The sequence below is a fragment of the Streptomyces sp. R11 genome (assembly GCF_041051905.1).
Lineage (GTDB): Bacteria > Actinomycetota > Actinomycetes > Streptomycetales > Streptomycetaceae > Streptomyces.
In genome coordinates, this window is the sequence record NZ_CP163432.1 from 8,468,022 (window position 1) to 8,582,754 (window position 114,733).

General features: G+C 71.4%; 95 protein-coding genes and 4 pseudogenes (2 of these 99 only partly in view). 46 read left to right on the forward strand and 53 right to left on the reverse strand.

Annotated elements, in window-relative coordinates; all coding sequences use genetic code 11:
- The 5 genes from AB5J55_RS39190 to AB5J55_RS39210 all read right to left on the reverse strand — a co-directional run.
- Nucleotides 1–61, reverse strand: the beginning of a protein-coding gene (locus tag AB5J55_RS39190) for an STAS domain-containing protein (protein WP_369275191.1). The gene continues 389 nt to the left of window position 1, outside the view; only the first 61 of its 450 coding nucleotides appear in the window; its start codon is at nt 59–61; its stop codon lies beyond the left edge, outside the window.
- 144 nt (nt 62–205) lie between these two features.
- Complete coding sequence (locus tag AB5J55_RS39195; RefSeq protein WP_369275192.1) at nt 206–412, reverse strand: CDGSH iron-sulfur domain-containing protein; 207 nt, start codon at nt 410–412, stop codon at nt 206–208.
- On the reverse strand, nt 393–1,067 hold the full coding sequence (locus AB5J55_RS39200; protein ID WP_369275193.1) for a HemK2/MTQ2 family protein methyltransferase: 675 nt from the start codon (nt 1,065–1,067) through the stop codon (nt 393–395). Before AB5J55_RS39200 ends, AB5J55_RS39195 begins: the two co-directional genes overlap by 20 nt.
- Nucleotides 1,068–2,102: an iron-containing redox enzyme family protein gene (locus AB5J55_RS39205; RefSeq protein ID WP_369275194.1), complete on the reverse strand. Its 1,035-nt coding sequence runs from the start codon at nt 2,100–2,102 to the stop codon at nt 1,068–1,070.
- A gap of 307 nt (nt 2,103–2,409) precedes the next feature.
- Entirely contained in the window at nt 2,410–3,417 is a 1,008-nt protein-coding gene (locus AB5J55_RS39210) for a Ppx/GppA family phosphatase (protein ID WP_369275195.1), read from the reverse strand.
- A 154-nt stretch (nt 3,418–3,571) separates the two neighbouring features.
- Here AB5J55_RS39210 and AB5J55_RS39215 point away from each other — a divergent pair, with 154 nt between their 5' ends.
- Both AB5J55_RS39215 and AB5J55_RS39220 read left to right on the forward strand, forming a co-directional pair.
- Nucleotides 3,572–3,913: an ArsR/SmtB family transcription factor gene (locus AB5J55_RS39215; protein ID WP_369275196.1), complete on the forward strand. Its 342-nt coding sequence runs from the start codon at nt 3,572–3,574 to the stop codon at nt 3,911–3,913.
- 6 nt (nt 3,914–3,919) lie between these two features.
- Nucleotides 3,920–4,450: an SRPBCC family protein gene (locus AB5J55_RS39220; protein WP_369275197.1), complete on the forward strand. Its 531-nt coding sequence runs from the start codon at nt 3,920–3,922 to the stop codon at nt 4,448–4,450.
- Between the two features lie 6 nt (nt 4,451–4,456).
- Here the strand turns inward: AB5J55_RS39220 and AB5J55_RS39225 are convergent, their stop codons facing one another.
- The 6 genes from AB5J55_RS39225 to AB5J55_RS39250 form a co-directional block, all read right to left on the reverse strand.
- Entirely contained in the window at nt 4,457–5,989 is a 1,533-nt protein-coding gene (locus AB5J55_RS39225) for an alpha/beta fold hydrolase (RefSeq protein ID WP_369275198.1), read from the reverse strand.
- A 213-nt stretch (nt 5,990–6,202) separates the two neighbouring features.
- Nucleotides 6,203–9,019 carry an NHLP bacteriocin export ABC transporter permease/ATPase subunit gene (locus AB5J55_RS39230; protein ID WP_369275199.1) on the reverse strand — a complete coding sequence of 939 codons (2,817 nt, stop codon included), beginning with the start codon at nt 9,017–9,019 and terminating at the stop codon, nt 6,203–6,205.
- A gap of 1 nt (nt 9,020) precedes the next feature.
- Entirely contained in the window at nt 9,021–11,243 is a 2,223-nt protein-coding gene (locus tag AB5J55_RS39235; RefSeq protein WP_369275200.1) for an NHLP family bacteriocin export ABC transporter peptidase/permease/ATPase subunit, read from the reverse strand.
- Nucleotides 11,240–12,046, reverse strand: a complete 807-nt coding sequence (locus AB5J55_RS39240) for an HlyD family efflux transporter periplasmic adaptor subunit (RefSeq protein WP_369275201.1) — start codon at nt 12,044–12,046, stop codon at nt 11,240–11,242. The genes AB5J55_RS39235 and AB5J55_RS39240 overlap by 4 nt, the downstream gene beginning before the upstream one ends.
- A 142-nt stretch (nt 12,047–12,188) precedes the next feature.
- Nucleotides 12,189–12,404, reverse strand: a complete 216-nt coding sequence (locus AB5J55_RS39245) for a hypothetical protein (protein WP_030052098.1) — start codon at nt 12,402–12,404, stop codon at nt 12,189–12,191.
- 484 nt (nt 12,405–12,888) lie between these two features.
- On the reverse strand, nt 12,889–13,302 hold the full coding sequence (locus tag AB5J55_RS39250) for a PaaI family thioesterase (RefSeq protein ID WP_369275202.1): 414 nt from the start codon (nt 13,300–13,302) through the stop codon (nt 12,889–12,891).
- A gap of 186 nt (nt 13,303–13,488) precedes the next feature.
- Between AB5J55_RS39250 and AB5J55_RS39255 the strand changes: the two genes are divergently transcribed.
- A complete protein-coding gene (locus tag AB5J55_RS39255) occupies nt 13,489–14,817 on the forward strand; it encodes a S1 family peptidase (protein ID WP_369275203.1) in 1,329 nt (442 codons plus the stop codon).
- 95 nt (nt 14,818–14,912) lie between these two features.
- Here AB5J55_RS39255 and AB5J55_RS39260 read toward each other — a convergent pair whose 3' ends face one another.
- Nucleotides 14,913–17,063 carry a SpoIIE family protein phosphatase gene (locus AB5J55_RS39260; RefSeq protein WP_369275204.1) on the reverse strand — a complete coding sequence of 717 codons (2,151 nt, stop codon included), beginning with the start codon at nt 17,061–17,063 and terminating at the stop codon, nt 14,913–14,915.
- Between the two features lie 302 nt (nt 17,064–17,365).
- On the opposite strand from AB5J55_RS39260, the gene AB5J55_RS39265 reads away from it, so the two are divergent.
- Entirely contained in the window at nt 17,366–17,974 is a 609-nt protein-coding gene (locus AB5J55_RS39265; RefSeq protein WP_369275205.1) for a LuxR C-terminal-related transcriptional regulator, read from the forward strand.
- 3 nt (nt 17,975–17,977) lie between these two features.
- On the opposite strand, the gene AB5J55_RS39270 is transcribed toward AB5J55_RS39265, so the two are convergent.
- The 4 genes from AB5J55_RS39270 to lanKC form a co-directional block, all read right to left on the reverse strand.
- Nucleotides 17,978–19,921, reverse strand: coding sequence for an ATP-binding cassette domain-containing protein (locus tag AB5J55_RS39270; protein WP_369275206.1), 1,944 nt, complete (start codon nt 19,919–19,921; stop codon nt 17,978–17,980).
- On the reverse strand, nt 19,918–21,627 hold the full coding sequence (locus tag AB5J55_RS39275) for an ABC transporter ATP-binding protein (RefSeq protein ID WP_369275207.1): 1,710 nt from the start codon (nt 21,625–21,627) through the stop codon (nt 19,918–19,920). Before AB5J55_RS39275 ends, AB5J55_RS39270 begins: the two co-directional genes overlap by 4 nt.
- A 96-nt stretch (nt 21,628–21,723) precedes the next feature.
- A complete protein-coding gene (locus AB5J55_RS39280; RefSeq protein WP_048578973.1) occupies nt 21,724–21,834 on the reverse strand; it encodes a SapB/AmfS family lanthipeptide in 111 nt (36 codons plus the stop codon).
- A 45-nt stretch (nt 21,835–21,879) separates the two neighbouring features.
- On the reverse strand, nt 21,880–24,558 hold the full coding sequence (lanKC, locus tag AB5J55_RS39285; protein WP_369275208.1) for a class III lanthionine synthetase LanKC: 2,679 nt from the start codon (nt 24,556–24,558) through the stop codon (nt 21,880–21,882).
- A gap of 190 nt (nt 24,559–24,748) precedes the next feature.
- Here lanKC and AB5J55_RS39290 point away from each other — a divergent pair, with 190 nt between their 5' ends.
- From AB5J55_RS39290 to AB5J55_RS39310, 5 genes are all read left to right on the forward strand, one after another.
- Entirely contained in the window at nt 24,749–27,205 is a 2,457-nt protein-coding gene (locus tag AB5J55_RS39290; protein ID WP_369275209.1) for a SpoIIE family protein phosphatase, read from the forward strand.
- 94 nt (nt 27,206–27,299) lie between these two features.
- Nucleotides 27,300–28,367 carry a glucose-1-phosphate thymidylyltransferase gene (locus AB5J55_RS39295; RefSeq protein ID WP_369275210.1) on the forward strand — a complete coding sequence of 356 codons (1,068 nt, stop codon included), beginning with the start codon at nt 27,300–27,302 and terminating at the stop codon, nt 28,365–28,367.
- A complete protein-coding gene (gene rfbB, locus AB5J55_RS39300; RefSeq protein WP_369275211.1) occupies nt 28,364–29,353 on the forward strand; it encodes a dTDP-glucose 4,6-dehydratase in 990 nt (329 codons plus the stop codon). Before AB5J55_RS39295 ends, rfbB begins: the two co-directional genes overlap by 4 nt.
- Nucleotides 29,350–30,231, forward strand: a complete 882-nt coding sequence (gene rfbD, locus AB5J55_RS39305) for a dTDP-4-dehydrorhamnose reductase (RefSeq protein WP_369275212.1) — start codon at nt 29,350–29,352, stop codon at nt 30,229–30,231. The genes rfbB and rfbD overlap by 4 nt, the downstream gene beginning before the upstream one ends.
- Nucleotides 30,218–31,021, forward strand: a complete 804-nt coding sequence (locus tag AB5J55_RS39310) for a class I SAM-dependent methyltransferase (protein WP_369275213.1) — start codon at nt 30,218–30,220, stop codon at nt 31,019–31,021. The genes rfbD and AB5J55_RS39310 overlap by 14 nt, the downstream gene beginning before the upstream one ends.
- 72 nt (nt 31,022–31,093) lie before the next feature.
- Here the strand turns inward: AB5J55_RS39310 and rfbC are convergent, their stop codons facing one another.
- Both rfbC and AB5J55_RS39320 read right to left on the reverse strand, forming a co-directional pair.
- The gene (gene rfbC, locus AB5J55_RS39315; protein ID WP_369275214.1) at nt 31,094–31,708 is read right to left on the reverse strand and encodes a dTDP-4-dehydrorhamnose 3,5-epimerase; all 615 of its coding nucleotides are present in this window, start codon (nt 31,706–31,708) and stop codon (nt 31,094–31,096) included.
- Between the two features lie 4 nt (nt 31,709–31,712).
- Nucleotides 31,713–33,647 carry a glycosyltransferase family 2 protein gene (locus AB5J55_RS39320; RefSeq protein WP_369275215.1) on the reverse strand — a complete coding sequence of 645 codons (1,935 nt, stop codon included), beginning with the start codon at nt 33,645–33,647 and terminating at the stop codon, nt 31,713–31,715.
- A 158-nt stretch (nt 33,648–33,805) separates the two neighbouring features.
- Between AB5J55_RS39320 and AB5J55_RS39325 the strand changes: the two genes are divergently transcribed.
- Complete coding sequence (locus tag AB5J55_RS39325) at nt 33,806–34,306, forward strand: metallophosphoesterase (protein WP_369275216.1); 501 nt, start codon at nt 33,806–33,808, stop codon at nt 34,304–34,306.
- A gap of 190 nt (nt 34,307–34,496) precedes the next feature.
- On the opposite strand, the gene AB5J55_RS39330 is transcribed toward AB5J55_RS39325, so the two are convergent.
- From AB5J55_RS39330 to AB5J55_RS39360, 7 genes are read right to left on the reverse strand one after another with little or no spacing between them, the layout of a single operon-like run.
- A complete protein-coding gene (locus tag AB5J55_RS39330; protein WP_369275217.1) occupies nt 34,497–35,105 on the reverse strand; it encodes an SRPBCC family protein in 609 nt (202 codons plus the stop codon).
- A gap of 19 nt (nt 35,106–35,124) precedes the next feature.
- Nucleotides 35,125–36,225: an XdhC family protein gene (locus AB5J55_RS39335; RefSeq protein ID WP_369275218.1), complete on the reverse strand. Its 1,101-nt coding sequence runs from the start codon at nt 36,223–36,225 to the stop codon at nt 35,125–35,127.
- Complete coding sequence (locus AB5J55_RS39340; protein WP_369276418.1) at nt 36,218–37,336, reverse strand: VWA domain-containing protein; 1,119 nt, start codon at nt 37,334–37,336, stop codon at nt 36,218–36,220. The genes AB5J55_RS39335 and AB5J55_RS39340 overlap by 8 nt, the downstream gene beginning before the upstream one ends.
- 14 nt (nt 37,337–37,350) lie before the next feature.
- Complete coding sequence (locus tag AB5J55_RS39345; RefSeq protein ID WP_369276419.1) at nt 37,351–38,235, reverse strand: AAA family ATPase; 885 nt, start codon at nt 38,233–38,235, stop codon at nt 37,351–37,353.
- 6 nt (nt 38,236–38,241) lie between these two features.
- Complete coding sequence (locus AB5J55_RS39350) at nt 38,242–39,096, reverse strand: xanthine dehydrogenase family protein subunit M (protein WP_369275219.1); 855 nt, start codon at nt 39,094–39,096, stop codon at nt 38,242–38,244.
- Nucleotides 39,093–41,459, reverse strand: a complete 2,367-nt coding sequence (locus AB5J55_RS39355) for a xanthine dehydrogenase family protein molybdopterin-binding subunit (RefSeq protein WP_369275220.1) — start codon at nt 41,457–41,459, stop codon at nt 39,093–39,095. The genes AB5J55_RS39350 and AB5J55_RS39355 overlap by 4 nt, the downstream gene beginning before the upstream one ends.
- Nucleotides 41,456–41,926 (reverse strand): (2Fe-2S)-binding protein, encoded by a 471-nt coding sequence (locus AB5J55_RS39360; RefSeq protein ID WP_369275221.1) that lies wholly within the window; start codon nt 41,924–41,926, stop codon nt 41,456–41,458. Before AB5J55_RS39360 ends, AB5J55_RS39355 begins: the two co-directional genes overlap by 4 nt.
- 273 nt (nt 41,927–42,199) lie before the next feature.
- On the opposite strand from AB5J55_RS39360, the gene AB5J55_RS39365 reads away from it, so the two are divergent.
- The 5 genes and pseudogenes from AB5J55_RS39365 (at nt 42,200) to AB5J55_RS39385 (ending at nt 47,789) form a co-directional block, all read left to right on the forward strand.
- Nucleotides 42,200–44,170, forward strand: coding sequence for a GTP-binding protein (locus tag AB5J55_RS39365; RefSeq protein WP_369275222.1), 1,971 nt, complete (start codon nt 42,200–42,202; stop codon nt 44,168–44,170).
- A 78-nt stretch (nt 44,171–44,248) separates the two neighbouring features.
- Nucleotides 44,249–46,108 carry a cellulase family glycosylhydrolase gene (locus AB5J55_RS39370; protein ID WP_369275223.1) on the forward strand — a complete coding sequence of 620 codons (1,860 nt, stop codon included), beginning with the start codon at nt 44,249–44,251 and terminating at the stop codon, nt 46,106–46,108.
- 62 nt (nt 46,109–46,170) lie between these two features.
- Nucleotides 46,171–46,554 (forward strand): annotated as a pseudogene (locus tag AB5J55_RS39375) (MerR family transcriptional regulator); the annotation flags it as partial.
- A 1-nt stretch (nt 46,555) separates the two neighbouring features.
- A pseudogene (locus AB5J55_RS39380) lies at nt 46,556–47,056 on the forward strand (glycosyltransferase); the annotation flags it as partial.
- 70 nt (nt 47,057–47,126) lie between these two features.
- Nucleotides 47,127–47,789 (forward strand): TetR/AcrR family transcriptional regulator, encoded by a 663-nt coding sequence (locus AB5J55_RS39385; RefSeq protein WP_369275224.1) that lies wholly within the window; start codon nt 47,127–47,129, stop codon nt 47,787–47,789.
- 67 nt (nt 47,790–47,856) lie between these two features.
- On the opposite strand, the gene AB5J55_RS39390 is transcribed toward AB5J55_RS39385, so the two are convergent.
- Nucleotides 47,857–49,071 (reverse strand): glycosyltransferase, encoded by a 1,215-nt coding sequence (locus tag AB5J55_RS39390; protein ID WP_369276420.1) that lies wholly within the window; start codon nt 49,069–49,071, stop codon nt 47,857–47,859.
- A gap of 203 nt (nt 49,072–49,274) precedes the next feature.
- On the opposite strand from AB5J55_RS39390, the gene AB5J55_RS39395 reads away from it, so the two are divergent.
- A complete protein-coding gene (locus AB5J55_RS39395; RefSeq protein WP_369275225.1) occupies nt 49,275–51,236 on the forward strand; it encodes a ricin-type beta-trefoil lectin domain protein in 1,962 nt (653 codons plus the stop codon).
- A gap of 7 nt (nt 51,237–51,243) precedes the next feature.
- Here AB5J55_RS39395 and AB5J55_RS39400 read toward each other — a convergent pair whose 3' ends face one another.
- Nucleotides 51,244–51,567, reverse strand: coding sequence for a hypothetical protein (locus AB5J55_RS39400; protein ID WP_369275226.1), 324 nt, complete (start codon nt 51,565–51,567; stop codon nt 51,244–51,246).
- The gene (gene ctaD, locus AB5J55_RS39405) at nt 51,564–53,192 is read right to left on the reverse strand and encodes a cytochrome c oxidase subunit I (protein ID WP_369275227.1); all 1,629 of its coding nucleotides are present in this window, start codon (nt 53,190–53,192) and stop codon (nt 51,564–51,566) included. The genes AB5J55_RS39400 and ctaD overlap by 4 nt, the downstream gene beginning before the upstream one ends.
- A gap of 105 nt (nt 53,193–53,297) precedes the next feature.
- On the opposite strand from ctaD, the gene AB5J55_RS39410 reads away from it, so the two are divergent.
- Together AB5J55_RS39410 and AB5J55_RS39415 are read left to right on the forward strand one after the other, a co-directional pair.
- Entirely contained in the window at nt 53,298–53,831 is a 534-nt protein-coding gene (locus AB5J55_RS39410) for an RNA polymerase sigma factor (protein ID WP_369275228.1), read from the forward strand.
- Nucleotides 53,824–54,804 carry a CU044_5270 family protein gene (locus AB5J55_RS39415; RefSeq protein ID WP_369275229.1) on the forward strand — a complete coding sequence of 327 codons (981 nt, stop codon included), beginning with the start codon at nt 53,824–53,826 and terminating at the stop codon, nt 54,802–54,804. The genes AB5J55_RS39410 and AB5J55_RS39415 overlap by 8 nt, the downstream gene beginning before the upstream one ends.
- A 233-nt stretch (nt 54,805–55,037) precedes the next feature.
- Here AB5J55_RS39415 and AB5J55_RS39420 read toward each other — a convergent pair whose 3' ends face one another.
- Genes AB5J55_RS39420 through AB5J55_RS39450 form a run of 7 tightly spaced genes read right to left on the reverse strand, consistent with a single transcriptional unit; the run spans nt 55,038 to nt 63,596 of the window.
- Nucleotides 55,038–55,403, reverse strand: a complete 366-nt coding sequence (locus AB5J55_RS39420) for a nuclear transport factor 2 family protein (protein ID WP_369276421.1) — start codon at nt 55,401–55,403, stop codon at nt 55,038–55,040.
- Between the two features lie 50 nt (nt 55,404–55,453).
- On the reverse strand, nt 55,454–56,770 hold the full coding sequence (locus tag AB5J55_RS39425) for a type III PLP-dependent enzyme (protein ID WP_369275230.1): 1,317 nt from the start codon (nt 56,768–56,770) through the stop codon (nt 55,454–55,456).
- Complete coding sequence (locus tag AB5J55_RS39430; RefSeq protein WP_369275231.1) at nt 56,767–58,548, reverse strand: IucA/IucC family siderophore biosynthesis protein; 1,782 nt, start codon at nt 58,546–58,548, stop codon at nt 56,767–56,769. Before AB5J55_RS39430 ends, AB5J55_RS39425 begins: the two co-directional genes overlap by 4 nt.
- The gene (locus tag AB5J55_RS39435; protein WP_369275232.1) at nt 58,548–59,741 is read right to left on the reverse strand and encodes an MFS transporter; all 1,194 of its coding nucleotides are present in this window, start codon (nt 59,739–59,741) and stop codon (nt 58,548–58,550) included. Before AB5J55_RS39435 ends, AB5J55_RS39430 begins: the two co-directional genes overlap by 1 nt.
- Nucleotides 59,738–61,429 (reverse strand): IucA/IucC family protein, encoded by a 1,692-nt coding sequence (locus AB5J55_RS39440; protein ID WP_369275233.1) that lies wholly within the window; start codon nt 61,427–61,429, stop codon nt 59,738–59,740. Before AB5J55_RS39440 ends, AB5J55_RS39435 begins: the two co-directional genes overlap by 4 nt.
- The gene (locus AB5J55_RS39445; RefSeq protein WP_369275234.1) at nt 61,426–62,601 is read right to left on the reverse strand and encodes an acetyl-CoA carboxylase biotin carboxylase subunit family protein; all 1,176 of its coding nucleotides are present in this window, start codon (nt 62,599–62,601) and stop codon (nt 61,426–61,428) included. Before AB5J55_RS39445 ends, AB5J55_RS39440 begins: the two co-directional genes overlap by 4 nt.
- Complete coding sequence (locus AB5J55_RS39450; RefSeq protein WP_369275235.1) at nt 62,559–63,596, reverse strand: iron chelate uptake ABC transporter family permease subunit; 1,038 nt, start codon at nt 63,594–63,596, stop codon at nt 62,559–62,561. The genes AB5J55_RS39445 and AB5J55_RS39450 overlap by 43 nt, the downstream gene beginning before the upstream one ends.
- 182 nt (nt 63,597–63,778) lie before the next feature.
- Between AB5J55_RS39450 and AB5J55_RS39455 the strand changes: the two genes are divergently transcribed.
- Nucleotides 63,779–64,624, forward strand: a complete 846-nt coding sequence (locus AB5J55_RS39455) for a (2Fe-2S)-binding protein (RefSeq protein ID WP_369275236.1) — start codon at nt 63,779–63,781, stop codon at nt 64,622–64,624.
- Between the two features lie 70 nt (nt 64,625–64,694).
- On the opposite strand, the gene AB5J55_RS39460 is transcribed toward AB5J55_RS39455, so the two are convergent.
- Complete coding sequence (locus tag AB5J55_RS39460) at nt 64,695–66,449, reverse strand: ABC transporter ATP-binding protein (protein WP_369275237.1); 1,755 nt, start codon at nt 66,447–66,449, stop codon at nt 64,695–64,697.
- Between the two features lie 275 nt (nt 66,450–66,724).
- Between AB5J55_RS39460 and AB5J55_RS39465 the strand changes: the two genes are divergently transcribed.
- The 3 genes from AB5J55_RS39465 (at nt 66,725) to AB5J55_RS39475 (ending at nt 69,511) form a co-directional block, all read left to right on the forward strand.
- Nucleotides 66,725–67,813, forward strand: a complete 1,089-nt coding sequence (locus AB5J55_RS39465) for an S-(hydroxymethyl)mycothiol dehydrogenase (RefSeq protein WP_369275238.1) — start codon at nt 66,725–66,727, stop codon at nt 67,811–67,813.
- Complete coding sequence (locus tag AB5J55_RS39470) at nt 67,813–68,442, forward strand: MBL fold metallo-hydrolase (protein ID WP_369275239.1); 630 nt, start codon at nt 67,813–67,815, stop codon at nt 68,440–68,442. Before AB5J55_RS39465 ends, AB5J55_RS39470 begins: the two co-directional genes overlap by 1 nt.
- 154 nt (nt 68,443–68,596) lie before the next feature.
- Nucleotides 68,597–69,511: an SDR family oxidoreductase gene (locus tag AB5J55_RS39475; protein WP_369275240.1), complete on the forward strand. Its 915-nt coding sequence runs from the start codon at nt 68,597–68,599 to the stop codon at nt 69,509–69,511.
- Here AB5J55_RS39475 and AB5J55_RS39480 read toward each other — a convergent pair.
- A complete protein-coding gene (locus tag AB5J55_RS39480) occupies nt 69,502–70,050 on the reverse strand; it encodes a hypothetical protein (protein WP_369275241.1) in 549 nt (182 codons plus the stop codon). The two genes, AB5J55_RS39475 and AB5J55_RS39480, sit on opposite strands and share 10 nt — an antisense overlap.
- Nucleotides 70,051–70,100: 50 nt before the next feature.
- On the opposite strand from AB5J55_RS39480, the gene AB5J55_RS39485 reads away from it, so the two are divergent.
- Both AB5J55_RS39485 and AB5J55_RS39490 read left to right on the forward strand, forming a co-directional pair.
- On the forward strand, nt 70,101–70,898 hold the full coding sequence (locus tag AB5J55_RS39485; RefSeq protein WP_369275242.1) for an SDR family NAD(P)-dependent oxidoreductase: 798 nt from the start codon (nt 70,101–70,103) through the stop codon (nt 70,896–70,898).
- A gap of 160 nt (nt 70,899–71,058) precedes the next feature.
- Complete coding sequence (locus AB5J55_RS39490) at nt 71,059–71,760, forward strand: L,D-transpeptidase family protein (RefSeq protein ID WP_369275243.1); 702 nt, start codon at nt 71,059–71,061, stop codon at nt 71,758–71,760.
- Between the two features lie 42 nt (nt 71,761–71,802).
- Here the strand turns inward: AB5J55_RS39490 and AB5J55_RS39495 are convergent, their stop codons facing one another.
- The 4 genes from AB5J55_RS39495 to AB5J55_RS39510 are packed head-to-tail and all read right to left on the reverse strand — an operon-like array spanning nt 71,803 to nt 76,281.
- Nucleotides 71,803–73,005: a Gfo/Idh/MocA family protein gene (locus tag AB5J55_RS39495; protein ID WP_369276422.1), complete on the reverse strand. Its 1,203-nt coding sequence runs from the start codon at nt 73,003–73,005 to the stop codon at nt 71,803–71,805.
- A gap of 14 nt (nt 73,006–73,019) precedes the next feature.
- Nucleotides 73,020–74,357, reverse strand: coding sequence for a sugar ABC transporter substrate-binding protein (locus AB5J55_RS39500; protein WP_369275244.1), 1,338 nt, complete (start codon nt 74,355–74,357; stop codon nt 73,020–73,022).
- 22 nt (nt 74,358–74,379) lie between these two features.
- Nucleotides 74,380–75,297, reverse strand: coding sequence for a carbohydrate ABC transporter permease (locus tag AB5J55_RS39505; protein WP_369275245.1), 918 nt, complete (start codon nt 75,295–75,297; stop codon nt 74,380–74,382).
- Nucleotides 75,298–75,315: 18 nt separating this feature from the next.
- Entirely contained in the window at nt 75,316–76,281 is a 966-nt protein-coding gene (locus AB5J55_RS39510) for a carbohydrate ABC transporter permease (protein WP_369275246.1), read from the reverse strand.
- A gap of 191 nt (nt 76,282–76,472) precedes the next feature.
- Here AB5J55_RS39510 and AB5J55_RS39515 point away from each other — a divergent pair, with 191 nt between their 5' ends.
- The 3 genes from AB5J55_RS39515 to AB5J55_RS39525 all read left to right on the forward strand — a co-directional run bounded on the left by AB5J55_RS39515 (nt 76,473) and on the right by AB5J55_RS39525 (nt 78,223).
- Nucleotides 76,473–77,633: an ROK family protein gene (locus AB5J55_RS39515; RefSeq protein WP_369275247.1), complete on the forward strand. Its 1,161-nt coding sequence runs from the start codon at nt 76,473–76,475 to the stop codon at nt 77,631–77,633.
- A 100-nt stretch (nt 77,634–77,733) separates the two neighbouring features.
- Nucleotides 77,734–77,919 (forward strand): hypothetical protein, encoded by a 186-nt coding sequence (locus tag AB5J55_RS39520; protein ID WP_369275248.1) that lies wholly within the window; start codon nt 77,734–77,736, stop codon nt 77,917–77,919.
- Between the two features lie 85 nt (nt 77,920–78,004).
- Complete coding sequence (locus AB5J55_RS39525; protein WP_369275249.1) at nt 78,005–78,223, forward strand: hypothetical protein; 219 nt, start codon at nt 78,005–78,007, stop codon at nt 78,221–78,223.
- 55 nt (nt 78,224–78,278) lie between these two features.
- Here the strand turns inward: AB5J55_RS39525 and AB5J55_RS39530 are convergent, their stop codons facing one another.
- Both AB5J55_RS39530 and AB5J55_RS39535 read right to left on the reverse strand, forming a co-directional pair.
- The gene (locus AB5J55_RS39530; protein ID WP_369275250.1) at nt 78,279–79,637 is read right to left on the reverse strand and encodes a S1 family peptidase; all 1,359 of its coding nucleotides are present in this window, start codon (nt 79,635–79,637) and stop codon (nt 78,279–78,281) included.
- 96 nt (nt 79,638–79,733) lie between these two features.
- The gene (locus AB5J55_RS39535) at nt 79,734–79,865 is read right to left on the reverse strand and encodes a hypothetical protein (RefSeq protein WP_369275251.1); all 132 of its coding nucleotides are present in this window, start codon (nt 79,863–79,865) and stop codon (nt 79,734–79,736) included.
- Between AB5J55_RS39535 and AB5J55_RS39540 the strand changes: the two genes are divergently transcribed.
- Nucleotides 79,864–81,039, forward strand: a complete 1,176-nt coding sequence (locus tag AB5J55_RS39540) for a MalY/PatB family protein (RefSeq protein WP_369275252.1) — start codon at nt 79,864–79,866, stop codon at nt 81,037–81,039. The genes AB5J55_RS39535 and AB5J55_RS39540 overlap by 2 nt on opposite strands.
- Before the next feature lie 74 nt (nt 81,040–81,113).
- Nucleotides 81,114–81,506, forward strand: coding sequence for a PPOX class F420-dependent oxidoreductase (locus AB5J55_RS39545; protein ID WP_369275253.1), 393 nt, complete (start codon nt 81,114–81,116; stop codon nt 81,504–81,506).
- Between the two features lie 262 nt (nt 81,507–81,768).
- On the opposite strand, the gene AB5J55_RS39550 is transcribed toward AB5J55_RS39545, so the two are convergent.
- The 3 genes from AB5J55_RS39550 to AB5J55_RS39560 form a co-directional block, all read right to left on the reverse strand.
- Nucleotides 81,769–84,549, reverse strand: coding sequence for an alpha/beta hydrolase family protein (locus tag AB5J55_RS39550; protein ID WP_369275254.1), 2,781 nt, complete (start codon nt 84,547–84,549; stop codon nt 81,769–81,771).
- A 239-nt stretch (nt 84,550–84,788) separates the two neighbouring features.
- Nucleotides 84,789–85,202 carry a Zn-ribbon domain-containing OB-fold protein gene (locus AB5J55_RS39555; protein ID WP_369276423.1) on the reverse strand — a complete coding sequence of 138 codons (414 nt, stop codon included), beginning with the start codon at nt 85,200–85,202 and terminating at the stop codon, nt 84,789–84,791.
- Between the two features lie 167 nt (nt 85,203–85,369).
- Nucleotides 85,370–86,047, reverse strand: a complete 678-nt coding sequence (locus AB5J55_RS39560) for a TetR family transcriptional regulator (RefSeq protein WP_369276424.1) — start codon at nt 86,045–86,047, stop codon at nt 85,370–85,372.
- Between the two features lie 338 nt (nt 86,048–86,385).
- Here AB5J55_RS39560 and AB5J55_RS39565 point away from each other — a divergent pair, with 338 nt between their 5' ends.
- The 7 genes and pseudogenes from AB5J55_RS39565 to AB5J55_RS39595 all read left to right on the forward strand — a co-directional run bounded on the left by AB5J55_RS39565 (nt 86,386) and on the right by AB5J55_RS39595 (nt 93,625).
- The gene (locus AB5J55_RS39565) at nt 86,386–87,480 is read left to right on the forward strand and encodes a substrate-binding domain-containing protein (RefSeq protein ID WP_369275255.1); all 1,095 of its coding nucleotides are present in this window, start codon (nt 86,386–86,388) and stop codon (nt 87,478–87,480) included.
- Nucleotides 87,458–87,946, forward strand: coding sequence for an extracellular solute-binding protein (locus tag AB5J55_RS39570; RefSeq protein ID WP_369275256.1), 489 nt, complete (start codon nt 87,458–87,460; stop codon nt 87,944–87,946). The genes AB5J55_RS39565 and AB5J55_RS39570 overlap by 23 nt, the downstream gene beginning before the upstream one ends.
- 288 nt (nt 87,947–88,234) lie before the next feature.
- A pseudogene (locus AB5J55_RS39575) lies at nt 88,235–89,124 on the forward strand (carbohydrate ABC transporter permease).
- Nucleotides 89,121–90,044: a carbohydrate ABC transporter permease gene (locus AB5J55_RS39580; RefSeq protein WP_369275257.1), complete on the forward strand. Its 924-nt coding sequence runs from the start codon at nt 89,121–89,123 to the stop codon at nt 90,042–90,044. The pseudogene AB5J55_RS39575 and the gene AB5J55_RS39580 overlap by 4 nt, the downstream one beginning before the upstream one ends.
- 47 nt (nt 90,045–90,091) lie before the next feature.
- Nucleotides 90,092–91,096, forward strand: coding sequence for a hydroxyacid dehydrogenase (locus AB5J55_RS39585; RefSeq protein WP_369275258.1), 1,005 nt, complete (start codon nt 90,092–90,094; stop codon nt 91,094–91,096).
- An 82-nt stretch (nt 91,097–91,178) separates the two neighbouring features.
- On the forward strand, nt 91,179–92,705 hold the full coding sequence (locus AB5J55_RS39590; RefSeq protein WP_369275259.1) for an HAD-IA family hydrolase: 1,527 nt from the start codon (nt 91,179–91,181) through the stop codon (nt 92,703–92,705).
- 77 nt (nt 92,706–92,782) lie between these two features.
- Nucleotides 92,783–93,625, forward strand: coding sequence for a hypothetical protein (locus tag AB5J55_RS39595; protein WP_369275260.1), 843 nt, complete (start codon nt 92,783–92,785; stop codon nt 93,623–93,625).
- Between the two features lie 12 nt (nt 93,626–93,637).
- Here AB5J55_RS39595 and AB5J55_RS39600 read toward each other — a convergent pair whose 3' ends face one another.
- Complete coding sequence (locus tag AB5J55_RS39600; RefSeq protein WP_369275261.1) at nt 93,638–96,082, reverse strand: polysaccharide lyase 8 family protein; 2,445 nt, start codon at nt 96,080–96,082, stop codon at nt 93,638–93,640.
- A 226-nt stretch (nt 96,083–96,308) separates the two neighbouring features.
- Between AB5J55_RS39600 and AB5J55_RS39605 the strand changes: the two genes are divergently transcribed.
- On the forward strand, nt 96,309–97,115 hold the full coding sequence (locus AB5J55_RS39605) for a cellulose binding domain-containing protein (protein ID WP_369275262.1): 807 nt from the start codon (nt 96,309–96,311) through the stop codon (nt 97,113–97,115).
- A gap of 45 nt (nt 97,116–97,160) precedes the next feature.
- On the opposite strand, the gene AB5J55_RS39610 is transcribed toward AB5J55_RS39605, so the two are convergent.
- From AB5J55_RS39610 to AB5J55_RS39630, 5 genes are all read right to left on the reverse strand, one after another.
- Nucleotides 97,161–97,535: a hypothetical protein gene (locus AB5J55_RS39610; protein ID WP_369275263.1), complete on the reverse strand. Its 375-nt coding sequence runs from the start codon at nt 97,533–97,535 to the stop codon at nt 97,161–97,163.
- 363 nt (nt 97,536–97,898) lie between these two features.
- Nucleotides 97,899–98,819: a MurR/RpiR family transcriptional regulator gene (locus AB5J55_RS39615; protein WP_369276425.1), complete on the reverse strand. Its 921-nt coding sequence runs from the start codon at nt 98,817–98,819 to the stop codon at nt 97,899–97,901.
- A gap of 80 nt (nt 98,820–98,899) precedes the next feature.
- A complete protein-coding gene (locus AB5J55_RS39620) occupies nt 98,900–100,450 on the reverse strand; it encodes a phospholipid carrier-dependent glycosyltransferase (protein WP_369276426.1) in 1,551 nt (516 codons plus the stop codon).
- Between the two features lie 274 nt (nt 100,451–100,724).
- Nucleotides 100,725–102,647, reverse strand: coding sequence for a phosphatase PAP2 family protein (locus AB5J55_RS39625; protein ID WP_369275264.1), 1,923 nt, complete (start codon nt 102,645–102,647; stop codon nt 100,725–100,727).
- A 169-nt stretch (nt 102,648–102,816) separates the two neighbouring features.
- The gene (locus tag AB5J55_RS39630) at nt 102,817–103,725 is read right to left on the reverse strand and encodes an N-acetylglucosamine kinase (protein WP_369275265.1); all 909 of its coding nucleotides are present in this window, start codon (nt 103,723–103,725) and stop codon (nt 102,817–102,819) included.
- Between the two features lie 269 nt (nt 103,726–103,994).
- Between AB5J55_RS39630 and AB5J55_RS39635 the strand changes: the two genes are divergently transcribed.
- The 5 genes from AB5J55_RS39635 (at nt 103,995) to AB5J55_RS39655 (ending at nt 110,630) form a co-directional block, all read left to right on the forward strand.
- Complete coding sequence (locus AB5J55_RS39635; RefSeq protein ID WP_369275266.1) at nt 103,995–105,116, forward strand: ROK family protein; 1,122 nt, start codon at nt 103,995–103,997, stop codon at nt 105,114–105,116.
- Between the two features lie 270 nt (nt 105,117–105,386).
- Nucleotides 105,387–106,718, forward strand: a complete 1,332-nt coding sequence (locus AB5J55_RS39640) for an ABC transporter substrate-binding protein (RefSeq protein WP_369275267.1) — start codon at nt 105,387–105,389, stop codon at nt 106,716–106,718.
- Between the two features lie 166 nt (nt 106,719–106,884).
- Nucleotides 106,885–107,871, forward strand: a complete 987-nt coding sequence (locus AB5J55_RS39645; RefSeq protein ID WP_369275268.1) for a carbohydrate ABC transporter permease — start codon at nt 106,885–106,887, stop codon at nt 107,869–107,871.
- A gap of 18 nt (nt 107,872–107,889) precedes the next feature.
- On the forward strand, nt 107,890–108,777 hold the full coding sequence (locus AB5J55_RS39650; protein WP_369275269.1) for a carbohydrate ABC transporter permease: 888 nt from the start codon (nt 107,890–107,892) through the stop codon (nt 108,775–108,777).
- 5 nt (nt 108,778–108,782) lie between these two features.
- Nucleotides 108,783–110,630: a hypothetical protein gene (locus AB5J55_RS39655; RefSeq protein ID WP_369275270.1), complete on the forward strand. Its 1,848-nt coding sequence runs from the start codon at nt 108,783–108,785 to the stop codon at nt 110,628–110,630.
- A 29-nt stretch (nt 110,631–110,659) separates the two neighbouring features.
- Here the strand turns inward: AB5J55_RS39655 and AB5J55_RS39660 are convergent, their stop codons facing one another.
- Nucleotides 110,660–111,340, reverse strand: a complete 681-nt coding sequence (locus AB5J55_RS39660) for a nucleoside/nucleotide kinase family protein (RefSeq protein WP_369275271.1) — start codon at nt 111,338–111,340, stop codon at nt 110,660–110,662.
- Nucleotides 111,341–111,481: 141 nt separating this feature from the next.
- On the opposite strand from AB5J55_RS39660, the gene AB5J55_RS39665 reads away from it, so the two are divergent.
- The 4 genes and pseudogenes from AB5J55_RS39665 to AB5J55_RS39680 all read left to right on the forward strand — a co-directional run.
- Nucleotides 111,482–111,880, forward strand: coding sequence for an SgcJ/EcaC family oxidoreductase (locus AB5J55_RS39665; RefSeq protein ID WP_369275272.1), 399 nt, complete (start codon nt 111,482–111,484; stop codon nt 111,878–111,880).
- Nucleotides 111,881–112,106: 226 nt separating this feature from the next.
- Nucleotides 112,107–113,603, forward strand: a complete 1,497-nt coding sequence (locus tag AB5J55_RS39670) for a hypothetical protein (protein ID WP_369275273.1) — start codon at nt 112,107–112,109, stop codon at nt 113,601–113,603.
- A complete protein-coding gene (locus AB5J55_RS39675; RefSeq protein ID WP_369275274.1) occupies nt 113,600–114,544 on the forward strand; it encodes a YbhN family protein in 945 nt (314 codons plus the stop codon). The genes AB5J55_RS39670 and AB5J55_RS39675 overlap by 4 nt, the downstream gene beginning before the upstream one ends.
- A gap of 58 nt (nt 114,545–114,602) precedes the next feature.
- A pseudogene (locus AB5J55_RS39680) lies at nt 114,603–114,733 on the forward strand (proteasome subunit beta); its annotated part runs 112 nt beyond the window's last position; the annotation flags it as partial.

The following is a 114,733-nucleotide window of genomic DNA, read 5'->3' on the forward strand; positions in this document are numbered from 1 at the left end:
ACGAGTCCGCGGCCAGGTCCTCGGTCGGATGGGGGGCGCGGTCGTCGGCGTCCGGCGTCATGTCCGCTCCACCTCGGCAAGGGGCGCATGGATCAGAGTTGTTACCCGGGGCCGAGCGTGAGCATCCCTGCGGCGCCGCGCGCAAGACATGGTTCACTCGACGTGCTGAATTTCATCCAGAACGGTTGACTTCGCGTGGGCGGGCTCAGTGCTCTCGGGTCCGATCGCGATGGCTGGTGTCGCACCACGGGTAGCGTCGGCTGCGCCGGCAGGTGCACAGGGCCACGCGGAAGCGGTCGGAGGAGACGACCGTGCCGTCCTCCAGCTCCACCTCGACCGGGCCCTCCACCAGGAGAGGGCCCTGGCGCTGGACCTTGATCCGGCGCGGCTCGTCAGACCGGGAGTTCGGCACGGACGACCACCAGCTCTTCCCTCTGATCCGGGGCGGACAGCAGGCCGTGCTGCCGCAGCCAGTCCTCCCGCGTGCGCAGCACCGGGCCGAACGGGATGACGCGACGCCGGGTCACGGATGCCTTCAACCCGGCGTCGCGCAGAAACGACACGGTCTGCCCCGGGCAGCTGAGCGTCGAGTGCACGACCAGGAGGACCCCGCCGGGCCGCAACAGGGCGGGCGCCTCCAGGCAGATCCGGTCGAGGACGAGCCGTCCGTCCCGGCCCGCGTCCCAGGCCCGAGCCGCACCCTGCGGCGCGCGGCCCGTGTCGGGTGCGGGGACATACGGCGGGTTGGCCAGGATGAGGTCGAAGGACTGCCCCCGCACGGGCGTGAAGAGGTTGCCGTGCAGGATGCGGACATGGAGCCGGGCCAGCCAGGCGTTCAGCTGTGCCGTGAAGACCGCCCGCCACGACACGTCCACCGCGGTCACCCGCGTCCCGCGCCGCGCGGCCTCGATCGCCAGCGCGCCCGAACCGGTCCCCACGTCGAGGACGTCCGCGCCGTCCGGCAGCGGCTCGTCGAACAAGGCGTCGACGAGCAGGTCAGTGTCTTCCTGAGGGGTGTACACACCCGGCGGCACCAGTGGCTTCACGGCGACCGGGTACCCCGGCATTCAGGAAATAAGGGGGATTCCGGATCGTTGGTGGTGATCGCGGAGCGACGATCGCCCCGCGCGCCAGGCGTCCAGCAGCCGCTCGGCGAAGCGGTCCTCCAGATAGCCGGTGACGTCGATGCCGAAGGCGACGTCGGGGGCGAGGTGCGGCTCCTCGGCGAGCAGACCTGCGATGACGTCCTGGCGTACGACCTGTTCGTGCACCGCGTCCGCCTCGACATGCTCGTCGTAGAAGTGCTCGGCCGCGGGCCCGGCACCCGTGCGGCGCATCGCCTCTGCCAGCCGCCGGGAGGCCGGCGACGAGGTGATCTCGACGGCCGCGAAATGGCCGACGAGCGCGCCGCGCAGCGCCCGGTGCAGTCCGAGTAGGGACATCAGGTTGACCGTGGCCAGGGCTTCCGCAGTGGCGTCATCGAGATACCGGCCGTACGTCGTGTCCAGGCCGAGGTCCGTCATCAGGTCGGCGAAGAGGCGTGCGTGGACACGGTCGGCCCGGCCACCGCCGTACTCGTCGAACTCCACCGCCGCCATGCCGGCCTTGGCCCTGCCCCACAGCCGGGGCAGCACCCAGGCGTGCGGGTCCGCCTCCTTGAGGTGGTACAGAGAGCGCTGGGCCGCGTATTCGCGCACGTGCCACAACTCGCCCTCGGCACGGAGGTAGTGGCTGACGCCGGTGCCGTCGACCGGTTCGACGAGGAGGTCGGCCAGCGCGTCCTCGACGCTGTCGTGGGCGGGGGCGTCCGCACGCAGGGCGGTCAGGAAGCGGTGCTCCAGCGCCGCGCGGACACGCAGCAACTCGGGGTCCCACTCGTGGTCCTCGGGTACGCCTGCGAAACCGCGGTAGTGCAGCTCGTAGCAGAGGTAGAGGGCCAGCTGGAGGTCGTCACCGTAGACGTCCGTGCGCGCGACATCGAGATGCCCGGGCGGTGGCCCGGCCCCCCGCAGATACTCCTGCACGGCGGCGGAGACTGGGCCCCGCGCGGACGGCAGTCCGGGGCCATCGCCGCCGCCTGCCCTACGGACGTCGTGTGCCATGACCGCCGGGTACCCGTTGGGTGCGCGGCCACCCGTGCGATCAGCCGTCCGAGCAGGCAGGTCGAGCCGCGGCCGACGCCAGGGAGGGCCACGGCCGGGGCCCGGCCCGGTCACTCGCCCTCGGACTCATCGGGCGCCCGTCGGTTCGGGACGCCGGCCTCGCCGCGGCGGTGCTCCTCGGCGGAGTCCCGGGTGCGGTGGGCGGCGTCCGACATCTTCTACAGGCCTTCATCGGGCGCCGTGTCCGGCTGCTCCGGCCACTGCTTCCTGTCCTCGGTCACGGGTGCCTCCGCATCCCTCGCCGCGTTCAGCTGGTCGCCGGCGCGATCCGTAGTGGCACCGGGTCGGCGGGGGCGTCCTCCTCGCCGAGGCGGGAGATCTCCGCCCACCAGGACGCGCCGTCCTCGATGTGCCGCAGCATGATCCCCTCGCGGATCGCCCACGGGCAGACCGTGACCGTTCTGAGGCCGGTCAGCTTCATCGCCGTGTGCGCCACGACCGCGCCGGCCAGGCTCTGTTCGGCGCGCGGCGCGGAGATGCCGGGGAGCAGGGCGCGTTCGGTGGTGGGCAGCGCGGCCAGCCGGCCGACGGCCTCGCGCAGGGCGGAGCGCTCCAACCGCCGTTCCACGAACGGCCCGTGGCGCCCGGGTGCCGCCCCGCACAGCCGGCCCAGCTGCTGGAACGTACGCGAGGTGACCGCAGCTGTGCGCGGCCCCTCCCAGCGGATCCGGGCCGCGACGTCCCGCAGCTGATGGCGGACCTTGCGGCGCAGTGCCCGTACCTGTGCCGCCGCCGGCGGGTCCTCGCCGGTGAAGAACTCATGGGTCAGCCGGGCCGCGCCGAGCGGCAGCGACGCCACGAAGTCGGGCAACCGGCCGCGCCCGAAGGCCACTTCGAGCGAGCCGCCGCCGATGTCCAGCAGTGCGAGCGGCCCCGACCGCCAGCCCATCCACCGTCGTGCCCCGAGAAACGTGAGCTCGGCCTCCAGCTCGCCGGGCAGCGTACACAGGCTCACCCCGGTCCGCGTCCGCACGGTACGCAGTACCTCCTGTCGATTCGGGGAGGCGCGCACCACGGCGGTCGCGAAGGCCAAGGGTGCGGTCGCGCCCCATCTGAGCGCAGTGCGGTTCGCCGCCGCGACGGCGTCGACCAACCGCTCGACGCATTCCTCGGGGACCACCTCCCCGGGCCTGACCTGCTCCGACAGCCTCAGCCGCCACTTGGCGGTGTGCACCGGCAGCGGCACCCCGTTCGCCGCGTCAGCCACTACCAGCCGCACCGTCTTCGACCCCACGTCCACCACGCTGATTCGCATGAATGCGCAAGTACCCGTTTCCCCGCCCCGGCAACGGTCTCAGCCACCGTGCGCCGTCGCCACGACACGAGCGCCGCACTCCCGGGCCGGCGTGCTCGTCGGCGCGCCAGCTTATGCCTTGACTGGAATATAACCGTCGAGGCATATTGGATCCATGGCCGACGCCTCGCTCTGGACCGCCCTCGCCGATCCGCACCGACGGGCCATCGTCGCGCTGCTCCTGGAGCGGCCCCGGCCCGTCGGCGAGATCGTGCAGGCATGCGGGCTCAGCCAGCCGAGCACCTCCAAGCACCTGAAAGTGCTGAGGGAGGCGGGCCTGGTGCAGGTCAGGCAGGACGCGCAGCGCCGGGTCTACGCCCTGGATCCCGCGCCCATCGCCGAGCTCGACGCCTGGCTGGACCCTTACCGAAGGCTCTGGAACACCAGCCTGGACAGGCTGGGCCGCCGCCTCGACGAGACGTCGGTCGGCCCCGAGGAACCCACCACGAAGGACTGATCCACCATGACCGCCGACCTCACCGGCAGCTATCTGACCCTGGACGACGGTCGCCCGGCCGTCCGCTTCAGCCGTACCTATGACCATCCCGTCGAGCGCGTCTGGCAGTTCGTGACCGACGCCGACGAACTCGCGCACTGGTTCCCCTCCCGCGCCGAGATCGAGCTGCACCCCGGCGGCACCATCAAGTTCAGCGGCGACCCGAACCTGGAGGACTCCACGGCACGGGTGATCGCCGTCGACGAGCCCCGGCACCTGTCCTTCGAGTGGGGCGGCGACGAGGTGCACTTCGACCTGGAGGCCCTGGACGAGGGCCGCACCCGTTTCACGCTCACCAACGTCCTGGTCGCCGAGAACACCGCCGCCCGCAACGGCGCCGGATGGGAGGTCTGCCTGGCCGCCCTCGACGCGCACGCGCGCGGGGAGCGTTTCGACGGGCCGCACGCCGGGGCCGAAGCGCCCTGGAAGGAGTTCTACGACGGCTACGTGGCCGCAGGCCTCCCCTCCGGTGCCCCGGTCCCGGGCCTGGACACCTGAGCGCGATCAGTTCGTCGTGGCAGGTGCGCAACTGATTCCGGGGCTCGGGGTTCTCAGCTCCGTGAGGTAGTCGCCGACTGCGTCACGGGTGCAGTCGCTGCGGCCGTAGACACCGTGTCCGGCGCCCTCGTACGGCAGCAGGACGGTCGTCCCGCGGGTCTGGCGGTGCACATTGGCCGCCCACGAGAAGTGGTTCGCGGGGTCGTGCCGCGAATGCAGCATGAGGATCCTGGGCGCCTCGGTGATGCGCAGACGGTGCTGCGGGTTGTTCACCTCGTCGGGCCAGCCGATGCAGCCGGCCACCGCGGGATGCACGCGTGGTGAACCGCGCATGTGCGGTGCGGCCCTCATCTCGGCCTGGGTCAGGCTGGCGTACTCCCGGTAGTCCTCGGCCCGGATACGCCAGTCCTGGCAGAAGACCGCGTAGAACGGTTCGGCTTCCGTCTGTTCGTCCGCTCCCCGCGAGGTCGACGGCTGGACCTGCGGAGATTGCGCGGATCGCGGCCGCTCGGTCGGTTCCTGCGCGTCGAGGCCCGCCACATAGGTGGCCAGTTCCTCCCGGTCCGGGCCGTAGAACATCCTGAAGACGTTGAACGTGATCTCGTGCGCGGTGATGACCCGGTCCGGACGCTCCGGATCGCGGATCTGCTCCCGGTCCGCCCGGGCGAGCAGGCTGTCCCACACGGCGGTGACGTCACGGCCGTGCAGGGCGCAGGAGCTGGTGCGGTCGCACCACCTCACGAACTCCTGGAACGAGTCCTCGGCGGCGGCCGCGGAGGAGACGAGGAACTCCCGGGTGCCGAGGCTGTGGTCGATGTTCGCGGTGAGGGCCATGGACCGGATGCGGTCGCCGTACTCCTCCGCGTACTGCTCGCCGATCAAGGTGCCGTAGGAGTGGCCGAAGTAGTTGACCTTCTTCTCGCCGAGTGACCTGCGCAGCGCGTCCATGTCCCGGACGACGCTCAAGGTGTCGGCGTGGTCGAAGAGCGGACCGGTGTGCCGCCTGCAGTCCTCGCGCAACGCGCGGTTGTGGTCGGCGAGTCGATCGAACTCCGTCTGGTTGCGGGGGTAGACCGACGGCTGTTGGCGCAGCAGTTCGGCGGAGCACTTCACCGGGTGGCTGCGGCCGACGCCCCGCGGGTCGAACCCCACGATGTCGAACCTCTCCTGGAGGTCCGAGCTGAAGTGGGAGTTGGCGTCGTCCACGGCGAAGTCCACACCCGAAGCGCCCGGTCCACCCGGGTTGACCAGTAACACCCCGACCCGGCGAGCCGGATCGGTCGCCCTGCGGCGGGCCACCGCGAGCTCGAACGCCTCGCCCGACGGGCGGGCCCGGTCGACCGGCAGGCGCAGCGTCCCGCATTCCGCGGTGGCGTCCTTGGGACACGGCTTCCAGTCGATCGCCCGCTGTTTCGGCGACCCCGCGCCGGGACGGTCGGCTTGCGCCGCCGCCGCGCTCGGAGTCGACCCTCCGGTGAGTGACCCGGCGAGTAATCCGGCGGCGAGCAATCCGGTGAGCCCTCTGATGAGTGGGTGCATGAAGTCCCTTCCAAGGGTCCTGTTGAACGGATCACGGGAATGCCCGCATGATCGAACGTGGCAGTGATCCACTCGGGGTCACAACCGTTCAGGACCGGAACCAGGGAAGGCACCGGGTCGCGGTCGGGGTCGTGCGGGGGAGATGCCTCAGGGGTTGCCGACCGAACCCCTGAGACGGCCCCGGACTTCTACGGCTCCGGCCCGACCCACCGATCACGCCATCTGGCGCCGAACCAGCTCGTGCAACCGCCCGTGTGTGTCCGCCAGCAGCTGTGCGGGCGGGCCCTGCTGGGCGACCTTGCCGTCCTCCATCACGATCACGCGGTCGGCGTCCAGCACCGTGGACAGACGGTGCGCGATGACGATGCGGGTGGCGTTGAGGGCCTTGGTGCTCTCGATGACCGTGCGCTGCGTCTCGTTGTCGAGGGCGCTGGTCGCCTCGTCGAAGAACAGGATGCGCGGTCGGCGGATCAGCGCCTGGGCGATCATCAGGCGCTGCCGCTGCCCGCCGGAGATCGCGCCGCTGCCCGAGACGATGGTGTGCAGCCCCATCGGCATCCGCTTGATGTCCTCCGCGAGCCCCGCCATCTCGGCCGCCGCCATCGCCTCCTCCGGCGTGTACGGCTCCGTACCGCAGATGACGTCCAGGATCGACCCGGTGAACGGCTGCGCGTGCTGGAGCACGACCCCGCACTGCCGTCGTACGGCCGACTGGTCGAGCGCCGCCAGGTCCTGACCGTCGTACAGCACACTGCCCGAGACCGGCTTGTCGAAGCCGATCAGCAGCCTGAGCAGCGTCGACTTGCCGCAACCGCTGGGGCCGACGATCGCCACGAACTCGCCCGACCGCACGTCGAACGACACGTCGTCGAGGACGAGGGGACCGTCGTCGGAGTACCGGAAGGACAGACGGCGCGCCTCCATCGCACCGGTCAGCGGGCCCGGCCGGGTGCTCGCCGTGCGCACCTCGGGCGTGGCCTCCAGCACCGGCTTGATCTCCTCGAACAGCGGCAGCGCGGCCACCGCCGAGACGAACGCGCCGGTCAGCTGGGTGACCGAGGTCAGCAGCATCGTCACCGAGGTGCTGAAGGTGAGGAACGCCGCCGCCGACATCGATCCGCGCGCCGGACCTGCCAGCAACATGAACATCAGCAGCGTGCACAGGGGCAGATACACCGCACCCAGCACCGTGGTGAGGTTCTTGATCCGCCCCACCCTCTGCTGGAGTTCACGACTGCGCGCGAACCGGTCCGCCCACGCCGCGTACGCGTAGTTCTCGGCCGCCGCGACCCGCAGCTTCGGCAGCCCGCGCAGCGTCTGGAACGCCTGGTTGTTCAGCTTGTTGCTCAACACCACCAGCCGCCGCTGCCAGCGCACCTGCCAGAGCCCGAGCCCCAGGAACACCCCGGCGATGACGACGAGCATGCCGATCGCCGCCAGCGCCATCGGGACGCTGTACCAGAACAGCAGCGACAGGTTCATCGCGCCGACCGTCACCGACTGCGCGACGACCGGACCGACCCCGGCCATCAGACGGCGGATCGAACTGATGCCCATGGCCTGGCTCGCCAGCTCACCGGTCGAGCGCTCGGTGAAGAACTTCGTCGGCAGCCGCAGCAGCCGGTCCCACAGGGCCGGTTGGAGCGTCGCCTCGATGCGGCCCTCCAGGCGCAGGATCGTCAGGTTCTGCAACAGCATGAACGCCGCTGCCACGACACTGCTGATCATCACGGCCAGACAGAACTGCACGATCAGGTCGGTCTGCGCCTTGGGGACGAACTCGCCGAGCACCTTGCCCGTCGCGATCGGCACCAGCGCGCCGATCGCGACCGTCACCAGACCGCTGATCAGGAGGTTCGTCAGATCACCGCCCGTGCCCCGCATGCTGAACCGCAGCAGCCGCAGCGGGCTCAACGCGCGATCGGGCAGCGGGCGGTAGAACATCACCGCACGCGGCTCGAACTCCTCCGCGTTGGCCTTCTCGATCGGCGTCTCACGGCCGGTCGCCGGATGGACGGCGACATAGCCGCCGCGCCGCCACAGCAGCGCCACCGGCGCACCCGACAGTGCCCGGTGACCCACCAGCGGCCCCACGTTGTCCCGCCACCAGGGCCCGTCCAGCCGCACCGCCCGGGTGCGCACGCGCGACGCGATGGCCACGCGCTCGACCGGGTCGAGCCGGTCGCTCTCGGTGCCGCTCTGCGCGGGCTCGGCCAGCGTGATCCCGGCTGCCTGGGCGACCAGCTTGCAGGCCGCGTGGCTGGCGTCCGCGTCGGCGGCCGTCGTGCGCTTGTCGCTGCGCCTGCCGATGGACGCCAGCAGCGTCCGGTCGGCCTGGGCGCGCACCGCCTCGCCGGCCTTGATGCCCTCCGCCGTGCGCGACTCGTGGGTGCGCTCCAGCTGCTCGATCCAGCGGTCCAGCGTGGTCAGCAGGCGGTACTGCTGGTCGACCATGGACTGCCAGACCGCCGGGTCCATCAGCAGATCGGCGGCGGCCTCGGCGCCGTAGAGCGAGCCGTACTGCACGCTGCCCGGCGGCACCTGCATCCAGAAGACGTCGTCGTCGGTGACCTCGGCCGCCCGTTCGGTGGCCATGGGTGCCTGGAAGAGGATGGTGAGGCTGCGGCCGACGCCCAGTGCGAGGGCGTACTCCAGCGGGCTCGTCTGCGGCGGGACGTACTGCGGGTTGCCGTACTCGTCGTAGGACCAGGTCTGTGTGTTCGCGGGCTGGTACAGCTCGCGCAGCCCGATGCGGTGCACGACGCAGTCCCTGAGCGGGCGGGCCACCAGGGTGTGCTGCGGTCCCGGGACCGGGCCGAGCAGCAGTGAGCCCGCCTCCAGCCGGCCGAGGTGATGCCAGTGGCCCTGCTGCCCGGCGTCGACCGCGAACAGGTCGACGGCGCCGGACGCGACCAGCCACAGCACCTGCGGCCCTTCGAGGTCGAGTCGGTTGTGCCCGGCGCAGTCGATCCGTGCGCCCATCTGCCCGAGCGCGTTGAGAACGAGGTCACCCTCGTGGACGGAGGTCATCTCACCGCTCCTTGACCAGTGCCGCGTACGCGCCGCCGCGTGCCACCAGGTCCTCGTGCCGGCCGCGTTCCACGATCGTGCCGTGCTGGAGTACGACGATCTCGTCGCTGTCGCGCACGGTGCTGAGCCGGTGCGCGATCACCACACAGGCACAGCCGCGCTTGCGCAGGTTGTCCATCACGAGCAGCTCGGTCTCGGCGTCCAGGGCGCTCGTCACCTCGTCCAGCACCAGGATGCTCGGCCGCCGCACCAGCGCCCGCGCGATCTCCAGACGCTGGCGCTGACCGCCGGAGAAGTTGCGGCCGTCCTGTTCCACCTTGCTCTGGATGCCGCCAGGGCGGCGCATCACCACGTCGTACATCGCCGCGTCGCGCAGGGCGTCCACCACCGCCTCGTCCGGGATCGACGGGTCCCACAGCGCCACGTTGTCGCGGACGGTGCCCTCGAACAGGAAGACCTCCTGGTCGACGAAGGAGACGGAGGCGGCGAGGGCGCCGCGCGGGATGTCCTCGATGCGCCGGTCGTCGATGCGGATGACGCCCTCCCACGGGGCGTACAGACCCGAGATGAGGCGGGACACCGTGGACTTGCCGCTGCCGGAGCCGCCGACCAGGGCCACCTGCCGGCCGGGGCCGACGGTCAGGTCGAAGCCGGTGAGCAGGGGCTTGTCGAGCGGGCTGTAGCCGAAGGTGATGTTCTGCAGCTCGACGTGGCCGTGCAGCCGGCGGGTCGAATCGCCCGCGCCGGGGCGGCCGTAGAGCGGGTCCGCCTCGAAGTTCTCCACGTCCTTCAGCCGGGCCACGTCGGCGGCGAAGTCCTGGATGCGGCCCGCGACGCCGTTCAGGCGGGTGATCGGGGCGGTGAAGCGGGTGACCAGGGCCTGGAAGGCGACCAGGAGGCCCACGGATATGCCCCCCTCGATCGCACGCATGCCGCCGATCCAGAGGATGAGCGCGCTGTTGAGCGTGGCGAGCGTCGGGGCGACCACGCCCAGCCAGGCGCTCGGAACGCCGAGGCGCTGCTGCTCCTCCAGCGTGGTGGCGTGCTGTCCGGCCCACTTGCGGAAGTAGCCGTCCTCGCCGCCGGTCGCCTTCATCGTCTCGATCAGCTGAAGGCCGGTGTAGGCGGTGTTGGTGAGCCGGGCGCTGTCCGCGCGCAGCTTCGCCGTACGGGTCGCGCGCAGACGGATGACGACGCGCATGGCGACGACGTTCAGGAGGGCGACGCCGATGCCGACGAAGGTGAGCTGGGGGTCGTAGGTGTAGAGGAGGATCGCGTAGAGGACGACGACCACCGCGTCCACGCCCGCCGCCGCGAGGTCACGGGCCAGCGTCTCGGACACCGCGTCGTTCGACTGCAGCCGCTGCACGAGGTCGGCCGGGCTGCGCTGGGAGAAGAAGGTCACCGGCAGCCGCAGCAGATGGCGCAGGAAGCGGGCGCTGGAGAGGGTGGAGGAGATGATCCGGCCGCGCAGCAGGTTCGCCTGTTGCAGCCAGGTCAGCACCACGGTGAGCGCGACACAGGTTCCCATCGAGGCGAACAGCACGCCCAGCAGGGAGGTCTGGCCGCCGATGAGGAACATGTCGATGTACGTGCGGCTCAGTGCGGGCACCGCCGCGCCGACCACCACCAGCAGGAGGCTCGCCAGGACCGCGGCGGGCATCGTGCCCGCGGTGCCGCGCAGCCGGGCCGGCATCGCGCCGAGCACGCCCGGCTTGCGACCGCCCTTGCTGAAGTCCTCGCCGGGCTCCATGACCAGGACGACGCCGGTGAAGCTGCCGTCGAAGTCCTCCATGGGCACGAAACGGCGGCCCTTGGCGGGGTCGTTGATGTAGACGCCCCGGCGGCCGAAGCGGCGGCCCATGCCGTCGTAGACGACGTAGTGGTTGAACTCCCAGAACAGGACGGCCGGCGTCTTCACCTCGGCGAGGGCGGCCGTGTCCATCTGCATGCCCTTGGCCGTCAGGCCGTAGCTGCGGGCGGCCTTCAGGAGGTTGCTGGCGCGCGAGCCGTCGCGGGAGACGCCGCACGCTATGCGCAGTTCCTCCAGCGGGACATGGCGGCCGTAGTGGCCCAGCACCATCGCGAGGGAGGCGGCGCCGCACTCCACGGCCTCCATCTGGAGCACGGTGGGTGTGCGGACGGTCTTCGACCTGCCCTTGGGCACGGGGCGCTTCGGCGGTGCGGCACGGCGCCTGCTGCGGGTCTCCTGTGCGGCGCTCACGGCAGCAGCCAATCGACGGGACGCTCGTCGGCCAGCCGGATCGAGGCGTCGGCCATGGTCATGGAGGTGAGGGAGAACGGCGGCCCGTCCGCGGACGACCACTTGTAGCCGCTCTCGGTGCTCGACTTCTCGTCCAGCTTCACCAGTACGGCGACCGGCCTGCCGTCCTTGGTGAACTGCTCGCCGAGCTGGTTGTCCCCGAGGAACGCGGCGATCTGCTGCGCCGACTGCACGGAGCGGTCCACCGACTTCACATGGCCGCGCAGGACGCCGTACTCCTGGGTGGGCACCGACTGGACGGTGAGGTCCACGGCGGCCTTGTCGGGGATGGACGCCGCGTTCTCGGCGGGGACGTACACCGTCGCGTACAGCGGGTCCTCGGTGTGGGCGACCTTCTCCACGGCGGCGACGTTCGCGCCGGTCTGGATGATCTGCCCGATGGTGGCGGCGAGGCCGGTGACCCGGCCCGCGGCGACCGTGCGGACGACCGTCTCGCCCTCGGCGGTACGGACCTTCAGTACGGGGGAGTTGGCGGGCAGCCGCTGGCCCTGCTTGGCGAGGACCGAGGTGACCTGCCCGGCGACCGGGCTCTGCAGGATGTAGCTGCCCTGCCCGTGGGTGAGGATGGCGGGCGCGCCGACGGTGGAGGCGACCGAGCCGGTCACCGCCCACACGGACGCGGCGGCCATGACGACCACCGTCACGGAGAGGACCAGCCAGCCCTGGGGACGGGCGAAGCGCACCGGAAGGTCGAGCTCCTCCGGTGACTGGAGCTTGGCGAGGGCCTGTTGGCGGAACTGCACGGAACTTTCCCTCACCTGAGGATGAGTGGAGACCGGCGCGCGCGGGCCGGTCGTGATGCGGACGGTGCCCAGCTGTTTTCAGGCACCCAAGAGCCCCGGAGCCGGGGAATGGCTCCGGGACTCAGTGGTATGAAAGGTGCGATCAGAGACCGGCAACCAGGCCCGAGACCGGGGCGGTGTTCAGGCCGGTGACACCCTCCACGGTGCCGACGACCGTGTCGACCAGGCCGGAAACCGGGGCGATGCCGTTGACAGCGTCGAGGGCACCGTTCACGGCGTTGACCTGCAGGCCGCCGGAGACGTTGTCGAGCTCGGCGTCGGAGATCTCGACGGTCGCAACCTGGGGGGTGGAGTTCATGATGGAACTTCCCTTCCTAATGGATATCTCACAAGGGGGAGCGGCCCCCTCTGGGGACAGATGACGGCCGCGACCACAGGCATCCGCCTCCCGTTTCCGGGAGGCGTTCACGACCCCTGCGGTGCGATGGATCAAAGCACGCTGCGGGTACGGGCTTCCAATCAAACTTCGGCCTCACCAGGGCACTTTGATCTCAGCGGCATCGATCCGTGCAGAAGTCGCCACGTCTTGTCGGCGACTTCTTCACATGCGTCACAGCATCGGCTCGGACGAGCTGTTGCATCGCCTCACGGCAGGGTGGTGAAGGTGGCGGCGAATCCGACACTCCGGCCTCAAGGGGGTGACCGCCGGTAGCGCCCCTGTGCAGAACCTCGGCCCCCGGTGACTTCGTTGAGTATTGAATGTGCAGATTCGCTGAAGCATGGATTCCGCTCCACTTTCTCAACCGACCGTTACTGATCGGTAGCGGATCGTGTCGGCTCGGTCAGCCCAGAAGGGCGTACACCGTGCTCGCCCGGGCCGCGATTTCCCCCGACCCCTCGTCGGTCATCGCGATGTCCGCGAACGCCATGCGACGGCCCAGCTTGGTGACGACCGCTTCGATCAGGACATCCGAACCGATCACGGCGCGCTGAAATGACGTCGACTGCTGCACCGTCGTCATCGGCACGTACGACCCGCGCGCCGCCGACACGGCGATCACGGTGGCGGTGTCGGCGGCGGCCATGAGCGCCTGCCCCGACAGGGCGCCGCCCTCCCGGGCCAGCCCGTCCGACCAGGGCATGCGCAGGATCGCGCGGTGGCCCTCCACCGCCTCGACGGACAGGCCCAAGTCGAGGACCCAGGGGGCGAAGTTGGCGGAGAGGATCTTGTCGGCTTCAGCGGTGGTCATCGTCATATGGGGGATTGTTCCCGCCGCCGGACCGACAGGTGCGTTCCTTGGCCGATTCGGTGTTGCGAACGCGACGCGATGAAACGGAATTGAACGCCCCGCGCGGCCCGTGCGTACCAACTGCCAACCAGGCGCCCCGAAAAGCTGCCGCACGAGGCGGCACAGACCCCGTCCCCCAGGAGGTCGAGAAGTTTGAGTCACAAGCGAATTCCGAAGCGCAAGGCCGCGATAGCAGCGGGCAGCGTGGTGGCGCTCGGAGCGGCCGCGATCCTGCTGCCCAACGCCAACGCGTCGCAGGACGCCGCGACGGACAGCGCCGCCGCTCCCAAGACCCTGAAGGCGGCGGACGCCTCGGATCTCGCCTCGCAGCTCGCGGGACTGCTCGGCGACGCCTTCGCCGGTTCGTACTACGACGCCGAGAGCCAGCAGCTCGTCGTCAACGTCATCCCCGGCGACAACAACAACGTGATCGTCCAGGCGAAGCAGGCCGGCGCGAAGGTCCGCGAGGTCGAGAACAGCCTGAACGAGCTCGCGTCCGGCGCGCAGACCCTGAAGTCCGAGGCGACCATCCCGGGCACGGCGTGGTCGGTCGACCCCAGAACGAACAAGATCCTCGTCACCGCCGACAGCACCGTCACCGGCGACAACTGGGACCAGCTGGAGTCGACCGTCGACAGCCTCGGTTCGGGCATGGCGACCATCAAGAAGTCGGCCGGCACCTTCAAGACGTTCCTCTCCGGTGGCGACGCCATCTTCGCCGGCGGCTCACGCTGCTCCGCGGGCTTCAACGTCACCGCGGGCGACGGCACCCCCGCCTTCCTGACCGCCGGTCACTGCACCCTCGGCGGCAACGAGTGGTCGGACACCGAGGGCGGCCAGCCGATCGCCACCGTCGACCAGTCCACCTTCCCCGGCGACGGCGACTTCGCGCTCGTGAAGTACGACGACCCGGCGACCGAGGCGCCGAGCGAGGTCAACGTCGGCGACCAGGCCGTCCCGATCAGCCAGGCGGCGGACGCCGAGGTGGGACTCCAGGTCTTCCGGATGGGCAGCACCACCGGGCTGAACGACGGTCAGGTCCTCGGACTCGACGCCACCGTCAACTACCCGGAGGGCACCGTCACCGGGCTCATCCAGACCGACGTCTGTGCCGAGCCCGGCGACAGCGGCGGCTCCCTGTTCACCCAGGACGGACTGGCGATCGGCCTGACCTCCGGTGGCAGCGGTGACTGCACGGTCGGCGGCGAGACCTTCTTCCAGCCGGTGACCACCGCCCTGGAGGCGGTCGGCGCGACCCTCGGCGGTGACGCCGCGGGCGGCGGCGCGGGTGCCGGTGAAGAGGCCGGCGCGGGCGAGGAAGCGGGTGCCGGTGAAGAGGCCGGCGCTGGTGAAGAGGCCGGTGCCGGTGAGGAAGCCGGTGCGGGCGAGGAGGCCGGTGCCGGTGAAGAGGTCGGCGGCGGCAACGCCGACGGCACGGGCAACGGCCTCGGCGAGATCGTCGGAAACGGCGTCGGGAACTGACGCCCTGACACCGGCGCACGGATCCGAGTGATCCGGACGACAACACGGTCCGGCCCTCCGGCGGGAGGGTCGGACCGCTGTCGTGTCCGCAGCCGTCAGCCGCGCGCCCGCAACAGCAGCAGCGCCACGTCGTCGACCCGTTCGTGCCTGGACGCGCTGTGCTGCACGAGCAGATCGGCGAGTTCGTCCAAGGGCAGCTCCCCGGCCTCGGCGAGCAACTGGCCGAGCTCGGCGAGCGCGTCCTCGATGTCGACGCCGGGGGACTCGATCAGCCCGTCGGTGTAGAGGACGAGCACACAGCCTGGCGTGAGTTCGACCTCCGTCGTCGGATACGTGGGCGAGCCGTCGATGCCCAGCAGCGGGCCGCCCGCGAGGTCGAGCACCCGCACGCGTCCGTCCGGCCGTCGCAGCAGCGGCGGCGGATGCCCGGCACGGGCCATCACCGCCCGCCCGTGTTCCGGATCGAGGCGCAGATACAGACAGCTTGCGAACAGGTCGGAGCCGAGGTCGAGCAGCAGCCGGTTGGTGCTGCGCATGACCTCCTCCGGAGCCTGACCGACGGTCGTGTACGCCCGTACGGCGGTGCGGATCTGGCCCATCAGGCCGGCCGCCGTGACGTTGTGCCCCTGCACGTCCCCGATCACCGCCGCCGTCAACCCGTCCTCCATCGGCACCAGGTCGTAGAAGTCACCGCCGATCTCCATCCCCTGGGTGGCGGGCAGATAGCGCGCGGCCGCTTCGACGCCGGCGAGCGGCGGCAGCGAGTGCGGGAGCAGGGCGGCCTGCAGTCCGTGTGCCAGCTGGTGCTTGACGTCGTAGAGCAGGGCGCGCTCCAGCGCCTGCGCGATGAGCCCGCCGAGGCTGGTCAGGACCGCCCGCTCGTCCGCCGGGAAGGGATGCCGCTCCGAGTAGGCGAGCACGCAGGTGCCCACCGGCCGTCCCGAGGCGATCAGCGGCAGATACGCCCAGGCCGCGAAGCCGTCGGGCGTCGAGGACCGCGTCGGATACAGGCGCTCCAGCTCCTGCTGGGAGTCGAAGAACGCGGGCACGCCGGTGGTCAGCGCGTGTGTGCCCGGTGTCAGCTCGGTCAGCGGCAGACCGTCGAAGCGCTCGACGACCTGCGGATCCGCATAACCGCGGTGACCGAGCACGTGCAGGCGGCCCGCCCGCGATCCCAGGACGACCAGCGCCTGGCTGCCGACGGCCGGGACGATCTCGTCGGCGACCAGCTGCACCACGTCCTGCACACTCGCCGCCTCGGTGAGCGCGCCGGCCAGGCTCAGCACCTGGGAGATGGTCACCAGCCGGCCCGGCGGGTCGTCCTGCCGCGGCCCACTGCTGCCCATCTCCGCCACCGCGCGGGCCCGGCTGATCCGCACGCTCAGACCGGTCGTGCTCGGATACATGCGGAACGACAGCCAGTCGCCGGGCGGGCGCAGCGCCAGGAAGGACGTGGTGTGCTGGCTCATCAGCGCGGCCCGGTAGCGGTCCTCGTACACCGGGTCGTTGAGCCACGGCACCGATGCCCACAGCTGGTTGCCGAGCAGCCGGTTGACCGGGACGCCGATCAGCTCGGCCGCCGCGGGGTTGGCGAAGCTGACCCGGCCGTGCAGATCGAGCGAGCACAGGCCGTACGGCAGCCGCGACACCATGCGTGCCGCCTCCACCGTGCCGAGCGTGCCGGCGGCGCCGCTGAACGCCGGCCCGGCGACCAGATCGGGCTCCGGCAGCGGCGGAAGGCTCTCCTCCAGGGCGCGTTCCAGCCGCACCGCGAGCCGTCGGCAGGCGGCGGTGAGATGGTCGCGCTCCCGCTCCGACAGTTCCGGGGGGTGCGCGCCGGGCCAGGTCACGAAGATCGCGCCATAGGCGGTGGTCTCGGTGGCCACGGGCAGCGCGGCCAGCGCGAAGGGATACGGCAGGACGACGGCGATCCGCGGATAGCGGGCCGCCATGTCCTCCTCGCCCTTGACCCAGACGAGCCGCCGCTCACGCACGGCCTCCGCGACCGGGATCGGCGCGCTCAGCCCGACCCGTTCCCAGGGCGCCGCGAACGCCCGGGGCAGGCCGGCCATCACCGCCATCTCCAGCACGGGCTCGTCGGCCGCCAGCAGGTACACCGCACCGGAGTGCGCGTGCACCTCGTCCATCATCGAGGCAAGCGCCAGCGACAGGAGGGGCCGGCCGACCCGGGTCCGCGCGGCGGCCGGCGCCTGGGCGGACGTCTGCCCGTCGGACACGCCGACCACCTCCTCCGCAGGGCCGCGCGACGGCTCTCAGGGCTTAAATCTCCCTCCTCGCGGCCCGCCGCGCACGGCGAGCGGCATCGAGCACCGCCGGACCGCCCGGCACAGCAAGGGCGGCGCTTACCCCCTGGGCGTCAGCCCATGCCCCCACAGTCGATGCGCGACCCCGGCGTACGGGCGCCTCGCGTGCGCCCCCGCGCACCCTGATGGCCGGATCTTCGCGCCCGCAGACGGTCATGGACGCCAACAATGGGGCACGCGCTCAACACCATGAGAGCGACGAACGACGGGGTGGAGGGGCGGCAGTGATTCGGGTCCTTGTGGTGCATGACGCGTGTCTGGTGCGATCGGTGCTGGCGGAGTGGCTGCGCCGAGATCCGGGCCTGGAGGTGTACGACGCCCCTTGGCGCAGCGCGCCCGCGCGCGTGCGTTCCGTCCGACCGGACGTGTGCGCGGTGGACCTGGACTGCACGGATACGTACGGCATACCCCCGCTAGCCGAGCTGCGATTACGGGACGCGGGCCGGACGCCGCCGCACCTGCTGGTGCTGGCGAGCGCTCACCGGCCGGGGCTGCTGAAGCGGGCCCTGGAGGCGGGGGCGCTCGGGTACGTCGACAAGGAGGGCTCGCCGGACCGGCTGGTGCGCGGCATCCGGCGCGTCGCCGAGGGGGAACGTTTCGTCGACGATTCGCTGGGCTTTGCTTTCCTCAAGGCCGCCGAAATGCCGCTGACCCGGCGTGAGCTCAGCGTGCTGTCCCTCGCGGCGGAGGGGGCCTCCGTCGCGGAGATCGCCGGGAGCCTGCACCTGTCCCACGGGACGGTGCGCAACTACATGGCGGCCATCACCCGCAAGACCGGGGCCCGCAACCGCATCGACGCGATCCGGATCTCCCAGGGCGAGGGCTGGCTCTGACCACTACCGCGGCACGGGCGTCCAGCCGCCGACGAGTTCGCGATAGCGCGCCGAGCGCCGTACGAGCTCGTCGTGGGTGCCGTGCGCCGTGTCGCGGCCGTCCATCATCAGGACGCGGTCGGCACGGCGGGCCGAGCTGATGCGGTGCGCGACGACGACCAGAGTGCCGCCGGGGCGGGCCGCGAAGGCTTGCTCCGCGCGTTCCTCGGCCCGCGCGTCGAGGTGGCAGGTCGCCTCATCGAGGAGCGCGAGCGGGGCGTAGGACAGGTGGGCCCGGGTCAGCGCGATCAACTGCCGCTCGCCCGCGGACAGCGCCCCGGGGTCCACCCGGCCCTGCGGCCCGCCCAGCGCGTCGAGCAGCGGCGCCAGCCCGACCGCCTCGGCGGCGGCGAGCAGCTCCGCCTCGGAGACGGGGTCCGGCCGCAGCAGGGCGAGGTTCTCGGCGAGGGTGCCGGTGAACACGTACGCCTCCTGCGGAATGAGCACCCGTCGCGCGGCGGCCCCGGGTCCCGGCACTGCCTCCCCGCACACCCGGATGGTGCCGCACCGGGGCTCCATCAGCCCGGCCACCAGCGCCGTCAGCGTGGACTTCCCGATCCCGCTCGGCCCGACGACGGCCAAGTGGGAGCCGGCCGGGAGGGAGAGGTCGAGGTCGTCGATCACGGGGAGCGCGGTGGGGCCGTAGGCGAAGGTGACGGAGGTGAGGGTGAGGGCGGGGGGCCCGGGGGTGGTGGGGCGAGGGAGTTCTGTGGTCGGTCGCGGGGAGTCGGCGTGGTCCGGGGAGGGTGCGGGTGTGTCGGCGGGAGGTGGGGGCGGGGCCGGGCTGTCGTCGAGGTGAGTGGGCGATGCGGGCGGCCCGGTGGCCACGGGCGCCTCGGCTTGGCCGGCCGGCGCACCGGTGGTGCCGAGCGTGCCCCGGTCGGTCGCCGCTCGGGAGGCATCCGGCTTGCTCGGCGCACTGGCCGCGTCGGATGCGCCTGGCACGCCTGGCACGCCGAGCCGCCGGGCCCTGTCCGACCCGCTCTCCTCCGGCACCAGCCGCCGTATCACCACCGCCAGCCGTGAGCCGCTCGTGCCCAGGCCGTGGACCAGGTTGTGCAGGGCCGGGAGCAGGGACTGGGTGACATAGGCGAGGGCGCCGACCAGGGCGCCGGTGGTGACGCCGTGTCGCAGGAGCCACGGCGCGGTGGCCAGGAGCAGCACGATCGGGAGCTGTCCGCCGAGGGCGAGGGCGGCCACGCGGAGCACACCGAAGCGGGCGAGGGAACGGGCGGCCCGCTGCTCGGCGTCCACCAGGTCCCCGGCATCGGCGGCCATCCGCTCCTGAGCGCCGGCCGCCGTGATGTCCCGCAGACCGGGGCAGACGGCGCCGAGCCGGTCGGCCAGGGCCTCGTCGGCCGCGAGGAACACCTCCTGTCTGCGGGCCAGCGGACGCAGCGTCACCGCGAACAGGCCCACTCCCGCGGCCAGCGGCGGCAGCACGACGAGCAGCAGCAGCGGGGCCAGTGAGAACAGGCCGGCCAGCGCGCCGACCGCGGTGAACACGAACGACCGCGACACCATGACCAGCCCCGCGAAGGTGTCCCGCGCGATCTCCACCTGCTGGGTGAGCCGGGACAGCGCCCCGCGGTCCGCCTCCCGTACCCCGCGCTCCACGACCCGCGTCACGAGCCGGTCCCGCAGCGGTTCGACCAGCGCCGCGACGGCCCCGTACACGCGAGCCGTGCCGTACGCGCCGACGACGACCCCGAGACCGGCGACACCGAGCCACCCGAGCCCGACCTCCGTGCGGCCCCGGAGGAACCCGTCGTCCAGGGCGCGGGCCGGGGCGTACCCGATGAGGAAGCCCTGTCCCGTCTCCAGCACCGACCAGAGGGCGAGCCGTAGGAGGACGGGCCATCGGGCCCGCAGGAAGCGCAGCGCGCGCGGGTAGAGGCCACGGGTCACGCCGGTTCCTCCCCGGCGAATGCCGCCCGGTACTCCGCGATGTCCCACAGTTCCTGGTGCCGCCCGACCGCGCGCACCCGCCCGCCGTCCAGCCAGGCCACGGCGTCGGCCCTGGCCGCTGTCGCCGCACGGTGGGCGACCAGCAGGCGGGTGGCGGACGAGCCGCCGGTCAGGGCCTGGGTGATGCGGGCCTCCGTCACGGTGTCGAGGCTGGACAGCGCGTCGTCGAGGATCAGCAGGCGCCCGTCGTGGGCGAATGCCCGGGCGAGTCCGAGGCGTTGGGACTCGCCGCCGGAGCGCGGGGCGTCGGCAAGTGCCGTGCCGTAGCCGTGGGGCAGGCGGCGTATGAAGTCGTCCGCGTGGGCCGTGCGGGCAGCCTCCCGGATGCGGGTGGGGGAGGGGTCCGGCAGGCCCAGGCCGATCGCGTCCTCGACGGTGCCGCCCAGCAGGGCGGGGCGCTCGAAGGCGTAGGCGACGGCGCGGCGCAGGTCGTGGTGGGTCAGCTCCGTCAGTGGCACTCCGTCGAGCAGGACCTCGCCGTCGTCCGGGTCGGCCAGGCGCCCGGCGAGCGCGGCGAGCAGCGACTTGCCCGCGCCGGAACGCCCGACCACGGCCAGGGTGGTGCCGCCGGGGACGACCAGGTCGATCCCGGCCAGCACGGTGTGTCCGCCGCGCCGGGCGGTCACGCCGCGCAGTTCCAGGCGGCCGGGGCCGGGAGGCAGTCGGCGCACGCCATGGGCGGGGGCGGGCTCGGCGACGACCTCGCCGAGGCGTCCGGCCGCCGCCCGGGCGCGGGCGAGGCTCGCGAGCTGGGCGACCAGCACGCCGACGCCGGTCGCCAGTACCGCGTAACGGGAGGCGGCGAGCATCTCGCCGACGGACAGCCGGTGTTGGGTGAGCAGGACGCCGGCGACGGCCATGACACCGAGCTGCAGCAGCGGGGCCACGGTGACGGCCTGAGCGGCGGCCCGCCCCTGCACCCGCCACATCCGGTGCCCGGCACGGGAGAGTTCGGGCAGCGGCCGCAGGATCCGCGCCGTCTCCCGGTCCGTCGCACCCGCCGCGCGGATGGTGCGGTGGCCGTCGACGGCCTCGGCGAGCGCGGCGGCGATCCGGCCCTGTTCCTGCTGGTAGCGGCTCACACAGCGGGAGGTGTCGCGGGCGAAGGTCCGCAGCAGGGCGGCCAGTACCGGCGCCCCGGCGAGGAACACGGCCGCGAGCCACAGGTCGATCAGGCCGAGGGCGACGATGCCCCCGACCGGTCCGGCGAGCGCGGCGAGCAGTGCGGCACGGGCGGCCGGTGCGGTGCCGGCCTGCGCGGCGTTGCCGACGAGCCGTGCGACCAGGTCGCCGGACCCGAAGCGGGCGGTGGCCCGCGGGCCCACGGCCAGGACGTGACCGGTCAGCCGCCGCCGCAGCCAGGCGGTTGTCCGGGCGTCGACGGTGCCGACGAGGACGCTCTGGCATCCGTCGAGCAGGGCGAGCAGCAGTACTAGTCCGGCGCAGCACAGGACCCAGCTCGTCGCCGGCGCCCGGGCCAGCAGGAGGTCCAGGGTCCGCCCGAGGGCGGCGGGCAGCAGCAGCCCGGCCCCGGTCGCGGCCGTCGCCACCAGACACAGGGCTGCCGTGCGGGTCCCGCTGTGCCGGGTGGCCGCACGCAACAGGGCTCGGGAAGCGTCGTCGGCAGGAGTCGTCGTGCGCCTCATACGGCTGCGGCCTCACTCCCTCGTCCGGGCAAGGGCCCCGGGCGGCCCTCCCGTGAGGGAGGGAGACCGCCCGGGGCCGCGGTTGCGCGATGTCCGTCAGAGACAGAGCGTGATGCTGGCCTGGCTGGCGCACAGGAGGAGGCTGGCCACGCTGCCGCCGCCGGTGTACTCCTCGGTCTCCATCGTCTGCAGGTCGAGCAGTGCCATGTCGAGTCCTCTCATTGGTGGGGACGGGGTTGTGTCACGACTCCGTCAGGTGGCGGAGCCGCGTTCCGGGTGCCGCGTCGGCGGCGGGAGGAAGGGCAGGTGGGCCGGGGTGGCGCTCGCCGCGTCGGCGCCGAGGGCGGCTCCGAGCGCGAGCAGGCAGCCGGCCGTTCCGGTGCCCAGGTCCATGGAGAGCCGCATCATCTGGTGTCCGGGGAAGGCCAGTTGGCCCTGGTAGGACATCGCGTACCAGCCGAGCCCGGCGATCTGCCCGGCCAGCCGGTCCGCGTCCGCGCCCGGTGCCGTCGTACGGCTGAGGTGCAGGATCATCCCGGCACGTCCCTGGAAGAGGCCGGGCTGAGCGTAGAAACGTGAGGTGGCGGCGGTGAGGATGCCGGCGCGGGCCCGCTCGAGCGCGTCCGTGCCGACGCCGGAGTCCCGCGCGGTCCGTGCGGCCCCGCCGTCGCTGCCGGCGGCGTGCGCGAGGTAGTCGTCGACGACCATCCCCACGCCGACGCTCCCGTCGCCCAGATACGGCATGGTCCGCCAGCCCTCGTCGACCTCCAGCGAGCCGCCCTTCTGCTCCACGCAGCACGCCAGGTCCTGGCGCAGCGCCTCGCCGGCCGCGTCCAACAGTCGCCGGTCTCCGGTCCGTTCGTACTGGCGCAGCAGGAACAGCGCGGGTCCGCTCGCGCCCCGCAGCAGTCCGGCGCGCGGCCGGGCCCCGGACGGGGGCGGTGCGGTCAGCCGCTGTACGAGGATGTCCGCGGCCTCCGCCGCCCGCTCGCGCAGTTCCGGCTCGCCGGTGGTGTCGGCGAGCCCGCCGAGGACCAGCCCCAGCCCGGCCAGTCCGCCGCGCAGGTCGGAGGCGAGGCGCTGCCACCTCTCGCGCAGGACCGTGTCGATCAGGTCCAGGGCGCGCTGCCGGTGGCCGAGCATGTCGAGGACGTGGGCCACGCCCGCGAGACCGTCGTACAGGCCCAGCGCAGTGCCGACCGGTGGCGGGTCGGTGCGGTCCAGCAGCCAGCGTTCACCCTCGTCGTAGCGCTCGGCGCCGGTCGCGGCCAGGGCGTACAGCACGCCGGCCGCGCCATGGGCGAGGCCCAGCCCGCCGCCGTCGGAGAACTGGGCGACGTCGCCCGGGAAGAGCCGGTCCTCACGCTCCGGGGTGGCCGAGGCGAGCAGCGCCTTGACCATCGAATCGCGGCTGTAGGGCCAGTCGCCGGGTTCCACGAAGGACGCGGAGCGGGCGCGGGCCGTGTGCGCTGCACGCTCGGGACCGGCCACGTCACGGCAGATCTCGGCGACCGCCTCGTCCAGGAACTCCCGCGGCACGTCAGGGAACTGACTTGCGATCACGTCCGCCAGGTGCGCCGCCTTGTCGCGGTCCACCACGAACAACGAGGTGATCGGCAGGAACATCGCCAGCCTCAGGCAGGCCAGGGCATAGCGGTCGACGTCCACGCCCCTGCGGTCGGCCGGGGCCAGGAAGCCGGGGTGGGCGACGACCTGGCGGCCGTTCTCGCCGACCGGGGCCGCGGCCTCGAAGTCGAGCAGGGACACCGACTCCTCGTCGGGGGCGACCATGATGTTGAAGACGTGCAGGTCGTTGAAGACGATCCCGCGCCCGTGCACGGTGTCCACCGCACGCTCGACGGCGCGGTGGATGCGCAGGGCCCAGGCCGTGTAGTCGGCCACGGCGCCCGGCTCGGGGTCCGGGCCGATCAGCGGGTGTCGTTCGGCGAAGAAGGAGTTGAGGGGGCGCCCCGCCACGAAGTCGATGACCAGGAAGCGGTGATCGCCGAGCAGGAACCAGTCGCGCACCTCGGGAACCACACCGGTCCCCGCCAGCTGCTCGAGCGCCTGCCGCTCCCGCTCCAGCCGGGTCACGGCGTCCGCGCCGTCCGCGGCGAGGCCGGCGTGCGGGCGGCCCTCCTTGAGGACCACCTTGCGTCCGTCCCGCGTGTCGGTGCCCGTGTACACCCCGCCGCCGTTGGAGAAGTGCAGCGCCTTCTCGATGCGGTACGGCAACTCGCCGACCGTCGTGGTGTTGCGGGCCGCCAGCTGCGGCGCGAGGAACTCGGGCAGCGTCACCCACTCCGGCACCTGGAAGGACGGCGCCCGCCGGTCCGGCACCAACCGGCCCTCCCCGTCCCGCACCGCCGGCACCAGCGAACCGCGGTCGTCGACCACGAAGAGGCGCGCGAAGGCGCCGTAGCGGACGTACAGCGGACCGTCGTCCCACCGCAGATCGGTGAGGATGTACGGCCCCTCGAACCCCTCCAGCAGCCGGCCCAACTCGCGCAGCACCGTGTGGAGCTGCTGCTCGTCGGCCGGGTAGACGGTGACGAACTTGCCGCTGGAGTCGCGTCCCGCGTACTTGGCGTTGCGCAGATGCAGCAGCTGCGGGCCGGGCACGAACTTGAACGGGATGCCCCTCGGCACGCAGTAGTCCCACACGATCCGCGCGATCTGCTCCGCGTTCGCCAGGGTGGCCGAGGCATGGATCTTCCAGCCCTGCGCCGGGCCCGGCAGCGGGGCGCCGTCCGGGCCGAGCGGCGTCAGCATCAGCCAGTCGCCGATCCGTGCCGCCGTCCAGTTGTCGGGGACCTCGTCGCGCGCCGCCTCGTACAGACGCGCGGCGCCCTGCGCGCCCGCGGACAGCCGGTCCGGCGTCTCGTAGAAGTGCCTGTCGGCGAGCGCGTACACCTCGTAGCGCTTGTCCATGCGTCCCCCCTCGGCAGGTCCGGCACCGAGACTTCCAGCGATGCAACGGCTACGGACAGTCACGACTGTCACGAGATCACCGTGCGGAACGCATGCGTAAAGACATGTTCGGGGCCTTTCGAGCACCGGAATCCCGCCCGCTTCACGGAACGCGCCACAGGGGCTGCGCAGGTGTCTGATAAGCGCTGTAATGGCGGACGTGGTCGGTGAGGGCGCCGCGGAACGCGGAACGAGAAGGCTTCGTGCCGAAGTTGCCCTCAAGACGGTCGCCGCCGATCCGGACTCACCGGACCGACTGCGCCGCGTGCTCGAGCAGGCGCTCGTCTTCGGCGGAGCGACACTCGCCGCCGTGTACGCGCCGGGCGAGGACGAGGACCTGCTGTGCCTGGTCGAGTCCGCCGGTGTGCCGAGGACCTTCTACGGACTGCGCGACAGCTACCCGCGCTCCGGCCGGTCCGCGGTGGCCGGCGCGCTGCGCAGCGGAGACGCACGGTGGCTGGGCCCGGCGGAACTGGCCGCGCGAACGGAGTCCCGACGGGCACCCGGCCCGGACTTCTTCCTGGCGGCCCTGCCGACCCACGGCGACGAGGGCGACGGCTGTCTGCTGGCCGTGAGCGAGCGCCCCGGCGGCTTCGACTCCGACGACCGGGAGTGCCTGGAGCTGATCGCCGAGGCCGTCGCCTTCCCCGCCCTGCCCGCGGCGACGGACGGGGGCGAGCTGCCGGCCAACGCGTTCAGCCTCGCCATGGACACCGGCCGCGTCGAGGTCGGCGACGACATCCTGGCGCTGTTCGGACTCGGCCCGGACGAGTTCGACGGCAAGGTCGAGACCCTGCTGGGGCTGACCGTCCCGGAGGACCTGCCGTCCCTGATGTCCGTCGTCGAGGCCGACCACACGGCGCTCGGCGACCGCGACCTGGAGTTCCGGGTCCTTCAGCCCACCGGCCCGCCCAGATGGCTCAGGCTGCGCGGCCGCCTGCTGCCCGGCGGCGAGGGACTCCCGGCCCGCATCGTCGGCACCGTGGCCGACGCCTCCACCCTGCGCGCCGAGGTCACCGACGTCGCCCGCGTCCAGCGCCTCGCCGCCGCGCTCGCCACCGCGGGCACCGTCCGCGACGTCAGTCACGCCGTCGTCACGGCCCTGCGCAAGCCGCTGCGCGCCGACCGCATCGCCCTCGCCGAGCTGGAGAGCGACCGCCTTGTCGTCACCGTCCTCGACCCGCCCGACCCCGAGTCCTGGCCGGAGCTGTGGCGCGTGGAGTGGCGTACCGAATGGCCCGACGCGCCCGTGCGCGCCATGCCCACCCTCGCCGCCGCCCTGCGCGAGGGCCGCGCCCAGATCTGGCCCGCCGGCAGCCTGCTGGAACCGGCCCTCGCCGACGTCGGCCCCGGCGGCCTGGCCGTCCTGCCGCTGCCCGCCGGGGGCCGGATGGTCGGCGCCTGCCTGATCGGCTGGGACGCCCCGCACGACTTCGGCCCTGACGAGCGCGCCCTGCTCACCGCCTCCGCCGGCCTCGCCGGCCAGGCCCTGCTGCGCGCCCACGCCTTCGACGCCGAGCACGAACTCGTCGGCATGCTCCAGCGCCAGCTGCTGCCGCGCCGGCTGCCCCGGCTGCCCGGCGCGGAGGCCGTCGCCCGGTATCTACCGACCACGGCCGGACTGGAGGTCGGCGGCGACTGGTACGACGTGATCCCGCTGCCCGACAACCACGTGGCCCTGGTCATCGGCGACGTCCAGGGCCACAGCGCGGCCGCCGCCACCCTCATGGGCCAGATGCGCACCGCGCTGCGCGCCTACGCCGCCGAGGGGCACCCCCCGGACGTCGTCGTCGACCACGCCAACCGCCTCCTCATGGACATGGAGACCGACCTCTTCGCCACCTGCTGCTACGTCGACGTCGACCTGGAGGAGGGCTCCGCCTGGTGCGTGCGCGCCGGTCACCCCCCGCCGGTGCTGCGCCACCCGGACGGCAGCACGGAGATCGCCGAGGCCGAGGGCGGCCCGCCGCTCGGCGTGGTGCGGCAGGCCGGCTTCCCGATGAGCCCGCTCGGGCTGCAGCCCGGCACGGTGGTCGCCCTGACCACCGACGGCCTCGTCGAGTCCGCCGACTCCGACATCGACACCGGCATGGCCCGGCTCGCCCTGGACCTCGCCCGCTCCGACCCCGCCCACCTAGGCCTCGTCGCCGACACCCTGCTCGAGGGCGCCCGCCGCAGCGACGACATCGCGCTGCTTTTGATGCGCTACGACGGCATGGCCGTACGGCCCCTGCGCGAGAGCTGGACCGTCTGGCGCGTCCCGCAGGCCGTCGGCCACGCCCGCCGCTTCACCCGGCGCACCCTGCGCGCCTGGGGGGTGCCGCCGCAGGACATGGACGCCGTCCTGCTCGTCGTCTCCGAACTCGTCACCAACGCCCTCGTGCACACCGACGGCCGGGTCCGCCTCGACCTCACCTTCGTCAACCACCGGTTGCGCGTGGCCGTCGCCGACTCCTCGCCGCGCACACCGGTCAAACCGACCAGCATCAGCTGGGAGGCCACCGGCGGGCGCGGCATCCTCCTGGTCGAGGCCATGGCGGCGACTTGGGGAACGGTGCCGGTCAGTGGCGGAAAACAGGTGTGGAGCGAGATCGTCCTGGGCGGCTGAGACCGCGCTCCGGTGAACGATCGGTGGCGTGGAAGTTGCGAGCGAGCCAATCCCGGCACCATCAAATTGGCCGAATCGGGGCTAAGGTGAACCGATGAAGGCTCTCGTGCTGTCCGGTGGCGCCGGTACGCGCCTGAGGCCGATCACGCACACTTCGGCCAAACAACTAGTCCCAGTGGCGAACAAGGCCGTGCTCTTCTACGGGCTGGAATCCATCGCCGCGGCCGGGATCACCGAGGTCGGTGTGATCGTCGGTGACACCGCCGCGGAGATCCAGGACGCCGTCGGAGACGGTTCCAAGTTCGGTCTGGAGATCACCTACATTCCCCAGGAACGGCCCCTGGGACTGGCCCACGCCGTGCTCATCGCCCGTGACTACCTCGGCGACGACGACTTCGTGATGTACCTCGGCGACAACTTCATCGTCGGTGGAATCGCCGGTCTCGTCGACGAGTTCCGCAGCAACCGCCCCGACGCCCAGATCCTGCTCACCCGCGTCCAGGACCCGCGCTCCTTCGGCGTCGCCGAACTCGACGACGCGGGCCAGGTCGTCGGCCTGGAGGAGAAACCGGAGCACCCCAAGAGCGACCTCGCCCTGGTCGGCGTCTATCTCTTCACCCCGGTGATCCACGACGCGGTCCGCGCCATCACACCGTCCTGGCGCGGCGAGTTGGAGATCACCCACGCCATCCAGCACCTGATCGACGCCCGCGCCGACGTGCGCTGCACGGTCATCAAGGGCTACTGGAAGGACACCGGGAACGTCGCCGACATGCTGGAGGTGAACCGGACCGTCCTGGAGGGCCTCACGCGCCGCATCGACGGGGACGTCGACGACGCCTCGGAGACCGTCGGACGCGTGGTCGTCGAGGAGGGGGCACGCATATTCAACTCGCGCATCGTCGGCCCCGCCGTCGTCGGCGCCGGCACCGTCGTCGAGGACTCCTACGTCGGCCCCTTCACCTCCATCGCACAGAACTGCCGTATCAGCGACAGCGAGTTGGAGTTCTCCATCGTGCTGCGGGACTCCTCGATCCGGGGAGTGGGCCGGATCGAGTCCTCGCTCATCGGCCGGCACGTCGAGGTCACCCCCGCGCCCAGCGTCCCCAGCGCCCACCGCCTCGTCCTCGGAGACCACAGCAAGGTGCAGATCCACACATGAACCTTCTCGTCACCGGCGCCGCCGGCTTCATCGGCTCCACCTACGTCCGCACGCTGCTCGCCCGCGACGCACCCGACGCGCCCGAGGCGCCGCGGATCACGGTGCTGGACAAGCTGACGTACGCCGGCACCCTGGACAACCTCGAACTCGACCACCCCCGGCTGGAGTTCGTGCAGTGCGACATCCGGGACGCCGAACTGGTCGACAAGCTGATGGCCGAGGCCGACCAGGTCGTGCACTTCGCCGCCGAGTCCCACGTGGACCGCTCGATCACCGGCGCCGGCGACTTCGTCCTCACCAACGTGGTCGGCACCCAGACCCTGCTGGACGCGGCCCTGCGCTACGGCGTCGCACCCTTCGTGCACGTTTCGACGGACGAGGTCTACGGCTCGGTGGCGACGGGTTCCGCCACGGAGGAGGACCCGCTGCGGCCCAGCTCGCCGTACTCCGCCTCCAAGGCCTCCTCCGACCTGCTGGCGCTCGCCTACCACCGCACCCACGGCCTGGACGTCCGCGTCACCCGCTGCTCGAACAACTACGGCCCGCACCAGTTCCCCGAGAAGGTCGTCCCGCTGTTCATCACCAACCTCCTCGACGGCGAGCGGGTACCCCTGTACGGCGAGGGCCTCAACGTCCGCGACTGGCTGCACGTCGACGACCACTGCCACGGCGTCGACCTCGTCCGCACCAAGGGCCGCCCCGGCGAGGTCTACAACATCGGCGGCGGCACCGAGTTGAGCAACAAGGACCTCACCGCCCTGCTCCTCGAGGCCTGCGGCGCCGACTGGGACCGGGTGGAGCACGTCGAGGACCGCAAGGGCCACGACCTGCGCTACTCCGTCGACTGGACCAAGGCTCGCACCGAACTCGGCTACCGGCCCCGCCACGACTTCGCATCGGGCCTCGCCGGCACCGTCGCCTGGTACCGCGACCACCGCGCCTGGTGGGAACCCCTCAAGCGCCGCGTCGGCGAGGAGCACGGATGAGGTGGCTGGTCACCGGAGCGGGCGGCATGCTCGGCCGCGACCTGGTCGAGGAACTGCGCACCCGCGACGAGCAGGTGACCGGCCTCGACCACCCTGCCCTCGACATCACCGCCCCCGGCGCCGTCGACCGTGCCCTCGCCGCACACCGCCCCGACGTGGTCGTCAACTGCGCCGCCTACACCGCCGTCGATGATGCCGAACAGGACGAGGAACGCGCCCTGCACGTCAACGGCGACGGCCCGCGCCTCCTCGCCCGGGCCTGCGCCGCGTACGAGGCCGGCCTGATTCAGGTCTCCACCGACTACGTCTTCGCCGGAGACGCCCGCACCCCCTATGCCGAGGACGCGGCACCCGCCCCCCGCACCGCCTACGGTCGCACCAAGCTGGCAGGTGAGCGGGCCGTACTGGACGAACTCCCGGACGCGAGCGCCGTCGTGCGCATCGCGTGGCTCTACGGCGTCCACGGCCGCAACTTCGTGCGGACGATGATGGAACTCGAGGCCCGCCGGGACACCGTGGGCGTCGTGGACGACCAGCGCGGCCAACCGACGTGGAGCGCCGACGTCGCCGCGACGATCGCCGACCTCGGCCCGCGTGTCGGCCGTGACATGACCGGGGTCCTGCACGCCACCAACTCCGGCGAGGCCACCTGGTACGACCTGGCCCGCGAGGTGTTCCGGCTCCTCGGCGCCGACCCCGACCGGGTGCGCCCCGTCACCAGCGAGGCCTTCCCCCGGCCCGCGCCCCGCCCCGCGTACAGCGTCCTCGCGCACGGCCGTCGGCAGCGGCTCGGCCTCGCGCGAGCGCGCGACTGGCGCACCGCCCTGCACGAAGCACTGCCCCGGATCCGCAAGGAGACCCTTCGTGAAACGCCATGAGTTCCTGCGGGAACTGCACAAGGTCAGCGGCAACCGCAACTACCTGGAGATCGGTGTCAACGACGGCCGCAGCCTGAGGCTCTCCCGCGTGCCCACCATCGCCGTCGATCCCGCCTTCAAGGTCGTCACGGAAATCCGCTGCGACGTCCACCTGGTCAAGGCCACCAGCGACGACTTCTTCGCCCGCGACAACCCGCTCGTCCACCTCAGGGGCGGCCGCCATCCGGTGCGGAACCTGCGCCGCGGCCGCAAGCCGTTCGGGTACTGGCGGCGTACCGTCCTCGACCTGTCGTTCATCGACGGCATGCACCTGTTCGAGTACGCGCTGCGGGACTTCATGAACATCGAGCGGCACTCCGACTGGACCAGCGTGATCGTCTTCGACGACATGCTGCCGCGCAACGTCGACGAGGCGGCGCGCGACCGGCACACCGGGGCGTGGACCGGCGACGTGTACAAGATCGCCGAGATTCTCGGGCGGTACCGGCCCGATCTGGTGACCGTCCTGGTCGACACCCAGCCCACCGGGCAGCTCGTCGTCTTCGGGGCCGATCCCAGGAACACGGTGCTGCGGGACCGGTACGACGAGATCGTCGCCGAGTACGAGGTGCCCGATCCGCAGAAGGTGCCCGAGGCCATCCTGGACCGGGCGTCGGCGGTGGCTCCGGAGGTGCTGCTCGGGGCGGGTTTCTGGCGGTCGCTGGCGCGGGCTCGCAGGCTCGGTGTGCGGCGTGGGCGGGCGTGGGTGCCGTTGCGGGCTGCGGTTGCGGGGGTAGCCTCCGGCGGTTGAGCGGTAGCGCCGGGTTCTGCAGTCGCATGTCTGCGGGCACGTCGTGGCTGGTCGCGCAGTTCCCCGCGCCCGTCAGGGCGTTGCCGGGCCGCCTGCGGTGCGGAGCCGGGCGTAGTGGGCGGTGCAGTCCCCGTACGACGGGAGCAGGCCCGCCTCCCGTGCCTCCGACAGTGAGGGCGCCTGTGCGTCCTTGGGGGACAGCACCGGTGGGATGTCCTCGGGCCAGGCGATGGCCAGGTCCGGGTCCAGCGGGTGCACCCCGTGTTCGCGCTCGGGGGCGTACCCGGTCGAGCACAGGTAGACCACCGTGGCGTCGTCGGTGAGTGCCATGAAGGCGTGGCCGAGGCCTTCCGCGAGGAACAGGGCGTGTCGGCTGTCGTCGTCGAGGCGCAGGGCCTCCCAGCGGCCGAAGGTGGGGGAGCCGAGGCGGATGTCGACGACCACGTCGAGGACGGCGCCGCGCACACAGGTGACGTACTTGGCCTGACCGGGCGGCACGTCCGAGAAGTGCACGCCCCGCAGTACGCCCCAACGGGAGACGGAGCAGTTGGCCTGCGCCAGGGACAGGTCGTGGCCGGTTGCCTCGCGGAACTCCGCGCCTCGGTACCACTCGTGGAAACTGCCCCGGTCGTCCGGGAAGACCTTGGGTTCCAGCGCCCAGGCGCCTTCGATGCCGAGCGATCGCATGTCCTCACCTCCTCGTGGCCAGGGCCTGCAGCCGGGCCGCCGTCCGGCCCAGGGCCGTACCGAGCCTGCGTCGTGCCCTGCGGGCGAAGCGTCGTAGCGCACTGGGGCGCGGCGCCTGCACCACGCGCACTCCGCCGGCCCCGGAGCGCAGGGCGATGGGCAGCGGCAGGAGGCGCGGCCCCGGCACGCCGAGCGCTGCCCGCCAAGTCGCCCCTCTCAGCTCGCCGAGCGGCAGCACGGCCGCCAGCAGCGCCCCGGCCCCGTGCGGGGACAGCGTGGCGGGAACCTCGTGGGCGGCGCCGGACGCGGTGAGCCGGAGCGTCACCTCGGTGCCGTCGTCGGGGACGTGCAGGGGGAGCTGCGCGCGCAGGCGGTTGCCCGAGAGGGTGATCCCGGCCGGGGTGAGCGCGCCCAGGCCGACGCGGTGGGTCGCGCGGTCGACGTCGAGGGCGAGCTGGGCGTGCGGTGACGTCCAGTACGGCAGGACCACGTGGCCGCCGGCCACAGCGGCGTACGGCGTGGGGCGGTTCCCCTGCGGGGCGGGGCCCAGGCGGCACTCCTTGGTCCAGCCGCCCAGCTTGACGCGGACGAGGGCGTCCCACAGGCCGTCACGGGTGAGGCCGACGGGGTCCACGGTGGCGGTCGCCCGCAGGACCAGCCGGACCAGGCCGTCGTCGCCGGCCGGCACCTCCTCCCGGGTGAACTCCAACGGCTGGAAGTACTGGGCGGCACTGGCACGCTCGCGCACCAGCAGGTCCGCCGTGGCCTTGCCGAATCGGTCGACGGTGTCGGCGCCCACCCGGGCGACGGCCGCGGCGAGGTCCTCGGGCGGGCTGTCGAGAGGCGTGCGGGCGGTCCCGGCGGCGAAGGTCATCGGCTCACCTGCGGACGTGAGCTCGGCGGTGAAGGCGACCTGCAGCGTGCCGTTCTGCCACGCCACGCGCTCGGGGACGGCCGTGAGGGCGATGCCGGCCTCCCATTCGGCGAAGGCCTCGACGTCGTCGTACCGATCCGCGGCGATCAGCGCGGCGACGACCTGCTGCGTCGGCTGCAGCCCGGCCGCGACACCGGGCCCGAAACGCTCCACCACGACCTGGTGGATCTCCTCGAACAGGTCCCGGCGATAGTCCGCCGGCAGGGCGAGCAGCCGCCGGGCGCGCATCCGCTCGACCATCTCCACCCGCAGCCAGCGCCGGAAGAGCCGGTCGCGCAGCGGCCCCGGCTCGGTGTACCGCTCGACGACGTCCAGCGCCTCGCGGAGGTTCTTGAAGTAGCCGCCCGGGTCGAAGCGCTGGAAGCCGGCGTTCGAGGCGTCGTCCCGGCGGACGTGGTAGTAGCAGACGTAGTCGCTGAGCACCGAGACGTTGCTCGCGCGCAGATAGGCCTCGGTGACGAAGACGTGGTCCTCCAGCCGCCGCCTGCCCTCGGGGAACCGCAGGCCGATGTCGTCGAGGAAGGCGCGGCGGAACATCTTGTGCGGGGTGAGGCTGTCGATCAGCGGCGCGTTCTCGACGGTGGCACGCGGGTGGTTGCGGCGGAACAGCTCCACCGGCACCCCGCGGCCCTTGCCGGCCATCTTGCCGACCACGACATCGGCGCCGTTGGCGACGCCGTAGTCGTACATCCGCTCAAGGGCCTCGTCGCCGACGTAGTCGTCGTTGTCCACGAACATCACGTACTCGCCCCGGGCGGCGGCGATGCCGACATTGCGGGGCTTGCCGGACCAGCCGGAGTTCTCCTGGTGAACGACGGTCACCCGGGACTCCGCAGCGGCCAGCGCGTCGAGGCGGGCCGGCGTGCCGTCGGTGGAACCGTCGTCGACGAAGATCACTTCGTACGCGTCCGGAGGCAGCGACTGCCGCAGCAGCGACTCGATGCAGTCCTCGACATAAACCCCCGGGTTGTACACGGGGACGACCACGCTGACCTTGACCGGCATCGGTCTCCGAGCCCCCTAGGGGTCGCTGGGCGTTTGCGTCGAATTACGGCGCTCGTGGCCAAATGCTAACCCTGACACCGGGTTTGTACACCGCTCAACCCTGGCGATCGCGCGCCGGGAATCGGGCCGAAGATCGTCCGCGCCGGTAGCCTGAGGGTGTGCGCCTGCTGCTGATGTCCGACACCCACCTGCCCAAACGCGCCAAGTCACTGCCTGATCCGCTGCTCGCCGAACTCCCGCGCGCCGACGTCGTGTTCCACGCCGGGGACTGGGTCGATTCGGCCACGCTCAACCTGCTGGAGAGCCGCAGCGCCCGACTCATCGGCGTCCACGGCAACAACGACGGACCGGACCTGCGCGCCCGGCTGCCCGAGGTGGCGTACACCGAGCTCGGCGGCCTGCGCTTCGGCGTGGTCCACGAGACCGGGCCCGCCCAGGGGCGTGAGGCGCGCTGCGCGGCCAGGTTCCCGGACCTCGACGTCCTGGTCTTCGGCCACAGCCACATCCCCTGGGACACCACGGCCCCCACCGGTCTGCGCCTGCTCAACCCGGGCTCTCCGACGGATCGCCGTCGCCAGCCGCACTGCACCTACATGACGGCGACCGTGACCGAGGGCAGGCTCGAGGACGTGGAGCTGCACCGGCTGCCGCCGCGCTGAGCGCAAAAAGATCCGGGCCGCTCCGTATGCAGGGAAGCGGCCCGGGCGCTGCGATGCGCTGTCATGGACCTCCTTCCCGCTCAGAGGCGTTGTTTCGGGGGCCCTCAGGCCTCCTTGTCGCCCCCTACCCCTTCGGGTCCGCCTTACACCCCTGATCTCGGGTCGCTCGGGAGTCGATCGACGCCCGAGTTCACCTGCGCCGCGTCCGACACCCCCGCAACAGGCGCACCAGCACCAGCACCACCCCGACCGCAGCCACGGCGGCCCCCGCCCGCTTCGCCACCGGCACTCCGGCCGTGCGGATCAGGTCGAGCGGCTGTTCAACCTCATCCTCGGCGAGCGGCGCACTCTGCGCCGGCTCGGTCAGCCGCTCCGACAGACACGTGGCGAACTGCCCGACCAGCCGGTCACCCACCTCGGCCATCACCCCGCGCCCGAACTGCGCCGGCCGCCCGGTCACCGTCAGATCGGTGTCCACCGACACGGCCGTTCCGTCGTCGTGCTCGCTGAGCGTGCCGGTCATCGTGGCCCGTGCGGTGCCCTGCCCGCGCGTCTCGCGGCCGCTCGCGATGAGCACCATGCGGTGCGCCGTCTCGTCCTGTTCCTCGAAGACCGCGGTGCCCTTGTAGGCCACGGTGATCGGACCCACCTTGACCTTCACCGCACCGGTCACGGTCTTGCCGTCGTACTCCTCGACGCTCGCCCCGGGCATGCAGGGCGCGATGCGCTCGATGTCGAGGAGCGTACGCCAGGCTTCGTCGACCGGGACGGGGACGGTGAACTCGTGGTGCAGCTCCATGACTTCCTCCAACCGGGTGCTACGACGATGGATGGATCGCGCCCGCCGTGGCCGTCAGCGGGGCTCCCGTGCCGCCCCACCGCATGGCGACGATCTCGGCGGCGACGGACACAGCGACCTCCTCGGGCGTACGGGCCCCGAGGTCGAGCCCGACGGGGGAGCGCAGCCGGGCCAACTCGGCCTCGCCGAGCCCGGCTTCGGTCAGCCGCTTCATCCGGTCGTCGTGGGTACGGCGGCTGCCCATCGCCCCGATGTAGGCCGCAGGGCGGCGCAGCGCCTCCTCCAGCAGCGGCACGTCGAACTTCGGGTCGTGGGTGAGCACGCAGATCACCGTGCGTTCGTCGGTGTCGGTGCCGCTCAGATAGCGGTGCGGCCAGTCCACGATCACCTCGACGCCCGCCGGGAAGCGCTTTGGCGTGGCGAAGACCGGGCGGGCGTCGCACACCGTGACCCGGTAGCCGAGGAAGTCGCCGATGCGGGCGACCGAGGCCGCGTAGTCGATCGCGCCGAACACCAGCATCCGCGGCGGCGGTGCGAAGGAGTGCAGGAAGACGGAGACCGCGTCCTCGCGGCGCTCGCCGTGCGGGCCGTAGTGCCTGAGGCCCGTGGCGCCGAGGGCGAGTTCGCCGCGCGCGTCGGCGGTGACGGCCACGTCCAGACCGGGCGCGCCCAGCGTGCCCGCGACACGGTCCGGCCACACGGCGAGCGTCGCCCCGCGCGGCGCGGGCCCGTCGGTCACCGTCGCCACGGTCACCGGACGCCCCGCCGCGACCGACTTGGCGACCTCGCCGAAGGACGGATCCGAGGCGGCCGTCACGGGACGTACCAGCAGGGTGATCTCGCCGCCGCAGGTGAGCCCGACCGCGAAGGCGTCCTCGTCGCTGTAGCCGAAGGTCTCCAGCCGTGCCTCGCCGCTCGCCACCACCTCCTGCGCGAGTTCGAAGACGGCCCCCTCGACGCAGCCGCCGGACACGCTGCCCACGACCTCGTCGTCGGGGCCCACCGCCATCGCGGCCCCGGGGTCGCGCGGGGCGCTGCGGCTGGTGGCGACCACGGTGGCGAGTCCGAACGGGACCCCGGCCGCATACCAGGGGCTGATCGCCGGGAGAATCTCACGCATCGTCCGCTCCTCTCACCACCGCCGCCAGCCGCTCCAGGGCGGCCAGGCTGTGCCCCTCGACGAAGGCGTCCACGCTCGGCAGGGCCGCTGCCATCCCGGCCGCCAGGGGCGCGTAACCGGGGCGCGCCTTGCGCGGATTGGCCCAGATCACCCGGTGCGCCAGCCGGTGCAGGCGGCGCATCTGAGCCGCGAGCAGCTCCGGATCGCCGCGCTCCCAGCCGTCGGACAACAGGACCACGATCGCACCGCGCGCCATGCCGCGCTGCCCCCAGCGGTCCAGGAACGCCCGCAGCAGCTCGCCCAGCCGGGTACCCCCGCGCCAGTCGGGCACCGCCGCCGCGACCGCCGCCATCGCCAGGTCGGGGTCCCGGTGCGCCAGCTCCCGCGTGACCCGGGTCAGCCGGGTACCGATCGTGAACACCTCCGTACGGCTGCCGCGGGCGGCCGCGTGCGCGAAACGCAGGAGCGCGTCCGCGTACGGCGACATGGAGCCGCTCACGTCCACGAGCAGCACCACCCGGCGGGGCCGCTCGGTGCGCGCGTGCCGCCGCAGACGCGCGGGCTCCCCGCCGCGCCGCAGCAGCTCCCGCACCGTCCGGTGCGGATCGACCTCGCCGCGCCTGGCCGGACTGCGGCGCGCCGAGCGCCGTGCCTCGCCGCGCAACGCGAACGCGGCCAGCAGCCGGCGCACCTGCTCGCGCTCGGCGGCGTCCAGGTCGGCGACATCGCGGTGGCGCAGGACCTCGGCGGCGCTGGCGAGGGAGGCCGCCGGTGGCGCCTCGTGCTCGCGGTCGGGCCGTGCGGCGGTGCCGGTGCCGCCGCTGACGACCAGGCGCAGCCGAGGCGGGGGAGGAGCGGACGCCGTACGGCCGGCCCGCCCACCGTCACCGAAGTACGCGGCGAAGACCCGCTCGTACCGCTCCAGGTCGTCGCGGTCCCCGCACAGTGTCAGCCGCCCCGCCCAGTACACGTCCGCCCGGATCCCCGGCCGCAGGACGTCCACCGCGGACAGGAAGGCGTGTACGCGCTCGGCGTCGGCGTCGACGCCCGCCGCGCGCAGCGCACGGGCGAAGCCGAGGAACGCGGCGTCCGCGGCGAGTACCCCGGTCACATCCCTCACCGCTGTCACGCTCCTCGCGTCGCGAGCACCGCCGCGAGGTCCATCCCCCGTGCCCGTTCCGCGTCCTCCCGGTACTTCAGCACGGACCCGAGCGTGGCCGCCGCCAGCTCCGCGTCCACCTCGTCCGCACCCAGCGCGTCCAGGGCCTCGGCCCAGTCGATGGTCTCGGCGACACCGGGCGGCTTGAGCAGGTCGTGTCCGCGCAGCTCCTGCACCAGCGCGGTCACCTGCTCCGCAAGGCGGGCCGACACGTCCGGCAACCGCCGCCGCACGATGGCCAGTTCGCGGGCGAAGCCGGGATGCTCGAACCAGTGGTACAGGCAGCGTCGCTTCAGCGCGTCGTGCACCTCGCGGGTGCGGTTGGAGGTCAGCACCACCACCGGCGGCTCCTCGGCCCGCAGGGTGCCGAGCTCGGGGATGGTGACCGAGAACTCCGACAGCAGCTCCAGCAGGAACGCCTCGAACTCGTCGTCCGCCCGGTCGATCTCGTCGATCAGCAGCACCGACGGCTGTGTCTGCAACGCCTTGAGCAGCGGCCGTGCCACCAGGAACCGCCGGTCGTACAGCTCGCCCTCCAGCCGGTCCGCGTCGGTCACCCCGGCGGCCTCGGCGGCCCGCAGATGCAGCAGCTGACGCGGGAAGTCCCAGTCGTACAGGGCCTGCGAGGCGTCGATGCCCTCATGGCACTGCAACCGGATCAGCGGCGCGTCGAGCGCCTCGGCGAGGGCGGAGGCGAGCGCGGTCTTGCCGACGCCCGCGTCGCCCTCGCAGAACAGCGGCCGGCCGAGCCGCAGGGCCAGGAAGCAGGCGATGGCCAGCCCGTCGTCGACGAGGTACCCCGTCTCCTCCAGGCGGGCCCGCACCTGCTCCGGGCCGTCCAGTGCGGTGATCGTCGCTCACCCCATCCCGGCGGCCGCCAGCACCGCCCGCTTGGTGAGGACCTGGGCCAGATGCGCCCGGTACTCGGGCGAGGCCGAGGTGTCCTGGGACGGCCGGGTGCCCTGCGCCGCCTCCTGGGCGGCCCGCGCGACGGCGTCCGGGTCCCCGGCGCCGGACAGCGCCTCCTCGGCGGCCGATGCGCGCAAGGGGGTGGTGCCCATGTTGGTCAGCGCGACCCGTGCCTCGGCGATGTGCCCGTCGTCGCGCCGCACCAGCGCGGCCACACCCACGATCGGCCAGGCCTGGGCGATGCGGTGGAACTTCTCGTAGCGGAAGCCCCAGCCGTCCGCCTTCGGGATCCGGACCTCGACGAGCAGCTCGTCGGGCTCCAGCGCGGACTGCAGATAGTCGACGAAGAACTCCCGCGCCGGGATCGTGCGCCGTCCACGCGGCCCCTGCGCCACCAGCTCACCGTCCATCACCAGCACCACCGCGGGCAGGTCACCGGCCGGGTCGGCGTGCGCGAGCGAGCCGCCGAGGGTGCCGCGATGCCGTACGGCAGGGTCCGCGACCGTCGAGGTGGCGGCTGCCAGCAGCCCGGCGTGCCGCCGGACCAGCGGATCCGCGATGACGTCGTGGTGGGTGGTCATCGCGCCGATGACCAGCGTGTCGCCGTCCTCCCGGACACCGCGCAGCTCGGGGATCCGGTTGACGTCCACGACCAGTTCCGGGAAGGCCAGCCGCAGCCTCATCAGCGGTAGCAGGCTCTGTCCGCCGGCCAGCACCTTGGCGTCCTCGCCCGCGTCGGAGAGCGTGCGCACGGCCTCGTCGACGCTGCTGGGACGGGCGTAGTCGAATGCGGGGGGAATCATGCGGGCGCCTCCTTCCCGGACCGAACGGCCTGCCAGACCCGTTCGGGAGTGCACGGCATCCGGATGTCCCGGACGCCGAACGGACGCAGGGCGTCCACGACCGCGTTGACCACGGCCGGCGTCGAGGCGATCGTGCCCGCCTCGCCGACCCCCTTGACGCCCAGCGGGTTGGAGGTCGCCGGTGTCTCGGGGCGGTCGGTGACGAACTCGGGCAGGTCAGGGGCGCCCGGCACGAGATAGTCGGCCAGCGTGCCGGTGACCAGGTTGCCCTCCTCGTCGTACACGGCCTCCTCGTACAGCGCCTGCGCGATGCCCTGGGCGATCCCGCCGTGCAGCTGGCCGTCGACGATCATCGGGTTGATCACCTTGCCGACGTCGTCGACGCACACGTACGACCGGATGTGCACGGCACCCGTCTCGGTGTCGACCTCGACCGCGCACAGGTGGGTGCCGTGCGGGAACGAGAACGTGTCGGGGTCCAGGACGTGCTCGGCGTTGATCGACGGTTCCATGCCGTCGGGCAGGTCGTGCGAGGAGAAGGTCGCGAAGGCCACCTCCTGGATGGTCTTGCTGGCCTCGGGCGAGCCCTTGACGGTGAAGGCGCCGTCCTTGAAGTCGAGGTCCGCCTCGCTGGCCTCCAGCATGTGCGCTGCGACCTTGCGGGCCTTGTCCACCACCTTGCGTGCCGCCTCGTGGACGGCGACGCCCCCGATGACCAGCGAGCGCGAGCCGTAGGTGTCCATGCCGTGGGTCGCCAGCACGGTGTCGCCGTGCATCACCTCGATGTCGTCGAACGGCACCCCGAGGACGTCGGCGGCGATCTGGCTCCAGGACGTCACATGGCCCTGGCCGTGCGGGCTGGTCCCGGTGATGATCTCGACCTTGCCGGTGGGCAGCACCCGGATGTTCGCCGCCTCCCAGCCGCCCGCCGCGTAGTTCATCTCGCCCAGCCAGCGGCTCGGCGCGAGACCGCACATCTCCGTGTACGTGGAGACGCCGATGCCGAGGCGGACGGTGTCCGCGTGGTCGACGCGGTCCGCCTGCTCGGCGCGCAGCTTGTCGTAGTCGAACAGGGCGAGCGCCTTGTCGGTGGCGGCCTCGTAGTTGCCGCTGTCGTAGGTGAGCCCCGCGATCGTCGTGTACGGGAACTCGTCGTGCCGGATCCAGTTGTGGCGCCGCAGGTCGACCGGGTCCATGCCGATCTCGGCCGCCAGGTCGTCCATGATCCGCTCGATCGCGTACGTCGCCTCCGGGCGGCCGGCCCCGCGGTAGGCGTCGATCGGGGTGCGGTTGGTGAAGACACCGGTGCAGGAGAACTCGTAGGCGCCCATCTTGTAGATCGCCGGGTACATGGAGGCGCCGAGGATCGGGATGCCGGGGCTGAGCAGCATCAGGTAGGCGCCCATGTCGGCCAGCAGCGAGACCTTCAGACCGAGCAGGGTGCCGTCGCTGCGGGCGGCGACCTCGATGTCCTGGACCTGGCTGCGGCCGTGGTGGGTGGCGACGTTGGCCTCGGAGCGGGACTCGGTCCACTTCAGCGGCCGGCCGAGGCGCTTGGCCAGCACGAGGGTGATCACTTCCTCGCCGTACACCTGGAGTTTCGAGCCGAATCCTCCGCCGACGTCGGGGGCGACGACGCGGATCTTGTTCTCCGGGATGCCGGTGGTGACGGCCAGCAGGACCCGCAGGACGTGCGGGACCTGGGTGGAGGAGTAGAGGGTGAAGTCGCCGGAGGCGGCGAGCGGGGTGACCACGACCGCGCGCGGCTCCATCGCGGTCGGGATGAGGCGCTGCTGGTGGTAGCGGCGGGTCAGGACGATGTCCGCCTTGGCCTTGGCGGCCGCGTAGTCGCCGTCGGACGTGCGGTAGTCGTAGCAGCGGTTGGTGCCCTTGTCGGAGTGGACCAGCGGTGCGCCGTCCGCGAGCGCGCCCTCGATGTCCAGGGCGGCGGGCAGCGGGGTGTAGTCGACCTCGATGGCCTCCAGCGCGTCGGCGGCCGTGTACCGGTCGCGGGCCACCACCACGGCCACCGGGTCGCCGGCGTGGCGCACCTCGTCGACGGCGATCGGGGGATGGTCCGGCACCACGGTGCCCTCGGCGACCGGCCAGGCGCACGGCAGCGACCCCATCGCCTGCGCGACGTCGCGTCCGCTGAACGCGGCGATGACGCCGGGTCGTTCGAGGGCCGCCGAGACGTCGACGCGGTCGATGCGGGCGTGGGCCATCGGGCTGCGCAGGATCGCCAGGTGCAGCAGTCCGTTGACGCTGATGTTGTCGGTCCAGTTGGTCTGCCCGGTGATCAGGTGGGCGTCCTCCTTGCGGTACCGGGCACGGCCGACCTCGCGTTCGACGGTCTCGCTCATGCCGTGACCTCCTCCTCGGAGGCGTCCAGGACGGCCCGGACGATGTTCTGGTAGCCGGTGCAGCGGCAGATGTTGCCCTCCAGGCCGTGGCGTACCTCGTCCGGCGTGGGGTGCGGGTGCTCGCGCAGCAGATCGCGGGCCGCCATGATCATCCCCGGGGTGCAGTAGCCGCACTGCAGCGCGTGCCGCTCGTGGAACGTCCGCTGCAGGGCCGTCCACTCTCCGTCGTGGGCGAGCCCCTGGATGGTGGTCACCTCGCTCCCGTCCGCCTGGACGGCGAGCACGGTGCAGCTCTTGACGGCTGTGCCGTCCAGCTCGACCGTGCAGGTGCCGCAGTTCGAGGTGTCACACCCGATCGGGGTGCCGGTCAGACCCAGACGGTCGCGCAGGTAGTGGATCAGGAGGAGGCGGGGCTCCACGTCGTCCTCGTACGTCGTGCCGTCCACCTTCACCGAGATGTGAGTCATGTGCCCTCCAGAGGCCGAGCGGGGAAGAGAGGGGGAAACATCGGCCGGGCGTGATGTACGTCACTCTATGGCGGCCGCGGTGTCACGGCGAGTGCTGCGGCAGCGTTCGTTGAGCGTTAATCCATTGCCGGTGCGGGCCGAGCCTGCTGCACTGCACGTGGCCCGTCGGCACGAGAACGGGACCCTTCGGCACGCACAGAGGAGCCGCAATGCGCACTGCGTTCATGTCCCCCCAGGAAGGAACGACCCCCTCATCGAAGGACATGACGCTTCGTGCATTTGCTCAACCTCGGGATCCTCGCCCATGTCGACGCCGGTAAGACCAGCCTGACCGAACGCCTGCTGCACACGGCGGGCGTGATCGACGAGATCGGCAGCGTCGACGCCGGGAACACCCAGACCGATTCGCTCGCGCTGGAGCGGCAGCGCGGCATCACCATCAAGTCCGCCGTCGTCTCCTTCGCGCTCGACGACGTGACGGTCAACCTCATCGACACCCCCGGCCACCCGGACTTCATCGCCGAGGTGGAGCGGGTGCTCGGCGTCCTGGACGGCGCCGTGCTGGTCGTCTCCGCCGTCGAGGGCGTCCAGCCGCAGACCCGCGTCCTGATGCGCACCCTGCAGCGGCTGCGCATCCCCACCCTGGTCTTCGTCAACAAGATCGACCGACGCGGGGCGCGCCACGACGCCGTCCTGCGGGCCATCTCCGAGCGGCTGACCGCGGCCGTCGTGCCGATGGGGGCGACCGACGGACTCGGCACCCGCGAGGCCCGCTTCCTCCCCGGCCTCGGCTCTTCCGCACTCGACGTCCTCTCCGACCACGACGAGGCGTTGCTGACGGCGTACGTCGAGGACACCGTCTCCCACGACCGGCTCGGCGCCGCCCTCGCCGAGCAGACCCGGCAGGCACTCGTCCACCCGGTGTACTTCGGCTCCGCCGTCACCGGCGCAGGGGTCGGCGCGCTGATCGAGGGGATCAAGCAGATGCTGCCCGCCGCCGACGGCGACCCGGACGGGCCGGTCTCGGGCACCGTCTTCAAGGTCGAGCGTGGGCCGGCGGGGGAGAAGGTCGCCTACGCGCGGCTGTTCGCCGGCACCCTGCGCACCCGCGACCGGATCCGCTTCGACGAGGCCGGCGCCGAGGGCCGCATCACCGCGATCAGCGTGTTCGACCAGGGCACCGACGTCAGGGACGACTCGGTGCCGGCCGGTCGGATCGCAAAGCTGTGGGGCCTGGCCGGCATCAGGATCGGCGACGCCATCGGCGAACCCCGCAAGGCGTACGGGCACTTCTTCGCCCCGCCCACCCTCGAAACGGTCGTCGTCCCGGCCGGCGACACGGACCGGCGGGCCCTGCACCGCGCGCTCACCCTGCTCGCCGAACAGGACCCGCTCATCGGCCTGCGCCATGACGAGGTACGGCAGGAAACCTTCGTCTCCCTCTACGGCGAGGTGCAGAAGGAGGTCATCCAGGTCACGCTCGCCGAGGAGTTCGGCCTGGACGTCACCTTTCACCGGACGACACCGCTGTGCATCGAGCGGCCGGTCGGCCCGGGCGCGGCGGTCGAGTTCAACAAGAAGGACGGCAACCCCTTCCTCGCCACGGTCGGCCTGCGCGTCGACCCCGCCCCGGTCGGCGCCGGTGTGGCCTTCCGGCTGGAGGTGGAGCTCGGCTCGATGCCGTACGCCTTCTTCAAAGCCGTCGAGGACACCGTCCGCGAGACCCTCGGACAGGGCCTGCACGGCTGGCAGATCCCCGACTGCACGGTCACCATGACCCACTCCGGCTACTCGCCCCGGCAGAGCCACGCCCACCAGGGCTTCGACAAGAGCATGTCCAGCACCGGCTACGACTTCCGTGGCCTGACGCCGCTGGTCCTGATCGAGGCCCTGCGCGGGGCGGGCACCGAGGTCCACGAGCCGATGCACCGCTTCCGCGTCGAGGCCCCGACCGACACCCTGGCGGCCCTGCTGCCGGTGTTCGCCAGGCTGCGCGCGGTGCCGCAGACGACCGAGACACGCGGTGCCTCCTGCGTCCTGGAGGGAACGGTGCCGGCGGCGCACGTGCACGAGCTGGAGCAGCAACTGCCCGGTCTGACGCGCGGTGAGGGCGAGCTGGAGAGCGCCTTCGACCACTACGCGCCGGCCGCGCGCGGCACGCTCCCGGAGCGCCGGCGCACCGACTTCAACCCGCTGAACCGGAAGGAGTACCTCCTGAACCTGACGCGCCGGGTCGGCGGCTGAAAAGTGACTGCAGGGACGTAACTTACTCCAGAGTCAGGGCTGTTGACTGTGTCGTGATATCGCCGGACTGTAGTGGACATGCCGAACATCCGGACGCGTCTGCTCGTTGTCCTGGTCGTCCTCTTCGGATCCCTGACGGTGGCGGGCCCCGCTCCCGCCACCGCCGCCACCCTTCCCGGCTCCCTCTGGTTCGACGAAACACCCCTCACCGTCCAGAACGGCCGCTTCACCGACGGCCACGGCCGCGAGGTCGTGCTGCGCGGCTACAACGTCTCCGGCGAGACCAAGCTGGCCGAGAACAACGGCCTGCCCTTCGCCTCGGTCGCCGACGCGAAGAAGTCCGCGACCGCGCTGCGTGCCCTCGGCGGCGGCAACTCGATCCGCTTCCTGCTCTCCTGGGCCTACGCGGAACCCGTACGCGGCCAGGTCGACACCACGTATCTGGCCGCCGCCACCGCCCAGATGCGCGCCTTCCTCGACGCCGGCATCCGCGTCTACCCCGACTTCCACCAGGACCTCTACTCCCGGTACCTGTTCGACCCCGACAGCTGGTACACGGGCGACGGCGCCCCCAAGTGGGCCGTGGACCTCGGGAACCACCCGGACGAGAGCTGCGGGATCTGCCTCTTCTGGGGGCAGAACATCACCCAGAACGAGGCCGTGAAGCAGGCGTCGTACGACTTCTGGCACAACGAGTACGGCCTCCAGGACGCCTTCCTGACCACCGCCCAGAAGACGATGGCGTACATCGAACAGAACGTCTCCGCCGCCGAGTTCGCGGGCGTCGTCGGCTTCGACCCCTACAACGAGCCGCACGCGGGCGTCCACGACTCCGGCCAGACCAGCCGCACCTGGGAACGCGACGTGCTGTGGCCGTTCTACGAGAGGTTCCGGGCCCGCATGGACGCGGCCGGCTGGCAGGACAAGCCGCTGTTCGCCGAGCCGAACCTCTTCTGGAACGCCAACCTCGACTTCCAGAAGCAGGAGGGCGGGCTGCTCGACGCGGGCACACTCGGACCGCGGTACGTCTTCAACACCCACTTCTACGACCAGAAGGCCATCTCCGGCATCTTCATGTGGGGCAAGGCGAAGGACGGCCAGTACGCCGGTGACTTCGGCACCGTCCGCGACCGCGCCTCGGCCACGCGCACGCCCGCGATCATCAGCGAGTTCGGCCACCCGCTGGCGGGCTCGGTCTCCGACAAGGCGCCGACCGTGCTCAAGGCGATGTACCAGGCCCTCGACTCCCGTGTCCCGGGGGCGAGTTGGTGGTCGAACCCGGCCGGCTCCGGCCCCGTGCTCTCCGGTTCGCAGTGGCAGTGGGACATCTACAACGGCCGCCACCACGAGCTGATGAACGGCAACCCCGACAAGGTCCTCAGTGCCGGGGACGCCTGGAACGACGAGGACCTCTCCGCCGTACGCCTCGACGACTCGGGCACGCCCGTGCTCCGCCAGGACGGCCGGCTGCTCGACCGCGTCTACCCGAGCGCGACGTCCGGCACGACCGTCGCCTTCACCTACGAGGACCGCTCCCGGGACGGCGGCACCACCCTGACCTGGAACCCGGTGCCCGGCTCGCTGCCGAACGTGGCACAGCTGGTGGGGTCGGGACAGTACGGGCTGCTCGTGTGGCGCTCCAACACCGGCACGGCACCGACCGAACTGCACCTCCCGGCATCCTTCCCGACCGGGTCCACCACAGTGGTCTCCGACCTGGGCACGGCATACGCACCGCCGTCGTACACCTCGGCCACCCCGATCGGCGTGGCCGCGGAAGCGGGCGGCACCGGCAGCCGCCGCCTGCTGCTGACCGACTCGGACTCCGGCGTCCTGCACTACGCGCTGGTGACGAACGGAGCGAACAGCCCCTCGACCACGGTGCTGAACGCCGCACGGTCCGAGCTCTCCTCGTGGGCCGCGCGGACCATCGGATAGCGCCGGTTTGACCCTCCCCTTACGTCAGGCCGCACGCTGTACTCCGACGAAAGGGCAGGTGAATGAGCTACACCGTGGGACAGGTCGCGGCCTTCGCCGGGGTGACCGTGCGCACGCTGCACCACTGCGACCGGGCGGGACTGCTCTCGCCCAGTGGCCGCAGCGGCGCCGGTTACCGGCTGTACGGCGACGCCGACCTGGCCCGGCTCCAGCAGATCCTCTTCCACCGCGAACTCGGCTTCTCCCTCGACGAGATCGCCGAGATACTCAACGACCCGCAGGCGAACCCCCTGGAACATCTCCAGGCCCGGCTACGGCAGTTGAGCGAGGAGACCGGCCGGGTCCAGCGGCTGGCCGAGGTCGCCGAACAGGCCATCGAGGTCCAGCGGACGGGCGTGGAGCTGACCCCCGCCGAGCGCTTCGAGGTCTTCGGCGAGATCGGCTTCGTTCCTCGCGGCCGGCCCCCGCCCGGAGTTCATCGGCTTCGGCAGCATGGCGGCCGGCCACGGCGAGCGGCTGAGCGAATTCGCCGTCCAGGCGCTGCGCCGCGCCGGGCTGCGCGGGATCGTCCAGGCGGGCAGCGCCGGACTCGCGGCCGACGGCGACAACCTCCTGACCATCGGCGACGTACCGCACGAGCTGCTGTTCCCGAGGGTGGCCGCAGTCGTCCATCACGCCGGGGCGGGCACCGCGGCTGCCGCCCTGCGTGCGGGAGCGCCCGCGATTCCGGTGCCCGTGACGGCGGACCAGCCGCTCTGGGCGGCCCGGCCGGTTGCGATCGGCGCGGCCACCGACCCGATCCCCTTCGCGTCCCTCACCGCCGAACGGCTCGCCGACGCCCTCGGCCGGGCCGTGCGGCAGCAGACGTACGCCCGTGCCGCCTCGGCCGCCGCGCGGCACATGGCGACCGAGGACGGAGTGGGCGCGGTGCTGAAAGCTTTGGGCTGAGTCCCTTCTCTGCAAGAGTGCGTACACGACAAAATTGATCGTCGGGTCGGCGAGGCGGTGGGAGGACAGCGTGACGGGCAGGCTCAAGGCGCCCACCGGCCGCTACGGCGGCAAGTCGGCCGAGGAGCGAAAGGCGGAGCGGCGGCGGCGCTTCCTGGACGCGGCGCTCCGACTCTTCGGCGACAGCCCCGGCTACCGCGGTACGACCGTCGCGGCGCTGAGCGAGGCCGCGGGACTGTCGACCCGTCAGTTCTACGAGGAGTTCCGCGCCCTCGAGGACGTCCTGACCGCCCTCCACCTCGAGGTCAACGCCTGGGCGGAGGAGGCAGTCCTGGGGGCGGTGACCGGGGCGCGGGACCTGCCGTTGGCCGAGCGCGCGACCGCGATCTTCCGCGAGTACGCCGCGAACGTCACCTCCGACCCGCGCCGCATCCGCATCACGTTCGTCGAGATCGTCGGCGTCAGTGCCCGCCTGGAGGAACAGCGCCTCGCCCGCCGTGCCCGCTGGGTCGACCTCGTCTGCGCCGAGGTGGCGTCCGCCGTGGCCCGCGGGGAGGCGGCCCCGCGCGATTACCGCCTCGCCGTGACCGCCTTCATCGGCAGTGTCAACGGGCTGCTGCACGACTGGAGCGCAGGGTGGGTGGACGCGACCCTGGACGAGGTCGTCGACGAACTCGTCCGTATCCTGCTGGGCATTCTCCAGCCGGCTGACCCGCGGCTTGCGGGTCCCTGAGGCCGGGCCTTGGGGCCGGGCCTTGGGGCCGGGCCCTGAGGCTGGACGATGTGCGCTCGTCGGCGGCTCAGACACCGAGCCGGTTGACCGCCTCGACGACGGCAGCCGTCCCGTCCTCGGCCCGCAGACCCTCGGCCAGGGCTTGGGCGCGACGACCGTACGACGGGTCGCCGGTCGCCTCCCGTACGGCTGCCGTCAGCGCCTCGGCCGTCAACTTCCGTAGCGGCACGGCCCGGGGCGCCACTCCGAGCGCGACCAGACGCGCGGCCCAGAAGCCCTCGTCGAACTGGATCGGCACGGGCACGGCCGGCACTCCGGCCCGCAGCCCGGCGCCCGTCGTGCCCGCCCCGCAGTGGTGGATCACTGCTGCCATGCGCGGGAACAGCGCGGAGTGCGGCACCTCGTCGATGGTCAGTACGTCGTCCCCCGCGGCCTCCAGGCCGCCCCAGCCCCGCTGGATCACCGTGCGCAGCCCGGCCCGGCGCAGGGCGCGCACGACCTCGGTGCTCAGCGCCGCCGGATCGGGCACGGTCGCGCTGCCCAGGCCCACGAACACCGGCGGCGGGCCCGCATCCAGGAACTCCCGCAGTGCGGACGGGAGTTGAGCCTCACCGTCGTAAGGCCACCAGTACCCCGTCACTTCCAGGTGCGGCTGCCAGTCGCGAGGGCGGGGCACCACCAGCGGGCTGTAGCCATGGAGGACGCGGCCCGTGCGCTCCGCGGTGCGGGGCTTGCCGCGCGACAGCCCGAGCCGCGCCCGCGCGTCCGGTACGGCCGCCGAGAAGACACGGTGGATGGCGAGGTTCACGCCGTGTCCGGCGACCCGGTTTCCGACGGCTCCCCAGGAGCCGCCCCCGAGCATCGGCGGCCCGAACTCGCGTGTCGGAGCGAGCGGTTGCAGGGGGAGGTCGATGGTCGGCAGTGACAGACCCTCGGCGATCGCGTGCCCCAGCGGTGCGGTGGAGGCCGCCAGGAGCAGGAGGTCGCCGGCTCTCGCGGCGGCGAGCATGTCGTCCGTCATCTGTCCGGCAAGCGCCCGCGCCATCCGGACCACCCGCACGAGCTTGCCCGGCCCGGTCGCACTGCGGTGCAGACTCCGCCCCCGCTCCGACTCCAGCTCGGCCCGTGGATCCACGGGCATCGGATGGAAGCGCACGCCCGACCCCGCCACCAGCCGCTCGAAGCAGCCGTGCGTGACCAGGGTGACCTCGTGTCCGGCCTCGGCCAGGGCGTGCCCGAGCCCGGTGTAGGGGGCGACATCGCCCCGGGAGCCCGCCGTCATGATCGCTACGCGCACATCGGCCAGTATGGCGGTGCGGGCCGCCCGTGGCGCCAACTGTGCCTCCGCAAGGGAGACTTCAGGTCTGTCCCATCCGTTGACTTCCCTCTCCCGTGGCTCTACTTTCAGCGCCACGCGTTCGATGCTCCGAATTGCGTTCGAAATTACGAACCTGCACTGAGTCTCCCCCCGCACGAAGGAGCCGCATGTACCCCCCACCTCGCATGAGTCCCGTCGGCCTCCGCAGAGCCACCGCGGTGCGCGCCCTCGTCCTGGTACTCACCGCCGTAGCCGCCCTGCTGTTCGCGGCGCCCGCCCCGGCCCAGGCGGCCACGGCACGTCAGATACCGGTGCCCACCGCCCCCATGGGCTGGGCTTCCTGGAACGCGTTCGCCGCGAAGGTCGACCACAACGTCATCAAGAAGCAGGTCGACGCGTTCGTGGCGGCAGGCCTGCCCGAGGCCGGCTACGAGTACATCAACATCGACGAGGGCTGGTGGCAGGGCACCCGTGACGGCGCCGGCAACATCACCGTCGACGAGGCGGAGTGGCCGGGCGGCATGAAGGCCATCGCCGACTACATCCACAGCAAGGGACTCAAGGCCGGCATCTACACCGACGCCGGCAAGGACGGCTGCGGCTACTACTTCCCGACCGGCCGCCCGGCCGCGCCCGGCTCGGGCGGCGAGGGCCACTACGAGCAGGACATGCTGGCCTTCTCCCGGTGGGGCTTCGACTTCGTCAAGGTCGACTGGTGCGGCGGCGACGCCGAGGGCCTCGACCCGAGGACGACCTACCAGGCGATCAGCAACGCCGTCGCCACGGCGAGCGCGACCACCGGCCGCCCGCTCGCCCTCTCCCTGTGCAACTGGGGCTACGACAACCCCTGGAACTGGGCCCCGGGCATGGGCCCGATGTGGCGGACCAACACGGACATCTTCTTCCACGGCGGCACACCGTCCTACGGCAACGTCCTGACCGCCTTCGACCGGAACATCCACCCCGTGGCCCAGCACACCGGCTACTACAACGACCCCGACATGATGGTCGCCGGCATGACGGGCCTGACGGCCGCCCAGAACCGCAGCCACATGAACCTGTGGGCGATCTCCGGCGCCCCGCTGCTCACCGGACTCGACCTCACCACCCTCACCGCCGAGACGACGAGCATCCTCACCAACCCCGAGGTGATCGCCGTCGACCAGGACCCGCGCGGCCTGCAGGGCGTCAAGGTCGCCGAGGACACCACCGGTCTCCAGGTCTACGGCAAGGCCCTGTCCGGCAGCGGCAACCGTGCCGTCGTCCTCCTCAACCGCACGTCGACCGCGCAGAACATGACCGTCCGCTGGTCCGACCTCGGCCTGACGAACGCCGCCGCGACCGTCCGTGACCTGTGGGCCCGGCAGAACCTCGCCACCACCGGTACGAGTTACACCACGAGCGTCCCGCCGGGCGGCTCGGTGATGCTCACGGTCACCGGCGGCACGGAGCAGTCCGCGAGCACCTACAGCGGCACGTCGAGCTTCTCCGGCGTGGTCGCGGGAAGCGCCGGTCTGAAGACGGTCGAGGTCTCCTACACCAACAGCACCTCGACGGCCCGCACGGCCACGCTCACCGTCAACGGACAGACACCCACCAAGGTCTCCTTCCCACCGACCGGTTCCACTCCGGGCAACATCTCCGTCAACGTCTCCCTCGCCAAGGGCAGCGCCAACACCCTCTCCTTCTCCGGCGCCCCGACCCTCGACGGCATCGTCGTACGTCCGCTGCCCGGCAGGAACGGCACGCAGATCACGGGTACCGGGTCCGGCCGCTGCGTCGACATCGACGACAACACCATCGCCAACGGCACCGACGCCCAGTTGTGGGACTGCAATGGCGGCCAGAACCAGGTCTGGCAGTACAACAGCACCCGCAAGGAACTGGTGGTCCACGGCAACAAGTGCCTCGACGCCTACAACCTGGGCACCACCAACGGCACCCGGGTGGCCATCTGGGACTGCAACGGCCAGAACAACCAGAAGTGGACCCTCAACGGCGACGGCACGATCACCAACGTCAACGCCGGGCTCTGCCTCGACGCGTACGGGGCGGCCACCGCGGGCGGCACCAAGCTGGTGCTGTGGAGCTGCAACGGCCAGGACAACCAGAAGTGGACGGTGAGCTAGCGCAGGCCTAGACGAGGCACACCACGAGGACACCGAATGCCAGGGCGCAGGTGAGCAGCCACCCGGCCAGCAGACGGCGCCGCAGGTCCCGGTACCTCGCCTCGTACGCGTCCCGCAGTCTCCCGGCACGCGCCGCCGTGTGCTGCCAGGAGGCGCGGGCGAGTGCGAGGTACTCCGCCTCGAACCGCCGCTCCATCTCGTCCCGCTGGGTGTCCGTCAGCCAGTGCAGCGGCGCGCTGAAACGGGCGGCGGCCGTACGGCCCTCATCGCGGGTCGCGGCGAGCAGCAGATGCCCCTCGACATCGTTCAGGAACTCGTCCGTGACGCTCACTGAGTGGTCAACTCCCTCTCCGGCGCGGGGGTGTGATGCAGGTCGAACGCCGGGGATTCGGAACGGATCCGCGGCAGCGTGAGGAAGTTGTGCCGCGGCGGCGGGCAGGACGTCGCCCACTCCAGCGAGCGGCCGTAGCCCCACGGATCGTCGCTCTCGACCTTCGCGCCGTATTTCGCGGTCTTCCAGATGTTGTAGAAGAACGGCAGGAGCGACGCGCCGAGGACGAACGAGAAGATAGTCGACAGGCTGTTCAGCGCCGTCAGCCCTTCCACTGCCAGATAGTCGGGAATGCGGCGCTGCATTCCGTTCACGCCCAGCCAGTGCTGCACCAGGAAGGTGCCGTGGAAGCCGACGAACAGCGTCCAGAAGGTCATCTTGCCCAGGCGCTCGTCGAGCATCTTGCCGGTCATCTTCGGCCACCAGAAGTGGAATCCGGAGAACATCGCGAAGACGACGGTGCCGAAGACGACGTAGTGGAAGTGCGCCACCACGAAGTACGAGTCGGACACGTGGAAGTCCATCGGCGGCGAGGCCAGGATGACACCGGTCAGACCACCGAAGGTGAAGGTGATCAGGAAGCCGACCGCCCAGAGCATCGGTGTCTCGAAGGACAACGAGCCCTTCCACATCGTTCCGATCCAGTTGAAGAACTTCACGCCTGTCGGTACGGCGATGAGGAACGTCATGAAGGAGAAGAACGGCAGCAGTACGCCGCCGGTGACGTACATGTGGTGCGCCCACACCGTCACGGACAGACCCGCGATCGCGATGGTCGCCGCGATCAGACCCATGTAGCCGAACATCGGCTTGCGGGAGAAGACCGGGATCACTTCGGAAATGATTCCGAAGAACGGCAGGGCGATGATGTACACCTCTGGATGGCCGAAGAACCAGAAGAGGTGTTGCCACAGCAAGGCCCCGCCGTTGGCGGAGTCGAAGATGTGCGCGCCGAACTTGCGGTCCGCCTCCAGCGCGAACAGCGCCGCCGCCAGGACGGGGAAGGCGAGCAGGACCAGGACGGCCGTCAGCAGCACGTTCCACACGAAGATCGGCATGCGGAACATGGTCATGCCGGGGGCACGCATGCAGATGATCGTGGTGATGAAGTTGACCGAGCCGAGGATGGTGCCGAAGCCGGAGAAGGCCAGACCCATGATCCACATGTCGGCGCCGATGCCCGGGCTGCGGACCGCGTCCGACAGCGGGCTGTAGGCGAACCAGCCGAAGTCGGCCGCGCCGTTCGGGGTGAGGAAGCCGCCGACCGCGATGAGCGAGCCGAACAGGTACAGCCAGTAGGCGAACATGTTCAGCCGCGGGAACGCCACGTCCGGCGCGCCGATCTGCAGCGGCATGATCCAGTTCGCGAAGCCGGCGAACAGCGGCGTCGCGAACATCAGCAGCATGATCGTGCCGTGCATCGTGAACGCCTGGTTGAACTGCTCGTTCGACATGATCTGCAGACCCGGCCGGGCGAGCTCGGCGCGCATGAACAGCGCCATCACGCCACCGATCACGAAGAACGCGAACGACGTGACCAAATAGAGCGTTCCGATCGTCTTGTGGTCAGTGGTGGTCAGCCACTGGACGACCTTGGTGCCTGTGACGTTTCTGATCCTCTTCACGCCCCGCCTGTGTCCGCGGCCCACCCGCACGTCACACTCGGGGGACGCGACAAGAATCACGGAAACGGGTGTGACGATCCGGACGGTGCCGGACACGAACGGAACATGAGCAACGACGAGATCTTCGCCGCTGCCTATCGCGAGCACTACTGGGCGGTCAGCCGCTATGTCGCGCGGCGACTGGACGGGCGTACGAGTGAGGTCGAGGAGGTGGTGGCGGAGGTGTTCACCGTCGCCTGGCGGCGCCGGGACGACCTCCCGTCCGCACCGCTGCCCTGGCTGTACGGCGTGGCACGCAACTGCCTGGCGAACGCGGTACGCGGCTATGGGCGCCGGCGGCGACTGGTCGACCGGCTCGGCAACGACGAGACCGCGCACGGCCGGCACATCGTGGACAGCCCGGACGCGGAGGCGCCGGGCGCCTGGGTGCACGAGGCGCTGCACCGGCTGTCCCCGGCCGACCAGGAGGTCCTGCGGCTGACGGCGTGGGAGGAACTGGGCGTCGAGGAGGTCGCCGTGGCACTCGGCTGCGGCAGGCGGGCAGCGGCCATGCGGCTGCACCGGGCCCGGCGCCGACTCAGAGCCGAGATCGACCGTATGAGCCCGACGACCGTGCCCAAGGAACGAAGCCATGGCTGACGAACTCGAACTGCTGCGCGGAGCCAACCCGGTACCGGTCGACGGCCCCCGCTTCGGCGACGGCCCGCTGGACCACCACGCCGAACGCCACCTCGACCGGCTGCTGCACGAACGCACCACCACCGCCGTCCCCCGCCGCCGCACCCGGCTGGCCTGGGGCCTCGCGGCCACGGCCGTCGTCGCCGCGCTCGTGTCGGCGCTGCTGTTCACCGGCCAGACGACGGGCCCCGCTGTCGCCGCACCACGTCCCCTTGTCGTGCAGGCCGACTCCTCGCCCGTCCCGCTGAAGCAACTGGCCGAGCGTGCCGAGCGCGCGGCGGCGGACAACTCGCCCGCGCTGCGCAAGGGCACGCACGTACAGGCGTGGAGCCTGGCCATGAGCGGCAGGAAGCCGCCGGTCACCCTCCCGATCGAGCGCATCGTGCGGTGGAACGCCGACGACAGCCACACGGAGATCGTCGTGGCGACCGACCCGCGTCACCCCGGCCGGCCGGTGCTGACCGACGAGGACGGCGGGCCGCGTCCGGTCGAGGACGGCCACGTCCTCAGCAGGCAGACGTATCCCCCCAGTTGGAGCGACGCCCCGCCGCATTCGCCGCCGCCGACCGACGTCGCACGCCTGCGCGCCTACCTGCAGGAGACCGCCTACAGCAAGACCGCGCTGACCACCGGTGAACTCCTCGACGCCGTCGCGTCGCTGCTCGATACCTGGACCCTCGGCGCCCGCGAGTCGGCGACCCTGGTGCAACTCCTCGCGGACACGGAGGAGCTCAGGCCCCTCGGGCAGGTGACGGACCGGCTCGGCCGGCGTGGACAGGCGTACGTTCTGGACCGGCCAGACAGCCGGAAGATGCTGATCATGGAACCCGCCACCGGCGCCGTACTCGGACTGGAGACCACCTTCAAGAAGGCGGAACCCGAGTACGGCGTCAAGGCCGGCGACGTGATGTCGTACAGCGCCTGGATGCGCTGATCACGCTCGATGCCGGGTACGCCGGACACGGACAACACGCGGCGACGGAGGAAGTCGGCGAGGTCGCACCGCTCGCAGCGCCGTCCGGGCGAGAGCGGCGGACAGCAGGCGGCCCGCCGCGTAGACCGGCCACGGCCGCCCGGACCGGACCGGGCGTGACCGGCCCGCGGCGGCCCGTGCCGAGAAGGTCCAGCTCAGCCGTGAAGTGACCTGGACCTCCGGCAGCGTCCTCCCTACTCGTCCCATGCCTCGATGATGATCTGCCGGGCGATCCTGCCGTCGCGCAGCGTGATCATCGACTCCGACATGACGCGCACACCGTCCGCGTACTCACAGGACTCGCTGTAGGCCGCGCGGTCGCCCTGGATCACGCAGGCTTCCAGCTTGTGCGTCATGTCGCGGTTGTAGACGTCGGTGAGCATGTCGGTGATCTCGCTACGGCCGTGCAGCACCTTCGGGTGGCTGGGCTGGGCGTTGCGGTTCACGACGCGAATCTCGGCGTCGTCCGTGTACAGCGACAGAAGCGTCTCCGGGCTCTGTCCTTCCACGGCCCGGCGCAGTGTCTCGGTGTCGAAAGACGGGCGTGCAGCGGTGCCCATGGTGACCTCCTCCGAGGCCCGCGGCAGGACGAGGAGCGGCCGCGAGGTCCTCACCTCCGAGGCTCCTCCGCCCCGCCGGACTCGGCAAGCCCAGCCGAACCGACGAGCCCGTCCCGGCCCGTCCAGGCACCGGAATCCCCGTCCAGGAAGTGGAATCCGGGCCGTGGGTGCATGAGGAAGTCGTGGTGGGAGATGTTCCACGCATACGCCCCCGCCAGCGCGAACGCCACCCGGTCCCCGGCCCGTAGCCCCGGTGCCGGGACTCGGCGGGCCAGGACGTCCTTCGGGGTGCACAGCTGACCGGCCAGCGTGATCCTCCCCTGGACGTCGTCCGGAGGGGCCCCCGTCCCGCTCCGCGCCTCCTCGGCGGCCGGCCGGGGCCACGGGTGCGGCCAGGCGTCCACCGGCAGGACGGAGCACGGCTGGTCGTGGCCCTTGGTCGCCGGGGTCCGCAGATGGTGCGTGCCGCCCCGCACGACGGCGAACAGCTCGCCGTGACTGCGCTTCACGTCCAGCACCTCGCTGGCGTACCAGCCGCAGTACGCCGTGAGCGCCCGGCCCGGCTCGATGCGCAGGGTCAGGTCCGGGTGCCGCTCGGTCAGCCGGGCAAGCCCCTCGCCGTACGCCCTCCAGTCGAAGCGCCGCTTTGGGGCGGCGTAGTCGACGTGCATGCCGCCCCCGACGTTCACTTCGGCGAGCCGGACCCCGAGCCCGGTCGCCCACGCGACGACGGACTCGGCCACCGCCACCTGCTCCGGGGCTTCGAGCCCGCTGGCCAGGTGGGCGTGCACGCCGCGCAGTTCGAGCTGCGGGTACGTGCCGTCCGTCAGCGCGCCGATCACCGCTTCGGCTCGCTCGGGATCCATGCCGAACGGGGTCGGTCGGCCGCCCATCGCGAGCGAGCTGCCAGCCAACGACCCGTCGGCCACCGGCAGGTTGACGCGCGGCAGCACCGCCACTGGCCGCCCGGGCCTCACGTGTCGCGCCAACCCGGCCAGCATGCGCAACTCGTGGGCGCTCTCGACGTGGAAGCGCTCGACTCCCGCCGCCAGCGCGGCCGTCACCTCGTCCGGCGTCTTGCCGGGGCCGCCGAAGGCGAGCGGACGGCCGGGCACCGCCTCGGCGACATGGGCGAGTTCGCCGCCCGAGGAAACCTCGTAGCCCTCGACGTACGGACCGAGCGCGGCCAGGATCTCCGGCTCCGGGTTGGCCTTCGCGGCGTAGTACAGCTCGACCTGCTCGGGCAGCGCGTCGCGCACGGCGGCGGCGTGGGTACGCAGGGCCGCCATGTCGTAGACGTACGCGGGCAGTTCGGTGGCCGGCAGGGACAGGACCCGGTCGCGGACGGCGGGCGTGGGGTCGGTCATCGGGCAGCGCTCCCGGGCGTGTCGCGCAGGATGTCCGCGGCGAGCGGCGACGGCAGCCGGACGTAGCCCGCCTCCCGGTCGGCCTTGCGCTCCCAGCGGGTGAGGAGATTGGCCTTGGCGGGCAACGGCACCCCGGCGAGCAGGGCGGACAGCCGGGGCGGGCAGCCGAACCGGTCGGTGTACGCCCCGAGCGTGTCACGCACCCGGCCCCACAGCGCGGCCTCCGCCCGCGGGTGCAGATCGGCCAGCGCGGCCAGCAGTTCGGCGATGTGGTTGACCAGCAGGCAGTACACGACGCGGTCCCAGCCGCGCTGCGCGTCGTACGTCAGGGGCCCCGCGACCTCGGGCGGCAGCGCGGCGAGGGTGTCCTCGTGGTGGTCGGGGACCAGCTTGGTGCCCTCCAGGTCGCGGAAGAGGACCTGGGCGGGCCGGCCGTCGCCGTCGACGCAGATCAGAACGTTCTGGAGGTGCGGTTCCAGGACCAGCCCGTGGTCGAAGTAGGCGGACAGCACGGGCGGCAGAAGGAGGTCCAGATACGTCGACCACCAGTCGAGGGCGGCCTGTTCGTCCGCCCCGGCGAGGACGCGGGAGATGTGGGCGGGACCGGTCGGGTACTCGTCGGCAACGGCCGCGGCGAGCAGGGGAGTGGCGCCGGGGGCGAGCCGTCGCGGCAGGCCCTCGCGGACGATGACGCCGAATCCCTCGAACAGAGCGCGGTCCGGCGTCCCGTCGGGGCCCGGGAGGGCGAGCGTGCGATAGGCGGGCTCGCGCAGGACGGCGTTGCCGGGGAAGCGCTCGGCCAGGTCGGCTAGCGCCGGGGCCAGGACGCGGGTGAGGGCGACGGCTCCGGACAGCTCGTAACTGCTGTTCTTGCGCAGGCAGTTGGTGATCCGCACGTTCAGGCTGAACTTCAGGAACGTCTCCCCGTCGTACAGCGTGCGCACCGACGCGGTGGCGGCGAACGGCCGTCCGCCCGGGCCGAGGTCGACGACGTCGCCGCGGTCGAGGGCGGCGCGCAGCAGCGGGTGGTTGCGGAGCGTCTCGTACTGCCAGGGGTGGGCGGGCAGCAGCCGGTAGCCGGCCGGGACGTCCGCGCGCTGCCGGTCCAGGGCGGCGACGGCCGACGGGTCGGCGTGCTCCTCGGCGATCAGATCGGCGCGCACGGCGAGGTGCCGCAACGGAAAGGAGGCCCCGGCCTCCGGGGCGTACGCGGACCAGGCACGCGGATCGCCGGTACGGGCCTTCGGGGTGGGGTGGAAGCGGTGGCCGAAGAGGAGGGACTGCTCGGAGGCGAGGTAGACGGACAGTCGGTCGTCCGCCGGGTGGTGAGCCGGGGGCATGGTGGCGAGGGCCGTGTCGACGACGTCGTGGCTCGAGGCGATCTGCTCCAGGAACTCCTCGTTGCGCACGCCCGTCCGCAGCGACAGCTCGTCGTGGGTGTACTCGGCGAGGCGCCGCCAGTCCACCTCGGCCCATGCGCCGGCCCGCCGCTCGCTCACCGGTCCGGTGAACCGGTGCGCCCCGAGCAGCGAGGTCCGGCGCAGGGCCACGCGCAGCAGGACCCCGCGGCGCGGCAGCCGCAGCAGCAGACGGCCGTCGGTGACGACGCACTGGTGCTCGGGCCCGGACACCTCGCGCAGCAGGCAGTTGAGGAGGGTGTGGGCCACGGCCTCGTCGGCGGTGGGCAGTTCGGCGCGTGCGAGGGGGTTACCGCCCCGCTCGTCGAGCGGCGTCGAGAGCTCGGGGGAGCTCCCGAGGGAGTCGGTCAGGGAGGGCATCAGTGGCTCCAGCGGGTGCGCAGGTGCAGTGTGGGGAGCAGAGCGGCTGTGACGGCGGCAGCGGCACCGCCTATCAGCACGGGTGCGGCCGGCCCGTAGCGGGCGCTGCCGGCCGCCGCGGTCACGCCGGCGGCGACCGCGCCGGCCTTGGAGAAGAACTCCAGCGAACCGAACAGCTCGCCGGGCGCCCGGCCCTCGGCGCCGGCGGCGGCAAGCACCGACAGACAGACCAGGCCGAGCGTGAGCCCGGCGCCCAGCAGCAGCCGTACGGCGATCAGCGCGGTCTGCGAGTCGGCGATCCCGTGTCCGGCGAGCCCGAGCGCTATGCAGGTGAAGCCGAGCACGAGCCCGGCCCGTGGCCGGCTCCGGAAGGCGGCGTGCACCGCCAGCGCCGCCACCAGGTAGCACAGGTGGGGCAGGGCGAAGAGGACGCCGGTCAGCGCCGGTGAGGTGCCGGGGAGCCGGTCGTGGACCAGCTCGATGAGGTAGGGGAAGGAGATGACGGTGGAGAACACGAAGGCGAACTCCAGGGCGAACAGGCCTTTGAGTGACCCCACCGAAGGCACCTCGGCGGACATGGTCTCCGGCTCACGCCGAGGCTGCTGGGCCTGAACCGGTCCGGGCAGTGCCGCCAGCAGCAGGGCGGCCGTCAGCGGCAGTACGGCAAGCAGGGCGTACTGCCGGTGCGGCGACATCCAGCCCGACAGCGAGCCGACCAGGATCGGCGCGGCGACCAGCGCGGCCCGTGCGCTGCCCTGCATCAGGGTGAGCGCCTTCGACAGGGCCGGGCCCTCCAGGGCCGCGCCCAGATAGCCGTTGGACGCGGCGAACGTGCCGCCCAGGATGCCCTGGAGCACCAGCGCCACCGTGAACGTCGCCAGTGAGTCAGCCCAGCCCGCGAGCAGGAAGGACACCGCGAGCCCCAACTGGGCGCGCAGCAACAGCCGTTTACGGCCGAAGGGGTCGGCGAGCCGGCCCCACAGCGGGGCGCCCAGCGCACCGAACACGGTCGGCACGACATAGAGCACGCCCGCCCAGCGAGCGTCCCGGTCGCCCAACTCCGGCAGGATCTCGGTGAGATACGGCGGCAGCCCCAGCGCGGCGAACGACGCCACGAAGTAGCAGCCCGCCACCGCGTACACCTGCCCGCGCCCGAACCCCGAACGCGGCATCCGCAGAGCATGGGCGCTCATGCCGAACTCACGTCACACAGGAGGTAGTTGGGTCCCGTCGTGTAGTGCTTGTTGATGTCCGCCGCGCCTGACCGTTCCTTGGACAGCAGGGTCCCGGCCGACACCATCGCCTTCACCGGCAGCTCGGCGGCCTCCAGGACCCGGGCGCGCAGGACGTCGGCCGCGTCGCCGCCGAGCCGGTCGACGGCCTCCGCCAGCCGGACCCGGATGAGATCCAGCAGCGCACGGCGGTACCGGGGCAGCCCGAACGCGTACGCGCCGGCGCACAGATGCACGGTGATCGTGGCGAACAGGTCGGTGACCGGTCCGTCGTCCGTACCGAGGATCCGCGCGTCGTCGAAGCCCCACGGCCCGGGCAGGACCGCGTCCAGCCGTTCGGTGTTGACGCGGGGCCCGTCGTTGTCCTTGAACAACAGCCGCAGGCTGCCCGGCCGCAGGACCAGCGAGACGTTCTGCTGGTGCGACTCCAGGGCGATGCCATGGCCGAACAGCGTGGTCTGCCAGTCGAACAGCAGAGTGAGGGCCGCGTCCAGCAGGGCGAGCGGATCGCCGCCGTAGAACCGGTCGGCGAGACCGCCGACCACCGGCCGCCCGTCGGGGGCCGGGGCGAGGAGCGCCGCCATCGGCACCACCACGGCGTCGTCGAGGCCGCCCGGGTGGCGGCGGCACAGTAAGGCGAGCAGTTCGTGCCCGGCGTGCGCGTACGTCGTCTCGTCGGCGTGCAGGATCACGTCCCGGAACCGTGGCTCACGGTCGATCACCGCCTCCAGCAGCCGCTGCCCGGCCGCACCGTCGATGAGCGTGCCGGGCTTGATGGTCCGCTTGTTGCGCAGCCCCAACGTGGCGGTGCCAAGGGGGAGTTTGAGATGCACGCAGGGATCGGCGACCGTGGCCACGGTCCGCATGGACAGCGTCGGCACGACGTCCAGGTGAGCCCGGTCGGCGAGCACCGTGCCGTCCGGGAGGTCCACGGCGCGCAGGGCGTCGACGGTGAGCGGATGGACCGGCAGCATCACATGCGTGCCCAAAACCTCGGGCAGTCCGAGGCTCGCGGGCGTCGGCCAGAACTCCGGCAGTGTGCCCGCCAGGGTGACCGCGTCCCGGGGCACAGCGATCCAGCGCAGCGCGAAGCGGGGCCGGAACTCCGGGGCATACGCACGAAGTTGCTGCTCGTCGAACCCCGAGCGACCGCGTGCCGTCGGGTAGACGGGATGGTCGTGACGCGCGGCGAGGGTGTCGTACGCCAGGCCGGCGCCGAGTCCCGTCCCGCGCCGGAGGCTGTCCCCAAGGCCCTCCATGGCCTCCGCGTGCGTCACCGCGTGCAACCTCATCGTGGCCAGCGTCTGACGGCACTCCTCGGCGAACGTGTCGAAGCCGCCCCGGTCCTCCGGTTCGGCGAGCTCCCGCAACGCGCCGAGCACTGTGTCGTACTGCGTCAGCTCGGCGCCGTCCGACTCGCGGAGCATGAGCGGCAGCCGGGCGGCGTGCACGCACTGGTAGCCGTCCTCGGCGACCGGCAGCAGCAGCGCGTCGCCGTCCGGTGCCGGCAGGCGCATCCAGGCCCCGTCCGGCCGGTGCACGATCGCGCCCCGCGTGCGCAGCCCGACCACGTCCTCCCGCAGCAGCGCACTCAGTACCCGCGTCAGCAGCTGCGCAGCGCAGGTTTCCGGCGCGGTCGGCGCGGTCACGGCTGGATCTCCCAGCGCCGCTCGGCCAGGAAGCCGGCCACCACGCGGTCCACGGTCGGCTGGTCGGTGCCGGTGGCCCGCAGGACGCCGAGGTAGTCCCGGTTGGTGCGGTACAGCTCGTGCCGCTCGCCCACGGCGCGCAGCGGACGGTACGTCAGATGAACGCCGTCGGCGTCGAGTTCCGCGGCGGCCGGGGCGCCGACGAGGGTGCCTTCGCGGTCGGCGCACGGGTATTCCAGGCGGGCCGCGCCGTCCCGGCGGGCGTCCAGGTCGGCCGGGAGCGGCTCGCCCAGGTGGGTGCGCAGGATGTGCTCGAAGAGCGGGATCTCCAGGAGGCGGGCCAGCAGCAGGTCGCACTGGTCGCCGATGGCACGGTAGTTGACCTCGATGATCCGGGCCCGTCCCTCGTGCACGACGAACTCGGTGTGACAGGCGCCGAACCCGACCCCCAGCGCGTCCAGTTGCTCCAGAACCTGAGCGACGACCGGCCCGGGGTGGGCGGGGACGAAGGTGAGGCGTTCCTCGATGAAGTACGGCGGCGGCGACAGCTCGGTGTGGAAGCCGCCCAGGACATGGCGGACGTGCCCGTCGCCGAGGGTCTCCAGGGTGAACAGGTCGCCGGGCAGATACTCCTCGACGACCAGGACGGCGCCGGGGCGGCGCCCCAGGATCGCCTTGGTGTGCGTCACCAGCTCCTCCGGCCCGTGCACGAGGACGACGTCCTCGCTGGCCACGCCCTCGCGCGGCTTGACGACACACGGGTACGGAGTCTCGCCGGGAGGGACCGGTTCGGTCAGCTCGGCCGACCACACGGTGTCCGCGCCGGCCGCGGCGAGGCGGCGGCGCATCTCGGCCTTGTCCTTGCAGCGCAGGGTGGCCCGCCAGTCCTTGCCGGGGAGTTCGAAGTAGGCGGCGGTCAGGGCGGCCTGGGTCTGGAGGTGGTCGCTGTTGGTGAAGACGGCGTCGGGCTTGTGATGGGTCGAGATCCGGGTGATCACGGCCCGGAAGTCACGGACGTCGCACTCCACGATCTCGACGTTCGGGTAGGCGCGGCGGTGGGCGTCGGGCTGGTCGGTGAGGACCGTGACGCACAGTCCGAGCCGGTCCGCGGCGGGCAGGAAGCCCTCGGTCACGGAGTCGGGGGGGTTGAGAGCGAGCAAGTACAGACGCATGCCGGATGGACAACTTCCGCTAGTGGGTGGCGAGGTGACGGGCAGGTCGGACGCCGGTCGGTCTCGGCCCGCCCCTGGAGGTCAGCGGCAGTTACTTCGCCGGGAGCTTTACGCCGGTGGCCTTCGCCACGTCCTGGAGCATCTCCTCGGCGGCCTGGACGCCGATGCCGGACATCCAAGGTCTCGTCCGGGACCTCGAAGACCTTGCCGTCCTTCGCGGCCGGGAGGTCCTTCCACACCGGGTCGGAGACGACCTGCTTCTTCTGCGTCTTGTCCTCGGCGTCGGCGGCGGTGACGAAGACCAGGTCGGCGTCGGCCTGGTCCATCCCCTCCGGGCTGACGTCCTTCATCGTGACCTCGGGGTCGTCGGAGACCTGGGACTTGGGCCGCTGGAAGCCGATGTCGTTGAGGACCACGCCGCTGTAGGAGTTGGACTGGTACAGGCGGGTCGGGCCGGCGATGAAGCGGACCACGGTCGCCGGCAGCACGAGTCGGAGCACGGTGCCGCCGAGTGCCGGCCGTACGGGATCCATGCCCCCGGCCCGGCGGGCCAGCGTCTGGGCGAACAGGGTGGCACCGGCGGCACCGGCGAACGCGAACCACACATACTGCGCGGGGCTGTTGAGCTTCAGCGCGAAGACGGCGACGACGACCGCGAAACCTGCGCCCGCGTTGATGCCGAGGGTGGTCGGCGAGGCGAGCGGATTGCGGGTGATGCCCTGGGCGACGGCCCCGGCCGCCCCGAGCGCGGCGCCGACCGCGAGCCCCATGACGGTGCGAGGCAGGCGCAGCCCGGTCACCACCAGGGCCTCGCGGCCATGAACGTTCCCGAGCAGGGCATCGGCCACCGTGCCGAGGGGCACGGAGCGGGCGCCGAGGGTGAGGCTCAGCGCGGTGCAGAGCGCCAGAGCGGCGAAGCCTGTGAGGAAAAGCGGTACGTGCCGCAAGGCACGGAAGGGCGCACCGATCGGTGCGCCCTGTTGGGTCGCAGTCACAAGCAGTGAGCTTCGGGTAGCCTTCCTTGAGACTTCAAATGCTGCGGGAGTACTGCGGCGATCGCGATAGGCGATCAGTCGTCGTGAAACCGCGGAGGCGTCACCTGGCATTTTCTGCTTGATCACGAGTGTAAGGTAAGGCTTACCTATCCGGCTTCGCTGAAACTCGCACAGGAGCACCGATGTCCGTGGCCCTGACGACCCCGCCGACCGGCGCCGTCGCGCGTACGCTCCGTGACGCGTATGCGCGGCTGAGCGATCTCTGCGACGTCCTGTCCGTGCGGATCGCCGAGCCCGGTGACGACGAGTCAAGAGCGGGTGTGCCTGCGGCGGAGCTGGTGAAGGACGAGGCCGTGCTCGACGCCTTCGTCGCGGCGGAGGCCGCCCGAATTCACGATCGCCACGGGACAGTTCCGCGTCGCGACGTCGCCGCCTCGCGCGCCCTGCACGACTACGCCTGGTCGGTCTCACTCCTCATGAGCGGCGTCTGGTACCTGGAGCGCCGCGTGCCGCGGATCCGGCCCGAGGACTTGCGCCTGGACCTCGGCTCGGCCGAGTTCACCCTTACTCCGGGGAGCGACCTCGCCTGCCTGGCCGATGACCGGGCGGCTCTGCTGCCGGGCGTGCTGACGGTTCCTCATGAAGAGGCCCTGCGGGCCGAGTTGCGCGCTGCCGTCGCCGATCACATGGGGCCGCTCCTGGACGCGATAGGTCCCGTCACGCGCCGCCGCTCACGAGCCCTGTGGGGCATGGTCGCCGACGACCTGGTCTCGGGCATCTGGTACCTCGGCCGCACGCTCGGCCGCGAGGACGACGCCGTCGAGGCGGCCACCCGGCTGCTGCCGACCGCGGTGACCCCGTATCCCGACGGCGCCGACTTCCGGCACCTGACGACCGACGACGGGCGTCGGCACCCGACGCGCACCCGCACCGGGTGCTGCATGTACTACACGATCCGCCCGGCCGAGGCGTGCGGCACCTGCCCCCGCACCTGCGACGCGGAGCGGCTGCGCAGGCTCCAGGGCTGAACCGGGCCGGGCACGGCGCCGCCCAGGCGTCGTCACTCGGTGCCGCCGGGGCTGGGTCGGTCGGCTGACGTCACTCGGCCGTCGCCAGGAACTGCGTCGCGGCCAGCTCCGCGTAGAGCGGGTCGGCCGCCACGAGTTCGCGATGCGTGCCCACCGCGCGCACCCGGCCCCCGTCCATCACGACGATCCGGTCGGCCATCGTCACCGTCGAGAGGCGATGTGCGACGACCAGAACTGTGGTCGTACGGGCCACATCGGCGACCGTGTCGCGCAGCGCCGCCTCGTTCACCGCGTCCAGCTGCGAGGTGGCCTCGTCCAGGAGGAGCAGCCGGGGGCGGCGCAGCAGGGCGCGGGCGATGGCGACACGCTGGCGTTCGCCGCCGGACAGCTTGGTGCCCCGGTGACCGACGAGCGTGTCGACGCCGTCGGGCAGCCGGGCGACCAGGCCGTCGAGGCGGGTCGTCTTCAGCACGCGCGCGACGGCGGTGTCGTCCGCGTCGGGATTGCCCAGCAGCAGGTTGTCCCGCAGCGAACCCGACAGGACCGGGGCGTCCTGTTCCACATAGCCGATCGCCGACCGCAGTTGGGGCAGCTCCCAGTCCGCCAGGTCCCGCCCGTCGAGTGTGATGGTCCCGGCCTCGGGGTCGTAGAACCGCTCTATGAGGGAGAAGACGGTGGTCTTGCCCGCCCCCGACGGTCCGACGAAGGCGGTCATGCCCTGCGCGGGCACGGCGAACGTCACCCCGTGGTGGACGTACGGCAGATCGTCGGCGTACCGGAAGCGGACCTCCTCGAAGGCCAGCGCGGCGGGTTCCGCCCCGGCGGAGGGCAACGGGGCGGGCGCGGCGGCCGGTTCGGCGGGCAGTTGCAGCGCCTCCTGGATCCTGGCGAGCGCCGCCGCGCCGGTCTGGTACTGCGTGATCGCGCCGACGACCTGCTGGATCGGCGACATCAGATAGAAGACATACAGCAAAAACGCCACCAGCGTGCCCACGTCGATCGCCCCGGTCGCCACCCGCGCCCCACCCACCGCGAGCACCGTGATGAACGCTATCTGCATCGCGAGTCCGGCCGTGTTGCCCGCCGCTGCCGACCACTTGGCGGCCCGCACGCTCTGCCGCCACGACTCCTCGGCGGCCTCGTGCAGCGTCCGTTCCTCCCGGTGCTCGGCGCCGGACGCCTTCACCGTGCGCAGCGCGCCGAGGATCCGCTCCAGCGAGGCCCCCATCACCCCGACGGCGTCCTGCGCCTGCCGGCTGGCCCGGTTGATGCGCGGCACGATCACGCCGAGGATGGTGCCCGCGCCGAGGATCACAGCGAGGGTGACCAGCAGCAGCACCGGTTCCACCACACCCATCATCGCCACCGTCGCCACCAGGGTGAGCCCTCCGGTGCCGAGGCCCACGAGCGAGTCGGTCGTGACCTCGCGCAGCAGCGTCGTGTCCGACGTGATGCGGGCCATCAGATCGCCCGGCTCACTGCGGTCCACGGCGGTGATGCGCAGCCTCAGCAGATACGACGACAGGGTGCGCCGCGCCCCGAGCACCACCGACTCGGCGGTGCGCTGCAGCACATACGAACCGAGCGCGCCCACCGCCGCGTTGGCCACGACCAGCCCGGACATGATCACCAACGCCCCCGTGATGGCCCGGTCGTGGGACAGGTCGTCGATCAACCCCTTTGCCACCAGCGGCAGGAGCAGCCCCGTGGCACCGGTGACCAGCGAGAGCACGGCGCCCACCAGCAGGGTCCACCGGTGCGGGCGCACATAGCCCAGGAGCAGCCGCCAGGTGGGCTGGGTGGATTCGGTCGCTGCGATGCTCACAGGGCTCCTCCGGAGTCGTACGGAGCCTTCAGGCTACGTCGGCCGCCTTCCGCGGAGCCTGCCGATTTCGTGCCCCCCACGAGCGCCAGGGCCGTTCGGCGGTCTCGGGCAGGCTGCTGTTCGGGAGAACCCCCGATGCCGGCGAAACCCATGAGGGCCAACGAGGTCGGCCGGGGCGACTGCCTGGCCGGATGGCGTCTGTCGCACCCCCTTACCGATCAGTCACAACTAGGGTCGGCAGTGGACGAAGACCCGCCGAGGGAAGGGTGGAGCACATGGCGCAGGAAGTACGCGGCGTGATCGCACCGGGCAAGGACGAGGCCGTGCGCGTGGAGACGATCGTCGTGCCGGACCCGGGGCCGGGAGAAGCCGTCGTGCAGGTCCAGGCCTGCGGGGTCTGTCACACCGACCTGCACTACAAACAGGGCGGCATCAGTGACGACTTCCCCTTCCTGCTGGGCCACGAGGCGGCCGGCGTGGTGGAGTCCGTCGGCGAGGGCGTCACGGACGTCGCGCCCGGCGACTTCGTGATCCTCAACTGGCGTGCGGTGTGCGGACAGTGCCGGGCCTGTCTGCGCGGCCGGCCCTGGTACTGCTTCGCCACCCACAACGCGACCCAGAAGATGACGCTCGCCTCGGACGGCCGGGAACTCTCCCCGGCGCTCGGCATCGGAGCCTTCGCCGAGAAGACCCTGGTCGCCTCGGGGCAGTGCACCAAGGTCGACCCGGCGGTCACTCCGCAGGTGGCCGGCCTGCTGGGCTGCGGTGTGATGGCCGGCATCGGCGCCGCGATCAACACCGGCAACGTCGGCCGGGGCGACACCGTCGCGGTGATCGGCTGCGGCGGCGTCGGGGACGCCGCGATCGCCGGGTCGAACCTGGCGGGCGCGGCGAAGATCATCGCCGTGGACATCGACGACCGCAAGCTCGAGACCGCCCGGTCCATGGGCGCCACCCACACCGTCAACTCGCGCGAGACCGACCCGGTGGCGGCGATCCGTGAGCTGACCGGTGGGTTCGGCGCGGATGTCGTCATCGAGGCGGTCGGCCGTCCGGAGACCTACGAGCAGGCCTTCTACGCCCGCGACCTCGCCGGCACGGTCGTCCTGGTCGGTGTCCCGACGCCGGAGATGAAGCTGGAGCTGCCGCTGCTGGACGTCTTCGGGCGCGGCGGCGCGCTGAAGTCGTCCTGGTACGGCGACTGCCTGCCCTCCCGCGACTTCCCGATGCTGATCGACCTGCACCTTCAGGGCCGTCTGGACCTGGACTCCTTCGTCACCGAGACCATCCAGCTCGACGAGGTGGAGAAGGCGTTCGAGCGGATGCACCACGGCGACGTCCTGCGCTCGGTGGTGATGTTCTGATGACCGCCCGCATCGAACGCCTCGTCACCTCCGGCCAGTTCAGGCTCGACGGCGGCACCTGGGACGTCGACAACAACGTGTGGCTCGTCGGCGACGACCACGAGGTGATCGTCGTCGACGCCGCCCACGACGCCGACGCCATCGTCAAGGCCGTCGGCGGCCGGCGCCTCACCGCGATCGTGTGCACCCATGCCCACAACGACCACATCGACGCCGCGCCCGCCCTCGCCGACCGCACCGGCGCCACGATCTGGCTCCACCCCGACGACCTGCCGCTGTGGAAGCAGACCCACCCGGACCGGGACCCCGACGCCCACCTCGTGGACGGACAGATCATCGAGGGCCCCGGCGTCGACCTGACGGTCCTGCACACCCCGGGGCACGCGCCGGGCGCGGTGTGTCTGTACGACCCCGGACTGGGCGTCGTCTTCACCGGCGACACCCTCTTCCAGGGCGGCCCCGGCGCCACCGGCCGCTCCTACTCCCACTTCCCGACGATCATCGACTCGATCCGCACCCGCTTGCTCGCCCTCCCGCCCGAGACCAAGGTCCTCACCGGCCACGGCGACGGGACCACCATCGGCGCGGAGGCACCCCAGCTTCAGGAGTGGATCGACCGCGGCCACTGACGCACTCGAGGCGCACTTGCGCCCGGCCGGGTGACCCCCACGGCAAGACCGAGCAGGACCAGCAAAAGACGACAGAAGATGTCCGGCTTACCCGGCACCCTCGAAGACGAGATCGCTCGCACAGGGTCGGGCGCACAGGGTCGGGAGGCCGGACATGTCACAGCCGTTGAAGGACAAGGTCGCACTCGTCGCAGGCGCGACACGGGGCGCCGGACGCGGCATCGCCGTGGAGCTCGGGGCGGCCGGCGCCACCGTCTACGTGACGGGACGCAGCACCCGCGCCCGGCGCTCCGAGTACGACCGCCCCGAGACGATCGAGGACACCGCGGACCTCGTCACCGAAGCGGGCGGGCACGGCGTCGCCGTACCCACCGATCACCTCGACCCCGCCCAGGTCCGTGTCCTCGTGGACCGCATCGCGGACGAACAGGGCCGCCTCGACGTCCTCGTCAACGACGTCTGGGGCGGCGAGAAGCTCTTCGCCTGGGACAGCCCCGTCTGGGAGCACGACCTCGACAAAGGACTCAGGCTGCTCCGGCTCGGCGTCGAGACGCACGCGATCACCAGCCACCACGCCCTGCCCCTGCTCCTGCGCCATCCCGGCGGACTGGTCGTCGAAATGACCGACGGCACGGCCGAGTACAACGGCGACAACTACCGCAACTCCTTCTTCTACGACCTCGCCAAGGCGTCCGTCCTGCGCATGGCCTTCTCCCTCGGCCATGAACTCGGACCGCGCGGCGCCACCGCGGTCGCGCTCACCCCGGGCTGGCTGCGCTCGGAGATGATGCTCGACGCGTTCGAGGTGCGCGAGGACAACTGGCGCGACGCCCTCGAACGCGTCCCGCACTTCGCCATCTCCGAGACCCCGCGCTACGTGGGCCGCGCCGTCGCCGCCCTCGCCGCCGACCCCGACGTGGCCCGCTGGAACGGACAGTCCCTCTCCAGCGGGCAGCTCGCGCCGGTCTACGGCTTCACGGACCTCGACGGCAGCCGGCCCGACGCCTGGCGGTACCTCGTGGAGGTCCAGGACGCGGGCAAGCCGGCGGACACGACCGGCTACCGCTGAGGGCGCAGCGGGTCCATGACCGGGAGCGGCCAGCGCGCCGAGTGGCCCGGCGGCAGGCCCAGATCGTCGCGTACGGCCGCGTAGTAGCCCTCGCGACCGGCCCGCTGCCGCTCCAGCAGCGCCTGCCAGGCCACACGGTCGTCCCGGCCCTCCCGCACGAACCGTTCCATCTCCATCGCCGCCACGACCCAGTCCCGTGCCTTCTCCACCACCGCGGGGCTGCCCAGCATGATCAGCGCCTCACCCGAGGGGTCCCGGCGGATGCTCGCCTCGGCCAGCAGCGGCTGGGCCTCCTCGAGGCTCAGGGGATCCGGGTACGGATCGACGCCCGCCCGCGCCGCGACCCGGTACGTCACCGTGACGGTCTTCTTCACCGACTGCGCGTACTCGGCGTACACCGTGAGCCGCCGCTCCTCCCAACGCGCCGTCTGCTCCCGCCGGAACCTCATCCGATCGCCCCGCACAACGGCCATGTACGAACCGAGTGCGCCGATCACGACGCCTATGAGTGCGGGGAGTTGTTGCATGAACGCGGACATGGACGCACGCTATCTGCCCGGATGATCCTTCCGGCACTACGGTTCGGGTCATGACGGACACAACGCGCTTCGCAGGTCACGGAGTCCTGATCACCGGTGCGGCCCGCGGCATCGGCGCGGCGACCGCCCGCCGGTTCGCCGAGGAGGGGGCCCGCGTGCTCGTCACGGACGTGGACGGGCCCGAGGCCGAGCGGACCGCGGCGAAACTGCGGGGGCGGGGACTCGCGGTGCAGGCGTCGGCATGCGATGTCGCCGACCTCGCGTCCGTCGAGGCGGCCGTCGCCCACGCCGTCGACGCCTTCGGCTCGCTCGACGTCCTGGTCAACAGCGCGGCCTCCTGCTCACCCGATACCGCGCTCTTCGAGGACGGTCCGGACGAGGCGTGGGCCCGCGACCTCGACGTCACCCTGACCGGCACGTACCGCTGCTGCCGTGCCGCACTCCCGTACCTGGCCGCCACCGGCCGCGGAGCCGTCGTGAACATCGGCTCCGTCAACGGCCTGCAGGACTTCGGCAACCACGCCTACAGCGCCGCAAAGGCCGGACTCGGCTCCCTCACCCGCACCCTCGCCGGGCACGCCGCCGGCCGCTCGGTCCGCGTCAACCTGGTGACGCCGGGCACGGTGCGGACCTCGGCGTGGGAGGGCCGGGAGGAGGAACTCGACGCGATCCGCCCGCTGTACCCGCTGGGCCGGGTCGGTGAGCCCGAGGACATCGCAGCCGCGGTCGCCTTCCTGGCGTCCCGCGACGCCGCCTGGATCACCGGCGCCACCCTCACCGTCGACGGCGGCCTCACCGCGGTCAACACCGGGTTCCGGGCAGCGGTGCGCCGCCCGGGCGACGCCTGAAACTCCTCGCTCACCGAGTGAGCCAGGCCACATGGGTCACATTCAGGCCTGGCGAAATTTCACCGTTCGGTCACAGCCCGGCGCGCGCCACAACCGAAGCCCCCCTACATCGGTCTACCTGGCAGAAGTCCACAGGAACACCCAAGGGAGAGGCCCGGCCATGGGGGACATACGCAGACGGCGTGCCGTCGCACTCGGCATCACCGCAGGACTCGTCGCTCCGCTCGCGCTGACGCTCGCCGCCGCACCGGCGCAGGCGGCTCCGAGCTGCACGACGCAGGCCGGCCCGTATCAGAAGAAGGTGGAGAAGTTCCTCGGCCGGCCGGTCGACGGCAAGCAGTCCAGCGCCGACTGCAAGGCCATCCAGGCCTTCCAGACCAAGCACGGCATCACCCCGAACGCCGGCTACGCGGGTCCCGTCACGTGGGGCGTGATGGACCTGATGAACAAGCAGAAGGCCGTCGGCACGAACCCCAACAAGGACGGCAAGTGCCCCGTCAACAAGGGCCGCATCGCCTGCGTGAACCTCACGCTCCAGCTGAGCTGGATCCAGGACGGGAAGAAGCTGGTGTACGGCCCGGTGCCGGTCCGCACCGGCCGTAACGGCTACGAGACGCGCACCGGCCTGAAGAAGATCTACTGGCGCAACATCGACCACGTCTCGACCATCTACGACGTGCCGATGCCGTACGCCCAGTTCTTCGACGGCGGCCAGGCCTTCCACTCGGTCGGCGTCAGCATGTGGAACCCGCCCGGCTCGCACGGCTGCGTCAACATGACCAAGACCGACGCGAAGAAGTACTGGTCGCTGCTGAAGAACGGCGACGACGTCTACGTGTACGGCCGCAAGCCGGGCACCTGACACACGGCAGGCACCCGGCTCGCCTGAGAACGGGGAGAAACGTCACGCCTCCGGCGCGTCCCCGAAGTCCGGGATCTCCAGCCGGGCCCCGCCCTGCCTCGCGGACTCGTGCGCGACGATGCCCGGCAGGGTGTAACGGGCGGCCACCCACGCGTTCACGGACGGCAGTGTGCGGGTGTTGACCGCGGTCACGAAGTCGTCCACCAGGAAGTGGTGGCTGCCCTCGTGGCCGTTGTGCAGGTTGTCGAAGGCCCGCGGCAGCCGGGCGCGGTCATGCACCGGCGCCGACCCCGAGGTGAAGGCCGCCCGCAGCTCCGGCGCGATGTGCTGGAGCGACGGGTCGTCGGGGGACATGGTGGGCTTGGGCTCCAGCAGCTCACTGATGTCCTTGACGCCCTTTTTGTCCTGCCAGAGTGCCACGGTGGCGAGCTGCTCCATGCTCGCCTCGGTACCGAAGAACCGGAACCGCGACTCCCGTATGTGCGACGGGTAGCCGACCCGCCGGAACTCGTTCGTACGGAACGAGCCACCGCCCGCGACCTCGAACAGCGCGGTCGCGTTGGACACGTCGTTGCCGAACTGGCTGACGCTCTTGTCGAAGACCCCGTCGCCCCGGTCGTCCACGACCCCGATCGCCGACACGCTCACCGCGTGTGTCCGCCAGGCCCCCAGCACACCGCCCACCGCGTGCGTCGGGTACAGCAGCGGGGGATAGGAGGCGGTCGCCTTCCAGTTCTCGCCGCCGCTGTACTGGTACGCCTCGTAGAACCCCAGATCCATGTCGTGGACGTAGTCGCCCTCGGCGTAGAAGAGCCGCCCGAAGGCGCCCTCGGCGATCTGGTTGCGCGCGTGCACGGTCGCCGGGTTGTACTCGCTGGTCTCGCCCATCATGTAGGTCAGGCCGGTTGCCTTGACCGCGTCGATGATCGCCGCGATCTCCTCCGTGGTGATCGCCATGGGGACCGCGGAGTAGACGTGCTTGCCGGCGTTCAGGCCCTGGAGCACCAGCGGCCCGTGGGTCCAGCGCTGGGTGAAGATGGCGACCGCGTCGACCGCCGCCGACTCCAGCATCGCCTCGTACGAGGGGAAGGTGCCGGCCAGTCCCTGTGCGTCGGCGAGCTGCTCGGCCCGCTCGGGCAGCAGATCGGTGACGTACACGTCGCTGACACCGGGGTGGGCCTGGAACAGCGTGGCGAACTGGCCCGAGAACTGGCCGGCGCCGACGATGCCGAGGGAGAACGTCATGGAGTGTGTGCCTTTCACTGGCCGAGGATGAGGTTGATCTGGTCGTTGGTCCTGGTCAGGCCGCTCGCCGGGGCGTCGTTGGCGTAGACGTCCTGCATCGCGGGGCGCATCAGGGAGTACACGTCCGCCGCGTAGTCGGTGATCGGGAAGGAGAAGGTGGTGGAGTTCTTCCTGTCGGTGACCGGTTCGGTGAACGCGGACACGTCGATCCCCTTCTTCTCGTACGCGGCCACGGCCGCGTCGGTGCCGTCAGGGGTCGCGGGGAAGACGATGCCGTAGCCGCCGACGGCCTTCTGGCACTCGTTCGAGGCGAGATACCGCACCCACTTCTTCGCACCCTCCTTGTTGCGGGCGTTCTTGGTGACGGAGTCGGCGAGGCCGTTCATCATGGTGGCCCGCTTGCCGGTCGGGCCGGTCGGTGTGGGGGCGGTGCCGACGTCGAGACCCTTGGTGCCGTAGTAGGTGGAGATCATCCAGGCGCCGTCGAAGGCGGTCGCCGCCTTGCCGGAGGCGACCTGGGCATTGGCCGGGTTGGCGCCGTCGGTGTAGTCGGTGAAGGGCGCGAGGTAGCCCTTCTTCGCCAGGCCGAAGTACCAGTCGACCACCGACTGGAAGGTCTTGCTGTCGTACTGGTACTTGGTGCCCCAGCGCGCCTGGTCCGTGTAGTGCCAGCCCGCCGAGGCGACGAACGGGCTCCAGGTGGTCTGTCCGTCGGCGTCGCCCGCGCCGCCGGTGGCCATCCCGTACACCTTGACGTTGTTCTTGTCGAAGCCCTTCTCGTCGCCGCGCCTGCCGTTCTTGTCGACGGTCAGATGCGCGATGGTCTTCTCGAAGGTGCCGCCGTCCTTCGGGTTCCAGGAGAGGCGGTCGAGCCCGTCGGCGGTGAGCCCGGCCTCCTCGACCATCTTCTTGTTGTAGAAGAGGGCGACGGTGTCCCAGTCCTTGGGCGCGCCGTAGCGATGGCCGTCCTGGCCCTTCCAGTTGGCGGCCAGTCCCGCCTGGTAGGCGGAGTCGTCGATGCCCAGGTCGTCCAGCGGTTCGAGCACGTTCAGGTCGGCGAACTGCCCGAACTTCTGGATGTGGTCGGTGAAGACGTCCGGCTCGGTGCCCGCGATGAAGCTCGCGGTGAGCTTGGTCCAGTAGTCGGCCCAGCCCATCTGTGTGATCTTCACCTTCAGGCCCGGATTCTGCTTCTCGAACCCCTTCGCACAGGCCTGGTACGCAGGCAGCTGGTTGGCGTCCCACAGCCAGTACGTCACCGTGTTCCCGCCCGACCCGGCCGCGCCGCCCTGCGCGCAGCCGGTGGCCAGGGACAGCGCCATCGCCCCGGTCAGCGCCAGGACCGTACGCATACGAACTCGCATCCCTGTCCCCTTACTTGATGCCGGTGAAGCTGATGGAGCTGACGATGCGCCGCGCGAAGCAGCCGAACAGCACGAGCATCGGAAGGGCGGCGATCAGCGTGGCCGCCATCAGGCCGGACCAGTCGTAGCCCGTCTGCGGGGTCTGTGCCCGGAAGATGGCCAGCGCGACGGTGAGCACGCGCGAGCTGTCGCTGTAGGACACCATCAACGGCCAGAAGTAGTCGTTCCAGGCGGTGATGTACGTCAGCAGCCCCAGCGTGAGGATCGGTGTGGACGCCATCGGCAGCATCACCCGGAAGAAGATCCGGATCTTCCCGGCCCCGTCCAGCAGGGCGGCCTCCTCGACCTCCCGCGGCACGTTCATGAAGAACTGCCGCAGGAAGAACACCGCGAACGGCGTCATGAACATCGTCGGCAGCGCCACTCCCAACAGGTTGTCCACCAGGCCGAGTTGCTTGATCAGCACGAAGTTGGGGAGCAGGGTGAAGATCGCCGGCACCATCAGCCCCGCCAGGAACAGCCCGAACACCTTCTCCCGCCCGCGCCAGCGCAGCCGCGCGAAGGCGTACGCCGCCATGGCGGAGAAGAAGATCTGGCAGACGGTGATCAGGGTCGAGACGATCACCGAATTGATCAGATAGCGCCAGAACTTGAGCCCGCCGCCCGAACCGCCCTGGGCGATCGCCTCCTCGGCCGACTGCAGACCGAGCGCCCGCTCGAAGCCTCCGGTCGTCGGGTCCACCGGCAGCAGATCGCCGGGATGGCCGGCGAGTGCGGTGTTCGAGGACAGCGCGGTGCGCAGGATCCAGTAGAACGGCAACAGCGTGATGAGCACGACGGCGGCCATCACCGCCCAGGCCACGGCCCGTCCGAAGGAGGGCCTGCGCCTGACGCGCCGTACGGTCGCGGTGTCTGCCACGGCAGCCATGTCGGTGTCTCCCTTCCCTCAGCCGAGGTCGCTCTGGCCGGCCCGGGTGAGCCGGTACTGCAGGACGGTGATCGCACTCAGCACGACCAGCAGGGCCACCGACATCGCTGAGGCGTACCCGAACTGGAAGCGGCCGAAGGCGGCGCCGTAGATGTAGTACTGCAGGACGTTCGTGGCGTTCGCCGGTCCGCCCGCGGTCGTCACGGCGACCGTGTCGAACACCTGGAACGAACCGATCACCGTCATGATCAGAACGACCGCCAGGACCGGTCGCAGCAGCGGCATCGTGATCCGCCAGAACATGCGCCACTCGCTCGCGCCGTCGACCTTCGCGGCCTCGTACATGTCGTTGGGGATCGCCATCAGGCCGGCGAACAGCAGCAGCGCGGTGTACCCGACGTGCCGCCACACATTGATCAGGGCGATCGTCGGGATCGCCCAGGTCTCGTCCGCGAGGAACGGGATGCGGTCGGCGCCGATCCCCGCGATGATCTCGTTGCCGATGCCCAGCTGGGTGTCCAGCATCCAGAGCCAGACGATGCCCGCGACGACGTTCGACATCAGATAGGGCGTGAGCACGATCCCGCGCAGCACCGCCGACTGGGTCAGCCGCTGCAGCAGTACGGCGATGGCGAGCGCCGACACCGTCTGGACGCCGATGTTGATGACCACGTACTCGACGGTGACCGCGAGCGATTCCCAGAAGATCGGGTCGTGGACCATCCGCACATAGTTGTCCAGGCCCACCCACTCCGCCGGTGTGAGCAGGTTGAAGCGGGTGAAGCTCAGGTAGATGCCGCGCAGCGTCGGCCAGAGCAGGAAGACCAGGAAACCCAGCATCGCCGGAGCGATGAACACCGCGGCGAGCCGCCCGTCCCCCTCGTTCTCGCGGGAGCGCGCCCGCCGCGTCCTCGGCTTGGTCCCAGCTCCCTCGGCGCCACCCAGCGGCAGGCGCGAAGGTGGGCTGCTGGAGGCGATGGTCATCAGGAGACTCCCTCGTCTGCGGCTCGTCCTCGGCGCCACTTACTTTTGTCGCGGAAGAATCCAGCCGTCAAGGGGTGCGCAAACATGTTCCTCGAGCCAGCCCGATCGCTCTAGAATGGTCTTGTTGGTTTCGTAGAGAAAAAAATCAGAGCAAAAGACCAGAGAAAAGATCATGTGGGAGCCTGACGACCATGACCCCAGTAGCCGCCAGCTGGCCCCCTCTCAGTCCCGGTGAACGCGCGGTGGCGATCGAGGTGCTCGTCGGCGGGCCCCTGTCGCGCACCGAGCTCGCCCGGCGGCTCGATCTGTCCGCGGGCAGCCTCACCCGGCTGACGAAACCGCTGATCGAGTCGGGCCTCCTCGTCGAGGTGCCCGAGGCGGGCGGCTCGGCCGAGGTGCGTCAGGGGCGTCCGTCCCAGCCGCTGGACATCGTCGCCGAATCCCTCTCCTTCCTCGGCTTCAAGATCACCGACGACATGGTCTACGGCGTCCTGACCACCCTCAGGAGCGAGATCGTCGCCCGCTACGACCGCCCCCTGGTCACCCGTGAACCCGCCGCCGTGGTGGAGCTGCTGGGGCAGATGACCGACGCGCTGGCAGGCGACCACCCGCGGCTCGCGGGTATCGGCATCGGCGTGGGCGGCTTCGTCGAGGACCGGGCCGTGGTCGGCGAGTCACCGTTCCTGGACTGGCGTGAGGTGCCGCTCGCCGAAATGGTCCACGAGCGCACGGGGCTGCCGGTCGTCGTGGAGAACGACGTCGCGGCCCTCGTCGAGGCGGAGACCTGGTTCGGCGCCGGCCGCGGCCTGGACCGCTTCGTCGTCCTCACCATCGGCGCCGGCATCGGCTACGGGCTGGTCCTCGGCGGGAAGCGGGTGCCCTACGCCGAGGAGGACCGCGGCTTCGGCCGCCACTGGATCGTCCATCCCAACGGCCCGCTGACCCCCGAGGGCGCGCGCGGCAGCGCCGTCTCCCTGCTGACCATCCCCAGCATCCGCTACCAGGTCCAGGCCGCCACCGGCCGCGACCGCACGTACGAGGAGATCCTGGAGAGTGCCGCGGCGGGTGAGCCGATGCCCGCCCGGGTCATCGAGGAGGCGGCCCGCGCCCTGGGCACCCTGGTCGCGCAGATCGCCAACTTCGTGCTGCCGCAGAAGATCCTTCTCGCCGGAGAAGGGGTGGGCCTCATGGACGTCGCCGGCAAGACTGTGACGGAGACCATCCGTGCCCAGCGGCATCCGCTGGCCGCGTCGATCGACCTTGAGACCAAGGTGTCCGATTTTCACGACTGGGCCCGTGGTGCCGCCGTTCTGGCGATCCAGGTGCTGGTGCTGGGGGCGGCGGACGCCTGAACTCCGCGATCTGCGGGGACAGATGGACGTGATCAGCAACACTGTCCGATATGTCCGCATTGTGCATTCTTGCTCACATGGCCTTCACCTCCGGCGCCTTATGCTTCACAGCATGTCCACCACTGTTGAAATCGCCTCCGATCGATCGGCTGACGAGGTCAACGAGGAGATCCGGGCGCTGTGGCGCCGGTCGGGCGGGACACTGAGCGTCGAGCAGCGCGAGGAGTACCAGCGCCTCGTCCTGGAGTGGGCCGCCGCGGCCCTGCAGCCGGTGAAGGCGGCCTGAACACTCGCCTCGGCGCAGGCCCGAGCATCCTCCTCGGCCCGTCTCGCCACGCATCGAAACGTCCCGCGCGGGCACCCCTGATCCAATGGGTGCCCTTCTCGCACTGACCTCGGCCGTCCGCTACGGCATCGTCGGCTTCGCCGGCGGCATGCCCCGCCACGGGGGCGGCACCCTCATCCCCTACCTGCTCGCCGCCCAGCGGCAGTTGCCGGCCATCGCCGTGGTCCCCCCTCGCTCTACCTGGCGTTGCCCGTCGTCCTCGGGTTCGTGCTCCTGCGCGAACCCCTCACCGTACGGCGGGTGATCCGCTGACCGGCGGCAGTGGCAACCACTCTGCTCACCCTCGGGTGACGGGACCCTCACCCCCAGGTCGCCGAGTAATACCGCTGGTACGCCTTGCGGTCCTGCTCGGCGCGGATGAAACGGGTCGCCGCCAGGGCGACCAGACTTCCCGCGATGACCAGCAGGCCGGGACCGACGTTCTTCGGGTCCGCGAGCCGGGACAGCAGCGTCACGGCGGCCTCGCCGGCCACCGGCGCCGACGAACCGGGCGACGCGTCACCGGGCGCGCCCGCGTCCTGCGACGGGGCAGGCGCGGCGCCCTGGCCGGCGCCGTTCTGCGCGGCCACGATGAGCTTCATGTCGAGCGCGGCCAGCGCCTTGGTCACCGGCTGGAAGAACGTCGTGCCACCCGCGTTGCAGTCGCCGCTGCCACCCGAGGTCACACCCAGCGCGACCCCCTCGGAGAACATCGGACCCCCGCTGTCACCGGGTTCGGCGCACACGTTCGTCTCGATCAGCCCCGTGACCGTGCCCTCGGGGTAGTTGACCGTGGCGTTGAGCGCCGTCACCTCGCCGTCACGCAGACCGCTCGTGCTGCCACTGCGGAACACCTTCTGTCCGACGGCCGCATCGGCCGCGCCGGTGATCCGCACCCCCTTGCCCTCGCCGATGGACACGACGTCGGCCCCGGCGCCGGCATCCCCGTTCGCGTACTGGACCAGCGAGAAGTCGCCGCCGGGAAAGCTCTGCTGGACGGTCTGCCCGATCTGCTGCCGGCCCCGGTTGTCGGCGAACCACACCGAACCGTTCGGACCGCAGTGCCCGGCGGTGAGGATGAAGTCGCGCCGGCCGTCGGTGACGTTGAAGCCGGCCGAACAGCGCCCGACGGTCGACAGCAGCGGCAGCGCGCCGTTGAGGCGCGTCGTGAACGTGCCCTCGGTGCGCTCCATGCGGACGAAACCGCCCATGTCCGCCGCGAGCTCCGTCATCCGGGACCAGTCGGCCGCGGAGACCGTGCTGTCGCCCCGTACGACCACCTCGTTGGAGCGGTAGTCCATGACCCAGGCCGTACCGGCCACCCGGGGCGCCGAACGCAGCGCCGACGTCGCCGACTTCATCTCGTCCATGCTGTGGTCGACCATCTTCGCCTCGGCGCCCGCCTTGCGCACCTCGGCGGCGGCGCCCTCGTCGGTGACCGCGACGACCGGCTTCCCGTCGGCACCGATCCAGCTGCCCGCCGTACGGGACGTGCCCAGACGTGAGACCAACTCGCTGCCGGTGTCGCCGGCCGAGGCGGCGTAGGTGCGCGGGACGGCCGAGGCGTCCGGTGGTTCGCTCGCCACGGCGCGTGTGACCATCGTTCCTCCGAGGAGGAGTCCGCCGACCGCCGCCAGCCTTGTCACTCGCCGGACGAGACGTCGTCGTGCGTGCCTCATGCGTGGCTCCCGAACCAGTACAGCGCGGCGTCAACGCCGCGGGGCCCTCCCGTGGTTGAGCACCCTCACTCCATACGCGGCCCGGTACGCGCGTGTTCACCGCACGGCTGATCGTTCTTGCGCCGACGCCCCGACCAGCAGCGGATCGAGGAATTCACCGCCCGCCACCGGCCACTGCCCGTCCTCGTCGTTCCCGGCCACCGCATATCCCCCTATCTTGTGCCCCATGACCAGGAGCCCGCACGAAACGACCGGTGAACCGAATCCGCTTCGCGCACTCACCCTCGACCAACTCCGATGTCGTACGAGCATGAAGTGGCGCGCCCACCCCGAGGACGTCCTGCCCCTGTGGGTGGCCGAGATGGACGTACCGCTGGCCGAGCCCATCGTGCGCGCGCTCACCGAAGCCCTCGCGCTCGGCGACACCGGATACCCCGCGGGCACCGGCTACGCCGAGGCGCTCGCCGGTTTCGCGGAGAAGCGGTGGGGCTGGGAACCGGCCGTGGAGCGAACGGCGATCGTGCCCGACGTGATGCTCGGTGTGGTCGAAATGCTCAAACTGGTCACCGGGCCGGGCGATCCGGTCGTGGTGAACTCACCGGTGTATCCGCCGTTCTACATGTTCGTCGAGCACATGGACCGCCAGGTGATCGAGGCCCCGCTCGGTGCCGACCTGCGCATCGACCTCGACACCCTCGACGAGACCTTCCGGCGGGCGACCGCGGACGGCCGACGCGCCGCCTTCCTGCTGTGCAGCCCCCACAACCCGACCGGCACCGTGCACACCGCCGACGAACTGGCCGCCGTGGCCGCACTCGCCGACCGCCACGGCGTGCGCGTCGTCGCCGACGAGATCCACGCCCCGCTCACCGCGGGCGGCGTCGACTTCGTGCCGTATCTGCGCGTCCCCGGCGCCGAGAACGGGCTGTCGCTGATGTCGGCGTCGAAGGCGTGGAACCTGGCCGGCCTCAAGGCGGCCCTCGCCATCGCCGGACCCGCGGCCGCCGCCGACCTGGCCCGGCTGCCGGAAGAGGTCAGCCACGGCCCCAGCCACTTCGGCATCATCGCCCACAGCGCCGCCCTGCGTGACGGCACCGACTGGCTCGACGCCCTGCTGGCGGGCCTCGACGACAACCGGCGCCTGCTCGTGGACCTCCTGGCCGAGCACCTCCCGGCGATCACCCACCGCCCGGGCGAGGCCACCTACCTCGCCTGGCTCGACTGCCGCGCCCTCGGCCTCGGCGACGACCCGGCGGACGTCTTCCTGCGGCGCGGTCGCGTCGCGCTCAACTCCGGCATCCCCTTCGGCACCGGCGGAGCGGGTCACGTACGGCTGAACCTGGCGACATCACCCGAGCTGATCACGGAGGGCGTACGGCGCATGGCGGCGGCCCTCGGCTGAGCCGCACGGTGGGGGCGCCCCGCTGGGCGTCCCCACCTGCGCGGCCCGCACCCTCGCTGCCTACACTTCCGGCCATGGACGATACGTCGCTCGAGACGCTCGGCGCGGGCCAGTACCTGCTCATCACCAGCTACCGCAAGAACGGCACCGGTGTCGCCACGCCGGTCTGGGTGGTCCGCGACGGAGACGCCCTGGGCGTCTGGACCGTGGCCGACTCGTGGAAGGTCAAGCGCATCCGCGCCCGGGCCGACGTCCTCGTCGGCCCCTGCGACCTGCGCGGCAGGCCGACCGGCGACCAGGTCCCCGCCACCGCCGAGATCTGCGACGAGGCCACCAGCGCCCGCTACCGCCGGCTCATCGCCCGCAAGTACGGCATCACCGGCCGCCTCACCCTCTTCGGCAGCCGACTGCGCCGAGGCGTGAACGGCACGGTCGGCATTCGCCTGACGCTGACGCCGGCCGGCTGATCGCCGGCATTGGCCGCGCCCCGAAGGTGGCGGCAGCGCTTCGGGAGGGCTCCCCTCCGAGCGGACCATCGCCGGGCGGTACCGGCTGCGGCAGCGGCTGGGCGCCCGCGCTGCGCGTCTGCGATCAAACCTGCGGCGTGAGGGGGCAGTTACTCGGGGTATCCCACGAGTCTCCATGGAGCGCACTCATATTGAGCGGCCCAATCGCCGTATGCGCCCTCGCGGGCGGGCAATCGGAAGCCCGCCCGCGAGATGCTTCGCCTCAGGGCGCGTCCACCACCGTGCCCTTCACCACCGGCGCACCGGGCACCCATTCGCCCTCGTCGTCGGCCAACTGGAAGCGCACCGACTCGGCCTGCTCGGTCACCGTGTCCTTCACCGTCGGCAGCGTCAGCTGCGTGCTCGTGGCGCCTGTCGGGACGGACACCCACAGATTGAGGTCGTCCACCTCGGACAGCGCGCGCTCCGGATCCGGCGAGGCACCGGACGTCCCCCCGAGCCACTCGGGATCGACGTCCTTGGTGGAGAGTGCCGCACCGTCGGTGACCGGCACCAGGGCGAACACGCCGCCCACCTCCACATCAGCGGCGGCGGACAGAGTCACCCGCCACTTCAGCGGCTTCCCCTCGGTCACCCGGTCCGCGACCGGCTGCACCCCGATCGTCGGCATCGGGTCGTCGTTCTCCGCGGTCACCCCGCCCAGGTGCGAACCGACCACGGCCGTGCGGACCGCCTTGACGAAGACGTTGTGCGGGAGGTCGTAGCCGTAGCGGGTGTTGCCGCGGATCTTCACCGGCACGTCGATGTCCTGCGCACCGGGCCGCACCGTCACCAGTCGGTCCGTGGCCTTGCCCGTGACCGGGTCGGCGACGAACAGCCGCACCTGCCCGCTGCCATGCCCGGACACCTGCACCGGCACTCGGTACGTCCGTTCGCCCGAGTTCCCTTCCTTGACGGTCAGCCGTCCGACGTCGACCCGGGGCAACGCAGCCTCCCGCACTTCCGGCGTGCCCGGCTGCCAACCCCAGGCATCCATCAGCCAGGCCCGTCCGGACCTCGTACGCGGCGTCAGCTCCAGGGACTTGACGTGCCGCAGGTCGAGCGACGCCGCGTCATCGGCGCCGATCGGCACCCGCACCTCACGCGCCCAGTACGACGCCGTCCGGTCCGACCCCGGAAGCCCGTCGACCTCGACCCGGCCGAGGGCCCGGTGCCGGCCGGCGGTGTCGGTGACGGAGACGTCCAGCCGCGTCCCGGTGGTGTTCGGCGGCACGATCACGCGCAGCGCCAACGCCTTGGCACCCGTCAGGGACAGCGGCCGCTCGGGACGTACCCGTACGGCCGATCCCGCCGCGGACCAGCGCAGCGCGACCGCGCCGCGGCCGGGCTCGCGGTCGGTCTCCCACCGCGCGAAGTGCGGGGAGCCGCCGGCCGTCTCCGACGACAGACAGGCGGTGGTCGTAGTGGGATGCACAGCCGAGCACAGCCGGCCGCCTCCTCCGCTCACCGTGACCTTGCCGTCCGGCAGGAATCCCGCGCCGCGCCGCGCACCCACCGCATGGGTGAGGACGCGCGCGGGGCCGGCGGAAGGGGCGCGGCGGCCCGAACCGTCGAGCAGCGGGCGGACCCGGTCGTCCTTGGCGACGAACAGCCGTGCCGCAGCGGCGATGTAGGCGGCACCCGCCTTGTGCTGCTGGTCGGCGGTCAGCCGGGTGCGGGTGCCGGTGGCGCAGACCGGGTCGGGCTGTTCCTCGTCGTTCCAGAAGTCGTCGTCGGCGGGGGCCTGGGCCTGGCCCGGCGTCCACTCGCTGTTGAAGTAGTTGTGGTTGGCGCCGACCATGTACACCGCGCTGTGCAGTGCGGTACCGCGGCTGACCCGGCGGGTGCCGTCGACGTACACCTCGCCCTGCAGGTCGGAGACGTCCCCGTCACACCCCGGCAGGATCGTCATCGACGGTACGTCCGCGACCGGGTTCTGGCCGAAGATCGTCGGGCCGATGAGCACGGTGCCGCGGATGTGCCAGCGCACCGGGCCGCGATAGCCGTCCTGGTTCGCGGGCGGCGGGTAAAGGCTGTCCATCGCCGCCCGGTTGACGCCCTCGCCGCCCCGCGAGTGCCCGACGAGCAGCACACGGGACAGATCGGCCCTCGGCACCTTCCGTACGGCGGCCGGGGCCTTGGTCGGGTGGGCGGACCAGTCGGCCCAGCGGGCGAGATGCTGCCGTACGAGCGAGGAACGGGCCTGCGCACCGCCGTCCTCGGCGCTCCAGTCCTGGCCGTTGACGCCGTTGGCGGAGATCGACACGGTCACATAACCCTGGGAGGCCAGGAGCCGCTGGTCGCGCAGATAGCCACGGTGGCTCGGCACCGGCTCGGCGCCGGCGGCGCAGGGCCAGTCGCCGCTGATGTCGCCCTGCGGTGTGTAGCAGGTGGAGTGGCGGCCGTGGAGGAACAAGGCGAGTGGACGGCGGCCGTCGGCGCCCCTGGGCGCCACCACCACGGCCCGCATCTCGACCGGCTCCGCGTATCCGGGAAGCCGTACCGGGTCGAGGCCGTACTCGCCCGTGACGGTCCGGTACGCGCCCGGTTTGCCGGGGTCGACCTGGTTCACCGGCAGTGGCGGCGGGACGGCCACCGCCGAGCGCGCGTTGCCGGCGGTCGGGCTGGGCGCGTCCAATCGGCGGCCCGCGGCCCGTACTTCAAGGTCCTCCACGGAGTCCAGCCGGACCCCGTCGAGGCCGAGCCGGAACGTACGTCCGTCCTTCGCCGGCGCCGGACGGCCGAGCAGCCGGTCACCGGCGTAGAACTCGACGCGGGCGTCGCCCATCGGCACCCGCTCGTCGGACCGCCACACCAGCTTGCGCGCGGACCCGTCACCGGTGATGCTCCAGTCGTCCGGCAGGCCCTCGCCACTGGGGGCGTCGGTCGAGTTGGCCGACGGCCTTGCCTCGGACGCCGATTGAGCTTGGGCCCACCCTGGCGACGCCCCCGCCACCGTGAGCGCCGTTAAGGCGGTGACCCATATTCGCCGGGCACGAATCACGTGCCCCTCCTTCCGTTCGCACCGGGACGGCCCCGGGCCCTTCATCTGGGAAGGACGGAAGGTGGTACTTGTGCGTTGCCTGTGGCGGGAGCAAAGAGTGGTTGCTCGCGGGGCGAACTAGGTTGGGCACAGCGGGAGATGACCGCGCGAACGAGGGCACGCACGCGCGGCGAGGGCGGGCGAGGAGAGCCGTCGGCAGCCCCGAGCCGGGCCCGGGGTGTGGGAGCCGGGAGAGCGGGTCAGGTCCAGGCGCGGTAGGGCTCGTCGATCAGCTGGAACACCGGCTCGCTGCGAACCGGGTCCTTCGCCGTGGACAACCGCACCCGGTCCCCGCTGTGAATACCGATCGGCGGGCCGATGACCCGGCCACGCACGACGAACCCCTCGGCCATCTCTATGAGGGACACATTGCGCGCCGCGGGGGTGTTGCGGTGGACCACGGTGGAGTGCCGGACGGTCCCCACCCCCTCGCTGCGCTCGGTCCGCAGGTCACTGCCCTGGCAGACCGGACACAGCAGCCGGTGGTACATGGCGGTACCGCACCAGGTGCAGCGCTGGAAGACAATGGCGTCCCTGTCCGGGGCCGCGGGGTCGAGTACGCCGGCCCCGGAACCGGCGGTCTGGCGAACAACGCTTCCTGAGTGGTGGTACACGCTGGTCAACTCCCTGCGCTCGGCCGGAATCCCACGTGCGCGGGTCACCCGAGCACGCACGTGCCCGGTTCACCGTGCCACCGTGCACGGCCTCAGCGTATGGCACTGAGTGCCACTCGTAAAGGCACTGCGTACCCTGAATTATGTGAACGGGTCGAGCGTGCGGATCACGTGCCCGGGCCGAGCGCCGTCTCGATTTCCTGAACGACCCGCCACAGCGGCGCACCGCGCCGGGACACCACGACCACCACGTCCTCGGCCGGTTCGTCACCGCCCGGGCGCGGGGTGGGGCCGGTACCGAAGGCCGACTGCACATATCCCAGGGCGTGGTCCACCTCGGCGCTCGCGTCGCCCTGGCCGTCGGAGCGCAGCCAGGACCGCAGCGCGTTGTTGTGGGCCGCGACCACTGCGGCGGCGATCACGTCGGCCTGGAGCCATCCGTCGCGCCGGCCGGCGAAACGCTCGCGCAGGTACTCGGCCAATTGCCGCTCATAACGCCACACAACGGACAGCTCGTACGCCCGCAGCCCAGGCACCCTTTTGGTGAGGCGGTAGCGCTGCACCGAGAAGGTGGGGTTCTCCGCGTACATGCGCAGTACCAGCCGGGCCGCGTCACACACCCGGCGCACCGGCTCGTGCCCCTCGCCGCTCGCCGCGAGGAAGGCCGTCATGTCGGCCAGGCACCGCTCGTGGTCGGGGAAGACCACGTCCTCCTTGGACGGGAAGTAACGGAAGAACGACCGTCGCCCGACGCCCGCGAGCGTCACGATGTCGTCGACGGTCGTCTGCTCGTAGCCCCGCTCCAGGAACAGCTGGAAAGCCGCCGCGACGAGGGCGTCCCGCATGGGGGGCTTGGCGGCCGCGGCCTCCGCCTTCTCGCCCTTTTCCGCCCTCTCGGCCTTCTCGCCGCGGCCGGATGCCGCGCTGCTGGAGCTCATGGACGGGAACGTAGCACCTGAGCTGGGTTGATGGCACTCAGTGCAGTGGTGTGGGGGAACTGAGTGCTGTGCTCGGACTTCGCCCCCGATGGGGTCCGGGCGGCCGTTCAGCCAGGGCCAACGCGGTGGGTTGATCGTATTGATCGGAAATGATCGATACGATTGTGGGCGTAGAGTGAGCGCCTCGGGATCACGCTGCGCGTGGCCCGCGGGATCGTTCGACCGGCCTCGCCCCAGGGGGAACCATGCGACTGCACGTCGACCAGCGCCACGAGCGGGTGCTCGAACTCGTCCGGGAGCGGGGCAGCCTCCGCGTCGCCGAACTCGCCACCGAACTCGGCGTCTCAGCCGTCACCCTGCGGCGCGACGTCGAAGCGCTCGCGGCGCAGGGCCGGGTGCAGCGGCTGCACGGCGCGGTCGTGTGGCCGGGGGACACCGCCACCGAGGTGCGCGAACGCCCTGCGGGCGCCGACGGCGCGGTGATCGGAATGATCGTCCCGACCACGAACTACATCTTCGCCGACATCGTGCGCGGCGCCCGGGAAGCGGTCGCGGCCCAGGGCGGCCGGCTCGTACTGGGGGTGTCCGGCTACGTCGACACCGAGGACTCGGTGCAGGCCGACCACCTGCTCTCGGGCGGCGCGGAGGGACTGCTGGTCGCGCCCAGCTGGTTCGGCGGCGTGCCCGAGAACGGTCAGGAGAAGTGGCTGCTGGAGCACGGCGTTCCCGCCGTCCTGGTCGAACGCCTGGCCCCGCCCGGAAACCCCGCCGCCGTGCTCGACCGGGTGCGCACCGACCGGGCCCACGGCGCCGCGGTCGCCGTCGGTCACTTCGCGAGCCTTGGGCACCGCAGGATCACCGCCGTTCTGCAGGAGGGCCCGCACGCCAACCAGATCACCGCCGGCTACCAGGCCGCCGTGCAGGCCCTGGGGCTCGACGTGGACAAGGGCGCCGCCCCGACCGTGCGGGAACACGGGGACTACGAGGCGAGCGTCGACTATCTCGTCGAGGCGGTGAAGAAGCGTGGCGTCACCGCCGCGCTGGTGCACAGCGACGAGGACGCGATCGTGCTGGTGCCGCGGCTCCAGGCGTGCGGCATCCGGGTCCCGGACGACCTGGCGCTGATCGCGTACGAGGACGAGGTCGCCGGCCTTTCCGACGTGCCGCTCACCGCTGTCGCGCCGCCCACGCGCTCCGTGGGGGAGCTGGCCGCCAAGCTGCTGCTGGAGCGCCTCGCCGAGCGCCGGAGCGGGCAGCAGCCGGGGCCGCGTCAACACCTGGACCTGCTCCCGGAGTTGAGGGTCCGCTCATCCTGTGGTGGCGAATCGATCGCCGAATGAGCGAATAGCGATCGTTTTGAAGTGGGCCGCCGCGCCCATGCCCAGCTGGGGCACCGCCGCCAGCGGCAATTACGGCGGCACCTCCTACGGCGTCCTCAAGGGCAGCGAACACGCCGACGCCGCCGCCGAGTTCATCACCTGGCTCACCACGGACAAGGCCGGCGTCGAGGCCAGGCTCGCCGACCTCGACTCACCCAGCAGCGCACTGCCGGCCGACCCCGAGATGCGCGAAGTGGCCGCCGCCAAGTTCGACACCGCGTACCTGAACGGCCAGAACCTCTACGCCCTCGCGTCGCAGCAGGTCGACACCATCGTCCCCGACTGGACCTGGGGGCCGAACCAGATGGACGTCTACACGGCCATCCAGGACGAGACCGCCAAGTCGGGCTTCACACGCGGCATCGAGGCGGGACAGCAGAAGGCGGAGTCGGGCATCGCCGAACGGGGTCTGAAGCTCGCGCAGTGACGGTGCGGGGCGGGGCGGCGGAGCAGTGCGGCGGGGCGGTTCAGTGGTGCCTCGCCGCCCAGGGAACCGGCGGCCCGCCGAGCGCACCTTCCAGCCTCTTCCAACCTCGCCCCCAACTCCTGCACCGCCTCCACCGGCCTCTCCCGCCCCACCCACCAAGGAGCCGCAGTGGCCCCACCCCTGGCCCGCCCCACCAGCCGGCCGGCCAAGAGCCGCCACACCCCGTCCCAACCCCGGGCGCAGCTCCCGGCCCAGTTCCCCGCCCAGCCCCCGAGCGCCTCGCGTCTCCTGCGCAGCCAACGGCGTACGGCCGCCCTGCTCATCACACCGTTCTTCGTGCTGTTCGCCGTGGTCATGGTGGCGCCCATCGGCTACGCCGTGTGGATGAGCCTGTTCCAGGAGCGTTCCTCAGGGCTCGGGTTCGGCGGCACCGAGCGGGTGTTCGCCGGCTTCGGCAACTACACCAAGCGCTGGCCGACACCGGCTTTCGCGCATCCTTCGCGCACATCGCGCTCTACTGCGCCCTCTACATCCCGGTGATGATCGGCGGCTCCCTCGCCCTGGCCCTCCTGGTCGACTCGGCCCTCGCCCGCGCCAAGCGCTTCTTCCAACTCGCCCTGTTCCTGCCGCACGCGATCCCCGGACTGATCGCTTCGATCATCTGGATCTATCTGTACACGCCGGGACTGAGCCCGGTGCTCGAATGGATCGGAGCATTCGGCGGCTCCTGGGACTTCTACGCCAACGATCACGTGTTGGCGTCGCTGGTCAACCTGAGCGCCTGGCAGTGGATGGGCTACAACATGGTCATCTTCTACGCCGCCCTGCAGGCCGTCCCGCGCGAAGTGATCGAAGCGGCCGTTGTGGACGGTGCCGGTGCACTGCGCACCGCGCTGCAGATCAAGGTGCCGATGATCGCCTCAGCGATCGTCATGACCGTTCTGTTCACCTGTGTCGGAGCGATCCAGATCTTCACCGAGCCGAAGCTCCTCAACCAGCGTGGAGCGCCCTCGATCGACACCGAGTGGTCCCCGACCCTGTTCATCTGGAAGGCCGGATTCGTGCAGCACGACTACGGCATGGCCGCCGCCGCGTCCTTGCTGCTGGCCGCCCTCGGCGTTGTCCTCTCCTACCTCGTCACCCGGATCGGCAACCGGTGGAAGGCGGCCACGTCATGAGCATCCTCACCCACAACACCGCACCCACCGCCGAGCCCTCCGCCACGCCCCGGCCCATCACGGCCACGCGCCGCCGCACCACCCCGAACGCCCTGGTCTCCAAGGGCGTTGTCAATGGGCTGCTGATCGTCGCCGCCGGCTACACCCTCCTGCCCGTCACCTGGCTGCTCTTCGCCGCCACCAAGAACCACCGCGACCTCTTCGCCACATCCGGGTTCGCCTTCGGTGACTTCAACCTCCTCACCAACCTGCACCAGGCGCTCACCTTCAACGACGGCATCTACCTGCGCTGGTTCGGCAACAGCGTCCTCTACTCCGTCATCGGCTCGGCAGCCTCCACGTTCATCTGCGCCGCCACCGGCTACGCCTTCGACAAGTACGACTTCCGAGGCAAGGAGAAGCTGTTCGGACTGGTCCTCGGCGGTGTCCTCGTCCCCACCACCGTCATCCAGCTGCCGATGTACCTGCTCGCCACCAAGGCCGGCGTCGTCAACACCTACTGGGCGCTGCTGCTGCCCGCCCTGGTCAACCCGTTCGGCGTCTACCTCGCCCGCGTCTTCTCCGAGGGCTATGTCCCGAACGAGATCCTGGAAGCGGCCCGCGTCGACGGCGCCGGCGAACTGCGCACCTTCGCCCGCATCGCCCTGCCCATGCTGGCACCCGGCTTCATGACGATCTTCCTGTTCTCGTTCACCGCCAGCTGGAACAACTTCTTCGGCGCCCTCGTGATGCTCAACGACGAGCAGCTCTACCCGGTCAACCTGGGTCTGTTCATGTGGAACAGCGTCACCCAGCAGCAGCCCGAGTTCTACTCGCTCGTCATCACGGGCTCGCTCGTCGCGGTGGCCCCGCTGATCGTCGCCTTCGTCTGCCTGCAGCGCTTCTGGCGTTCCGGCCTGACCGCGGGCGCGGTGAAGTGACGACGCCCTCCGCCACGCCCGCTCCGGAAGGAACCCTCCTGAACAGCATGCGCCGACCCCACACCGTGCTGGCCATGGGAGCCGGTATCCACAGCCGACTCCTCGCCGACAAAGCCCTCGACCGCCTCGAATCCGTCGTTCGCGTCGACACCACGACCACCGTCACGGACTTCACCACCGCCGACCCGCGCCAACTCGCCCGCACCGAAGTCCTCTTCACCCACTGGGGCGCACCCTTGCTCACCGAGGACGCGCTGCGCCGCATGCCCCGACTGCGTGCGGTCGTCCACGCGGCCGGCTCCGTCAAGCACCACGTCACCGACGCCGTCTGGCGCCACGACATCGCCGTCTCCTCGGCCGCCGCCGCCAACGCCGTGCCCGTCGCCGAATTCACCCTCGCCGCCATCCTCTTCGCAGGTAAACGCGTCCTCGACGCCTCCCGCACCTACGCAGCCACCCGAACCCAACCCGACCTGTTGCCGTACTACAACGGTTACGGCAACTACCACCGCACCGTCGGCATCGTCGGCGCCTCCCGCACCGGCCGACGAGTCCTGGACCTGCTGCGCCCGTTCGACCTCGACGTCCTGCTCCACGACCCCTACCTGAGCCCGAACGAGGCGCACGCCCTCGGCGCGGCGCAGGCCGGCCTCGACGAACTCGTCCGGCGCAGCGACGTGGTCTCCGTCCACGCACCCCAACTGCCCGAGACGCATCACATGTTCGACGCCCGGCGCATCGCCCTCCTGAAGGACGACGCCACCCTCATCAACACCGCCCGCGGCCGCCTCGTCGACACCGACGCCCTCACCGCCCACCTGGTCACAGGCCGTATCCACGCTGTCCTCGACGTCACCGAACCCGAGGTACTGCCTGCAAACTCGCCGCTGTACTCCCTGCCCAACGTGCTGCTGACCCCGCACATCGCGGGTTCCCTCGGCAACGAACTCGGCCGGATGACCGACTGGGCCGTCGAGGAAGTCGTGCGGTACGCACAGGGTGTGCCGTTCGCGTACGAGGTCGCGCCGGACGAACTGACCCGCTCGGCGTGAGAGAGAAGGCGAAGCCGGCCAAGCCCGTCAAATGCGTGAAGCCCGTCAACCCGCCAACAACCAGTCAGGGAAAGGACCTTCCGTGCACGAAGCCGCGCACCGCGTCCTCGTCGTCGGCATCGACGGCGTACGCCTGGACGCACTGAACCGTCTGCCCACTCCCCACCTCGACGCCCTGGCCGCGGAAGGCTTCCTCGCCCCGATCGAGGTGGACGCCGACACGCCCACCATGTCGGGCCCCTGCTGGGCGACCGTCGTCACCGGCGTCACGGTCGCCAAACACGGCGTCTGGAGCAACGACTTCACCGGCAACCGCCTCGACGTCTTCCCCGACTTCGCCACCCGCCTCGCCGTCCAGGACGGCCGCCGCTCCTTCGTCGCCGCCGGCTGGCAACCCCTGATGCAGGCGCACCACGGCGGTCCCCTCTTCCGCGCCCCGTCCAGAACGGCGTACATCTCCCCGACGGCCGACACGCCCGAAGCCTGGGAACACTGCGACGAGCAGATCACCGACGCGGCGGTACACGTGCTGGCCGATGCTGAAGCGGGAGCCGAAACCGTAGTGGGAGCCGTATCCGTAGCGGGAGCCGAAGCCGCCGATGACATCGAGGCGTCCTTCGTCTACCTCGGGCCGCCCGACGAGACCGCACACTTCCTGGGCTGCGGTGAGGAGTACGAGGCCTCGATCCGCCGCGCCGACGCCCGCCTCGGCCGGCTGCTCGCAGCCGTGCGCTCCCGGCCCTCGTTCGCCGACGAGCAGTGGACGTTCCTCGTCGTGACCGACCACGGCCACGTCGACGCCGGCGGCCATGGCGGCCGTACGTCCGAGGAGCGCACGGCCTGGCTGGTCGCCGCCGGGCCGGGCATCGGCCCGGCGCCGCGTCCGCTACGGCATGCCGATGTCGCGGCCCAGGTGTTCGCCGCCCTCGGCCGACACCCGGACCGGCACTGGACCCTCGACGGCCGCCCGTTCGCCGCCGCCCCGCACGCCGTGCTCCTCGACATGGACGGCACGCTCGTCGACACCGAGTCGCTGTGGCTGCGCACGGTGCGCGAGGCCGTGCCCCGGATCGGCACCGACGACCTCTTCGACGTCCTGGGCCGCTCGGCCGCCGAGGCCGCCCTCCGCCTCCTGCCCCTGACCGGCGACGACGACCCGCAGCCCCTCGCGGCGGACCTGGAAGCCCGCTTCCTGACGGCCGTACAGCGGGAAGCCGCCCCGCTCCCCGGCGCCCTCGCACTCCTCGATCTGCTCCAGGAGTCGGGCATCCCGACGGCGCTCGTCTCGGCGTCGTCGCGGCCGGTGATGGACGCCGTCCTGAAGACGCTGGGCGCCGACAGATTCGGTACGACGGTCGCGGAGGGCGAGACTCCGCGCGGCAAGCCCGCCGCCGACCCCTACCTCGCCGCCGCCCGAGCCCTGTTGGTGGACCCCGCGGCATGTCTGGCCGTCGAGGACTCGCCCACGGGCGTCGCCGCGGCCGAGGCGGCGGGTTGCCGGGTGCTCGCCGTCCCGTCGTACGCGCCCATCGAGCCCGGTCCGCGGCGCACCGTGCGGCGGGGCCTGGAGGGAATCGGGAGGGAGGAACTGTGGGCGGCCGGGCTGTGACCTCGACCGGTCCGACGTTTGTTCGGTGACGGCCGGCCCGCTTACGATCGGCTGCCGCCGCAGCCGAGGAGCCCCGCATGCCACCCGCCCGACCCCGCCTCCTGTACGTCACCGACCTGGCCTACCAGGCACGCGGGCGGCGCTACTGCGACGAGGACATCTTCCTCACGTCCCGACTCCGTGAGGACTTCGACCTCGCCCTGTGCCATCCCCGGGACGCGGCGGCGCTCATGGACGCCTTCGACGCGGTCGTCGTCCGCAACAGCGGCCCGGTGCTGGGCCACCAGGCCGCGTACGACGAGTTCCGCCGGCGTGCTGTCACCGCGGGGACGCGGGTCTACAACCCACTGTCGGGCAAAGCGGACATGGCGGGCAAGCAGTACCTGCTCGATCTGACCGTCGCCGGGTATCCGGTCATTCCGACCGTGGACCGTCACGAGGACCTGCACCTGCTGCCCGAGTCCGATCGGTATGTCGTCAAGCCCAAGCTCGGCGCCGACTCGATCGGACTGAGGATCGTTTCGGACCCGGCAGCGGAGGGCGCGGGTGAGGAGGCCGGCGGGACCGTCCTGATCCAGCCGTGCGTCGACTTCGCCTACGAGGTCTCCTTCTACTTCGTCGACCACGACTTCCAGTACGCCCTGTACGCGCCGCACACGGACCGGCGCTGGCAGTTGGAGCCGTACGAACCAACCGACGGCGACCTGGAGTTCGCCCGGCGCTTCATCGAGTGGAACGGCATCGACCACGGCATCCAGCGCGTCGACGCCTGCCGGGCGCCGGGCGGCGAACTGCTGCTGGTCGAGCTGGAGGATCTCAACCCCTATTTGTCCCTGGACGCCCTGGACGACGGGCGCAGGGACGCCTTCGTCGTCGCGATGAAGGCGTCCCTGCACCGTTTCCTCGCCGCCGAGGGCTGACCGCGGCCGCGCTCACCCCAAGCGGACGATGATCTTCTGCGTCGCGCCCTTCGTCGTGCTCAGGTCGCCGAAGGAGAGCCTCAGTGACGAACCGGTCGTCGCCGCGGTCACCGTGGACGGTTTGGAGACCACCGCGGACACGGCCCTGTTCCAGGTGAGCGTCAGGCTCGTCTGCATCCGCATCGGATCGCTGACGCAGATGACCGCCGTGCCGTCGGACCTCTCACTGATCATCACGCAGCACGGGTTGCTCGCGACGAGGGGTCCGGCCGTGCCGCCGAACCAGAAGTTGACGCCGGTGAAGCCGAGCGAGTCTACGGCGACGCCCTGCTGGTCGTTGGTGTTGGCGAGGACGGTCAGCCAGGTCGTGGCGGCGGCGCGGGCCTGGGTCCGGGCGGCCGTCGCACCCGGCATGAGCAGATAGGCGTAGCGGCCGTCGGTCGGATTCGTGCCGTGATCGACGTACAGGGTCAGGTACTTGCGGTTGAGGACCGTCGTGGAGCCGCCCTTGTTGATGTCGCTCCACCTACCGTCCCGCGCGTCCCGCAGTGCCTTGACGGTCGTGCCGCCGGGGAAGACATAGCCGCCGTGCCCGCCGATGTGCGCCCAGGTGGCACCGGTGAGCGTCTCCGACCAGGGGTAGCCGGCGGGCATCGCGGTGCCGTCGACGACGAAGGGCGCACCGCCCGTGGGGCCGAGGTTGCGGTTCTCGACCGTCGTCTCCACTGCCGTGCCGTCGGTGCACTTGATACCGGCGCCGAGGCAGACGACCGTGTCGTCCAGGAAGAACCAGGACTTCTTCGCGAGCAGCGTGGACTGCAGGCCCTTCAGGTACTGCCCGGTCGCCGCCCGCTGCCCGTCGGTGGCACCGCCGACCCAGTTCACGTCGGGCAGGGAAGCACCCCAGTCGCCACCGGCCGCGTCCGCGAGCGTTTTGCGCGATGTGGTAGTGCCGGGCAGCCGGTACGGGTCGACCGTGGGCCAGAAGGCGTCGCTGTACTGGCCGTTGCCGAAGGTGTCACCCCACCAATAGAGCATCCCGGAGCCGGTGTGCCAGCCGCGCAGGTTCTCTCCGTTGCCGGTCTCGTAGTGCGTGATCCGCCGGTCGGCCATGCTGAGCGAGGCGGCCCAGCCTGGTCTGCGGTGCGTGGCCCGGGCCATGTTGGCAAACAGTCGGTGGCCGGTCGGCTCGGCGATCGAAGTGATCGAGGTGTCGTCCAGGACCGACTTGAGGCGGGCCAGAGCGGTGAGACCGATCGTCTGATTGCTCATGGGTGGGCTGTAGTAGTCCCGTTGCAGCCACCCCTTGACCAGACCGCGCCAGCGAGCATTCTCCGTGGCACTCGCTCCCTGACCGAGCAGAACGATCGACGCGAGGATCGGATGGCCCCGCAGGTGATCGTCCTGCTGGATGTGTTTCGTGTCGGACGCGGACAGTCCCCGGCTGATCGCCCGCCCCGACACGCTGTCCATCACCAGCCCGTTGTAGAGGAACGGCGCCCACGCCCGCTCCACCGCGTCGAACACGATCTGTCGGTTCGCGTCGGTGACCTCCCAACTCGACCCGGCGAGCAGCGCGAACAGCGAACCGAGCCCGCCAAGCAGCACCGAGCCGTACGAGCCCGTGTACGGCACCGTGGTGTGCTGGATGAACGACCCGTCCGTGTAGAGCCCGTCGCCACTGGCCACGTACGGGAAGACGGGCGAGAGGGCGTCCCGCGCCAGCGCGACCTTGGCGGAGTTCGCACCGACGATCCCCCGCAGTGCCAGCACCCGACACAGATCGACGCGATTGGCGCCGGTACTGGTGCCGGTGTAATCGGCGACCGCCGAGTCGGGCACGAAGTGGTCCACCGCGGCGGCGTAGTCGGCGAGCCGGTCCGCCGGCAGGTGGTCGTACATCAGCACACAGACGTCGAGCAGCGCCTGCGGAGCACCGATCTGCCAGCTGTACCAGTTGCCGTAGCGGACCTGGCTCGCGTTGTAGACCTCGCAGTGGAGGTGATCGAGTCCGGTGAGGATCGCGTCCCTGAGCCCGGTGTTGCCGGTCAGGCCCGTGCCCTGCTGGGAGTACGCCTGGGCGAGCGTGTTGAGCCGGTGGTAGCTGGTGTTCATGTTGCCGGAGTAGCCGTACGACTCCTGATCGGTGTCGGGCTCCGGATCGGCGTACACCAGATCCGGCCAGAGTGAGCCGGCCGCCGGGGCCATGGAGGACCGCAATTGGCCCGCGGTGCTGGCGAGTTCGGCGAGCCGGCTCTTGAACGGTTCCGAGGTGGGGTTGAACCCCTCGCCCAGAATGAGCGCGCGCCACTTCGCCCGCAGCGTCGTGAACTCGTCAGCCTCCGCGGCCGGTTCGGCGGACGGAGGCGCGGCGCTCGCCTGGCCGGACAGGCCGAGCGCGACAGCGGTGCCGGTACTTGCGGCCAGAAAGCCGCGACGTGACCAACGAGTCGTCATGACGGCGCTTTCTAGCAGGAGAACGTTCAAACGCTCAATAGTGAATACTGAAATGATCGTATCGATCATTTCGGGGGAAGTGGAGGGGGTGAGCGTGAACCGGCGCGAGGCGGTCGGCGCCTTCCGCTGAGCCGTGGCGTCCTCCGCTGAACCGGCGGGACGGCAACCCCGTATCACTCCTCGGGGATTGGCGAAGCCCGTGAAGACGGGACGGAAGGAGAGCGGCGTGCCCACACGGCCCGGCCCCGCGCAGCCCGACGAAGACCCGGCCCTGGAACCCATCCGCGTCCTGCGCCCACGTCGCACCGACGCACTCGCTGAGCTGTTCAAGGAGTTGGAGCAGGAAAGGAACGGCTACGAGACCGTGGTCGTGCCCGGTGCCCCGCCCGGCGCCGAGGACGCGACACAGGAACTCCCGGCCGTCGCTGGGGACACGAGGATCGCACCGCGCGGCAGTGCCGCTCGCCCAGGCCCGGACGCGCCCGCCCCGGACACGCCAGGCCCGGGGATTCGCCGCGCGGCCGTCGCTGTCGCCGTGACGGCCGCCGCGGTGATCGGCTTCGGCGGCGCGCTCCTGCTCTCCGGCCGCGACGACGGTACGGCGGCGGCGAAGGATCCGGCTCCCTCCGCCACAGCCTCCGCGTCGGCCGCGCCCACCCGGGCGGCCCCCGGCGCGGGTGGCTCGCCCGGCGCCGACGAGCACGGTGACCCGCCCGCCTGCAGCGCGTCCTTCCGGACCGTCAGCAGCTGGCAGGGCGGCTATCAGGGCGAGGTGACGGTGACCGGTGCGCCCGCGTCCTCGGCCGCCGGCTGGACGGCGACGGTCGTACCGGCCGACGGCGCCCGCCTCACCCAGGTCTGGGACGGCACCCTCACCACGGCCGGGGACGGTACGGCCACCGTCGCCAACGCGTCATGGAACGGGAAGCTGGCGCCCGGCGCGAGCGTCAAGTTCGGCTTCATCGCCGACACCTCGGCGTCCGGTGCCCCGTCCGCGGAGGTCACCTGCGCGGCGACGGCGGATGCTTCCTGACGCCCCGGACGGCCGCGCGCCTCGGGGCGAGGGCAGGGCGTCCGGTCAGCGTCCGTGGTCGACCAGCGCCTGCGACACCGCACGCACGCTGCGGGCGATGTGCTGCAGCTGCATGACCTCCGCCGCGTACAGCTTGATGGTGTGTTCGATGACCGACTCCGGCATGCCGAGGGCGGGCAGGTCGGCCCGGGCGGTCTGCAGTGCGGTGCGCGCGACCCGGATCTCGTTCTGGACCTGGATCTGCGCATGGCGGGCGAGCAGCACGGGGTGGCGGATCAGGGCCGGGTAGCTGGCGTAGCGGGCCGGCACCAGCTCACGCAGCCACTTGGCCGCCGAGCGTTCCCAGTCGTAGGAACCGGGGGTCTTGACCTGGCACGGCCAGTCCGGGGTGATGCGCGTGGTCGTCAGAGGCATGATCATCGCTTCCGGGTGTGCGGCGTCGTCCGGGGTGTTCGACGTGGTCGGGGCGGCCCCGGCCTAGGGGATGACCGGGGCCGCCGCCACGGGCGCTCGCGCAGGCGATGCCCGACCGAACAGCCCGCGCGCCGACGCGGGTAGGAGACGGCGGCAACGGGTGTTCGTTGAGGAGCCCGGAAGGCAGACGGCGGTCGCACGACGGATGGGGTGACGTGCGCATGAACGGACCGGCTGCTCTCTGCGGGCGGATGGTGCGTGTGAAGTATTTATATATGCCGTCCGCTTTGCAAGACGTATGAAAACATTCATGCGTGATTTGAAGTGAATGGTCCCCGTGTGGTGCGGTTCGAGGGAAGTGGGGCGGGATCAGTCCCGGAGGAAGAACTGGTGCTGGTCGGAGATGTGCTCGTAGTCCTCGAGCCGGGCCTGCGTCCGCTCCGGGTCGGCGTCGGTCATGGCCTGCAGCAGCGCGGCGGCCATCACGCCGGGCGCTGCGTAGGAGTCGAAGACCAGCCGGGAGCCGGTGCCGGTGGCGAAGACGACGTCGGCGTTGTCGGCCACCGGCCCGAGCGCCAGGTCGGTGATCAGGGCGACCCGCAGTCCGGCACTGCGCGCGACCCGTACGGCCGTCAGGGTCTCCTGGGCGTGCCGGGGCATGGAGAACGCCAGCACCCAGGTGCCGCCCGCCTCACGCGACTGCAGCAGCGCGTCGTAGGCGACACTGCCGCCCCGGGTCACCAGCCGCACATCGGGGTGGACGCGGCGCGCCGCATAGGCGAAGTACTCGGCGAGGGACGCCGAGATGCGCAGTCCGAGGATGGTCAGCGGGGTCGACCGGGACAGCTTGCGGCCGATGTCGATGACCTGGTCGGGGTCGCCGAAGTCGCGCCGCAGGTTCTCCAGGTTATCGATCTCGGCGTCCACGGCGGACTGCAGTTCGTTCGCGCCGTTCTCCTCGGCCGCGGGGCCCCCGGCGAGATGGCCGAGCGCGATCGACTGGAGCTTCTCCCGTAGCGCGGGGTAACCGCTGAAGCCCACCGCCGCGGCGAAACGCGTCACCGACGGCTGGCTGACACCGACCCGCTCGGCGAGATCCGTGATCGAAAGGAACGCCGCTTCGGTGATGTGCTCGATCAGATACTGGGCGATGCGCCGCTGCCCGGGGGACAGCCGGGGCTGATCGAAGAGTGTCCTGAGCTGGGAAGTCGGGGACGCCTCCGCTTCGCCGGCGGACTTGCCCGAGGTGATCGCGGATGCCTGTGCGCGTGCCTGCTGCGGCGATGGCAGGGAGGCGGCTCCTTTGTCTTCCACAGTGCTTCAACATAGCTCACACACTGTGGTGACCTGGGCTGGTATGAGGCCCGCGCTCACCGACGATAGATGGTGATCGAATGGCCGACCGTATCGATCGGGTGACTGGAGTCGATCAATTCGGCCATTCGGCCGGTCGCCTTGGCTGCCGAGGAGTCCGACACGACCAGCAGTCCGTGCACCTCACGGGCGGGTACCTTGCGCGGATCGGCGGCGCGGATGCCGTAGAAGGACGGCACACCGCTGCCCTTGTACACCAGCCAGATCCGTTCGCCGCGATACCGCTGGTCCAACCGGTCCGCGAGCCGCCCCAGATCCTGGCCCCAGTCCACGTTCGAGTCGTGCAGCCGCAGATGGGTCCTCGCCGGACCGCCGAACGCCTCGTTGGAGTACGGCAGGTAGTACGGGTACGTCCGCAGCGAGCTGACCGCGACGAACGCCACCAGCGCCCCCACCGCGACCGGCGCCCACCGCCACCGCACAGTGAGCACACAACCCGCCGCCACCGCCAGGAACATCGGTACGAACACGGCGTAACGCGTGCCGAAGTCCCGTGACCCGAGCATCGCCGCGGCAAGCAGGACGGCGGTGGGCACCAGCAGGTAGGGCGCCGCCGGTCGCAGCCGCCGTGCGGCCACCACCGCCACGACACCCGCCGCCCACAGGGCGAGCATGCCGAGCGGTGTCTTCACCAGCAGGGCGGCCGGCAGGTAGTACCAGAGCGAGCCGGTGTAGAGCCGGCCGAACAGGAAGCCCTGCCACGGATACTCCTCGAAGCCGAACTGGACCCGCATCCCGTCGCCGTAGGCCTCCGGGAACGGCAGCAGGTCGATGACGAGTTCGCGCAGCCCGTGCACGACGGGTACAGGCTGCTGCGGCGTCCAGCGCAGCCGTGGGTCGACCACCAGATACGAGGCCCATACGACCGCGATGGCGGCCACCGCCACGACCCCGGCGCTCACGGCCGCCCGTCCGAGCACCCGTCGGCGGGACTCCGAGGGCGACTTCGCGCACCACACCGACAGCCCCGTGAGCGCCAGTAGTACCGGGACCGCAGCCAGGGTGCTCATCTTCGTCGCCAGCGCCGCACCGAGGGCCACCCCGGCGAGGGGCACGTACCAGCGCGGCCGTCGTCGGGCCCGCCACAGCAGCCAGACCGATGTCAGCACGAATCCTGCCGCCGGAACGTCCAGTGTGGCCAGCGAGCCATGTGCGATGAGGTCGGGGGAGAAGGCGTACAGACCGAGCGCCGCCAAACCGCCCGCCGCACCGGCCAGTTCACGCGCGAAAGCGAATACGATCAATCCGAACAAAAGCGTTAAAATGATCACAGGGAGTCGGGCGAACAGCATCAGCCGCCATGGATCGTTGCCCGACTCGTACAGCAGGTGCCGACCCAACTGGCCCTGATCGCCGCTGAAGGAGCGATCGACGTGTGGATCGGCCGCCGCCACTCCGACGGCGATGACGAGCTTTCCGAGCGGCGGATGCTCGGGGTTGTGGATCAGTCGGTGCTCGTGCAGATACTCGCCCGCCGTGCCCACATACACGGGCTCGTCGATGGTCGGAGTCTGCTGTACAGCCGTCGTCACCATGGCGGCAGCCATCTGGCCGAGCAGCACGACCACGAGGAGCGGCACGAGCCAGCGCCTGCCGGACAGCCGCGAGGACAGCGCGAAGGAGGCGCCGGACCCGACGGAGGGGCCGGACCCGGCGGAGCCGTCGGGCACACCGGAGCGCCCCTCCGGGTCCGAGGCGGGGACCGAGTGCTGTTCGAGCGCCATCTTCCGCTCCGCGGCGCCGTCGACCCCGCGGCGTCGGGAACTGATCCGGAGTCGGCCCATGGGCCCACTCTGCACCAGCTCCCGCCCGGGGACGGCGTTACCGCCTGAGGAGTCGTACCGACAGACCATCCGTCGTGCAGACGGGTACGGCTCGCAGCGTGCGGGAGTTCAGCTCCACGTGGTCGAACCGGCCGCGCAGCTGTGACGCCTCGATGACGGGCACCGTGGTGCCTGCGAGCGGCGGACGCTCCGCGTCGAGGCGCAGCGAGAGGACGCTGCCCCGGCCCAAGGTGACCCGGCGGGACACTTCGAGCGCCGCACCGTGGTTCTTGCGGACCAGCAGTTCCAGGGCGGAATCGCCGTCCTGGACGTACGAGCCGCGCACCCGCAGCACCTTGTCCGCGCGGAGCGTGCCGCCCTTCACCCGCACGTCGCCCTCTCCGAGGGCGTTGGCGGAAGCGGCCACCAGGATGCCGTCCTCGACCACCGTGCCGCCGTGGTACCGGTTGTGCCCGGTCAGGGTGAGCGTGCCGGTGCCGCGCTTGGTCAGACCGCCGTCGCCGCGGATGTCATTGCGCCAGCTGTCGGCCGCGCCGAAGCCCCCGGCCGCCGCGTCGAGCGTGACGGTCACGTCGGAGTCGAAGGCGCCGTAACCGTCCGCCGCGGTGAACAGGTCGAGCCGTCCCCACTGCTCGAAGCCGTCCAGCAGGACGTATCCGCCGGGCAGCGCGGTCGTGCGCAGCACCTCGCGGCGCTGCGCCGCGGTCAGGTACGGCTGCCGCGTCTCCAGCAGCACCTCCGCGCCCTTCGGCACGGTCAGGGGCTCGTCGCGCCCGCGCCGGGTCAGCACGTAGGTCAGCTTCGGCTCGACCGTGCGGGCGTTGGCGTCACGGTCGGCGTACGGGTCGGTGTCGCGGCCGGCCGAGTGGGCGTACGCGTCGAGCGTGCCGGCCGTCGTGCCGGTCCGCTCCTTGAAGTACGCCAGGGCCTGGGCGCGGGCGGCGGCCTTGAGTTCGGCGTTGGCCGGGTCGGTGAGGGCGGCGGCGGCCAGGGCGGTGGCCATGATGCGGCCGCCGAGGACGTCGACCGTGGAGTGCATGCCCGCCACGATGCGGGTGTGGCTGAGCTCGAAGGCGCGGGTCACCAGCTCCTGGAAGCGCTCCGGCACGGCGTAGGCGTACGCCAGGGCCGCCAGGTGCAGGGCGTTGGTGTGCCCGCTGGGGAAGCCGCCGTCCTCGGTCGCGGTCTCCCCGCGCTGGCGCAGCAGCTGCGGGGCGACGACCACCTTCGACTCGTAGACGGGAAAGCCGAACTCGTCCTTCCGGCCGGTGTCGACGACCTCGCTGTCCTCGTTCATCCGCCACGGACGCGGGTACTGGAAGGCGAACTTGGCCGGGTTGCCGGAGGCGAAGGGGCCGCGCACGGTGTCGACCAGCTTGGCCACCTGGCCGAGTTCCGAGTCGTACGATCCCGCGCCGATCGCGGAACCGGCCGGGGCGTCCGCGGGCACGGCGTCGCTGATCTTCCCCGAAGGGGTGCCGTCCGGAGCGCTGGTGATCGATGTGACCGCCTTGGCGCCCGACTTGTACAGGTCGGCAAGCGGACCGAGACCGGCGATCACCGAGTAGCTCTGGTGCTGACGGTCGATGATGAACGATTCCTTCGCCTGAGCGTCCGTGCGCGAGGCGGTGATCCGGACGCTGTAGTGCATGTTGGCGCGCAGCAGGTCGGGCATGAGAGGCGTGCCGGTGTTCCAGGCCCCGCCCGTCTTCCATATCTTCGCGAAGCCGCCGAGAACGCGGATCACCGCATTGGTCTCTGGCGTCAGGTTCGCCATCACGTTGGTCTTGTAGTCGTCGACGAACGCGGCTGCCTGCGCGGCCGCCTTGGCGTCCGCGGCGGGGAGCCAGCCGGCGACGGCAGGGACGGCCAGCAGGGCCGCACCGCCGCCGGCGGAGGTCAGGAGAAAGCGCCTTCTATTGAGGGGCGGGGTGGTGTGGCGCCCGACGGAAGCCGGCATGGTGCCTCTCTCGAGTTCATCGGCCCGAACGGCCGGAAGGAGATCTAAATGATCGGCTCGACCGTCTGGTGCACATGAGACGCACGAAACGCAGGGGGATCGAGTCTTACGAGCGAAGATCTACGGGCGAGTTGTGTCGGACTCGGGAGGGCGCGGAGTCCGGCAGATGTCAGACGAGTGAACGGGCAAGTGCCAGGGCGCCCTCGACCGGCGGCACTTCCAGACGCCAAGGCCGAGCCCCCGGCGCGCTGTCGGCGAGCGCGTTGGTGAAGGCGTCGTACAGGACGGGCTGGGCGAGAATGGTGCTGCCGGCGACCACGACGTCGTCCACCGGGACTCCGCGCGAGGCGAGTTGACCGACCAGCGCGGCCAGTGACCGGCCGCCCTTGTCGATCACCGCACGGGCGAGCGGTGAACCGGCCCGGGCGGCTGCGAAAACCACCGGCGCGTGCCGGCCCCACTGAGCGGAGGGACTCTCGGCGCTCTCCAACGCCGCGCCGAGTGCGGGCACTTCGGCGACGTCGAAAGCGTCGAGGAGCCCGCGCGCAAGTGCGTCGGGCTCCTCGCCGAGATCGTGCGCCGCCCACACCGCACGTACGGCCTCGCGGACGAGACCCGCCGAGCCGCCCTCGTCGCCGAGGACCGCGCCCCAGCCGCCGACCTGGACCGCCCTGCCGTCGGTCAGCCGGCCGACCGCGACGGACCCGGTGCCGGCGACCAGCCCGACCCCCTTGTCCAACCCGGCGGCAGGGACGAGCAGTTCGGCGTCGCCCACCACCGACGCAGGGGCGTCGAAGTGGAGTTGGAGCGCGGTGCGGATCCGGCCGCACTGGCGAGGTGTCTCGCAGGCGTGCCCGCCGACCGCGAGGGCTGAGGGACGCCCAACGGCCGGCAGGGCGTCGGCGACCAGTGCGGCCAGCCAGCCGGCGGCGGCGACCGGGTCGTGCGGCCGCCAGCCGCCGCTCGTGCGGACATGATCGGCGACCATGGAGTCCCCCGCGAGTGCGCGCAGGTGCGTCTTGGTGCCGCCCACGTCGATACCGACCACGAGAGGAGGCGAGTGGGGAGTGTCCTGCACGGATCCTCTTTCGTCGTTGCGCGTCGGCTGCGACGGCGGGCGAACCGTGCCTGGGCGTGCGGAGACGCCGCGATGAGCGGCGTGGATCCGCGCCGTTGAGCTTGGGGAAGCCCCGGGACGGGCTTCGTTGCCGGGTGCGGCAGGCGAGTACCGCGTCAGTTCGTTAGGAAGTTAACTAACGAAGTAGGGTGCGTCAAGGGGCGCGGAATTCCCGTTGCCGAAGGATCATTTCGGCGGTTCCGGCCGCCGCAGCACGACCTGGGGAGACCATGGACCTGAGCGAGAGCGCGCGTGCGGTGTTCGCGGTGCTGGCCGGGGCGGGCACCGCGACCCGGCCCCAGCTGGCGGCCGGTGCGGGCCTGTCCAAGCCGACCGTCTCCGCCGCCGTGGCCGAACTGGAGGCCGCCGACCTCGCCGCCCACTCCGGCACTGCCTCCGGCGCCACGGGCCGCTCCGCCGCCGTCTACCGACTCGGGCCCGCCGCCGGTGCCGTGCTCGCCGTCGACCTCGGCCCCGCCCGGACCCAGGTGCGCGGCTGCGCCCTCGACGGCACCCTGCTCACCGAGTGCGCCGGCTCTCGCGAGGACGCCGCCGGCACCGTGCGCAAGGTCCTCGACGCGCTGCCCGCCGACGCCCCGCTGCGCGCCGTCGTCGTCGCCGTCGGCGACGTCACGACCCGGGACCGGGACGGCAGCGGGATGCGGCCCGCGACCGCGAAGGCCGGACCCGTCTTCGACGCGATGGCCGTCGCGCTGCCGCCGGGCGTACCCGTCCACCTGGAGAACAACGTCAACTGCGCGGCCCTCGCCGAACTGCACGAGGGTGCGGCCCGAGGCCGTCGCACGTTCGGATATCTGCGCATCGGCGTGGGCATCGGTCTCGGCATCGTCGTAGGAGGCCAGGTACTGCGCGGGGCGAACGGGGCCGCCGGTGAGGTGGCCCGGCTGCCGTACCCGTGGGACGAGGGCCGCGAGCCGCGCCACGAGGCGTTGGAGGACCGCATGGGCGTACGTTCCCTGCTGCGCCGGACGGCCGAGGCGTGGCCGGACGACGACGAGCCGTGCCCCGAGACCGCCGAGCAGCTGTTCGCCCTCGCCGGGACGGGCCACCGCGCGGCCGGTGCCGCGGTCGCCGGGCACGCCGCGGACATCGGCCGGCTGGCCGCCGCAGTGGCCGCCGTCCTCGACCCCGGACTGATCGTGCTGGGCGGTGCCGTCGGGGCGAATCCCCAGCTCGTGCCGGGTGTCCGGGCCGAGCTCGGCCGGCTGAGCTGGCCCACCGACGTCGTCAGCAGCGCGCTCGGCGACAGCGGCACCGTGGTCGGAGCCACCCGCCTCGCCGTCGCCCGTGGAATCCAAACCGTGACCGGGGCGGTCCAGGCGAAGCATTGACGGACTCCGCCCGCTTCTGCCAATGTCCGGACAAGCGCTTTCTGAGCCGGCGGGACCCGGCTCGGGACGAGGTACTCCGCCGTACGTCGCGTACGGCGAGCCGTGCGAGGGCGTGCTCGTACGGTCACGGCCAGGACGACGGCCGTGGACCCTCGTCCGACACGGCGGAACGACCGGGCGAGGTCGAGGGCCGTAGGGCGCCATCCACAGGAGGCTCCGAGCCGCGCTGACCGGCCGGGCAATCCGTCACGCACATCCAGGGAGGACCCGGTGGGTCACCAGATCTCGCGCAGAACCCTCTTCCGCACCGCGAGCGGACTGGCCGTCGCCGGCGCGCTCGGCAGCTCGCTCAGCGCCTGCGCCGGTGGCACGGGCGCCGGCAGTACCAGCAGCGACCTGACCATGACGTGGTGGGGCAGCGACGACCGGCACAACGCCTACAAGAAGTCGCTCGCCTACTTCCAGAAGCAGAACTCGAAGATCAAGATCCGCGAGACCTACCAGGGCTACGACGGCTACTTCGACAAGTTCAACACCAACATCGCCGGCGGCAGCGCCCCGGACCTGCTCCAGATGGACACCGCCCTGGTGGCGCAGTACGCGCGCAAGGGCGTCCTCGCCCCGCTCGACTCCTACGTCGGCAAGACCCTCGACCTGACGGGCTTCTCCAAGACGCTCCTCGCCGCCGGCACCGTGGACGGCAAGCTGTACGGCGTCCCGTCCGGCATCGGCGTCAACCAGCTCACCGTCAACCGCAGCGGCCTGGAGAAGCTCGGCCTGAAGCTGCCCGACCGCGAGTGGACCTGGGCCGACCTGAAGAAGGTCGCCCAGGACGTCTACAAGAAGAGCGGCGGCAAGACCTACGGCGTCGACGACGGCGGCGGCTCCACCCTCCAGTGCTTCGAGGTGTTCGCCCGCGAGAAGGGGCAGACCTTCTTCTCGGACGACGGCAAGAAGCTCGGCTTCACCTCCGACACCCTCCAGGAGTGGTGGGAGTACTGGGCCGAGATGCGCAAGACGAACGCGTCCCCGCCGCCGGCGATCACCTCCGCCGCGCACAACGACCTCACCAAGAACGCGGTCGTCATCGGCAAGGCGCTGTTCACCTTCGACTCCGGCGTCTACGGTGCGGGCGGTTCCATCACCGACGCCCAGCTGGACTTCCTGCCGACCCCGCAGGGCGACTTCTCCGGCGCCCGCGAGGGCAATTTCGTCAACGGCGGCGTGCTGCTGTGCGCCACGAAGGCCAGCAAGAAGGTCGCCGACTCGGTGAAGATCATGAACTTCTTCGCCCAGGACGACACGGCGATCAAGGACATGCAGCTGTTCCGCGGCATCCCGCCGACCGAGAAGGCCCGCAACCTGATCGCCTCGGGCCTGACCGAGACGGACAAGCTGAACATGGAGAACGCGGACTACATCTCCCAGCGTGTCTCCAAGGCGTCCAACGCCCTGCCCGCGCCGGTGCCGCCGCCGCAGGGGGCCGACCAGATCTGGGACCTGCTGTTCCAGTCGAACCTCGCGGTGGCCTTCGGCAAGAAGTCGATCAAGGCGCAGCTCTCCGAGTTCTTCGACCAGGCGTCGGGGATTCTCGGGGGTTAGCTCCGCGGGGAGTGCCGCGGAGGGGGGTGCCGCGATGGGCTGTCGTTCGGGTGCGGGCACGTTGTGGCTGGTCGCGCAGTTCCCCGCGCCCCTTGAGGGAGTGGCAGTGACCGGGCCTCTGCGAGGCACCGCCCCATCTGAAATACCGGGAGAGGGCCAGGGAGACATGAGTATGACCACCGCGCAGACCGGCGAGGTCGTCAAGGAGCCGTCGGCTCCCGCGACCCCGTCCGACCAGCGGGAGCGTGACCGTATGCGCCGTCGGCTCGCCAGACGGCGGGGCGGGGGATGGTGGCCGTACCTCTTCCTGGCCCCCTGGTTCGTGGGCCTGTTCGGGCTGACGATCTACCCGATGCTCGACTCGCTGTACCTGTCGTTCACCAACTTCGACCTGTTGACGCCCGCGCAGTGGGTCGGCATGGACAACTACGACCGGATGTTCACCGACGACCCGGTCTTCTGGGACTCGGTGCACGCCACCCTCGTGTACGTCGTCGTCTCCGTGCCCCTGAAACTGGCACTCGCCCTCGCGGTGGCCATGCTGCTCAACCGCGACCTCAAGGGCATCGGCCTGTACCGGGCCGCTTTCTACCTGCCGTCCCTGCTCGGCGGGGCCGTGGCCATCGCGATTGTGTGGCGGCAGGTCTTCGGCGGCGAGGGCCTGTTCAACGACTTCCTGGGCTGGTTCGGCCTCAACACCGGCCAGGACTGGATCTCCAGCCCGGACACCGCGCTCTACACGCTCGTCCTGCTGGCCGTCTGGCAGTTCGGCACCCCGATGGTGATCTTCCTCGCCGGGCTGAAGCAACTGCCGAAGGACGTGTTCGAGGCGGCCGCGATCGACGGTGCCGGCGCCGTGACCAGGTTCTTCAAGATCACCCTGCCGCTGCTCACGCCGATCGTCTTCTTCAACGTGGTCCTTCAGATCATCGACGCGTTCAAGACGTTCACGCCCGCGTTCGTGATCAGCAACGGCTCCGGCGGACCGCTCAACTCGACCATGCTGTACTCCCTGTACCTGTACAAGAAGGGCTTCACGGACCTTCAGATGGGGTACGCCTCCGCGCTGGCCTGGGTGCTTTTCCTGGTCATCGCACTCTTCACGGCGGTCAACTTCATCGCCAGCCGCTACTGGGTCCACTACGACGACTGAGCGAGGAGTCCTTCACGCATGTCCGTCATCACCCCGCCCCGGTCCTCGACGTCGCCGCTGCACAAGCTCCGCTCGGCCACCGGAAGTCGCCGCATCTTCATCCACACCGTGCTCATCGGCGTGGCGATCGTCATGCTCTACCCGCTGATGTGGATGCTCAGCAGCTCCCTCAAGCCCGACACCGAGATCTTCACCCACCCCGGGCTCATCCCGACCGCGCTGCGCCCCGAGAACTACTCCGAGGGCTGGAGCGGCTCCGGCAACTCCTTCTCCCTCTACATCACCAACTCGCTGATCGTGACGATCGGCGCGGTGATCGGAAACGTCATCTCCTGCTCGCTGGCCGCCTACGCCTTCGCGCGCTTCGAGTTCCGCGGCAAGAAGATCTGGTTCGGCCTGATGCTCGGCACGCTGATGCTGCCCACCCAGGCCGTCCTGATCCCGCAGTACACGATCTTCTACAACCTGACCTGGATCAACACGTTCCTGCCGCTGATCGTGCCGAAGTTCCTCGCGGTGGACGCCTTCTTCATCTTCCTGATGGTCCAGTTCATCCGCTCCATCCCGCGCGAGCTGGACCAGGCGGCCATGGTCGACGGCGCCAACCCCTGGAAGATCTACTGGAAGATCATCCTGCCGTTGATGAAGCCGGCGCTGATCACCACCACGATCTTCACCTTCATCTGGACCTACGACGACTTCCTGCACCAGCTCGTCTACCTCCAGCAGAACGACAAGTTCACCGTCCCCCTGGGCCTGACGCTGTTCCTCGACCAGACCAGCGGCTCCTCCTACGGTGCGATGTTCGCCATGTCGACACTCGCCCTCCTGCCCACCCTCATCTGCTTCCTCATCTTCCAGAAGAGGCTGGTGGAAGGCATGGCCACCTCCGGCATGAAGGGCTGACACCGGTGCATCTCCCTCGCCAGCTCGGCGCCCTGCACGACCTCCCGGACACCCCTCAGGCGTACGACGCCGTCCTCGCCGGTGTCGCCGAACAGGCCCTGGCCCGGCTCACGCCGGAGGGCAACCTGGAACACCCCGACTGTGTCGACGACATCGGCGACACCTCGCTCGGCGTCACCTCACTCCTGGCCCTGGCCTGGCAGCGCGGCCGGGACCCGCGCCTGCCGGAGGCGGTGCGCCGCAGCCTCGCCTTCCATCTGCGCGAGCGCGTCTACACCGAGGACAACCCCGGCTACCCGAACCTGCGGGCCCGCAACTGCGGTCTCCCGTACGCCCGTTACACCCTCGCCCCCGGCGCCCATCCCATCGGCGACTGGCCGAGCACGGTGTGGGCGCTGCTCCAGGCGGTCAACGTGCTGGACCTCGCGGAGGGCCTCGTCGAGGACGTGCAGCGCGCCGAGCTGATCGAGGTGGCGCAGGGCTACTGGCGCTGGCTGACCGAGGCGACCTTCTTCAATCCGCAGGAGGCCGGCAACCAGGCCATCGGCTGCGTCGTCGGCGGCCTGATGCTGGCCCGCCACCTTCCACCGGGCCGGCGCGACCTGGTGCGGTCGCGCGCGATCGCCCTGTACGGCGACAAGATCCGCGCCCACCGGGTCGCCGACCGCGGCGCACTGCTGCCTCCGGAGCACGGCGGCGCGTACGACAACAACTACGGCCCGATCTCCCTGTCCTTCCTCGCCCAGGCCCATCGGGTCAGCGGCGAGGAGATCTTCGCCGAGGACGGCGACGCGCTCGCCCGCTACATCGACGCCCGCCTGCCCGGCGGCGGTTTCGACAACGGCGGCCCGCGCTACAGCGAGCAGCACAGCGGCTTCGAGTCGGTCCTCGGCCTGCGCTACTTCAGCCGGCGCATCGGTTCCGACCTGGGGCGCTACCGGGGCGACACCCGGTGGGGCCGGCACGCGGTCAAGGCGGACGGCGAAGTCGACGGCCACTTCGCGTGGATGCTGGTCTGGCAGATCCAGGACACCGCGCGCTGGCACCGCACCCCGTCCCCGGCCCCGGCCCGTCACCAGCTCCGCGCGGGTTCGGTCTCGGTCGCCTTCGACGACCGTATGACCCCGTCCCTGGTCGAGGCGGGGGGCACGTACTACCTCCCGGCGGCGGTGAACCGGCAGCACGGCTACGGCCCCGTGACGGACGGCTTCCTCTTCTGCCGTCCGATGGGCGAGGTCCGCGTCCGGGACGTGCGCGCCGACGGCCTCACGGCCAAGCTGGTCACCAAGCCGGTCGTCGGCCGCGACCACGTCCTGCGCCATGTCCGGTCCCTGTACGTCACCGACGGCACGGCCCTGTGGGTGACGGTCGCGGTGGAACGGCTGCCCGGCACGCCGTATCTGCTCGCGGGCCTGCCGTACGCCACCGACGACGGCGGGCGTGTGCGCAGGACCGCGGACGGTGACGTCACGTCAGCCGGTGAACTCCGCCTGACGCACCCGGAGCCGGACGGCGCGGACCACTTCGACGCCCGCGCGGACCTGACCCAGGAGCAGGCGGCCTTCGCCCTCGCGGCCGACCCTCGCGGTTACGGCAACCCCGACCTGGGCTGGAGCCACCTGGTCAGCTCGACGGCGCTGGAGGCCGAACCGGCCCCCGGCGCACCGGAGGACCTGCACGTGTTCGCCGTACGTTACGGAGCAGGACGCGACGGAGCGACGGGCCCGTTCGCGCCCACGTTCGACCAGGACGGTCCGGGCCTGACGGTCCGCACGGAGGCGTTCACCGCCGTGGTCGGCGAGGCCGCGGGCGACGCGCACGGAGAACCGGAGCTGACGCTGCGGGCCGTATAGGCCGGTCCTGCGGACCGTATGGGCGGTCCTCAGGCCCCCGCACGGGCCGTCGACGGCCCGTGCGGGACGGACACCACCGTGGCCGGCACCACCAGGTCGGCCCGGTCCCGGGTCGCGGCGACCAGCTCCGCGTTGCGCTGGTCCGAGCGCAGCACCCAGGCCACCGCCTCCTCGTGCGGCTTGCCGAACTCCTCGTGCCGGGCGATCAGCCGCCGCAGGCGCTCCGGCTCGTCGAGCTCGCAGAACCACACCTCGTCCAGCTGCGGCCGTACCCTCGCCCACGCACCCGTGTCCAGCAGCAGGTAGTTGCCCTCGGTCACCACCAGCCGGGCCGTGGCCTCCACCCGGACGGCGCCCGCGATGGGCTGCTCGAGAACCCGCTCGAAGCCGGGCGCGTACACGGTGTCACCGTCGGAATCCTCGCGCAGGCGCCGCAGCAGCGCCGCGTATCCGGCCGCGTCGAACGTGTCGGGCGCGCCCTTGCGGGCCCGGCGGCCGAGCCGGTCCAGCTCCACGTCGGCGAGGTGGAAGCCGTCCATGGGCACATGCGCGACCCAGGGATCCCCGGCACCGTTCAGCTCCCGCACCAGCCGCTCGGCGAGCGTCGTCTTGCCCGCCCCCGGGCTGCCGGCGATGCCGAGGACGGCGCGGCGCCCGTCGTGTGGGAGGGACCGGGCGCGGGTCAGGAGGTCGTCGAAGGTCAGGGCCACACAGCAGAGTGTGTCACCCGGTCGGCGATGACTTCCGGCGGTCCGTGGAGTCTCCTGTGAAGAGGGGATTCTCCTAATCACAGGTCATCACAGGTCACCACGGGTCATCACGGCCATCACGGGGGGAGGGAGGCGCGCACCATGCCGGACGACGACACGACGCAGATCCGCACACTGATCACGACCTGGGCGGAAGCGGTCCACCAGGGTGACCTCGACGGCGTCCTCGCCGACCACGCCGAGGACATCGTCATGTACGACGTACCGCCACCCCACGACGGCATCCGCGGCCTGCCGGCGTACCGCGCCACCTGGCCGCCGTTCTTCGAGTGGCAGACCCAGGGCGCAAGCTTCGACATCGAGTCGCTCGACATCACCGCGGGCGCCGACGTGGCGTACGCCCACGCCCTGCTGCGCTGCGGAACCCCGGAGGAACTCGCCGAACGCCCCACCCTGCGCCTGCGTCTGACGCTCGGTCTGCGCAAGGAGCGCGGCCGCTGGGTCGTCGCCCACGAACACCACTCGTTCCCGCACGACTGACGCACGGCCGCGCAACGACGCACGGCTCACGGCGCACACACGAATGCCGCCCCCACCGAGAGCGGACGGGCGCCCCTGTCAGGCACCTGGCCGAACATCGCACTGCACGCCTGTCCCTTGCGAGTTAGTTTGTCAGTGTTTGTGATGATTTCTCGGTTCCCCGTCGGCCAACTCGCCCGGCTGCGGGGCTCGGAACCCTACGACTCGTAGGGGTGAGGGGTGGACGATGGCCCACGGCACGAAGCCCATGCTCACGAGCGTGGGACGGCGCGACGAGGCGCTCGCGTCCGGGAGGCCGTGGCGGGCGCACGGCCAGGGCCTGCTCGCGGCGGTGGCCGGGGCTTTCACCCTCGCCCAACTCCTCCTCGTACGGCCCTCGATGGGCCTCGGCTGGGACGAGATCGTGTACGTCAGCCAGGTCGGCACCGACGCGCCCGCCGCGTTCTTCAGCGCGCCGCGCGCGCGTGGCGTCACCCTGCTGGTATGGCCCATCGCCTCCTGGTCGTCGTCCACGACACTGCTGCGCGTCTACATCGCCATCCTGTCCGGACTCGCCCTGTACCTGACCCTGCGCGCCTGGCGCGGCCTGTTCCCGGCCCGCGTCCTGGCAGGCGCCGGAGCCCTCTTCGCCTCCCTCTGGGTGACCCTCTTCTACGGCCCGCAGGCCATGCCCAACCTCTGGGTCGCGTTCGGCGCCCTGGTCTGCGTGGGCTGCTTCCTGCGGGCCCGCGCGGACCCCTTCGACCGACGGGCCCTGTGGGGCGTCCTGGCCGGTGCCGCGCTGATGGCGTGGATGCGGCCCACCGACGCCGTATGGGTCACGCTGCCCCTGCTCGTCCTCGTCGTTGCCGTACGGCACTGGCGGCTCGGAGCCGTTCTCGCGGCGGGGCTCCTGGCCGGGGGCGTCCCGTGGGTGATCGAGGCGTTCGTCAGCTACGGCGGTCTGCGCGAGCGGCTGAACCAGGCCTCCCGCATCCAGGGCGACCTGGGCTGGAACCTCGCCGTCGACGACCAGCTGCGCAGCCTGGTCGGAAACACGCTGTGCCGGCCCTGCAACGGCGAGATGCCCGACCCGGCCGTCTACGCCTGGTGGTTCGTCCTCCCCCTGCTCGCCGCCTACGCTCTCGCGGTCGCCGTCCTGGACGGACGCACCACCCGCACCCTCGTCCCGCTGCTCTGCGCCGCGACGGCCGCCTTCCCGTACCTGTTCCTGATCGGATACGCGGCACCCCGCTTCCTCCTGCCCGCCTACGCCCTCCTCGCCATCCCGGTCGCGCACGCGCTGCTCCGCCTGGTCACCACGCCGACCGGCCGGTGGCGCCCGGCGGTCGCGGCCGTGATCGCACTCGGGCTGGCCGGGCATCTGGCCGTGCAGTACGCGGTTCTGGACCACACCGTGGATCGCACCACCGGCAACCGCGAGGCATGGGCTCGCTCCGCCGCCGAACTCCACCGCCTCGGCGTGCGCCCGCCCTGCCTGCTCACCGGGCACGAAGCCATCCCGGTCGGGTACTACACCGGCTGCGGCTCCGGCGCGACCCGCGGCAACAACGCCAACACCACCACGGCCGACATCCTGCGGACCTCCCGAAGGGTCCCGGTCGGCGCCCTCACCAATCCCGGCGGCACGCCTCCCCGGTACGCCCGTGGCTGGGAGCTGCACCGCCTCGACGGCCTGGAAGTCCGCATCGCCCCGGCGCGGGGCGCGGGCGGACGGGCATGACGTCGGAGCAGTTCCTCGCCGCACCCCAGCGCCGACGGGCCTACTGGCACGCTCTGCTCACGTTCGCCGTTCTCGTGGCCGTGGTCTGGCTGGCCCGGCGCCACTGGGCCGTGCTGGAGACCGGCGCGGTCCGCCTCACCGTCGCCGACCAGGGCTGGCTGCTGGTGGCCGCCGCGGCCACGCTCGTGACGTGGCCCTGCTCGGCGCTCGCCCAGCAGGGCGCGGTGCAGAGCCGGCTGCCGCCCGGGCGGCTCATGGCAGGGCAGTTCGCCGCCTCCGCGGCCAACCACGTACTGCCCGCCGGACTCGGTGCCGGCGCGGTGAACCTGCGCTTCCTCATACGCTGCGGCATGCCGATAGCCGCTGCGGCCACCGCCATCGCGGTCAAGGGCACCGCCGGCGCGATCCTGCGCGGCGCCCTGATCGCCGTACTCTTCGCCGCCAGTCCCGGTGTGCTGCACCTCCCGCACGTCAGCGGGGGAGTCCTGATCGCCGGGTGCGCCGTGGTCGCCGGCGCGATCGTCCTGCTGAGCGGCCCCCTGTGGTCCCGGTGCAGGCGGGCGTCGGCCGCGGCATGGGCGTACATCGTCGCCGTTCACGCGAGACCGGTGAGGGCGACGGCCCTGTGGGGCGGCTCGCTGGCCTTCGTGACGCTGCACTGCGCCGTGCTGATCGCCGTCAGCCGTGCGGTCGAGCTGCCCCTCCCGCCGGCCCGGGTGGCGCTGCTGTATCTCGCCGCGAGCACTGCGGCGGCCCTGCTGCCCACGCCCGGCGGCCTCGGCTCCCTGGACGCGGTGCTCGCGCTCGCGCTCACCGCGGCCGGCGCCCCGGCCACCGTGGCTGCCGCCGCCGTACTCGGCTACCGTCTGCTGACGGTGTGGCTGCCGCTGATTCCCGGGCTGATCGTGCTCGCCCTGCTCGTCCGGCGCGGGGCGCTGTGAGCGGCAAGGGCGTTTCCCGGTCGCACGGTTCAGGTGGGGAGCCCGGTGGTCGGCCGCACCGGGCCTGCTGCCCATGCGCCGCCCCGTCCCCGACGGCGTCCGCGCCGCGCACGGCCGCTTCCCGCACGGCACCACGGTGCCGGCCCTCACCCACCGCGACGGCGTGCTGATCGCCGGCGACCGCAGGGA

What these genes read in the sequence shown, in the direction of transcription:
- AB5J55_RS39430 (WP_369275231.1), bottom strand. Translation starts at nt 58,548, where the DNA reads ATGCCCTCCCTGACCGACTCCCTCGGGAGCTCCCCCGAGCTCTCGACG.
- AB5J55_RS39455 (WP_369275236.1), top strand. Translation starts at nt 63,779, where the DNA reads ATGTCCGTGGCCCTGACGACCCCGCCGACCGGCGCCGTCGCGCGTACG.
- AB5J55_RS39425 (WP_369275230.1), bottom strand. Translation starts at nt 56,770, where the DNA reads ATGACCGACCCCACGCCCGCCGTCCGCGACCGGGTCCTGTCCCTGCCG.
- AB5J55_RS39620 (WP_369276426.1), bottom strand. Translation starts at nt 100,450, where the DNA reads ATGGCTGCCGCCATGGTGACGACGGCTGTACAGCAGACTCCGACCATC.
- AB5J55_RS39390 (WP_369276420.1), bottom strand. Translation starts at nt 49,071, where the DNA reads ATGACGGCGGGCTCCCGGGGCGATGTCGCCCCCTACACCGGGCTCGGG.
- AB5J55_RS39645 (WP_369275268.1), top strand. Translation starts at nt 106,885, where the DNA reads ATGAGTATGACCACCGCGCAGACCGGCGAGGTCGTCAAGGAGCCGTCG.
- AB5J55_RS39560 (WP_369276424.1), bottom strand. Translation starts at nt 86,047, where the DNA reads ATGCGGGACGCCCTCGTCGCGGCGGCTTTCCAGCTGTTCCTGGAGCGG.
- AB5J55_RS39675 (WP_369275274.1), top strand. Translation starts at nt 113,600, where the DNA reads ATGACGTCGGAGCAGTTCCTCGCCGCACCCCAGCGCCGACGGGCCTAC.
- AB5J55_RS39470 (WP_369275239.1), top strand. Translation starts at nt 67,813, where the DNA reads ATGACCGCCCGCATCGAACGCCTCGTCACCTCCGGCCAGTTCAGGCTC.
- AB5J55_RS39530 (WP_369275250.1), bottom strand. Translation starts at nt 79,637, where the DNA reads ATGAGGCACGCACGACGACGTCTCGTCCGGCGAGTGACAAGGCTGGCG.
- AB5J55_RS39595 (WP_369275260.1), top strand. Translation starts at nt 92,783, where the DNA reads ATGCCACCCGCCCGACCCCGCCTCCTGTACGTCACCGACCTGGCCTAC.
- AB5J55_RS39485 (WP_369275242.1), top strand. Translation starts at nt 70,101, where the DNA reads ATGACGGACACAACGCGCTTCGCAGGTCACGGAGTCCTGATCACCGGT.
- rfbD (WP_369275212.1), top strand. Translation starts at nt 29,350, where the DNA reads ATGAGGTGGCTGGTCACCGGAGCGGGCGGCATGCTCGGCCGCGACCTG.
- AB5J55_RS39585 (WP_369275258.1), top strand. Translation starts at nt 90,092, where the DNA reads ATGCGCCGACCCCACACCGTGCTGGCCATGGGAGCCGGTATCCACAGC.
- AB5J55_RS39420 (WP_369276421.1), bottom strand. Translation starts at nt 55,403, where the DNA reads ATGGGCACCGCTGCACGCCCGTCTTTCGACACCGAGACACTGCGCCGG.
- AB5J55_RS39360 (WP_369275221.1), bottom strand. Translation starts at nt 41,926, where the DNA reads ATGACTCACATCTCGGTGAAGGTGGACGGCACGACGTACGAGGACGAC.
- AB5J55_RS39250 (WP_369275202.1), bottom strand. Translation starts at nt 13,302, where the DNA reads ATGACGATGACCACCGCTGAAGCCGACAAGATCCTCTCCGCCAACTTC.
- AB5J55_RS39540 (WP_369275252.1), top strand. Translation starts at nt 79,864, where the DNA reads ATGACCAGGAGCCCGCACGAAACGACCGGTGAACCGAATCCGCTTCGC.
- AB5J55_RS39435 (WP_369275232.1), bottom strand. Translation starts at nt 59,741, where the DNA reads ATGAGCGCCCATGCTCTGCGGATGCCGCGTTCGGGGTTCGGGCGCGGG.
- AB5J55_RS39445 (WP_369275234.1), bottom strand. Translation starts at nt 62,601, where the DNA reads ATGCGTCTGTACTTGCTCGCTCTCAACCCCCCCGACTCCGTGACCGAG.
- AB5J55_RS39205 (WP_369275194.1), bottom strand. Translation starts at nt 2,102, where the DNA reads ATGGCACACGACGTCCGTAGGGCAGGCGGCGGCGATGGCCCCGGACTG.
- AB5J55_RS39580 (WP_369275257.1), top strand. Translation starts at nt 89,121, where the DNA reads ATGAGCATCCTCACCCACAACACCGCACCCACCGCCGAGCCCTCCGCC.
- AB5J55_RS39200 (WP_369275193.1), bottom strand. Translation starts at nt 1,067, where the DNA reads ATGCCGGGGTACCCGGTCGCCGTGAAGCCACTGGTGCCGCCGGGTGTG.
- AB5J55_RS39490 (WP_369275243.1), top strand. Translation starts at nt 71,059, where the DNA reads ATGGGGGACATACGCAGACGGCGTGCCGTCGCACTCGGCATCACCGCA.
- AB5J55_RS39515 (WP_369275247.1), top strand. Translation starts at nt 76,473, where the DNA reads ATGACCCCAGTAGCCGCCAGCTGGCCCCCTCTCAGTCCCGGTGAACGC.
- AB5J55_RS39220 (WP_369275197.1), top strand. Translation starts at nt 3,920, where the DNA reads ATGACCGCCGACCTCACCGGCAGCTATCTGACCCTGGACGACGGTCGC.
- AB5J55_RS39500 (WP_369275244.1), bottom strand. Translation starts at nt 74,357, where the DNA reads ATGCGTACGGTCCTGGCGCTGACCGGGGCGATGGCGCTGTCCCTGGCC.
- AB5J55_RS39545 (WP_369275253.1), top strand. Translation starts at nt 81,114, where the DNA reads ATGGACGATACGTCGCTCGAGACGCTCGGCGCGGGCCAGTACCTGCTC.
- AB5J55_RS39290 (WP_369275209.1), top strand. Translation starts at nt 24,749, where the DNA reads ATGGCGGACGTGGTCGGTGAGGGCGCCGCGGAACGCGGAACGAGAAGG.
- AB5J55_RS39600 (WP_369275261.1), bottom strand. Translation starts at nt 96,082, where the DNA reads ATGACGACTCGTTGGTCACGTCGCGGCTTTCTGGCCGCAAGTACCGGC.
- AB5J55_RS39225 (WP_369275198.1), bottom strand. Translation starts at nt 5,989, where the DNA reads ATGCACCCACTCATCAGAGGGCTCACCGGATTGCTCGCCGCCGGATTA.
- AB5J55_RS39330 (WP_369275217.1), bottom strand. Translation starts at nt 35,105, where the DNA reads ATGGAGCTGCACCACGAGTTCACCGTCCCCGTCCCGGTCGACGAAGCC.
- AB5J55_RS39335 (WP_369275218.1), bottom strand. Translation starts at nt 36,225, where the DNA reads ATGCGTGAGATTCTCCCGGCGATCAGCCCCTGGTATGCGGCCGGGGTC.
- AB5J55_RS39610 (WP_369275263.1), bottom strand. Translation starts at nt 97,535, where the DNA reads ATGATCATGCCTCTGACGACCACGCGCATCACCCCGGACTGGCCGTGC.
- AB5J55_RS39395 (WP_369275225.1), top strand. Translation starts at nt 49,275, where the DNA reads ATGTACCCCCCACCTCGCATGAGTCCCGTCGGCCTCCGCAGAGCCACC.
- AB5J55_RS39525 (WP_369275249.1), top strand. Translation starts at nt 78,005, where the DNA reads ATGGGTGCCCTTCTCGCACTGACCTCGGCCGTCCGCTACGGCATCGTC.
- AB5J55_RS39280 (WP_048578973.1), bottom strand. Translation starts at nt 21,834, where the DNA reads ATGGCACTGCTCGACCTGCAGACGATGGAGACCGAGGAGTACACCGGC.
- AB5J55_RS39625 (WP_369275264.1), bottom strand. Translation starts at nt 102,647, where the DNA reads ATGCCGGCTTCCGTCGGGCGCCACACCACCCCGCCCCTCAATAGAAGG.
- AB5J55_RS39350 (WP_369275219.1), bottom strand. Translation starts at nt 39,096, where the DNA reads ATGATTCCCCCCGCATTCGACTACGCCCGTCCCAGCAGCGTCGACGAG.
- AB5J55_RS39670 (WP_369275273.1), top strand. Translation starts at nt 112,107, where the DNA reads ATGGCCCACGGCACGAAGCCCATGCTCACGAGCGTGGGACGGCGCGAC.
- AB5J55_RS39275 (WP_369275207.1), bottom strand. Translation starts at nt 21,627, where the DNA reads ATGAGGCGCACGACGACTCCTGCCGACGACGCTTCCCGAGCCCTGTTG.
- AB5J55_RS39510 (WP_369275246.1), bottom strand. Translation starts at nt 76,281, where the DNA reads ATGACCATCGCCTCCAGCAGCCCACCTTCGCGCCTGCCGCTGGGTGGC.
- AB5J55_RS39665 (WP_369275272.1), top strand. Translation starts at nt 111,482, where the DNA reads ATGCCGGACGACGACACGACGCAGATCCGCACACTGATCACGACCTGG.
- AB5J55_RS39565 (WP_369275255.1), top strand. Translation starts at nt 86,386, where the DNA reads ATGCGACTGCACGTCGACCAGCGCCACGAGCGGGTGCTCGAACTCGTC.
- AB5J55_RS39245 (WP_030052098.1), bottom strand. Translation starts at nt 12,404, where the DNA reads ATGAACTCCACCCCCCAGGTTGCGACCGTCGAGATCTCCGACGCCGAG.
- AB5J55_RS39480 (WP_369275241.1), bottom strand. Translation starts at nt 70,050, where the DNA reads ATGTCCGCGTTCATGCAACAACTCCCCGCACTCATAGGCGTCGTGATC.
- AB5J55_RS39475 (WP_369275240.1), top strand. Translation starts at nt 68,597, where the DNA reads ATGTCACAGCCGTTGAAGGACAAGGTCGCACTCGTCGCAGGCGCGACA.
- AB5J55_RS39520 (WP_369275248.1), top strand. Translation starts at nt 77,734, where the DNA reads ATGCTTCACAGCATGTCCACCACTGTTGAAATCGCCTCCGATCGATCG.
- AB5J55_RS39635 (WP_369275266.1), top strand. Translation starts at nt 103,995, where the DNA reads ATGGACCTGAGCGAGAGCGCGCGTGCGGTGTTCGCGGTGCTGGCCGGG.
- AB5J55_RS39535 (WP_369275251.1), bottom strand. Translation starts at nt 79,865, where the DNA reads ATGGGGCACAAGATAGGGGGATATGCGGTGGCCGGGAACGACGAGGAC.
- AB5J55_RS39650 (WP_369275269.1), top strand. Translation starts at nt 107,890, where the DNA reads ATGTCCGTCATCACCCCGCCCCGGTCCTCGACGTCGCCGCTGCACAAG.
- AB5J55_RS39230 (WP_369275199.1), bottom strand. Translation starts at nt 9,019, where the DNA reads ATGACCTCCGTCCACGAGGGTGACCTCGTTCTCAACGCGCTCGGGCAG.
- lanKC (WP_369275208.1), bottom strand. Translation starts at nt 24,558, where the DNA reads ATGGACAAGCGCTACGAGGTGTACGCGCTCGCCGACAGGCACTTCTAC.
- AB5J55_RS39495 (WP_369276422.1), bottom strand. Translation starts at nt 73,005, where the DNA reads ATGACGTTCTCCCTCGGCATCGTCGGCGCCGGCCAGTTCTCGGGCCAG.
- rfbC (WP_369275214.1), bottom strand. Translation starts at nt 31,708, where the DNA reads ATGCGATCGCTCGGCATCGAAGGCGCCTGGGCGCTGGAACCCAAGGTC.
- AB5J55_RS39355 (WP_369275220.1), bottom strand. Translation starts at nt 41,459, where the DNA reads ATGAGCGAGACCGTCGAACGCGAGGTCGGCCGTGCCCGGTACCGCAAG.
- AB5J55_RS39410 (WP_369275228.1), top strand. Translation starts at nt 53,298, where the DNA reads ATGAGCAACGACGAGATCTTCGCCGCTGCCTATCGCGAGCACTACTGG.
- AB5J55_RS39215 (WP_369275196.1), top strand. Translation starts at nt 3,572, where the DNA reads ATGGCCGACGCCTCGCTCTGGACCGCCCTCGCCGATCCGCACCGACGG.
- AB5J55_RS39415 (WP_369275229.1), top strand. Translation starts at nt 53,824, where the DNA reads ATGGCTGACGAACTCGAACTGCTGCGCGGAGCCAACCCGGTACCGGTC.
- AB5J55_RS39320 (WP_369275215.1), bottom strand. Translation starts at nt 33,647, where the DNA reads ATGCCGGTCAAGGTCAGCGTGGTCGTCCCCGTGTACAACCCGGGGGTT.
- AB5J55_RS39505 (WP_369275245.1), bottom strand. Translation starts at nt 75,297, where the DNA reads ATGGCTGCCGTGGCAGACACCGCGACCGTACGGCGCGTCAGGCGCAGG.
- rfbB (WP_369275211.1), top strand. Translation starts at nt 28,364, where the DNA reads ATGAACCTTCTCGTCACCGGCGCCGCCGGCTTCATCGGCTCCACCTAC.
- AB5J55_RS39370 (WP_369275223.1), top strand. Translation starts at nt 44,249, where the DNA reads ATGCCGAACATCCGGACGCGTCTGCTCGTTGTCCTGGTCGTCCTCTTC.
- AB5J55_RS39465 (WP_369275238.1), top strand. Translation starts at nt 66,725, where the DNA reads ATGGCGCAGGAAGTACGCGGCGTGATCGCACCGGGCAAGGACGAGGCC.
- AB5J55_RS39210 (WP_369275195.1), bottom strand. Translation starts at nt 3,417, where the DNA reads ATGCGAATCAGCGTGGTGGACGTGGGGTCGAAGACGGTGCGGCTGGTA.
- AB5J55_RS39295 (WP_369275210.1), top strand. Translation starts at nt 27,300, where the DNA reads ATGAAGGCTCTCGTGCTGTCCGGTGGCGCCGGTACGCGCCTGAGGCCG.